This window comes from Caballeronia sp. GAWG1-1, from assembly GCF_023631465.1.
Taxonomy (GTDB): domain Bacteria; phylum Pseudomonadota; class Gammaproteobacteria; order Burkholderiales; family Burkholderiaceae; genus Caballeronia.
Map to the genome: position 1 here is coordinate 1 of NZ_JALQDB010000025.1, position 115,343 is coordinate 115,343.

Annotated in this window: 100 protein-coding genes, 6 pseudogenes and 1 riboswitch (1 of these 107 running past the window's edge); of the genes and pseudogenes, 41 read left to right on the forward strand and 65 right to left on the reverse strand. The window is 59.5% G+C overall.

All coding sequences use genetic code 11. The features are described from left to right. Positions 1-237: 237 nt before the first annotated feature. From NCT03_RS14440 to NCT03_RS14455, 4 genes are all read right to left on the reverse strand, one after another. Positions 238-834, reverse strand: a complete 597-nt coding sequence (locus NCT03_RS14440; RefSeq protein ID WP_250492907.1) for a 7-cyano-7-deazaguanine synthase — start codon at positions 832-834, stop codon at positions 238-240. Beyond that, positions 831-2,024: a PfkB family carbohydrate kinase gene (locus NCT03_RS14445; RefSeq protein WP_250492908.1), complete on the reverse strand. Its 1,194-nt coding sequence runs from the start codon at positions 2,022-2,024 to the stop codon at positions 831-833. The genes NCT03_RS14440 and NCT03_RS14445 overlap by 4 nt, the downstream gene beginning before the upstream one ends. Before the next feature lie 40 nt (positions 2,025-2,064). Further along, positions 2,065-2,271, reverse strand: coding sequence for a hypothetical protein (locus NCT03_RS14450; protein WP_250492910.1), 207 nt, complete (start codon positions 2,269-2,271; stop codon positions 2,065-2,067). 316 nt (positions 2,272-2,587) lie between these two features. Next, the gene (locus tag NCT03_RS14455; RefSeq protein WP_250492911.1) at positions 2,588-3,928 is read right to left on the reverse strand and encodes a deoxyguanosinetriphosphate triphosphohydrolase; all 1,341 of its coding nucleotides are present in this window, start codon (positions 3,926-3,928) and stop codon (positions 2,588-2,590) included. A gap of 903 nt (positions 3,929-4,831) precedes the next feature. Here NCT03_RS14455 and NCT03_RS14460 point away from each other — a divergent pair. The 3 genes from NCT03_RS14460 to NCT03_RS14470 all read left to right on the forward strand — a co-directional run bounded on the left by NCT03_RS14460 (position 4,832) and on the right by NCT03_RS14470 (position 7,941). Continuing rightward, positions 4,832-5,254 (forward strand): HU family DNA-binding protein, encoded by a 423-nt coding sequence (locus NCT03_RS14460; protein ID WP_250492912.1) that lies wholly within the window; start codon positions 4,832-4,834, stop codon positions 5,252-5,254. Positions 5,255-5,542: 288 nt separating this feature from the next. Next, complete coding sequence (locus NCT03_RS34090) at positions 5,543-6,280, forward strand: DUF2779 domain-containing protein (protein ID WP_250492913.1); 738 nt, start codon at positions 5,543-5,545, stop codon at positions 6,278-6,280. 611 nt (positions 6,281-6,891) lie between these two features. Next, on the forward strand, positions 6,892-7,941 hold the full coding sequence (locus NCT03_RS14470; protein ID WP_250492914.1) for an HNH endonuclease: 1,050 nt from the start codon (positions 6,892-6,894) through the stop codon (positions 7,939-7,941). Between the two features lie 364 nt (positions 7,942-8,305). On the opposite strand, the gene NCT03_RS14475 is transcribed toward NCT03_RS14470, so the two are convergent. The 5 genes from NCT03_RS14475 to NCT03_RS14495 all read right to left on the reverse strand — a co-directional run bounded on the left by NCT03_RS14475 (position 8,306) and on the right by NCT03_RS14495 (position 13,958). Beyond that, complete coding sequence (locus NCT03_RS14475; protein WP_250492916.1) at positions 8,306-10,681, reverse strand: hypothetical protein; 2,376 nt, start codon at positions 10,679-10,681, stop codon at positions 8,306-8,308. 523 nt (positions 10,682-11,204) lie between these two features. After that, positions 11,205-12,038 carry a glycoside hydrolase family 75 protein gene (locus NCT03_RS14480; RefSeq protein ID WP_250492917.1) on the reverse strand — a complete coding sequence of 278 codons (834 nt, stop codon included), beginning with the start codon at positions 12,036-12,038 and terminating at the stop codon, positions 11,205-11,207. A gap of 228 nt (positions 12,039-12,266) precedes the next feature. Continuing rightward, on the reverse strand, positions 12,267-12,611 hold the full coding sequence (locus NCT03_RS14485; protein ID WP_250493089.1) for a DUF5675 family protein: 345 nt from the start codon (positions 12,609-12,611) through the stop codon (positions 12,267-12,269). After that, a complete protein-coding gene (locus tag NCT03_RS14490) occupies positions 12,562-12,792 on the reverse strand; it encodes a DUF5675 family protein (protein ID WP_250492919.1) in 231 nt (76 codons plus the stop codon). The genes NCT03_RS14485 and NCT03_RS14490 overlap by 50 nt, the downstream gene beginning before the upstream one ends. An 80-nt stretch (positions 12,793-12,872) precedes the next feature. Beyond that, positions 12,873-13,958, reverse strand: a complete 1,086-nt coding sequence (locus NCT03_RS14495) for a hypothetical protein (RefSeq protein WP_250492920.1) — start codon at positions 13,956-13,958, stop codon at positions 12,873-12,875. Between the two features lie 332 nt (positions 13,959-14,290). Here NCT03_RS14495 and NCT03_RS14500 point away from each other — a divergent pair. Both NCT03_RS14500 and NCT03_RS14505 read left to right on the forward strand, forming a co-directional pair. Then, positions 14,291-14,569 (forward strand): annotated as a pseudogene (locus tag NCT03_RS14500) (SDR family NAD(P)-dependent oxidoreductase); the annotation flags it as partial. Positions 14,570-14,655: 86 nt separating this feature from the next. Next, a pseudogene (locus NCT03_RS14505) lies at positions 14,656-15,821 on the forward strand (mandelate racemase/muconate lactonizing enzyme family protein). A gap of 259 nt (positions 15,822-16,080) precedes the next feature. Here the strand turns inward: NCT03_RS14505 and NCT03_RS34095 are convergent. Further along, a pseudogene (locus NCT03_RS34095) lies at positions 16,081-17,431 on the reverse strand (AAA family ATPase). Continuing rightward, a complete protein-coding gene (locus NCT03_RS34100) occupies positions 17,362-17,778 on the reverse strand; it encodes an AAA family ATPase (RefSeq protein ID WP_350030147.1) in 417 nt (138 codons plus the stop codon). Before NCT03_RS34100 ends, NCT03_RS34095 begins: the two are co-directional and overlap by 70 nt. Here NCT03_RS34100 and NCT03_RS14520 point away from each other — a divergent pair. After that, a pseudogene (locus tag NCT03_RS14520) lies at positions 17,769-18,149 on the forward strand (glutathione S-transferase C-terminal domain-containing protein); the annotation flags it as partial. The gene NCT03_RS34100 and the pseudogene NCT03_RS14520 overlap by 10 nt on opposite strands. A 41-nt stretch (positions 18,150-18,190) precedes the next feature. On the opposite strand, the gene NCT03_RS14525 reads toward NCT03_RS14520, so the two are convergent. From NCT03_RS14525 to NCT03_RS14545, 5 genes are all read right to left on the reverse strand, one after another. Then, complete coding sequence (locus NCT03_RS14525; RefSeq protein ID WP_250492923.1) at positions 18,191-20,188, reverse strand: phosphoribosyltransferase-like protein; 1,998 nt, start codon at positions 20,186-20,188, stop codon at positions 18,191-18,193. Positions 20,189-20,438: 250 nt separating this feature from the next. Beyond that, positions 20,439-20,915: a Mov34/MPN/PAD-1 family protein gene (locus NCT03_RS14530; protein WP_284503250.1), complete on the reverse strand. Its 477-nt coding sequence runs from the start codon at positions 20,913-20,915 to the stop codon at positions 20,439-20,441. Then, the gene (locus tag NCT03_RS14535; protein WP_250492924.1) at positions 20,903-22,546 is read right to left on the reverse strand and encodes a ThiF family adenylyltransferase; all 1,644 of its coding nucleotides are present in this window, start codon (positions 22,544-22,546) and stop codon (positions 20,903-20,905) included. The genes NCT03_RS14530 and NCT03_RS14535 overlap by 13 nt, the downstream gene beginning before the upstream one ends. Beyond that, the gene (locus NCT03_RS14540; RefSeq protein WP_284503251.1) at positions 22,543-23,682 is read right to left on the reverse strand and encodes a CBASS cGAMP synthase; all 1,140 of its coding nucleotides are present in this window, start codon (positions 23,680-23,682) and stop codon (positions 22,543-22,545) included. Before NCT03_RS14540 ends, NCT03_RS14535 begins: the two co-directional genes overlap by 4 nt. After that, complete coding sequence (locus NCT03_RS14545; protein WP_250492927.1) at positions 23,670-24,689, reverse strand: CBASS cGAMP-activated phospholipase; 1,020 nt, start codon at positions 24,687-24,689, stop codon at positions 23,670-23,672. The genes NCT03_RS14540 and NCT03_RS14545 overlap by 13 nt, the downstream gene beginning before the upstream one ends. A 92-nt stretch (positions 24,690-24,781) precedes the next feature. Between NCT03_RS14545 and NCT03_RS33825 the strand changes: the two genes are divergently transcribed. Then, positions 24,782-25,678, forward strand: a complete 897-nt coding sequence (locus NCT03_RS33825) for a helix-turn-helix transcriptional regulator (RefSeq protein WP_502800374.1) — start codon at positions 24,782-24,784, stop codon at positions 25,676-25,678. A 208-nt stretch (positions 25,679-25,886) separates the two neighbouring features. Here the strand turns inward: NCT03_RS33825 and drt4 are convergent, their stop codons facing one another. After that, positions 25,887-27,548, reverse strand: a complete 1,662-nt coding sequence (drt4, locus tag NCT03_RS14560; RefSeq protein ID WP_284503252.1) for an antiviral reverse transcriptase Drt4 — start codon at positions 27,546-27,548, stop codon at positions 25,887-25,889. Between the two features lie 154 nt (positions 27,549-27,702). Between drt4 and NCT03_RS14565 the strand changes: the two genes are divergently transcribed. The 3 genes from NCT03_RS14565 (at position 27,703) to NCT03_RS14575 (ending at position 31,571) form a co-directional block, all read left to right on the forward strand. Then, the gene (locus NCT03_RS14565; protein WP_250492930.1) at positions 27,703-30,186 is read left to right on the forward strand and encodes a hypothetical protein; all 2,484 of its coding nucleotides are present in this window, start codon (positions 27,703-27,705) and stop codon (positions 30,184-30,186) included. A gap of 90 nt (positions 30,187-30,276) precedes the next feature. Beyond that, positions 30,277-30,612: a winged helix-turn-helix transcriptional regulator gene (locus NCT03_RS14570; protein ID WP_284503286.1), complete on the forward strand. Its 336-nt coding sequence runs from the start codon at positions 30,277-30,279 to the stop codon at positions 30,610-30,612. A gap of 542 nt (positions 30,613-31,154) precedes the next feature. After that, positions 31,155-31,571, forward strand: coding sequence for a hypothetical protein (locus tag NCT03_RS14575; RefSeq protein ID WP_250492931.1), 417 nt, complete (start codon positions 31,155-31,157; stop codon positions 31,569-31,571). Positions 31,572-31,966: 395 nt separating this feature from the next. Here NCT03_RS14575 and NCT03_RS14580 read toward each other — a convergent pair whose 3' ends face one another. The 5 genes from NCT03_RS14580 to NCT03_RS14600 all read right to left on the reverse strand — a co-directional run bounded on the left by NCT03_RS14580 (position 31,967) and on the right by NCT03_RS14600 (position 36,046). Next, positions 31,967-33,313, reverse strand: a complete 1,347-nt coding sequence (locus tag NCT03_RS14580) for a type II toxin-antitoxin system HipA family toxin (RefSeq protein WP_250492933.1) — start codon at positions 33,311-33,313, stop codon at positions 31,967-31,969. Positions 33,314-33,475: 162 nt separating this feature from the next. Further along, on the reverse strand, positions 33,476-33,892 hold the full coding sequence (locus NCT03_RS14585) for a hypothetical protein (RefSeq protein ID WP_250492934.1): 417 nt from the start codon (positions 33,890-33,892) through the stop codon (positions 33,476-33,478). A 105-nt stretch (positions 33,893-33,997) separates the two neighbouring features. Further along, a complete protein-coding gene (locus tag NCT03_RS14590; protein WP_250492935.1) occupies positions 33,998-34,321 on the reverse strand; it encodes a transcriptional regulator in 324 nt (107 codons plus the stop codon). A 24-nt stretch (positions 34,322-34,345) separates the two neighbouring features. Beyond that, the gene (locus NCT03_RS14595) at positions 34,346-35,113 is read right to left on the reverse strand and encodes a hypothetical protein (RefSeq protein ID WP_250492936.1); all 768 of its coding nucleotides are present in this window, start codon (positions 35,111-35,113) and stop codon (positions 34,346-34,348) included. A gap of 477 nt (positions 35,114-35,590) precedes the next feature. Further along, positions 35,591-36,046, reverse strand: coding sequence for a DUF6088 family protein (locus NCT03_RS14600; RefSeq protein WP_250492937.1), 456 nt, complete (start codon positions 36,044-36,046; stop codon positions 35,591-35,593). Between the two features lie 492 nt (positions 36,047-36,538). Between NCT03_RS14600 and NCT03_RS14605 the strand changes: the two genes are divergently transcribed. Beyond that, on the forward strand, positions 36,539-36,946 hold the full coding sequence (locus NCT03_RS14605; RefSeq protein WP_250492938.1) for a helix-turn-helix domain-containing protein: 408 nt from the start codon (positions 36,539-36,541) through the stop codon (positions 36,944-36,946). A 290-nt stretch (positions 36,947-37,236) separates the two neighbouring features. Continuing rightward, entirely contained in the window at positions 37,237-37,803 is a 567-nt protein-coding gene (locus NCT03_RS14610) for a lytic transglycosylase domain-containing protein (protein WP_250492939.1), read from the forward strand. Positions 37,804-37,915: 112 nt separating this feature from the next. Here NCT03_RS14610 and NCT03_RS14615 read toward each other — a convergent pair whose 3' ends face one another. From NCT03_RS14615 to rarD, 3 genes are all read right to left on the reverse strand, one after another. Then, positions 37,916-38,311 carry a hypothetical protein gene (locus NCT03_RS14615; protein WP_250492940.1) on the reverse strand — a complete coding sequence of 132 codons (396 nt, stop codon included), beginning with the start codon at positions 38,309-38,311 and terminating at the stop codon, positions 37,916-37,918. 125 nt (positions 38,312-38,436) lie between these two features. Further along, positions 38,437-38,763: a hypothetical protein gene (locus NCT03_RS14620; protein WP_250467566.1), complete on the reverse strand. Its 327-nt coding sequence runs from the start codon at positions 38,761-38,763 to the stop codon at positions 38,437-38,439. Between the two features lie 554 nt (positions 38,764-39,317). After that, positions 39,318-40,304, reverse strand: coding sequence for an EamA family transporter RarD (gene rarD / locus NCT03_RS14625; protein WP_250492941.1), 987 nt, complete (start codon positions 40,302-40,304; stop codon positions 39,318-39,320). A 325-nt stretch (positions 40,305-40,629) separates the two neighbouring features. Between rarD and egtD the strand changes: the two genes are divergently transcribed. Further along, positions 40,630-41,598, forward strand: a complete 969-nt coding sequence (egtD, locus tag NCT03_RS14630; protein WP_250467568.1) for an L-histidine N(alpha)-methyltransferase — start codon at positions 40,630-40,632, stop codon at positions 41,596-41,598. A 1-nt stretch (position 41,599) separates the two neighbouring features. On the opposite strand, the gene NCT03_RS14635 is transcribed toward egtD, so the two are convergent. The 5 genes from NCT03_RS14635 to NCT03_RS14655 all read right to left on the reverse strand — a co-directional run bounded on the left by NCT03_RS14635 (position 41,600) and on the right by NCT03_RS14655 (position 47,839). Then, entirely contained in the window at positions 41,600-41,896 is a 297-nt protein-coding gene (locus tag NCT03_RS14635; RefSeq protein ID WP_244828851.1) for an acylphosphatase, read from the reverse strand. A gap of 82 nt (positions 41,897-41,978) precedes the next feature. Then, positions 41,979-43,118 (reverse strand): hybrid sensor histidine kinase/response regulator, encoded by a 1,140-nt coding sequence (locus NCT03_RS14640; RefSeq protein ID WP_250467569.1) that lies wholly within the window; start codon positions 43,116-43,118, stop codon positions 41,979-41,981. After that, on the reverse strand, positions 43,119-43,811 hold the full coding sequence (locus NCT03_RS14645; RefSeq protein ID WP_244828853.1) for a chemotaxis protein CheB: 693 nt from the start codon (positions 43,809-43,811) through the stop codon (positions 43,119-43,121). Between the two features lie 2 nt (positions 43,812-43,813). Then, the gene (locus NCT03_RS14650) at positions 43,814-44,650 is read right to left on the reverse strand and encodes a CheR family methyltransferase (protein ID WP_250492942.1); all 837 of its coding nucleotides are present in this window, start codon (positions 44,648-44,650) and stop codon (positions 43,814-43,816) included. A gap of 30 nt (positions 44,651-44,680) precedes the next feature. Continuing rightward, a complete protein-coding gene (locus NCT03_RS14655; protein ID WP_250492945.1) occupies positions 44,681-47,839 on the reverse strand; it encodes a response regulator in 3,159 nt (1,052 codons plus the stop codon). A gap of 173 nt (positions 47,840-48,012) precedes the next feature. Here NCT03_RS14655 and hpnA point away from each other — a divergent pair, with 173 nt between their 5' ends. The 3 genes from hpnA (at position 48,013) to NCT03_RS14670 (ending at position 52,210) form a co-directional block, all read left to right on the forward strand. Next, on the forward strand, positions 48,013-49,023 hold the full coding sequence (gene hpnA, locus NCT03_RS14660) for a hopanoid-associated sugar epimerase (protein WP_250492946.1): 1,011 nt from the start codon (positions 48,013-48,015) through the stop codon (positions 49,021-49,023). Between the two features lie 222 nt (positions 49,024-49,245). Next, the gene (locus NCT03_RS14665; RefSeq protein ID WP_250467572.1) at positions 49,246-51,498 is read left to right on the forward strand and encodes an NADP-dependent isocitrate dehydrogenase; all 2,253 of its coding nucleotides are present in this window, start codon (positions 49,246-49,248) and stop codon (positions 51,496-51,498) included. Between the two features lie 196 nt (positions 51,499-51,694). After that, positions 51,695-52,210 (forward strand): hypothetical protein, encoded by a 516-nt coding sequence (locus NCT03_RS14670; RefSeq protein ID WP_250492948.1) that lies wholly within the window; start codon positions 51,695-51,697, stop codon positions 52,208-52,210. Between the two features lie 16 nt (positions 52,211-52,226). Here the strand turns inward: NCT03_RS14670 and NCT03_RS14675 are convergent, their stop codons facing one another. After that, positions 52,227-53,429: a glycosyltransferase gene (locus tag NCT03_RS14675; RefSeq protein WP_250467574.1), complete on the reverse strand. Its 1,203-nt coding sequence runs from the start codon at positions 53,427-53,429 to the stop codon at positions 52,227-52,229. Positions 53,430-53,892: 463 nt separating this feature from the next. Between NCT03_RS14675 and ispH the strand changes: the two genes are divergently transcribed. Then, a complete protein-coding gene (gene ispH, locus NCT03_RS14680; RefSeq protein ID WP_244828860.1) occupies positions 53,893-54,864 on the forward strand; it encodes a 4-hydroxy-3-methylbut-2-enyl diphosphate reductase in 972 nt (323 codons plus the stop codon). Positions 54,865-54,877: 13 nt separating this feature from the next. Beyond that, positions 54,878-56,032 (forward strand): adenosyl-hopene transferase HpnH, encoded by a 1,155-nt coding sequence (hpnH, locus tag NCT03_RS14685; protein WP_250492950.1) that lies wholly within the window; start codon positions 54,878-54,880, stop codon positions 56,030-56,032. A gap of 62 nt (positions 56,033-56,094) precedes the next feature. Here hpnH and NCT03_RS14690 read toward each other — a convergent pair whose 3' ends face one another. From NCT03_RS14690 to NCT03_RS14700, 3 genes are all read right to left on the reverse strand, one after another. After that, positions 56,095-56,490 carry a type II toxin-antitoxin system VapC family toxin gene (locus tag NCT03_RS14690; protein WP_250467576.1) on the reverse strand — a complete coding sequence of 132 codons (396 nt, stop codon included), beginning with the start codon at positions 56,488-56,490 and terminating at the stop codon, positions 56,095-56,097. Continuing rightward, complete coding sequence (locus NCT03_RS14695) at positions 56,487-56,726, reverse strand: type II toxin-antitoxin system Phd/YefM family antitoxin (RefSeq protein ID WP_409014904.1); 240 nt, start codon at positions 56,724-56,726, stop codon at positions 56,487-56,489. Before NCT03_RS14695 ends, NCT03_RS14690 begins: the two co-directional genes overlap by 4 nt. A gap of 170 nt (positions 56,727-56,896) precedes the next feature. Next, complete coding sequence (locus tag NCT03_RS14700) at positions 56,897-57,511, reverse strand: MlaC/ttg2D family ABC transporter substrate-binding protein (RefSeq protein ID WP_250492951.1); 615 nt, start codon at positions 57,509-57,511, stop codon at positions 56,897-56,899. Between the two features lie 255 nt (positions 57,512-57,766). Between NCT03_RS14700 and hpnN the strand changes: the two genes are divergently transcribed. Both hpnN and NCT03_RS14710 read left to right on the forward strand, forming a co-directional pair. Beyond that, positions 57,767-60,427, forward strand: a complete 2,661-nt coding sequence (gene hpnN, locus NCT03_RS14705) for a hopanoid transporter HpnN (protein ID WP_250492952.1) — start codon at positions 57,767-57,769, stop codon at positions 60,425-60,427. Next, positions 60,424-61,374, forward strand: a complete 951-nt coding sequence (locus tag NCT03_RS14710; RefSeq protein WP_244828864.1) for an MlaA family lipoprotein — start codon at positions 60,424-60,426, stop codon at positions 61,372-61,374. Before hpnN ends, NCT03_RS14710 begins: the two co-directional genes overlap by 4 nt. A 70-nt stretch (positions 61,375-61,444) precedes the next feature. On the opposite strand, the gene NCT03_RS14715 is transcribed toward NCT03_RS14710, so the two are convergent. The 5 genes from NCT03_RS14715 to hpnD all read right to left on the reverse strand — a co-directional run bounded on the left by NCT03_RS14715 (position 61,445) and on the right by hpnD (position 66,875). Continuing rightward, positions 61,445-61,918: an acyl-CoA thioesterase gene (locus NCT03_RS14715; RefSeq protein WP_244828865.1), complete on the reverse strand. Its 474-nt coding sequence runs from the start codon at positions 61,916-61,918 to the stop codon at positions 61,445-61,447. Positions 61,919-62,039: 121 nt separating this feature from the next. Continuing rightward, the gene (locus tag NCT03_RS14720) at positions 62,040-62,696 is read right to left on the reverse strand and encodes a phosphorylase (protein WP_250467710.1); all 657 of its coding nucleotides are present in this window, start codon (positions 62,694-62,696) and stop codon (positions 62,040-62,042) included. A gap of 74 nt (positions 62,697-62,770) precedes the next feature. Next, positions 62,771-64,750 carry a squalene--hopene cyclase gene (gene shc, locus NCT03_RS14725; RefSeq protein ID WP_250492953.1) on the reverse strand — a complete coding sequence of 660 codons (1,980 nt, stop codon included), beginning with the start codon at positions 64,748-64,750 and terminating at the stop codon, positions 62,771-62,773. Further along, positions 64,750-66,027: a hydroxysqualene dehydroxylase HpnE gene (hpnE, locus tag NCT03_RS14730; RefSeq protein WP_250492954.1), complete on the reverse strand. Its 1,278-nt coding sequence runs from the start codon at positions 66,025-66,027 to the stop codon at positions 64,750-64,752. The genes shc and hpnE overlap by 1 nt, the downstream gene beginning before the upstream one ends. After that, positions 66,027-66,875, reverse strand: coding sequence for a presqualene diphosphate synthase HpnD (gene hpnD, locus NCT03_RS14735; protein ID WP_250492955.1), 849 nt, complete (start codon positions 66,873-66,875; stop codon positions 66,027-66,029). The genes hpnE and hpnD overlap by 1 nt, the downstream gene beginning before the upstream one ends. A gap of 482 nt (positions 66,876-67,357) precedes the next feature. Here hpnD and NCT03_RS14740 point away from each other — a divergent pair, with 482 nt between their 5' ends. After that, positions 67,358-69,601 (forward strand): hybrid sensor histidine kinase/response regulator family protein, encoded by a 2,244-nt coding sequence (locus tag NCT03_RS14740; protein WP_250492956.1) that lies wholly within the window; start codon positions 67,358-67,360, stop codon positions 69,599-69,601. Between the two features lie 169 nt (positions 69,602-69,770). Then, entirely contained in the window at positions 69,771-71,168 is a 1,398-nt protein-coding gene (locus NCT03_RS14745) for a hypothetical protein (RefSeq protein ID WP_250492957.1), read from the forward strand. Between the two features lie 67 nt (positions 71,169-71,235). Here NCT03_RS14745 and NCT03_RS14750 read toward each other — a convergent pair whose 3' ends face one another. Continuing rightward, positions 71,236-71,787: an NADPH-dependent FMN reductase gene (locus NCT03_RS14750; protein WP_244828871.1), complete on the reverse strand. Its 552-nt coding sequence runs from the start codon at positions 71,785-71,787 to the stop codon at positions 71,236-71,238. A gap of 725 nt (positions 71,788-72,512) precedes the next feature. Here NCT03_RS14750 and NCT03_RS14755 point away from each other — a divergent pair. Next, the gene (locus NCT03_RS14755; RefSeq protein WP_250467584.1) at positions 72,513-72,752 is read left to right on the forward strand and encodes a DUF4148 domain-containing protein; all 240 of its coding nucleotides are present in this window, start codon (positions 72,513-72,515) and stop codon (positions 72,750-72,752) included. A gap of 125 nt (positions 72,753-72,877) precedes the next feature. Here the strand turns inward: NCT03_RS14755 and NCT03_RS14760 are convergent, their stop codons facing one another. After that, positions 72,878-73,858 (reverse strand): AEC family transporter, encoded by a 981-nt coding sequence (locus tag NCT03_RS14760; RefSeq protein WP_250492958.1) that lies wholly within the window; start codon positions 73,856-73,858, stop codon positions 72,878-72,880. Between the two features lie 500 nt (positions 73,859-74,358). Between NCT03_RS14760 and NCT03_RS14765 the strand changes: the two genes are divergently transcribed. Next, complete coding sequence (locus tag NCT03_RS14765; protein WP_250492960.1) at positions 74,359-74,928, forward strand: lipocalin family protein; 570 nt, start codon at positions 74,359-74,361, stop codon at positions 74,926-74,928. 6 nt (positions 74,929-74,934) lie between these two features. On the opposite strand, the gene NCT03_RS14770 is transcribed toward NCT03_RS14765, so the two are convergent. From NCT03_RS14770 to NCT03_RS14780, 3 genes are all read right to left on the reverse strand, one after another. Further along, positions 74,935-76,158, reverse strand: a complete 1,224-nt coding sequence (locus NCT03_RS14770; protein WP_250492961.1) for a serine hydrolase domain-containing protein — start codon at positions 76,156-76,158, stop codon at positions 74,935-74,937. A 78-nt stretch (positions 76,159-76,236) separates the two neighbouring features. Beyond that, positions 76,237-76,491 (reverse strand): hypothetical protein, encoded by a 255-nt coding sequence (locus NCT03_RS14775; protein ID WP_250492962.1) that lies wholly within the window; start codon positions 76,489-76,491, stop codon positions 76,237-76,239. Positions 76,492-76,625: 134 nt separating this feature from the next. Beyond that, a complete protein-coding gene (locus tag NCT03_RS14780) occupies positions 76,626-78,056 on the reverse strand; it encodes a sigma-54 interaction domain-containing protein (RefSeq protein WP_250492963.1) in 1,431 nt (476 codons plus the stop codon). 296 nt (positions 78,057-78,352) lie between these two features. Here NCT03_RS14780 and NCT03_RS14785 point away from each other — a divergent pair, with 296 nt between their 5' ends. Continuing rightward, positions 78,353-79,753, forward strand: a complete 1,401-nt coding sequence (locus NCT03_RS14785) for a GntP family permease (RefSeq protein WP_250492964.1) — start codon at positions 78,353-78,355, stop codon at positions 79,751-79,753. A 28-nt stretch (positions 79,754-79,781) separates the two neighbouring features. Here NCT03_RS14785 and NCT03_RS14790 read toward each other — a convergent pair whose 3' ends face one another. Further along, positions 79,782-80,684, reverse strand: coding sequence for a LysR family transcriptional regulator (locus NCT03_RS14790; protein ID WP_250492965.1), 903 nt, complete (start codon positions 80,682-80,684; stop codon positions 79,782-79,784). 93 nt (positions 80,685-80,777) lie between these two features. On the opposite strand from NCT03_RS14790, the gene NCT03_RS14795 reads away from it, so the two are divergent. Continuing rightward, positions 80,778-81,536, forward strand: a complete 759-nt coding sequence (locus NCT03_RS14795) for an SDR family NAD(P)-dependent oxidoreductase (RefSeq protein ID WP_250492966.1) — start codon at positions 80,778-80,780, stop codon at positions 81,534-81,536. 70 nt (positions 81,537-81,606) lie between these two features. Here NCT03_RS14795 and NCT03_RS14800 read toward each other — a convergent pair whose 3' ends face one another. Together NCT03_RS14800 and NCT03_RS14805 are read right to left on the reverse strand one after the other, a co-directional pair. Further along, the gene (locus NCT03_RS14800; protein ID WP_244828881.1) at positions 81,607-81,954 is read right to left on the reverse strand and encodes an H-NS histone family protein; all 348 of its coding nucleotides are present in this window, start codon (positions 81,952-81,954) and stop codon (positions 81,607-81,609) included. A 154-nt stretch (positions 81,955-82,108) separates the two neighbouring features. Next, positions 82,109-82,768, reverse strand: coding sequence for an NAD(P)-dependent oxidoreductase (locus tag NCT03_RS14805; RefSeq protein ID WP_250492967.1), 660 nt, complete (start codon positions 82,766-82,768; stop codon positions 82,109-82,111). A gap of 101 nt (positions 82,769-82,869) precedes the next feature. Here NCT03_RS14805 and NCT03_RS14810 point away from each other — a divergent pair, with 101 nt between their 5' ends. The 5 genes from NCT03_RS14810 (at position 82,870) to NCT03_RS14830 (ending at position 87,431) form a co-directional block, all read left to right on the forward strand. Further along, positions 82,870-83,817, forward strand: coding sequence for a LysR family transcriptional regulator (locus tag NCT03_RS14810; RefSeq protein WP_250492968.1), 948 nt, complete (start codon positions 82,870-82,872; stop codon positions 83,815-83,817). A gap of 125 nt (positions 83,818-83,942) precedes the next feature. Continuing rightward, positions 83,943-84,758, forward strand: a complete 816-nt coding sequence (locus tag NCT03_RS14815; RefSeq protein WP_250492969.1) for an IclR family transcriptional regulator — start codon at positions 83,943-83,945, stop codon at positions 84,756-84,758. Positions 84,759-84,857: 99 nt separating this feature from the next. Further along, positions 84,858-86,222 (forward strand): MFS transporter, encoded by a 1,365-nt coding sequence (locus NCT03_RS14820; protein ID WP_250492970.1) that lies wholly within the window; start codon positions 84,858-84,860, stop codon positions 86,220-86,222. Positions 86,223-86,275: 53 nt separating this feature from the next. After that, complete coding sequence (locus NCT03_RS14825) at positions 86,276-86,941, forward strand: DUF4286 family protein (protein WP_250492971.1); 666 nt, start codon at positions 86,276-86,278, stop codon at positions 86,939-86,941. A gap of 61 nt (positions 86,942-87,002) precedes the next feature. Continuing rightward, positions 87,003-87,431, forward strand: a complete 429-nt coding sequence (locus NCT03_RS14830; RefSeq protein ID WP_250492972.1) for a PaaI family thioesterase — start codon at positions 87,003-87,005, stop codon at positions 87,429-87,431. Positions 87,432-87,503: 72 nt separating this feature from the next. Here the strand turns inward: NCT03_RS14830 and NCT03_RS14835 are convergent, their stop codons facing one another. Beyond that, the gene (locus NCT03_RS14835) at positions 87,504-87,788 is read right to left on the reverse strand and encodes a hypothetical protein (protein ID WP_250492973.1); all 285 of its coding nucleotides are present in this window, start codon (positions 87,786-87,788) and stop codon (positions 87,504-87,506) included. A 296-nt stretch (positions 87,789-88,084) separates the two neighbouring features. On the opposite strand from NCT03_RS14835, the gene NCT03_RS14840 reads away from it, so the two are divergent. Beyond that, a complete protein-coding gene (locus NCT03_RS14840; RefSeq protein WP_250467598.1) occupies positions 88,085-88,306 on the forward strand; it encodes a hypothetical protein in 222 nt (73 codons plus the stop codon). A 15-nt stretch (positions 88,307-88,321) separates the two neighbouring features. Here NCT03_RS14840 and catC read toward each other — a convergent pair whose 3' ends face one another. The 3 genes from catC to NCT03_RS14855 form a co-directional block, all read right to left on the reverse strand. Beyond that, the gene (gene catC, locus NCT03_RS14845; RefSeq protein WP_250467599.1) at positions 88,322-88,600 is read right to left on the reverse strand and encodes a muconolactone Delta-isomerase; all 279 of its coding nucleotides are present in this window, start codon (positions 88,598-88,600) and stop codon (positions 88,322-88,324) included. Between the two features lie 71 nt (positions 88,601-88,671). Then, positions 88,672-89,799, reverse strand: coding sequence for a muconate/chloromuconate family cycloisomerase (locus NCT03_RS14850; RefSeq protein WP_250492974.1), 1,128 nt, complete (start codon positions 89,797-89,799; stop codon positions 88,672-88,674). Positions 89,800-89,903: 104 nt separating this feature from the next. After that, on the reverse strand, positions 89,904-90,827 hold the full coding sequence (locus NCT03_RS14855; protein ID WP_250492975.1) for a LysR family transcriptional regulator: 924 nt from the start codon (positions 90,825-90,827) through the stop codon (positions 89,904-89,906). 175 nt (positions 90,828-91,002) lie between these two features. On the opposite strand from NCT03_RS14855, the gene catA reads away from it, so the two are divergent. From catA to benD, 5 genes are all read left to right on the forward strand, one after another. After that, on the forward strand, positions 91,003-91,938 hold the full coding sequence (gene catA, locus NCT03_RS14860; RefSeq protein WP_250492976.1) for a catechol 1,2-dioxygenase: 936 nt from the start codon (positions 91,003-91,005) through the stop codon (positions 91,936-91,938). Positions 91,939-92,038: 100 nt separating this feature from the next. Further along, positions 92,039-93,397 carry an SRPBCC family protein gene (locus tag NCT03_RS14865; protein WP_250467601.1) on the forward strand — a complete coding sequence of 453 codons (1,359 nt, stop codon included), beginning with the start codon at positions 92,039-92,041 and terminating at the stop codon, positions 93,395-93,397. Further along, positions 93,394-93,882, forward strand: coding sequence for a benzoate 1,2-dioxygenase small subunit (benB, locus tag NCT03_RS14870; RefSeq protein WP_250492977.1), 489 nt, complete (start codon positions 93,394-93,396; stop codon positions 93,880-93,882). The genes NCT03_RS14865 and benB overlap by 4 nt, the downstream gene beginning before the upstream one ends. Before the next feature lie 38 nt (positions 93,883-93,920). After that, positions 93,921-94,943: a benzoate 1,2-dioxygenase electron transfer component BenC gene (gene benC, locus NCT03_RS14875; protein ID WP_250492978.1), complete on the forward strand. Its 1,023-nt coding sequence runs from the start codon at positions 93,921-93,923 to the stop codon at positions 94,941-94,943. Beyond that, positions 94,940-95,716, forward strand: coding sequence for a benzoate diol dehydrogenase BenD (gene benD / locus NCT03_RS14880; protein ID WP_250492979.1), 777 nt, complete (start codon positions 94,940-94,942; stop codon positions 95,714-95,716). The genes benC and benD overlap by 4 nt, the downstream gene beginning before the upstream one ends. Before the next feature lie 211 nt (positions 95,717-95,927). Here benD and NCT03_RS14885 read toward each other — a convergent pair. From NCT03_RS14885 to NCT03_RS34105, 9 genes and pseudogenes are all read right to left on the reverse strand, one after another. Then, positions 95,928-96,770, reverse strand: a pseudogene (locus tag NCT03_RS14885) (endo alpha-1,4 polygalactosaminidase); the annotation flags it as partial. A 4-nt stretch (positions 96,771-96,774) separates the two neighbouring features. Beyond that, entirely contained in the window at positions 96,775-98,157 is a 1,383-nt protein-coding gene (gene pelG, locus NCT03_RS14890) for an exopolysaccharide Pel transporter PelG (protein WP_250492980.1), read from the reverse strand. Further along, positions 98,157-99,794, reverse strand: a complete 1,638-nt coding sequence (pelF, locus tag NCT03_RS14895) for a GT4 family glycosyltransferase PelF (RefSeq protein WP_250492981.1) — start codon at positions 99,792-99,794, stop codon at positions 98,157-98,159. Before pelF ends, pelG begins: the two co-directional genes overlap by 1 nt. Next, positions 99,791-100,801 (reverse strand): hypothetical protein, encoded by a 1,011-nt coding sequence (locus tag NCT03_RS14900; RefSeq protein ID WP_250492982.1) that lies wholly within the window; start codon positions 100,799-100,801, stop codon positions 99,791-99,793. The genes pelF and NCT03_RS14900 overlap by 4 nt, the downstream gene beginning before the upstream one ends. Further along, a complete protein-coding gene (locus NCT03_RS14905) occupies positions 100,794-102,182 on the reverse strand; it encodes a PelD GGDEF domain-containing protein (protein WP_250492983.1) in 1,389 nt (462 codons plus the stop codon). Before NCT03_RS14905 ends, NCT03_RS14900 begins: the two co-directional genes overlap by 8 nt. 87 nt (positions 102,183-102,269) lie before the next feature. Beyond that, entirely contained in the window at positions 102,270-102,821 is a 552-nt protein-coding gene (locus tag NCT03_RS14910) for an LpoB-related protein (RefSeq protein ID WP_250467609.1), read from the reverse strand. A gap of 32 nt (positions 102,822-102,853) precedes the next feature. Beyond that, positions 102,854-106,732 (reverse strand): tetratricopeptide repeat protein, encoded by a 3,879-nt coding sequence (locus tag NCT03_RS14915; protein ID WP_250492984.1) that lies wholly within the window; start codon positions 106,730-106,732, stop codon positions 102,854-102,856. Further along, positions 106,722-109,385 carry a bifunctional glycoside hydrolase/polysaccharide deacetylase family protein gene (locus NCT03_RS14920; protein ID WP_250492985.1) on the reverse strand — a complete coding sequence of 888 codons (2,664 nt, stop codon included), beginning with the start codon at positions 109,383-109,385 and terminating at the stop codon, positions 106,722-106,724. The genes NCT03_RS14915 and NCT03_RS14920 overlap by 11 nt, the downstream gene beginning before the upstream one ends. 467 nt (positions 109,386-109,852) lie before the next feature. After that, positions 109,853-109,933, forward strand: a riboswitch (cyclic di-GMP riboswitch). 51 nt (positions 109,934-109,984) lie between these two features. Beyond that, a complete protein-coding gene (locus NCT03_RS34105) occupies positions 109,985-110,179 on the reverse strand; it encodes a hypothetical protein (RefSeq protein WP_250493099.1) in 195 nt (64 codons plus the stop codon). On the opposite strand from NCT03_RS34105, the gene NCT03_RS14930 reads away from it, so the two are divergent. Next, positions 110,169-110,801, forward strand: coding sequence for a spherulation-specific family 4 protein (locus NCT03_RS14930; RefSeq protein WP_404989411.1), 633 nt, complete (start codon positions 110,169-110,171; stop codon positions 110,799-110,801). The two genes, NCT03_RS34105 and NCT03_RS14930, sit on opposite strands and share 11 nt — an antisense overlap. A 43-nt stretch (positions 110,802-110,844) precedes the next feature. Here the strand turns inward: NCT03_RS14930 and NCT03_RS14935 are convergent, their stop codons facing one another. From NCT03_RS14935 to NCT03_RS14950, 4 genes are all read right to left on the reverse strand, one after another. After that, positions 110,845-111,552 carry an SDR family oxidoreductase gene (locus NCT03_RS14935; protein WP_350030148.1) on the reverse strand — a complete coding sequence of 236 codons (708 nt, stop codon included), beginning with the start codon at positions 111,550-111,552 and terminating at the stop codon, positions 110,845-110,847. Between the two features lie 50 nt (positions 111,553-111,602). Next, the gene (locus tag NCT03_RS14940; RefSeq protein WP_250467613.1) at positions 111,603-112,436 is read right to left on the reverse strand and encodes a helix-turn-helix domain-containing protein; all 834 of its coding nucleotides are present in this window, start codon (positions 112,434-112,436) and stop codon (positions 111,603-111,605) included. Positions 112,437-112,445: 9 nt separating this feature from the next. Continuing rightward, on the reverse strand, positions 112,446-113,003 hold the full coding sequence (locus NCT03_RS14945) for a carboxymuconolactone decarboxylase family protein (protein WP_250492987.1): 558 nt from the start codon (positions 113,001-113,003) through the stop codon (positions 112,446-112,448). Positions 113,004-113,107: 104 nt separating this feature from the next. After that, complete coding sequence (locus NCT03_RS14950) at positions 113,108-113,485, reverse strand: ester cyclase (protein WP_250492988.1); 378 nt, start codon at positions 113,483-113,485, stop codon at positions 113,108-113,110. Between the two features lie 154 nt (positions 113,486-113,639). Here NCT03_RS14950 and NCT03_RS14955 point away from each other — a divergent pair, with 154 nt between their 5' ends. The 3 genes and pseudogenes from NCT03_RS14955 (at position 113,640) to NCT03_RS14965 (ending at position 115,050) form a co-directional block, all read left to right on the forward strand. Further along, complete coding sequence (locus NCT03_RS14955; RefSeq protein ID WP_244828935.1) at positions 113,640-114,431, forward strand: 3-hydroxybutyrate dehydrogenase; 792 nt, start codon at positions 113,640-113,642, stop codon at positions 114,429-114,431. A gap of 43 nt (positions 114,432-114,474) precedes the next feature. Further along, a pseudogene (locus tag NCT03_RS14960) lies at positions 114,475-114,748 on the forward strand (chemotaxis protein); the annotation flags it as partial. 68 nt (positions 114,749-114,816) lie between these two features. Further along, positions 114,817-115,050 carry a hypothetical protein gene (locus tag NCT03_RS14965; RefSeq protein WP_244828936.1) on the forward strand — a complete coding sequence of 78 codons (234 nt, stop codon included), beginning with the start codon at positions 114,817-114,819 and terminating at the stop codon, positions 115,048-115,050. Positions 115,051-115,064: 14 nt separating this feature from the next. Here the strand turns inward: NCT03_RS14965 and NCT03_RS14970 are convergent, their stop codons facing one another. Then, on the reverse strand, positions 115,065-115,343 hold the 3' end of the coding sequence (locus NCT03_RS14970) for an AI-2E family transporter (RefSeq protein ID WP_244828937.1). It continues 1,737 nt past the right edge of the window; 279 of the gene's 2,016 nt are visible here — the last part of the coding sequence; its start codon lies beyond the right edge, outside the window — the gene reads right to left on this strand; its stop codon occupies positions 115,065-115,067.

The window sequence follows — 115,343 nt, forward strand, 5'->3', positions numbered from 1 at the left end:
AATTTATTTTTTTATTGATAACAGATAATATTTAAATATTTTTTATTATTTTGTGAGTTTTTTTTGTTTTTTTTTTTTGGGGGGGGGGGGGGGGCGCGGGGGGGCCCCCCGCCCCCCCCCCCGACGACGTCGACAAACGATACAGCCGGTGGGGACTTGTATGTCCCGAACGGAAAAATGCGTTGCACCGGCCATCCATAATCCGAGAAGGGTCCGTCATGCAGCGGCTGCGGGTCGTCAATATGGCTCAAAGCCTAGTTCCTCGAGCGTCTCGTAGTGCTTTCGGCAGCCACGGCACACGCCACACGCTTCATTGGCGACGTGACACGAATGAGCCCATGCAAGCAAATCGGCAGGCACATCCGAAGTCTTGATGAGCTCTGCGCCACTAAGTGCGATGGCCGGTGCCTCGAGCGTTATCTTTCCCTCCTGGCACCGAAGCACCTCACTCATCGCCGCGATGAACTCCGGCTTGCCGTCCGCGTGAACACCGTCTGTCCGCAACGTGCCAATGAGAAGCCTGTTGACGCCAATACTGACAGCCTTCATTGCCGCAAGCGTCACGAGCATCTGGTTGCGAAACGGCCACCACTCGGATACAGGTGCAAGCGCCGCCGGAGCGGACCCTGCCATGTCGCCGCTGCCAAGCGCGCTCAGGTCCGCTTCAATTACATGGTGCTCGATGCTCAACTCGTCGCAAACTGCAGCCGCGGCCCGCACCTCGGCTTGTGACGCCCGCTGCCCGTAGGCAATGGTGATGCCCACTTGCGGGCGCAACCAGTGTGCGATGGCCACGGAGTCCATGCCGCCAGACAAAAGGAGAGCGGATTTCATGCCTTCCACGCTGTGTGGTGCAACGCAGTCACGAAATCGTAGAAGACCTTGCTTTCCGAGCCAATGACCATCTTCAGATTCTCGTCACTCACGGCCTGAGCAAGCGCATAGACGGGGATGCCCTCAGCGCGTGCGTAGCCAACCTCGAACACGGTTCCAGCGTCGAGGCCGTCGAGAATCGCAAAGACACGGTCACACTCCTTGAGCGCCTTGATATCGGCCGGGCCTACTTCATGTGCAGGACCAGGACCAACATCATGAACCGGAGAAAAGACCTCAAGTCCGAGCTCGGCAAGGCAGCGGCGCGCCTCATCAACAAGCCAGCGCTGCCCGAGGTTAAAAAATGGGCTCGCGAGGTAGACCTTTCCCGGCACGGTCGTCGCCGGGACGCGCTGAGCGTTCTGCAACTCGGGCACCCGCTCTGACGGTAGCGCCATTGTCTCCGCGTAGCTCGATACGGCCCGCGAGGCGAGTTCGGCGGCTACGTCTGGAGCGTCATGGTGAACAGCCCACCGGCCCGCAAAAATAGCCGCGAAGACGTCGCCCGAACCGACCGTCCAGACCTGCGGGCTTTGGTAAGCAGGAATATGCTTCTTTGCCCCACCCGTTGTATGAACAAATGCACCCTCGGGTCCGGACTTTACTACGACGACTTCAGCACCCTGCGCAAGCAGGTTTGCAGCCGCGACATCCGGGTCCGCGTTCTGTCCCATCGCAACGATTTCGCTTCGGTTCGCAACGATAGCGAGATGTTCGGCCTTGCTGCCATTTGCACCGAACGGCTCCGGGTGGAAAGCCGACTGCGGGTCGTAGACGCACCATTTCGCATTCACCCGCGCCGAGCCCTCCAACATCCCGAAGCGCAGCACTGCCTCGGCTGCTACCTCGATAGCAGCGAGCTTCGGCACACGAGCGAGCGCGGGGCGGACGACTGGCGTTGACATGCAATGCACGTATTCGAACGAAATCCCCGTCTCGGTCGGATGGGCAACGACCGCGAAACCGAAGAGTTCCGCAGTCTTTTCGAACTCCTGCGCCACGTCGTCGCGCGCATAGGTGTACAGCGTCACCTTGTCGACGTGGGTTGTAAGCGCAGTCGCAGCACGCCCAGCGGAGCCAAAGATTTGGTCCGAGTCCGGCCAAATGCACTTCTCGTGGTAAACGCCGCCGGCGATAAAAATTTCGGTCATTTGAGCTTCACCCGTACCGTGCACGTTCCGCCCTGAATGCTCAAACTTCCGCGACGTATTGACGGCCGCCCTGGATGCACGCGATGAACTGCAACATTGACCGAGAGGTGATAGAGCCGACCGTGGCGCCGTTGTGGTCCTTTGCGACCAGACGCGGTGGCGGCCCAGGAATTACATCGACTTCCAGAACCGCGCCTTGCCGAATGCCGCGCAGAATCAATGGATTCACCGAGTTGAGCGTCGTCACTTCCTCAATGACGCAAGGGTCAGGGACTCCACCGCCAGCGCCGCCGCTCCCGGCCTTGCCAGGCGCAGTTACAGGAGCCTTCGGTTCAGGCCTCCAATCACCACCACCACCGCCGCCACCAGACATACAGCCTCCCAGAATTATTTTTGCGTTCGAATCCCATCGGAGAGCGCGAATACCGCTTTCGTCAGAAGGGTTCAGAACGACTATTTTATTAAGTGAATGCTGCACGTCAAATGAAAGTTTTGAGGCCCGCAGCAGATTTGCCGGTTGAGCTGCGCTTAAGAAAAATTTTTGTACTTACGATGTGGGCAGCTCATGGCAAAGCGATTCCTCGAATCCGCTGATAGAGGGTGACCGCATACGAATCGGTCATGCCTGATATGTAATCAGTCGCGTACACGGCGCGCTCGTAGTGCGAGGCTGCCGCCAGCACGTCTGGGTCGAAGGACGTCAGACGCACGAGCGTTTTTGAGCGCACTGAAGCGGACGTCTTGTTCAGCGCCAAGTCATCCATGGCACCAACAAATGCGGAAAGTAGTCCGCCGATGACCTCGAAGCCGCACGCTTCTACTTCGACGACAGGACGACTGTTGTAGACCTTGGCTCGTCCCACTTGTTTGAATTTTTTGAACTCAGCAGCGTGAGTGATATGTGCCGCCAACTCCCCATCAAACGAGCCAGTCATCATGTCGTCCACTTTCTTCGCAAAGACGGCAACGAACTCATCGATGAGCTTGCCGATGGTGCGCGCTCGTAGGTACTCGGCTTGTCGATACTGGTCGCCCGGCTGTGCTAACCGCTTCTCAATGCCACCATCGCTCCAAGGTTTGTGCAGCTCCTTAAGTTCCTCGAACGTCACCATTCCTGCGCGAAAGCCATCCTCGATGTCCATGATGTGGTAGCAAATGTCGTCTGCTGCTTCAACGAGGAACGCCAAAGGGTGACGATGCCACGCCGCGCCTTTCCCTGTTTTTGCAACCAGACCAACCTCCTCGGCGACCTCCTCAAACAGCTCCTTCTCAGACTGCATGAACCCAAACTTCTTCCCGCTGATACCCGAGCGTTGTCCTTCAGGCACGCTCGACTCGCGCGGATACTTGGTGAACGTGGCAAGAGTGGCGTAGGTCAACTGCATGCCGCCCTTCTGCTCAGGTATCTGCGTTCGTGCTACTGTTCTGAAGCCTTGGGCATTGCCTTCGAACTTCAGGAAGTCCGTGTTTTTTGTCGGGCTCATCTTCCATGAGGCGAGCCGCTTCCCGCCCTCGCCGTCGTTGCCAAACCATTCCTGTATTGCTGACTCGCCCGCGTGTCCAAAGGGCGGGTTACCAATATCGTGCGCGAGACAGGCAGCTGACACAATGACACCGACGTCCTGCGGATTGACTTTCGCTACGCGGCGCGCAGATTTATCAATCACGGCTCCAGCGAGCGTTCCGAGTGACCTCCCGACCGACGCAACTTCCAGACTGTGCGTGAGTCGCGTGCGAACGTAATCGCTTTTCGCGAGAGGGAAGACCTGCGTCTTATCCTGAAGACGTCGAAACGCCGACGAAAAAATCAACCGGTCGTAGTCACGAACGAACGCGCTACGGATGTCCTTCCCCTTCCCCGACTGCTTGCCTGCTCCGAGTCTTTGTGCAGAAAGCAGCTTCATCCAATCCATACCTGCCACAACGTCTCCTCCGTAGTTGATTGACCGCGACACTCAGTCGGTGGGCAGTAAGGCTTCCGAGCGCGGCGCCCAAGATAGTACCCGGCCGCGTACCGAGGGGGCGGTGTTTGCGAAGCTTGGCACGTACGAGCGAAATGCGATGGCCCTAGTTCTATTTCTGGGAGTCACATATTTCGACTTGCATAGGCGGACGCGACTACAACATGCGCTCCACGCGGATTTACCGGCGACGCTTTTGCTGGAGCAGACTTTCAACTGCGTCCCGCGCGGACTGTAGTTCCGTCATTGCCGCCGTCAGTCGGGCTAGTTGAAGGGTCGGGCGCGCCTCGCTTGGCACCTCGTTGAAATACACCTCTAGCGCTACGGACGCCGCTTGGACCTCACGGGCAGCATCGGCAACGCGCGCAATGGCCGCGGCTTCCGTGGCCTTCCGTTCCGTGCTGTTCATGTCTTTCCCGTACGGTATCGAGTTCAAGACGAGCGGCAAAACATCGCTCTATATCTGCTCTTGCTTAATCAAGCTTCGGTACTTACTCGAGTTTAGTTCTCGGAAGCTACTTGCTCCTGTGAGATTGTTCATCACAGTTCTGCAAGAAGTTTGCACGCTTGGCCACGGTTCCAACCGATGCGAAAACTCGTGGTCGAGCTCAAAAGCCGGCCTACGCGACCATCAAGCAAGCAAACCTGCCGGCAGCTGAGACTTACGTGGTAAACATGCTCAAATCATCAAGAAATACCTTGTTTGAAGGGGTTTTCTTGTTGTCAATTGTATGAACCGTTGCTACGCTAGTTCAGCTTACGACGGCGCATGTGCCGACTGCTTTACGCTGCGGGGTGCTCCGTCTTAAGCGTTCTCGAGAATCCACTCATATACAGAGGATGCAAATGGCAACGAAGACTGTAAAACCTGCGGCCAAGAAGGCTGCCAACAAAACGGCCGTAAAGAAGGCAGCAGCACCGGCCAAGAAAGCAGCTGCAACGGCCATTGGCCCGAAGCCGCTGAAGGAAACTTTCACGAAGTCGTCTTTGACGACGCACGTCGCCGCTCAGGCTGGCGTTGACCCGAAGCAAGCGAAAGCCGTGCTGGCAGCTCTTGAAGACACGATTCTGGGTTCTGTGAACAAGAAGGGCCTCGGCGAGTTCACGCTCTCCGGCCTGCTCAAAATCAACGTGCAGAAAGTTGAAGCCAAAAAGCGCCGCTTCGGTAAAGACCCGTTCACGGGTCAAGACCGCTGGTTTGATGCCAAGCCGGCAACGGTGAAGTTGAAGGTTCGTCCGCTGAAGAAGCTGAAGGACGCCGCTGCCTAACGCTTATACGTCGTGGTTACCGGAAGCCCGCTTCGTGCGGGCTACTTCGCACTGCGTCTCAAACCGGCCTCTAGAAACATCGAAGGATGGCCCGCAGTTTTGATGATGGCCCGCTTCGTTAGCCAAGTAACGAACCAGACCAGACCTACCGGCCGGTCCGTTGTGCGTCTGGCTTAATGCACCATCATCACCTGAACGACCTTGACGATGACAAGGCCAACGGCAACGACCAGGTATCCGCGCAGCACGGCCAACGGCGCGAACAGCGGGATGCTGCGAACGGAGGATGTGACCGGCAAAGTCTCAGACCTGAAGGTCTCTCTCGACGGGCTCGTCGGAGAACTGCGCGCGATGCTGGCACAGCCGGAGCCCCGACTTCGTACTGGTGAACAGTGCGCAAACCCGTACGAATGTCCGTTCATTGCTTATTGCCGCAGCGGCGAACCGCCCGAGCCCGAACACCCGGTCGAAGTGTTTCGCCAACCGCTTGCCGGATTGCTCCGGCAAATCGGTTACCGCGACGCGCGCGAGGGGCCGGAGTTGTATCTCAAGGACGAACGGCAGCAGCGGGTCCCGCGGTCACTGGATGCGCCGGCAGTGAGCGTTGATGCTCTCGGCCGGTCGCTGTTGAGGGCGATGCCTTATCCAAGACACTTTCTCGACTTTGAGACAGTGTCGTCCCCCGTTTCAATGGGGGCGGGCACGCGACCGTACCAATTAGTTCCTTTCCAGTTCTCCTGCCACACCGAGACCGAGCCGGGCATCTTGGTCCATAACGAATTCATGGACGTATCGGGCAACTCGCCGGCGAAAGAGTTTGCGCGCCGCCTCATCGAAACGGTCGGCACCAAGGGCGTCATCGTGGTCTATTCGTCCTTTGAGCAAGGACGTATTGCGGACCTGTGCAAGCTCGTCCCAGAGTATGGGCCGGACTTGCGCGACATCGCGTCTCGCCTCTTTGACCTGCTTCCCGTTGTTTGCCGCGCGTACTATCACCCGGGTGTTGCAAGGCTCCTACTCGCTTAAACGACTCGCGCCAACGGCGTGTCCCGACCTCAACTATTCCGGCCTGAGCGCAATCGTGGACGGAAGCGCTGCGCAACGTGCCTGGTGGCAACTCTCGTCTCCCGACATGCCGCCCCCACGCCACCGCCAACTCGTTCATGACGTACTGCGCTACTGCCACGTCGACAGCCTCTCGCTCGCAGCGGTGTATCGCGCCATGGAACACGGGAGAGCCGTGACGCTCGTGGAACTCGGGGGAGCGCCCGACGCACACCTCGAACGTCATCTTTTCCTCGACACGTCATGTTTGATTTCCGCCGACCCGATGACCTTGGGTACCCGGAGTTTCGCATCGTTAATTTGCCGCACCCTGCGGAACTCTTTGTAATTGCCCAAGGCGCCCCGTGCCGGACGGAACGCGCTTAGGCGCCTCCCTCGCTGCTGCGTAAAAGGACGCGGGTAGGACCCGACTGCCCTTACCAGCGACGACTCAATGTTCTCTTGACCACACAGCGTAATTCAGCCTGCGCTTAAGCTTCATGTCAATATCCTGCTTCAGAAGCGAGGCCGCAACTGCATTCGGCTGAGGCGGGCATTGGCGTGACGTCTGGCTTGCGAACAAAAGGACAGAAATGGCAACTCCAGAGCACTTGAAGAACCTGAATGCCGAGTACTTTCAGGCAGTGTTAGCCCACATCCTCGCTGACGAGAGACAAACTGGGCTTCTTTATTTCGGAGATACGGGCAAGGGAGTTCGTCCGAACTATCAGATTCAAACGTCAACGGGCACGGTGACGTATTTAGGCAGCAACCATCTGAAAAAAGGCTCATCCCCGCTGACATACAACCCCGAGAACTTGTTGGGGCCGTACACCGTGGACGCTGTTGAAAACCGCTGGTTTGATGTGGTCGCCCATGGGCCAAGCGTCAACGAAGAAGATTTCGTGGATGTCTTTACCGAGCTGAGCGCCTCGCTTAGTCAGGGGGTCGTGGCGATGCTTGCCGCGCAGGCGCGCGCCCCCGAGTTGGGCGCAACGCTCGATGCGCTTGCACATAGCATTGACGCAACCGCAGAGCCATCAAGTCTGAATAAGCTTGAGTGCGTCTACGTCACTTTCGCCAACAACGTCGCGAAATACCTTGAACTCAAAGCGCCGGGGATGACCATACTGGCGACGTGGAAGGCGAACGCCGGTTGGACTTTAAAGCGTGAGGCGCTAAGCGCACTGCGACGGACTATTCTTAATGGACTCGACGACTGGCCGGACAACAAAGCTGCAGCCGGGACAAACGTACTTGCACTTCGCGCGGAGCGAAGAGGACAAGGCTTATATCGTCTGAACATGCGCAGACTTTGGGACAACCAGTGCTCAGTGACCGGCTGCGCCGTCAAGGAAGTCCTGGTTGCATCTCATGCAAAAGCATGGAAGGATTCTAACGAAAGCGAAAAGGTCAATGAATTTAACGGCCTTCTGCTAACCGGGACGCTCGACAAACTTTTCGACGCCGGTCTTATCTCATTCGCGGAAGACGGCCGACTTCTTCGCTCGTCGAAGCTTTGCCGGAAAGACCGCGAGACACTGGGCCTTACCGGTGACATGCGCTTGCGCCCGAACCCAAAATTGAAAGGGCGTCACCTGCCCTATCTCAAGGCTCACCGACAGCAACACGGATTTTGCTGAGGGTTCCGACAAAAGCGCAGCGGCGACACGCGACGACGCGAGCACCCTATGGGTCTATGTGCAGGCTAACGGACGCTGGGCGGCCCACTACGTCGACGCGTACGGCGCGCTCGAACTCGCGCGCGACTGCGCGTCGCCCGAGGCGGCCAGCGCCGCTGTAGTCGACGGGCCTGGACCTGCGTCCGCCGCGCATTGACGTCGAGCTGCTGGACATCGGCGAGCCGCCCCAACGTGACGCCCAGCCGCTGACGCTCGAAGGGCTGCGTTCCACCTAACATCGCTTGCGTTACTGCGTGCATTGCGATGGCCGTTGCTAACGCGCCAGAGGTAACCACGCACGTCCCCATCGTTTTCACATCTGCTTTTACGGAGCTTCACGAATCGGCTCGGCGATTTGCACTGCGCGGCCGTCGTTCCACCCTCGACACACATAGGGGTCTTTAATGTATCGGGGTGTTTGTTCGTTGTAGAGACGACTAAGTCCGACTGGCTGGGGATTCTTCGCGTCGCTTATAAGCACTTTGCGCAGTTCCTCCGACGCGTTCGGCAATTCACCTGCATACAGCCACCCGAGGTCTCGGTAAGCCCGGTACAGGTAGATGCTGTTTGAGTACGTCGTGAACGCAGTGCTCGTCTGGGGGAACACCCACTGATGTTCGCCATCCGCCGTTGCCTCGGCCGTGTCTTGGAAATATTCGACGAGCGGGCAGTTGTACACGCCATCCGGCGTTTGCACCGTGCCGTTGCACCGGTCCACTTTAGCGTCGTCCCGTTTCGCCATAAACCGGTAGAGCACCTGTCGCTCCGGATTGACCGGATACCAATCCTTTACGACCTTCGCCCACTCTGATTTGTCCATCGCGGAATTGATGTAGTACACCGTGATGCCGCCCAAATGTTTGGGCACCGTTTCCGGCTCCGCCTTCTGCTCATCAGGAAGCAAGCTAGGCCCATCTACGCCCGGCCGGAACGGAACCACGTGCCCAACCCATACGCGCCGTTTCCACTCGTATGGAGTCAACGTCTTAAATCGACTGTCAGTGGGATGGACGTAAATCTGCCGGTTATCGTCCCACGTGCAGGCTTCAGCCAAGTGGAATGTCCGTTTGCTGCCGTCGTCCGAGTCCATCGGGCTACCGTCGAATTCCATCGTGTACCCGCGAACATTCAGGTAATAGTTCGCCGAACACAGTGAGGCGAGGCGCAAGGTGCCGCCAGCAAAGTCGTTTTCGCCCGCAACCGACACGATATGTCGAACCCCTCTTCGCATGAGCGACACGAGACCGAGGTTGTCTCCAGTCTGGCCACCGTCCGAAAGATGGATTGTCGGCCCTTTGGGCTCAGTCACCGGAGAATCAAGGTAGTAGAACGGCCAGATTAGCAGCGAGTGAAGCCGGCGTTTGGTGTCCGACTCACGGTAGTTCGCGATGTCGAAACCCCATCGGATGTTGAAAGCCTGCAAGCCAAAGTTCACTACCCCGCGCGGAATGTTGAAGCTTCGCTGCGCGGTATCAGCAAACGCGGCGGAGGAAAGCACCGCCATCGGCACCGTCAGGCCAACCAGATAGGGTGAGCCTTGAACGTACCCATATCGTCCTGAACCAAACATGTCCATCGAGATTTCAAAGACATCGGTCCCGAGGTCATAGTGCTTCGGAGAGAGGTCCAAGCCCACGTTCCCTGAATTCGCGGTCGCCTGGAGAATCCACTTCGGCAGATATCCCCCAAGCAGCTTCTCCGTGGTTGCCTGGTCCTGCGTGTAAATTATCGACAGGTCGCTGAAGTCCAGGCACCTCGCCATCTGCTCGAAGTACGCGTCGTAAGGCGAGATAGGCAGCGCGTCCCCTTCACGAGGCATATACGCGTACGTGCGCAGAATTCCGTACAAGTAGTCGTACTGGGTCGGCGACACGCGCCATTTCCAGTCGAATAAAACGTTCGAGAACCAGTTCACCGGAGCCGTCACCATCGACTCCGCAAACATAACGGAGAAGGTATGCCCGAGTTGGTGAGCGTACGCCGCCTTTGTGAACGCGCCGTCTTTATATTTCGACATGGTCGAATGGTCCGTCCGCAATAAATCTTGGTAACACTCGACCCATCCTTGGTAGGACGCTTGTTGAACGTCCTTCCAAACGACCGTATCAAGGTCTGCTTGATTCTTGTCGGTGAGGGGATATGGAGGAAGGTCGACACACGCCGAACGCCCGTTAGGGGTGTGCTTGCTGCTTAGCTCTGCAAGACTGTCCCATCTGTAATGAACCTCATCTGGGGAGAACAGTTGAACGTACGGTGGCACGTCTTTGAGGCTGTCGAGATTCCGCGTGTCCATAAAATACCGCTTGAGTCCCGGGTAGGCCGGGATGGGCTGGCGGTTCTCGAGCACAGTCCGGTACGCTTTGTAGTAGAGGTAGAACGCCGTGTATCCCCCGCCGGACACCGACGTCAGGTAGTCCGTCTTGAAGAGCCACCCCTCGTCGACGAAGCGTTTAACCACCCCCATAGCGAAGGGCGCTGCCTTTGACCCACCGCCGGAAAGCGCTAGCCCGAGGGTCGGCACGACATCTTCGGTCGGCTTGAGTTCCTTGACTACACCGGAGTTGGTGTTCAGGACGCAATCGAGTTGGTCAGGCGTGTCGCAGAAAGGAAGCGCGGATGAGATATGCGAGGGAACGCCACCCACAACGCAGCCGAACAAGAAAGGACAGGCAACAAACAGCACGATGATTGGCTTTTTCACGGCCTGCTCCTTTGCTAACTGCTTTTGGAAATGGACGGTAGTACCGCGTTGCGTCGGGTGTTACGCTGTTGCAAGCGCGCTCGCTTGAGAAAAGCTAGGAAGTCCGCCACAAAACGACCATATAGATGTCTCCCCTCGGTCACGACTCCTGGGCAGATTCGTTACACGCCGCCGGTCACGGAAGTAGCGGCCACTCATCCATAGGCTAACTGGACCGGACCAAAAGAAAAGACAAAAGACAACTCACGAAGCTGACTTGCCGAAGGTACACCTACCTCGGAGCTTCAGAAAACGTGACGCTTTAGATGCAAGACCTCGCGGCCCAAAGAATCCAATTCTTCATCAGCATTGCTATGTCCTCGACAGCGTCACCGACATGAAAGCCAGAGTATTGGCGAGCGAACGGCGGCCTCGTTAGCTTTATTGGAGACGCTCAGTATTTCGGTGTACTTATGCTTACAACTACCTTATTGGGGTGTAGAGTCACCCAACTCGCCCAGAGTTTTTAAAGAAGGCAGGCTACCTACTGCGAGGCGCTCTTAAGTGCGTCGAACGACTCCTTACCAACCTCGTCGACCTTTTGGTTGAGATTTTCTGCATTCAGTCCTGCGCACAGCTTGGCAGCGCCGTGAGGTAGCGGCGCGTCGCCGCAAAGCTTCTTTTTGCTGCCAGGAAATACAATGTACGTCACACCGGATGAAATGCTGTCATTCCTTGGCCTTTTACAGTTGCCGTCGGGCGCGGGCTCCCGGCAGCCGTCGTGCCCCAGAGCTGTGTGCAGTGCAACCGACCCTTCTCCAATTCGATACGACTTGCTGTGGTCTCCGATAATTGCAAAGGCGACCTTGTCTTTGTAGACGACTGCTGCGACGTCACCGAGCGCGAAGCCTGTTGCGTTGTCGAAGCCACCCGACACGGCGACGTAACGGATTTTGTCCGCATTGAGGCTTGTGCCGTTCGAATAGAGGAGCGAGGTTATGGGTTGACTCGGAGGTTTTCCTGCGAACGGAGAACCGTCATTGTCCACCGCCATCTTGGCGTCAAATAGGATGGCGCCGCTCTTTAATTTTATAACGGTCGTGTTTCGATTCGGGTCGTTGCCATTACACTGAGGCTTACCGTTGCCGTGGTCGCATGCGGCGAACGCTTGCTTGAAGCTTTCCGCCACCTGCGCCCCTGAGAGGTCTATGCCTTCGAACACGCCGGCGGATGCATGTGGAGGGTTGTACGTCTCTGCTCGGCAGAGTGAGGCCGACAAAAGAGAAAAAGCAGCGATAGTCACGTAGAAAACGTTGAGCATCCGAAATCCCTCCTGTAAGTTTTCCCGCGCGTCAGTCATGTTTTGGGCAATCAACATGCTCGCCTCCGGCCATTGACAGCCTCAAAAGTCATCGGTCAGCACCGAAAATATGTGAGTAAGAAATTGGCAATACGTGGAGAGTGATATTGCACATTTTTGCCAGCTACTGCTCCGACTCGCAGCACTAAGTTCGGGCTTAACACAAACCAGGCCTCACGCGCTCTTGGTTGCGCATCTTTACACCGAGAGCTCGAAGCCGTGACCGTTTGATTTCCTCGCGGTGTCTCAGGCGATAGTCGCAGTCCGACTTGCCTTGCTATTCGTGGCAGCCGCAGCGACCAACTGCTGAGGCACCGCCGCCGCCGCGAAGTTCGGTGTTGCACCCCAATCGTCCATCACGGTGATTTGTACGCCCTCGTTATCCTCACGTGCCGCGTCGAAATGTTGCATCAGCCCATCGAAGGCGATTTTGCTGTTGACCACCTTGTCGATGCCAAGCTTGGTGCCCACGAGGATGCAGCCTTCCGTGTCCTTCGGAAAGTTTCCAATGTGGATTCGGATTCCGGTGAAGCCTGGTACATCAATGAGCACGGGCGAATAATATTTTTGGCTTGGTGAAGAAGGTGACATCAACGGAGTATGTGCCAACGGGAATAGCCGTCTTGCCCATGATTTTCCAAACGCTGACGGGAATGTCAGGCTTCTCCCGGTAGGTCGGCTCGAGCGTATAGCACTGGAAACGGCCATCGACCTCGAGAAAGCCTTCCGTGGAAAGAGCGGACTTCACGGTGCGGTGCAGTACGAGCTTCATTTCCATCTCCTGTCGAAGAAGGCTTCACACCACCTTGGGCTATTCAATGCCTGCGTGGCGCGCACCTTCGAACGGCGGCGCTAAGGGCGCCGCACGCCGGTAAGCAGCGGCTTCTTGTCAAGAAAGCGATAGAGGTTGACGCTGCGCATGATAAAGGGGTATCGTCGGCGCGCTGTCACGGCGTCATTCAGTCGCGCGTAAGCGTCGATTTCTCTCTGAATCAGTGCAGTGTCATCGCCGGGCGGCATGCCCAGTGCCGCCTCCGCAAGAGCGGGCGCTGAGTTGCGGACGCGCGCATTCGCTAGCGCCTCCTCGACGCTTCCATCATGCGCTAACGTGTGGTTGAGTGAGCGAGTCCAGTTGCGGTCAAGCCAACTGTTGAAAATCCATTCCTGCCCTTTCTGTGAGCGCAGCGCCATGCGCATGTAAGTCCGAAAGAGCTGCCAGGTCTTTCCATTCATGTGCTTCTTATTGTCCCAGTCATTGCAGTTCTCTTTCGAGACTCCCGGATGGTCCTTGTCCGCATTGAAGGGCTCGTTGAACAAGTCGACGGTTACCGGCTCGGAGCCGCAGAGGCCAGACGCACGAACTTGGTCGTATTGAATGCGCTTGCGGAGGTAGTTGGCGGGGTCGGCAAGTTTCATGAGCTCTGTTTTGTCTGCCGCTCTTATTGCGTCTGCGATGAAATTCTGGGCGACAAATTCGATAAGGTGGCCTAGCTCATCGGAGTCGAGATGTGAGATACCAATGCCGCCAAGGTCATAGCTCATGACGTGTTTGCCTTGGCGCGCGTTGCTGTTGCTCGCCCATGGGGCTGTATGTTTCTCTTCAAGCGGGTCCGGCAACTCGCGTTCGTCCACACCGCTCACTCCCCACTCGCTGACACCCACGGTCAGCGCAAGCAGCCCAAGATTTCGTCTGGTTGTGTCGTCGTTCGGGCGGGCCTTGTATGCCGCAACTAAGCCTTTGTAAAAGGAAATCGGAATAGTTTCGTCTCGCGCATTGTCATCCGCCGTCGGTGACCATTGCGCATGCGACATCAATTCTCCAAGAACCGGATTGGTCCACCCCACTGCGTTCATAACCTTATCTCCTCGCCATTCCTTCGAAAAACCACATTGTGGAATGTTCGCAATCCTTAAGAGTTGCGTGTGAATCGTCGCCATTATCGCGCCCCTCCACTGCGGGTGGGGGCGTCTTAACAAAAGCTGCCGTTTTGTGGTTTTTTCACGAGACAGGTAGCCTCTGTAGCTAAAATAAAAGATTACAGATTGGATTCCGTAAAGCTAAAAATTTAACCTGCGGTGTGCGTCAACGTACATACAAGAAATAATGTGTCCCATCCGCAGGGCGCTGTAGCGAAGTAAGCGAATGGGGGAGTCTGTTTACCGAAAGCTCCATGAGGACACGCGCTGCGCAGCACAGTGCACCTCATTTGCACTCGACACCCGAATATGTCGGCCGCACGCATTTCGATAAGAACTGGTTCGCGGCTCAGCAATATGCCGCGACAAAGTCGGCATTAGTTGGCCTGTCGAGGTCTTGAGCAGCAGAGCTGGCCCCGAGAGGCATCACCGTAAATGTTGTGGCCCCTGGGGCGACGGACACTCCGTTTCTTCGTGACCCGGCGCGAGCCGCAAGACCGCCGAAGCTACCTCCGATTGGACGATTTATCGCGCCCGAGGAAGTCGCAGCCCTGACGAGCTTCCTGTTGAGCGAAGGGGCCAGTTCGATAACAGGACAGCAGATTGTCATGTGTGGCGGTGCTTCTCCTTAGGTTTTTGCTCAGGTAATAGTTCACAGCTAGCTGTTTCAAGATTTTATTGCGAGCGTGGCGCCGATTTACTTTAAGGACGCCTAATCATGAAAATTGTTGAAATACGTGAAAAGACGGTAGCTATCAGTTCGCCGATTCGCAACGCGTACATCGATTTCAGCAAGATGACGCTCAGCCTCGTCGCCGTCATTACGGACGTCGTCCGCGACGGAAAGCCCGTCATCGGCTATGGCTTCAACTCCAATGGAAGGTACGGACAGGGAACCTTGATGCGCGAGCGCTTCATCCCGCGAATCCTGGCGGCGCAGCCGCAAGCGCTCGTGACCGATGTTGGCAACAATCTCGACCCCCACAAGATATGGGCGACGATGTTCACGAATGAGAAGCCCGGTGGTCACGGAGAGCGCTCAGTAGCCATAGGCACGGTCGACATGGCTATCTGGGATGCAGTCGCAAAAATTGAAGGCAAACCGCTTTTCCAGCTTCTCGCAGAACGTTATGGCAATGGCCGACCCGAGCGCAAGGTGTTTGTATACGCTGCCGGCGGTTACTACTATCCCGTCAGGACCATTCGAAGCTGAAAGATGAAATGCGCAGCTACAATGACCGCGGCTATACGGTCGTCAAGAAAAAGATAGGCGGCGCTTCGCTCGACGAAGACCTGAAAAGAATCGACTCCATCCTCAGTGTGCTGCAGGACAGTCAGAAGCTTGCCGTCGATGCCAATGGCCGTTTCGACCTTGACACCGCCATCGCATACTCAAAGGCGCTATCGCAGTATGACCTCTTCTGGTACGAAGAGCCGGGCGACCCGCTCGACTTCGAGCTCCAGGCGACGCTGCGCAATTACTACGACAAGCCGATGGCGACAGGCGAGGATTTGTTCTCGATGCAAGACGCTCGAAACCTCATTCGTTACGGCGGAATGCGCCCCGATAGGGATTGGTTGCAATTCGATTGTGCCCTGAGTTACGGCCTAGTTGAGTACCTTCGCACGCTGGAAATGCTTCGCCAGCATGGATGGTCTGCGAGCCGGTGCATCCCACACGGTGGTCATCAGATGTCGCTCAATATTGCTGCCGGCCTCGGACTCGGCGGCAACGAGTCCTATCCTGATTTGTTTCAGCCTTATGGCGGCTTCCCCGACGGCCTGAAAGTTGAAAACGGTTACGTGACGATGGCCGATTTGCCTGGAATCGGATTTGAAGGCAAGCGCGACCTGATTGCAGAGATGCATAAGCTGGCCGCATAGCTCTGCCCTGACACTCGCAAGACACACGGAAATTTTCGGGCGCGACCAGGAATGTTTGGCAGCGCTATGACCTGGAAGGTGAAATTTTGGACACGTAGTCAAGTGCGATGGTGTGCTGCCACACGGAGATGGTCACCCCTGCGTTTTGGTGCAGATGGTCGGGTAAAGACTAACTCCGGCTACCCTACTCCGTCTCCAGGCAATCCTTTGTGTCGCGACGGGCGATTCATTTGCATATCGCGAACCAGCTTTGCTGGCACTATGCTTCTAACGAAACCTTCATCCTGTCGAAATGCGCTTTGTCACAGGCTGCAATTAGTTCGAGCAAGTCTTTCAGCACGTTCGGTGCTTCGGCGAGCGCCGAAGCATCGTCGTGTCCCTCTGAAATTTGCTCTGCATGGGAACGCGTATCGACAAACCTCAAGATACGGGTCTTCGTGGGCCCATCGAACTCAATGGCCTCGAGGCGAGCATGCAAGCTTCTTTCGTCGGGCACCTTGAAGATAAGAAACGCCTCGAGCAGCCGCCTGGCTAGGTTGGGTAACTCGTAATAGGTTTTCAGAGCACCACCGCCCTCGAGTTCGCTAGCCTCAAGGATGCGTTTGAACAGGTAGTGATACTCAGACTCGTAATCTTGAAGGAACGGGTCCATTGCCTCGAGAGCGGAGCGTCGTCCTCCCTCTGAGTTCGACGTTCGTAGCATGTAGAACTGGGACGGCTTCAGCTTCTTTCTGGAATTCAAATGCTGAAACCAGTGCCTCACCTGCCGGAGAAACGTGTAGTTATGGGTGAGTACGAAGAGTTGCCCCGCGTCGCACAGTCTCCGCTTCATGAAACCGAAGGCGCTGTAGATGGAATTCGAATCCAAACTCGATATTGGGTCGTCCACCACTACGATGCCGGTCTTCAAGTCGAATGTGCGGTCCTCAAGGGACTTGAGGAAATACAGAAACGCGATGGCGGTGCCCTTCGCTGAGGTTCGTTGCTGCGCCACCTTGCCGGACCAATCGATAGCCGGTATCTTCAACTGCAAACTTAATCTCGTCATGGCCGAGATATGCCCGCAGCTCCAGATTGAGGTCATCCGCAGGCTGTCGATGTTCAAGAATTGTTCTTTCAAGTTCTTGAATCTGCTTCTCAAGACCACTCCTTTCATCGACCGCCGTCCAGGTTGCCTTCGCAGCGGATGTCAACTCCTTTTCTTTCAAAACCCAGTCCGCATGGGCGAGCGCAAGCTCATGCCAGAGCAGCCGCTCACGGACCAGTTTGACTTCCTCCGCGAAACGGGCCGTCTTCTTGTTGCTTTGTTCTACGAGAGCCGCAATTTTCGCAAATGCTTGCTTCCCCATGTACTCACTGAGCGCATCTGCGCCAGCGTTTAGGGCCGTGAAGAATGTGGACAACAGGGACTTGCCTTCTCGCGAGATGCCTTCTGAATTGTTAATGAGACTGTCAAGCTCAAGGGGAACAAATAGCCGTTCCTTTTTGGTCGCCACCGCCTCGGCAAGCGCTCGAAGCGCGTTCTCGACATTTTCGATGTTTAACTGAAATGTCCTGCGTGCTTCGTCGAATTCCTCTCGAAACTCCGGATACAGACTGTTCGAATCGATGACCGTGACGTTGGGAAGTTGGTCGCTGCGGTACGAATGCGGTCATAGACCTGCTGCAGCTCTTGCGAGAACCGGCGGAATTCGTCGTTGATGTGTGCTTCGAGTCGTCTGAGACGGACCTCGGGTAACGGCTGCTTGCAGAACTTGCAAGTCGCTGCGTCACCATTCTGCGTGTGTAACGCCAAACCGTGCCGCACCCATGCACTAACATCCGAGTTGGCTGCTAACTCATCAATGACGTTAGATACAACCGTCTTTCGCAGCGTGTCACGTACCTCATTGCGCAGCTTCGTGAGTTCCGGAAATTGAACTGGATTGAGGGTCACGAACTGCGGCGGACCGCGCATATGTGCGCTCAGTCGCGCTGCAAGTCGCCTGTGAAATCCATCCTGTCAACAATCTACGCGTGCTTCAGTATCTCAAGAGCAGCCTTGGAGTTACCGAAGAGCAGAAGACGGAATGGTATCGGCACTGGGTCGATGTTGGGTTCAGCTCGTTGGAGGCGCGACTGAAAGACGAGCGGCGCATCGGAGAGTTCGTTTTTGGCGCGACACCAACCGTTGCGGACATCTGCTTGATTCCGCAAGTCTGGAACGCAAGAAGGTTCAATATACCGCTCGATGACTATCCCACTGTCGTTCGGCTTGCCGACAATGCGATGAAATTGGACCCATTTGAGAAGGCAGAGCCGGCGAACCAGCCAGATGCAGAGCGGTGAACTCTTGAGCCGGCGAACTTAAAGAACACCACGACCAAACCTCAATCGTAGCCACGGAAGAGCGGCATCCAATTCCGGGACTCTGCACCCCGCTCCCAAAGCATAGTCAGAGTTGTTTTTGGTACGTTATAGGGAAAGATAAGCAGACGCTGAAAATCAGAGAACCCGAGTGCGCTTTCGAGTCGCCGAGCATCGGTCCAACCTTTCTCTTCGGCACGCCGTTTCAAGATATCGTAACCGACCTCTTGCGAGAAGGCCTTTAGTGCTTCTCGCTGTTGCGTGCTGGCCCAAGCGACAGGACCTAACGGTCCGAAGGCCTTAGCCAAGCTAGGCTCAATGACGCCGTAGCGCAGAACAACCTTTCCGGGATTGAGTCCAGTGTCGACGACCAGCCGCGAATGAAAGCGTTCAATACCGACATCCGAAGCGACGCAGTACGCGAATATGAGCGTACGTGCGTGGAGCTTCGCCCTATATTCAGCACTTAGAGCATTGCCATGCTTCGTATGATGCTGCTTCCTCGTACGCATGCCTGTAAGGTCACCGAGGATATTCAACGTCTGCGTTCCGCTGAGCAAGCAGTCATCTATAAAGCACAGCTTGTCTCCAGATTTCGTCTGGTCCAATGCACTTTCGATATCGTCTGCGAAGACAAGTCGGCCAGCCATTTTCGAATGTGAAGCTAGATACCGGATGATTGCTGTACTTCCCGTTTGTTCGCCCAATGGCGTCACGACGAGCCGACTTTCAACGTTTCCGATTTCTGCATCCAGCAATAGCTCCATCGTCTCGCCGAGTTCCCACAATGGGAAAAACTTGCTGTGATTCAACAGCCGTAACGCACCTCGAATTCGCTCAGTCGTTCCAAACTGTACAAGAAATTCTCCGAGATGCTGCGCGGTTACCGGCAAGCGGTACCCTGCAAATCGCTGCGCAAGCTCGACTACCGTGCTCTGTTCTCCATCACTAAGCAAGGAGAGGCTAGAGTCGTTAGGCTTGAGCGCACGCCAGCTAAACACCTCAGCGTCGAGCTTGTCCGCAAACCATGAAAAAACCCACTGGTGAACTGTGAACTGCGCGTGACCAGAAGCGCCCGCCGCATCGCGAAATAGGTTTCGTAAATCTGCGAGCGTGTTGTTGCTGAAACCGCTCTTTGCCTCGAAAGACTCCCCAAGCGGGAAGAACGCCAGTGTCAAATGCAAAACGAGCGTCGAATATTGGATACGTATCCGCTCATCAATCTGCGACCAAGCCGCCGCGCTAATACGTCTGAATACCAGCAGATGAGTACTAACCACGACCGCGTGCAGTCCGTGATGCAGCGCCCGTGCAATCACCCAGTAGCAGCAAATGAGATTGTTCTGCAGTTCCAGCAGTTCAGCATCTAAGCGGCCTGAGGCCAAATGTTCCGCTACTACGAAGATGACCGACTCTATACGCTCGATAAGTTCCTTAGCAACGGGCTCTTCGAGGTCGTCTGACCATTTCAATACCGGGTCAAGTGCAAACCCCGCAATGGTTCTCGGAAATCCCGAGCGACGCGAGCTCGGCAGGCACACGCGTTCTACGAAGGTCGCGAAATGACCGTAGTAGTCGAGCAATGCCGCCGAAACTGATGCGTCCTGCGACAAGCCGACTATATAGTCGGCGCGCAGGTCCATGTCGTGGAATAGCTGCGAAGCCGCATCGTCGCCATCCTCCACAGCATCGACAAAAAGCTGCGCGAGTGGGGAACGTTCCGCACGACGCTGAGCGACGAATTCCTCGAACGTTGTGCCAGCCGCAACTGTTGGCTCAAGAGTAAGTAACTGGCACCGGCGGTCATCGAAACTAACCACGGGGTCGAAGTGCCAGGATAGGTCCAAAAACGGTGTGCTTGCGAAGGCTTCGCGGATAAGCCCGACTTGGTTGTCAGCAGTCGATTGAGTGGGCTGCATATATTGTTGTTTGGGGGGAAGAAAGACCGGCGCAGAGGCTATCGATATTCTGACATGCCGCAGGTCCATTGCCAGCCAGCGCGAATGCGAGTTGAATTCCATCCAAGGCAACCACCTTATGCTACCTCGTCTTCCGGCGGAATTCAGCCGTTGTGGCCATGATTGAAACAAATATGGTGGTCTCAACGTAGCCGAACGCGACCGTAGACAAGCACCGAGTTTGACCGATGCGTCGAGTCCATCAAGGCCGCGGAGATTGAAGCGTGCACCGATGGCAGAGACAGGTCGAACTACAAGGACAGGTCTGCTACATGACGAAAAGAATCAGCATCCTTGACGCCACACTTTCGCGCTACGACAACAAGCGAAGCACGCCGAGGCTTTTCCCTTCCTTCCACGTGGACACGTACATACTAAGTTGACCAACGATAACGGTCAGCATCGGTAAGTCGTCTCTCATATCAAGAGACGACTTTCTCCACTGTTCAGTATCTATTCCTGACGGGAACGGGTCTTGTTCGGGATGAGTATGCCATTCGCCTAGGTAGCCGATTTCGCGGCCGGACGACATCCACAGAGCACTTGCCTCTTCCTGATGGCCGATGCATTCGCGAAGGAATGCCGTTCGCCTCTGAGTATCAGTGGGAAACGGACGTGTAACGTGAGTTATCTCGAAATGACGACCGCGGCGCCTGCCGAGGAGGACCCCACCTGCCTCGCAGTCGCTCATGTGCAACTGTCTGTGCGCCGCGAAGGTAGCGAGCACGGGTTCCGCGAAGACAGCTAAAACACGATGGTCGGGCGTAGCCCACGAACTTAGGTATTGCATGCTGGGCAACCTTGCAATCGAGCTGGGTCAATTTGTCCACAGGCCTGCTTTTGCATTGGGTCAACGATTCGCGTGCGCAGACGAGGCGAGCAATTTCCGGCCGCCCAATCTGAAACCATCTCGGTAGCAAGACACGCTGCTTGGATGGAGACCGTTGCAGGAAACGGCACGTACAAGCTCTCGCAGCCGTGTCCAGCCAGTGCCTGGGGCAGGTCACCTTCGACAGCTGAGTAAAGGGGCGTGCGGTCCTTTGACTTCAGACACCGGACACATGCAGCTTCATCGGAGTCGCGCATCAATGCACGAACGGCCGTACCCGGGCCTTCAATCCAGACAGAGAGCATCGGGCGAAACATGCCAGCAGATACTTTCTTGGCCAGCAGATGCCCAAGCGCCTCCTCGCCCGTCGCGTCGATAATCAAGTCTGCAGACGATAGGTCCACCTGAAGCGCATCGACGGGAAACGGCAGAATCTTCGCTCCTGGCGCTCCTTGTCTTAGTTCGTCTGCCAAGGCCTCTGCTTTATTGCGGACGATATAATTCAAGCCTAAGCGATGCCGGCCAACATTCTGCGGAAGCAGGATATCGCTGTCGACAAGTCTAATCTCTCCCCCGCCAGTGCCTGCACCGGCCTTCACGAGATATTCGCTCAGAAAACCGCCGATTGTTCCGCAGCCGATTAGCGTGATTCGCTTTCCAGCCAAAGTTGGCCCTCCCGGTGTGTTTCGCTCCGCAATATACCGGTCGTCGATGCGGAAGCAGAACAACGGCGTTACCTCGCTGCGGTAGGCGAGTTGCAAAGGCGTGGTCTCTCGCCAGTTCTCGTCCTTACTCCGGTCATACACGACCGCGAAGGCGTAAATGAATCGCGGCGACTCGATGACGCAAACAAGGCCGTTCGACTTCGTTTTTGCTTCCGCGCAAATCAACTCTTCAAGCTTTCGACGAGCTCGCGGGTCCAGCTCTCCCTGCCACCTGAGAATCTCGGCGACGGTCCTTGGCGGCCACTTCTTCTGCATTGCACGCGGTGCCGAACGCGTGCGAATCCGATGAACTACCACCGTGCGCTTTGAATCGATGGAAAAACCGCATGCTGTCAGCTTTGATGTTGTTCGAGCCGCGTCGTCGCTCACCGCAATCGCTGACCGAGTCTCTCGCTTCGATGCGAGCACTAGAGCGGATAGCGGTCGGTTCCCGCCTTGCTCAAAGTCGAGCAAGCACAACGATGTCTGCGGCCAACAGGCAAAGAATTCCTCTTCGAGGTCGTGAGTCATTTCGCCGCGAAGAATTCGGCCGAGAACTGCTTCCGCTCGCTCGATGCAGGCAAAAACCTGGCCGACGATGTCGAATACATCAAGAACAATAATGCCGGCGGCGGAGTAGCACAGGCCTCCGTCGGCGCCGACATGGGGAGCTACTGGCCTTAGCGCGGCCGGTATTGGCTCGAGGTACAAACGGGGAAGGTCCTTCCCTATGGGGTCCGTTTCAAGACGGACCGGGTAAGGACTGCCTTCGCTCATCAGGCTGCCTGAGAACACGAACCAACGGTCCTCACTAAGTCCAACATAAGCGAAGCCACGCAAGGCCAAAGCCTGCGTTAGCTGAAGGAGAACCGAGCCTTGCTCGCTCATCCTGCTTGGCTTCGACCGACCAGCGGAGAGGCGACAGCACTCGCCGGCGCAGCTTTCACGGTTGCGGCGACGCTCGTGACCTTCACTCTCTCAGGTTGGTTGGGGAAACGGTTGCCGAACTGGGCGACCATCCATGCACATGCTTGGCTCGGATTGCTGCCGTGAATCGCCGCGCGAAGATAGGTTTCAAAGCTCTCGAGCTTTTTTGCCGCTTCTTCGACTGCAGCGCGACCAAGTCGGTCAGTCAGCGATTCGTTTCTGTCAACCGGGTTGCATACCCCATCCCGCAGCACGGACGGCATTTTCTCGACAACATCGAGCAGCGCAAGGTCGTCACGCCGCTCGCGCATCTCGAAGACAGGCGCAGATGCTGCCATCAGCAAAATCGACGACGGCCCGCCTGAGGCCCACTGCCAGTCCCTGAAACTCTTGAGATACCGAACCGCACGGCGAAACTGCTCGCCATGACGTTCCACTTCGTCCAGAAACCACGTCTTTACCGGTCGCGGGTCAGACTTGACCCAGTCTTTTTCCCTATGAGCAATAAGCACATGGTCACGCGGCAAAGCCGTCCATGCATCCCGCTCTGCTTGCTCGAGAGCGGAGTCAAAGGTCATGTAGCCAAACTGCTCCATTGCCGCCTTCTGCAGCGACTCGAACTCGTCATCGGGTATCGCGTAAAGCGGGATGTCTACGTGCGCGAACTTCGCAATCTCAATACGGATGCAAGTCGGTTTGTCCTTAACAAGCTTCCAGCGCCTTGCCTCAATCAACTCCTTCAAGGCCTCTTCCGCTGCAGCGAAGAAGATGCCACTGGCGATGCTCGGCCGCTCCTCTTGCGATACGAAGCTGAGAGGCAGGTACGCGCCATCGTCCACATCCGCTTGCTGCGGTGACTTTGCTGGGGCGTTGAGCGTCTTGTATGCCCACGAGCCTTGCGTGAAAAAGCGCGGATGAACCGAAGGTCCTTCATATCGGTGCCTCTTTAGCACTTTCATCAGATTGCCCCGAAGGCAATTCCGAACCGCATTCTTCGCTTCAGCAATAAATATGCGGTCGGTGTCGCTCAAGTCCAGACTCTCAAGCAGAGTTGGAGCGTCCACCGATGAATAGAAAAGCGAGCTTAGGTTCTGCATGTGGTCACCTCTGCGTTTTTCCGGGGCCCGTGATAAAAGGTGGGCTTAGCAGCAATGTGCGACTTAAATACCGCGTATCTCGGGTCGCCCAGCATCCGGCGCGCAGCTTGGGCTCCGCGCTCGCGCAACACTGTCGTTGCTCCCTGCGTCACTACATCCAGCGACGAGATATCTCGACTCTGGTCGGGCGTAGCCTGGTCGTCGACACGGAGATAGTCCGGCCCAAGGACTTGCTGAAGCATAAAGTCCACCGCGCCTTCTTGCGCCGAGATGACAAGGTCAAAGACCTTCGCACCCCACTGATAGACACCCCTGTTAAGCGTGGAAGAGCCACGCATCGTCGCCCCCACGGTCATCGTTCCGATGGCGAGGACCCGTACTCTTACACGAGTATCGAAGCCGAGGAAGTGTCTAGCTTCATGGAGGCCGAATAGGCCCGGTGAGTTGCCGACAAGCCCGCCATCAGCGAACGTTCCATAACCATCAATGCGATGAAGTGGGAAATATGTTGGTGCAGCGGCCGTTGCCAAGCCGACATCCACCAAGCTGCGACGCGTATCACTCTCAAATGCCGGCATGTGGGGCGTCTTAAAGAACTGCCCCTTCCCAGTGCTGTAGTTCACGGTCGGGATAAGTACTCGATGCTGCAAATCACCGATGGTCTTGTTCCCCAAACGCTCTGAGAGCACGGCCCTCAGACCATCGGGCGAATGCTTCGCCATGAACCACTTGCCCAAGTGACGTCGGAGCCAACCACTGCCTCCGAATATCCGTTTCCCCTCACTGACGAACATCGCTTCTAGGTCCGCAGTAGATATTTCTGCTGCAAGGCCCAGTGCCAGCAATCCACCCGCGGACGTACCGCAAATTAGGTCGAAGTGCCGCGCCAGCGGCCGCTCGCACGATTTCTCCAGCTCGCGCAGAATGGTCGCGGTGTAGAGGCCGCGGTACCCGCCTCCAGAGAGCGCGAGGATATGAAAGTCAGGACGGTCGTGAACATCTTCCATGGCGACAGCGGCGTTTCGTATGAGTAAAATAACTATACGCGTTTCTCGGCGCATCGCGTATACTTTTTTTACGCACTTAGAGTGAGAAACGAATGAACATCGATGGCTCGGCTGTCATACACGAGGAGCCACGGACCGGCTCAAAATGGGGCCAGGAACGTCGGCTTGAGTTTATTGACTTTCGACTTCAATGGGACGGGCGCATTAACCGGAGTGCGCTGACGGATTTCTTCGGCATTTCGACCCCGCAAGCATCTGCCGACATTGCGAGATACCAAGAATTGCAGCCGCGGAATATGGCATACGACCGAAGCCTGAAGGTCTATGTCCGCGGAGACGGGTTCGTCCCAGCGTTTTCCGTGAGTCAGCCGTCGAGGTACCTAAACGAATTGCTAGCGACCGCGACGGGAGTTTTGCCGAGAGACGCTACGTTCGTCGGATGGTGGCCTTCTGTTGCCGTTGCCCCATTGCCGTCCCGCCGCTTAGATGTCGACGTCCTTGCGAATCTCCTCAAAGCAATTCGGACCCGGGCGGGACTGCGCGTCAGTTACCAATCCATGTCTCGCACTGAGCCCACCAGTCGGACCATTTCTCCACATGCACTAGGCTTCGACGGATTTCGGTGGCACGTCCGAGCGTACTGTCATCTACGGGCCCGATTCCTAGATTTTGTGATTGCTCGAATATTGCGCGTGGATGGAGAGGACGTGGCGGGGCTGCCGCCAGAGAATGATGGCGAATGGCAGACAACAGTGACGCTCAAGATTGCGGCGAACCCTGGACTTACAGAGGCCAAAGCACGCGTCGTAGAACTCGACTACGGGATGGAGAACGGCGAGCTAGAGTTCCGATGCAGACAAGCCTTGCTTTTCTACTGCATGAAAAATCTTGGGCTGAAGACTGACGTGGGGGCGAAACCCGAGGAGCAGCAGATAGTGCTTAAAAATTGGGCTGACGTGGAGAAGCTGCTTGTACAGCGCGGCGGCTGACCGGCGCATAGCCCTCTCGCACAGTTCCGTGACCCTATCGAACTGGGAGTGGTCGCTCTTATGGATGCGTCGCTCTCACTCAAAAACTTATGCAACAACGGAAGACCGCTTTGGTCCGATGGGCTTGTCACAAAGCAGGAAGGGCCTAACATATATAGCGCGTTAGCAATGGGAGAATGCGAATCCGCGCCCGCATCTCGCGAATCGACTATGCTCCGAATGGGTCGTCAGCACCTTCACGCTGTCCGTTACCGACCGCCTGGCCCTCCGCCGCCGTCCACTCCTCCAGCGAAAGCTCGCGCTGGCGGTCCTCCATGAAGTGATTCTCAAGATAGGTGCAATACATCTCAGCCTGGGTCTTTCTTTCATCTTGCGGGATGAAATTGACCCGATGCTTCAATAGAATGCCGAAGCTGGGCTCATCGTCGTGAACTTCGAGCACAGCGTGGCGGGCCATCTGATAAAGGAGTAGCCAATATTTGTCGCGCTCGTGATAACCCTGCTCTAGGAGACTTCTTCCAAACGCTAAAAGCTGAGGGTCGTCACGTCGAATCTCGAATAAGAGCGTGCAAGCAACGCAGTCGCGGGAATTGAGCACCGCCGTTGCTGTGTTTTCCGTTGGCTGCATCCCAGTTCGAAGCATGAAGTGAAGCGGCCACGCCATACCGTCCGAACGACGATGCCTCGCGTTCTCAATTATTATCGCATTTAGCTCATCCGCGAAAGCTGCTAGGAGCTCATGCTCGGCGTCGCACAGCTTCTGAAGGTATGGCAGCAACGCTGGGTAGTGCCAGCAAAGATTTATCAGATAGGGCGCCAAGTTACCGAGCGCAGTCTGGTCGAGGTGCGGCAGCATCGAGCCAACGGCATACTTGAGGACACTTCCGTCACGTGTATCGCGATTTAGACGCGTCGCGAAGTCGAGATATTGGGTCGCATCAGCCGTGCGTAAGAGCGCCCTGCCGTCAGCGTCGCGGCCCAGCCGGCTTTCAAGCGCGGTGCCGAGCGTAGTCACCCATGGCTCCGACAACGGGTCAGGCAGTTCCACTATCGTTGTCTTCTGCAAATTCAGGTGTAGGCGATATTCAGAAAGATATTCTCCAAGCAATGCAAGGAATGTCTGTGCCTTCTCATGGGTATCGCAGTAGCAAATATAGTCATCTATGTATCGACGGTACGCGTATCCAGCCTCACGCATCTTTTCATCTACGCGACCTAGGATAATCTCGACAATTATGCTCGACGTTGCCGGCCCGATGGCCAATCCCACCGTTTCTCCCCGGCGCCCTAAGCGCTGATAGAAGTCGAGTTTATTGCTCCAGTGGAAGGGCCCGTTGTTCCGGTCCCGTGCCTTCTCCGCTTCAAATCCTACAACCGCCCATGGAATCGAATGCGAGTAGATGCTCGTAAAACAACCGGCGATGTCAGTCTCAACGCGGAACCGCTTCCCAAAGCTTGCTTCCAGCGCCAGGTTCGTTTTAGTAAGAGCATCCTCGTAGTTCATGATGAGGATGCGTCCATCATCGTGCTGCTCAGGTTTGATTGCGCTGTTCTCGCTGTTGGCGAGACCGCCGAGCTCATTCCAGTGAGTCGACATTAGCACTGCGAGTCTAGCGTACGGCAACGGATGCATTAGGGCCAATTGCCGAGGCACATTGTCGTACCGCGTCATCGAGTACGACACGTCATCCCAACGCCATTTCTTCCGGTCCCTCGAGTCCTCCAACGTCGCAAGTTCTTTCGCGACCTCCGGAGTAAATTGACGACTTGATATGCTTGGCGGCACTTCTCCTACTGGGGCTTTCTGGTTGGGAAGGTAGTTCCATCGCGTCAGCCCTTCAAAGATGTGACGCTGCGTGTCATATGGCATATGGCGGACTCGACAGTTTCCTTACTTCAATTGTATCGTCAACATCGTGAGACGCGGGTCCGCTAGAATACCCCGAACACCACACTCGCGGTCGCCAACCTCCGGGACCATCAGCCGCCGGCCCGCTGGCTGACTCTTGAAGAAGAGAGATACATTGAAACAAGGCTTATCCGTTAAGACGAGTATCAAAGACGTAGTTTCGCAACTCGGAAGTCAACTTTGGAGTGACCATTCTTTTCAAGCTGTATTAGAAAGGCTCCGTCCACCAACTTCAAGCGATAAAGTCTGGTTCGCGACCGAACTTGAGGAAGCAATCAGACTGCGCCGAGCAGGCAAAGCGATAGGATTACTATGTCTAGCGATGCAACTTAACGCAGAGAAATTCCTCGAAAAGATTAAATCAACGGGCCTTCTTCGCATAAGCCGATATCAGTACATGGGAGACATCCTTAACAGAATATTGACCGCCACGGTTGAGCGAATCGGGGCCAAGTTGACCACGGAAGCACGAGAGTATTTTGAATCCGTCATTGCGCTGACTGCACTGTCGAAGGACGCCACTCGCATCCGACAAAGCCTCGAGAATTTGGCCAAGAGAAAAAAATCAGTAGCACTGAAAAGTGCATACGCTCAACTTGACCTATTGTTTCAGATGTCTGAGTTACACGGTCGAGACCCGACATCTCAAGAGCACAGTATCGAAGAACTAGCAGAAGGATTATCGCTTTTTGTGCATATATACTTCAACGTCACCACCTCGGACCCATACGGATTCAACGAGGTCGATGAAGCGGGATTGTCTTCCGGACTTTATCTGAGAGTGCTTGAGGATGCACTGATACTCCGAAAGGTAGCGGAAGCTGAAACTTTGGTAGATGGGTACGGGTACCTTGCAACGAAAGTTGGCAAGCGCGTAGTCATCCGCACACACGATGACATGCTAGAGCGAAGTATTCGATACGGATTCATTCAGTATCAAAATGCGAACGATTTGCTGACGCAAGAAAGCTATCAATCCCACTTGGATTTGCCCACATATGCCGAGGCCGCAGAGATTACGCTAGCTTCCACAAAGCGTCGCTGGCTCCAACTAGCGATTCACCCGACGCCCCGGTACACCTTGTCTGTGCCGGGAGCTCTTCCTCCAAGGTTTCGACAGACTCCGTTTCGCGAGGACGCAGTAAATGTAGAGGTGGCCGCCTACAATTTGTTCTGCATGCCAGACGAGTTACTCGCACTAAACATCAAATCCGGGCTACCTGTGGAAGAGGCTAGACAAGCCCAGCGTTTAGTAGATTTCATTCGGAAAATCTTTTGGACCGCGCTACTCAAAGTTCATGATATTGATGAGCCAATCGCGATGCGCAGCCGCATCCCTGTGTTCGAACGCGAAGAATTGCGGCGCCTCTTCTCACTTTGCGTGCTCCCTCAGTTCGTTGACGATGTAATAGAGGCTTTGACACATCCTTCCGACAGTCGAGGATTTTTTGATGTGCAATATCGTCCGATTCTCCAGGTTGACGAGCGATATGTGGTCCCCACAAACATTCTCGGGTTCTCCAATATCTTTAGGAACCTGCTCCAGAGCAGCGAAACCCGGTTCGCGTGGCCAAACGACAAAGACCCTGTTCAGGTAAGTCTCGCGGAGACGATGCAGGCTGCGGGGTTCAAGGTTATGGCGCCTCTTCAGACAAAGCATCTCGGGCGAACCCTTGACATCGACGTATTCGCAATGAAGGGCGATACCGTCTATATATTTGAGTGCAAGAATCCACTTCATCCAGGAGGAGCCCACGAACTAAGACGGAGCCTAGATTACGTGAAGGAGGCGGCTGTCCAACTGCAACGGGCGGTCGCGGCCTTGGAGGACCCAAAAAAACAAAAAGAACTTTTCCAACGACTGAAATGGCGACGCCCAAATAAACTCCGCATTGAGACCTGTATCATGATGGGCAACCGAATGCTCAATGGATGGACTTTTCAAGGCCATCCAGTCAGGTCGCTGCGCGAGGCGGTGCGAATGCTTCGAGATGGAAGCGTGGTTGTGTTCGACACAAAATACAGGACGCAACAGCTGAAACGGCCGACAAAGGCCGACCTCGACAACTTCCTCTCGGAAGACTCCTTCGCGGTCAAGACTCTTCGCCTCATGGAACCAACGCGATGGAACTATGGACTTGGCCAATCAACACTGGTTTTCGAGACGTTTGGTCTTGACTTGGTAAAGCTCTCATTCTCTGCGGAGTCTTCGATGCCCAGATGCGAGCTACGAGCCCACCCTCCTCGTACGCGGAAGCGTGCGAAGGCAACGCGAGTCCGCGGGAAAGGTGCAATGCACGATGCGCACAAGCATGCTGTCTACCTTGACGAGTTGGCGCATTGGCTCCAGAGGCCAGTGAGAAACGTAAAGCACGACGTGTTCCGCAAACAATGGCGCGTTCCGCCCGCTGCTGGGTTTGGTCGACAACGTCCTCTTCGGTGGATGCGTTCCGAAATAAGAGTGTGGTTTGGGCTCGAGCCGGAGTTTGACTTTCAAACAAAGACCGAGCGCAAGTTCAAGATTGCCAAAGCACGCATGAATGCAGCCGGCTATAAAGCCCATCTCGAACGACAAAAAAATATTAGCGCAAAAGCTTAAATAACGCTTCACGAATTTCACTCATTTTCCTTGTGGCGACTCAGAACATTTAAACGTTGTCGTGTTTAGCAGCATCGTAGTGTCCTCATCCTGACTGTCCTGTGCAAGGAGCCTGCACGATTCAATGCGCTTAAGCGCAGACTGGACCCCATCACGCGTAAAGCGCAAACTGAGGCGCTGCGTCGACTTGAGCGCAACGGGCTCGTCAATAGGCGTGTGATTGCGTCGTCGCCAGTCGCAGTCGAATATTCCATTACCGCACTGAGACGCAAGCTCAAGGAACCGTATTTGGTGCTCGTAACCTGGGAGTCGACCCATGGAGAAAATTTGAAAAGGCTCTGCTCGCATACGACAAGCAAGTCAACGGCCGAGACTTACGTGGCTAACCGTCAAACGATAAAAAATCCCTTGTTTACCGGGTACTAACCACTTCAATCCCTCGGCGGTGATTTACGCGAGCGCGCTTCGGCAGAGGCTTGCGCGCGAGCTCGCCCTAAGTCTAAGGCCTTTCGAACGTCCCTCTCGAGAGCACCTAGGTCGTGTTCCGGTGAAGCTAGTTTTCCGAGTTCGCCATCGCGCCGTATTAGCCAAAGCGCAGTGGCCACAATCCCGACCGCCACGGTGGGGTCTACTGCCTCCAAGCGCTGCAAGGTGGGAACGCTGACGCCCATGCGTTTGGCCCAGGTCTCAAAGACTCCTTGCGCCGCAAGCGCGCCACAGCTAAGTCTGCCCCCAATTTCTCAAGGAGGCTGCCGTGGCAGAAGGCAATTGAATCAATGCACGTGACGTCTTGGGCATACAAATAGATGTGTACGAACTCGCATCGCCCGTCAAACTCAATTTGCACGTCGGCAACTTTCATCCGGGCGATGCCAGTCCTAAAGAATCGAAGTGCCTGAGCCGTTATCGCATAAGCGACTCGTACGACTCGCCAAAAAAGCAAACCCAACTAAGATTCGAGGACCAACATGGCAGCAATCAACGCATACATCGTGCAACCATCGCAATTGATGTTTGAGACCGAAGATGGCCAAAAGATAGCAAATGCATGCGCTGAATTTGGTGGCTGGAATCACCGCGAGAAGACGTTGAATCCAATGCAACTCTCCACTCTGCTCAGCATGCCAGGAAACCCGGGCTTGGCTTGGGCGCTCGATAATCTTGCAGCAGCAGCCGAAGCTGGACGGCTCGATGCCGATGCGTTCATCAGCCAGTTGTTCGCGACGAAAGAAGACCTCCGACTGTTCCGCGTGATTTTGCGCGACGCTGGGACTGAAAAGTGGGTCAACGAGCGCCACTTCAATGCGCTGAAGAAGCTGGGTTGCGCCGAGATTGACGCAGCGACATATCCCGGTGTTGCGAGCTTCTTCGACCCCGCCGAGTAATATCGCAAAAAGCACGAATCGCGGCGCGACGAGCAATCTGCGCGCCGTTAGAGCCGCATGCTTCCTTCCTACAAGCCCGCGCACCGGGTGGCTCGCAGCAAAAGGTCGTCAGGGTCGACTTTTATTATTATAGAACTCCCCTAACTGCGGCCAATGCAAGCCATTTGGCGCAACGCGCATGGTGACGCTGCTGCGATGTTGCAGACATCAGCTTTTCCGAGAGTGAGTATGACAAGGACAGTATGCGACCGTCTGACAGCTCGACAACAAGGCCGTCGTTTGACAGCTTGAGGGTAGTGATGGTCAGTTTCATGTCGCTCAAAATGAGGTAGCATCACCAGGCGCAAGGTCCGAGAACGTTTGTCAGCGAATTTGCTGAGTTTACGCCTGCTTTGTCATGGCAAGATGTGTCGCACGTCGTCGCTTGCTATCTCATCGATGTTGCGAAATGCTGATGCAATTGTCTCAAGGTCCTTTCCCTCAACGCCCGATGCCTCGAAGTGACGGCGCCAGTTCTGGACAACTCGCCACACATCTGAAATTATTTCGACGGCGGCTTGCTCGGACAGGCCAAAAGCGCGATGCTCGCTCAATGCATTATCTATCGTCGCGAGGCGTCCCTGTATCCCAACACCGAGGTGAAGAAATCGCTCACCAGATATGCTTGGTCGCGGAACAACGTCATATAGCGGACTTAGCCGCCACCCACGAATCATTTCGTCCCATATGAAGCCGTGATTTCGCAGATGGTCGTCATCACACGTCGCGAAGATGTTGAAAATCATCCTCCGATACAACTCACGTATGTCGCCTCCGACTATGGCAGGATGACAGTACCGGTGCATCATCGCCGCCACGCTGGAATACTTCACGTTTCGAGATTCAGACTCGTCGCAACCCATGAGCGTAAGCGCGCTGATGAAGGGCGTACGATGCTCTACCCGTTCGTCACCCGGAACGCTCGACATCCGGCGTCCTTCATCGAGGCTTGCACCGCCTGGAACCTTCCAGAAGCGGTCGAAGCGTCGAATCAGCATCAATTTCCGTTCACCGAGACTCAAGGTCTTAGCTGTGGGGACTCGGATACCCGCCTTCGCTGCCATCGTTAAGGTCGCACATTCAACCGCGGGTATTTCGAACCTGTCTCCGGGACTTGAGAATTTCGCGAGCCAGAGAACACCCTCTTCGTCGCGAATAGATGCCTTCGGTCGCGCTCCGCCCAAGCCAACACCCTGTGCGAAGATGTCGCGGTGTTTCCCAGTGACAGGCACGCCTTCCTCTATGAATTCTGCGGCTAGAGCCAGACTTTCGAGATTCGACCAATCGTCGCGTTGCCTCGAAGGCAGGCCACCATCGGTCTGTCGGACGTCAATCATCCCAACACGTTCGCTGCTTGCATGCAGGATGTACTGCGACTCCGGAAGATTGTTCAGTGCGACATTGAGTTTTGATTCGATTACCCGTCGTCCCCACGCATCGGGTGTCGCGTCGCGCAAAGCGCCAAAGTATGGCAACCCAGCTTTCGGTACCGAGACTGAATCCCGCGGCAAAGTCTTGTCTGAGAAAGCAAGCTGGACGGGGTCAATCTCTATAGAACCTCTGGAATTTCGATAGACCTCGTTGTATTCAAACAGTGAGTTGCAGAGTTCACAGTTCTGCTCTATGAGAATGAGTTGGCCGCAGTTCTCCCACTGCCCGTCGATGTGTGCGAACACCACTACCTCTATGCTTTTCGTGGTCACGCTCGTCCTCCGAACCAGTTCTCGAACTTTGTTTTCAATTCAGACTGAGTATGTTTCTGCGTGATGTCGGCCATGTCGTTACAGGTAAGTGTCTCTCCCGGGAGGAGCTCAGCCAGCAGCTCAAGATGAAGGTCAGATGTCAGTTGGATTCGCATGATTTACTTAACGTTCTATTGCCGCGCCATCCTGACTTTTTAAGAGCAGCGAGCGTGTGCGTTCGACCAACTCGGTGGCGAGGTCGACCGCGTCCTCAGGCGCGCAGGGCATGTCTATCTCTAGTCCGAAGAAGCTCCATTGCATCAGTCGCAAAAGCAAGTCACCACCAGCAGTGGGCAAGCCAAGTTGCTCTGCTGATGCAGCGAGTAAGTCCGCTACTGCCAAGACCACGTCCGGGTTTGGCTGCGCCATTTCCTGTTCAGAGCTCGACGTTAATTCGGCGCATTCGCGGCAGCATAAGACGGCAGCATCAAAAGCAGCGATTACTCGGGTTGACGGTGGAATGTCTTTTGCGCCGCAGTCTCGCAAGAGCTGTTCTGCGCGCAGCAAACGCTTCGATGAAATTTGAAATGTTGATGCCATCAATCCTCCGCGAATTCGCTGAGTAATCTACACACGAAGCTTGTCGTCAAAGCGTCCTCGCCGGTTCGGTCTTCTGCAAAAGGCAACCCCTTTTCTGACTCGGGCTCATTCATCGCCCGCCTCGGTGGCACCCGGTAACGACTTGAGGTAAAGCTCGGCTGCTGTAGGCGCGGAATAGTCGGGCATCGCGCCTTTTTGGTCCAGCATGCGTCGCACATCACGAAGATGCTCCGTTGGAACCAGCAACCATTCAGCGTTGAGCGCGTCAGCAAGCGCACGCAAGCTCGAGCTTTGAAGGTCGCCACCCTCCTTGAACCCATGTTGATAGTCCAGCGCCGCTTTCCCCGCGCGTTCGACAAGCGCCTCCGAAGAAAGCCCACGCTGAAACAGCAATTCTTTGATTTGCGTCACAAAAGCGTCGATGTCCATCGCCGTCAGAGTCCGTTGAATGAGTTAGCGCATACGCATAAGGCCGCTGACTACGTGCTTTGCGATATCAAGCAAGCCGTCGACTTCACCGCACGAAAATGTCTTGGAGCACATGACTCCGTCAGACGCGGCTTTTACCTCCACCGTCGCCGTTCCGTTGTCGACCGAGACTTGCACACAGGCTTCCACTTTTCGCGTAGTGTCCCCGATGGTCTGTTGCTCTACAAAGAGCGTGAATCTGTCGACGTCTGAGCCAGGACTCATCGGCAGCTCATACTCGTGCAGTAGGAGTGCTTGCAAACTTCGCTTCCACAAGCGACGTCGCGGGTCGATTTCCGTACTCGCTGCATATATTGGCTCGACAGCGTCTGGCCTCGCTGCGTTCACGCCTTGATACACAGAGACGGTAGTGCGCGACCATCCCGCGGCCCAAGCCATTGCCTCCTTCAGCAATTCTCTGAAGTCTTGACTGTCCTCAAGCATCTCGAGTGGGCTGCGCGAACTGTGCCCTCCCTGTGGTGAAATCAGAAAATCGAGTCTACTTGCCGGCGGTGCGGGGACGATAAATCTGCAAAGTTTGAGCAGGCGATTGCGATTCAAAGTCGAGTCTACAAACAGCGCGGGCAATCGGGGCACGTGGTCAACGTCAACAAGGAAGAAGCTGCCATCGTGTAATAACTGCGCGAGCTGCTCTTCTGTCACGTCAAGGCTTTTCCTGCACTCATCGAGAGTAAGAAGTTCGTCTTGCGAGGTCATCTTGCGCATCATCTCCCCCGTGTGCCACTCGTCCAACCTTAGCTCAGCTGGTCCGAGATAATTTTGGCCTCGACTGTAGGCAATACCTAATCTGCTCTCGCGAGAACTTGTCTTGCTATCGTTATGACGTCGTCACCTATGATGTAGGGAACGACTGCGAATGTTTTGCCAGATTCTGCCGTGTCCAGTTTTGCTGAGGCAAGCTGGCCTCTGCATGTGACAACAAGCTGATAAGTCGTTGACCTTTCTTGTTTGCCGCTTACATCGGTGACGATGTCGTGGATGACAATCATAAATGTCTGCGAAACGGGATATGGTCCTCGCGGTAAAGGGCGTGCGAGGGCATCGAGAGCCCGATGCCAAACGGACACATTTTGTAGTTCTGATACAGCGTCACACACGAGAAAGAAACAGTCGCCGCCACCATCGCCCAAGTAAACCGCGACTTGAGTGTGGACTACCGTGCAAACACTGCTCGACCTCTGCTCGTCATTCATCGCGCAGCCCTTGTGCTCAATTCCCTCTATGACATTTGCGTCGTGGAACTTCGGCACGTTCGTACAACAAAATCTTGCGACCAACTTGTATCCGCCGGCTGATACGACGTCGCCCCGTGTTGACGACAGGAAGAACCGGGACTTGGGTAGTTCGACCAGCGTTGTAGTCTGCTGCTAGCAAACCGTGCGTCACGTCGATGCCTAGCTTTCGCAATGTCTCAGCAGCGATTGTTTCGAATGGCGCCGCCGGCGCCATTTGACCAGTAAACCTATTCAGTTTTGTTTTCGCGTACACGCCTCGGCTGACCCGCACCAGCAAACCCTTGTGCATCAGTCGCCGAAGCACCCGACTAAGGTGCGAAGGGCTTCCCAAATGCGCCAACTCAGCGCGCAAAATGACGACACTTCGCCGCCTAACAATTGCGCCCCAAACACGGTTGTCAAGTGTCAACCTTGCCTCCACGGCCTGCATGACTTGGCAGCAAAAAAGTCCGCGACGCCGGCCCGTGCCTAGTCGTGACGGGGAACGCACACCCCCATGCTGTCTGACGCTTCCAACCTCGAAGGGGAAATGTCAACCAAGACAAGATGTCGGGTGCGTCATGCGGGCACCCGCCCCCCTACGCTGCCGCCGAGATGACAATGTGGTGAGCGCAAGATGGCGCGGGACCAAACAACGTCGTTCCGCAATGAGCAGCGATACCTCATCGAGCTTACAGGTCAAACGCGTGGTCAGCACGTGTCGTATACCCGATAAAAAGGGGTTTTCGCGACGAAACATTTTTCGACATTCATCCTTCTATCAGCTCATCAACTAGGCTACATGCGATAGTTGCAGGCGTCATTTCACACTGAATAAAAGATACCTGTTTTAAAGATATAGACGGCGATATGTCACTTAATTACAGTTTGGCGTTGTATGCCAGCGCCAACGTCCGTCAATACTCTCCTCGCGAAGAATCTAGTGGCCCACAGAAATCGCCTTGGCGTTTCTCAAGTGGCGCTTGCGCACGCCGCGGGGCTGGCTGCGAACACCGTCGGACACATAGAGACAAAAGCGCCGGGCGTTCGTCTGGAGACCCTCAGCCGTCTTTCTATCGCGCTTGACCTTGACCCTACAGTTTTATTGAATTCAGATGATGAGGTCACACCTGCGCCGTACCGCGTGCGCGATTTAGACGACTGTGTCGCGCAGAATCTAAAGCGCTTTAGAAACGCGCGCGGGCTGACTCAAGAAGACCTCTCGACCCGCAGCGGTCTGGACCGCAAACAAGTTTACAAAATTGAAAGCAAAAACGTGTCAGTCAGGGTTGACACGTTAGGGGCCGTGGCGGAGGCCCTCGGTATCCAGGCTTGGCAATTACTCGTGTGAAGGGCGAGAAAGGATTGCTGCTTAGGCTCGAGACGCTTCATGTTTCGGGAAGTTTTACCACGCAAATATTCATCGCGAATATTGCGCTGCACCATGTCTTTTCAATCTGCGTCAAACTTTGTTGTTGAAAATGCGGTGGAATGGCCAAGCGTCAGACTATGTTGTATCGCTCTATACCGGGTAAGCAATACCGAATTGCAAAAAATATTCATCATATTTAAGACAAGCCCATGATCCGCAAGACTTTTTTATGAAGCTATAATGCGCTTTCCTCAAGATTACCCAGTCCGATGCGTCGAAATATTCTCTCAATCCTTCTACTGATCAGCCTCGCACAAGCTGCAAGCGCGCAAGAAGCCGTGCAGCCCGGCGGCCAAAACGACACGCAGGCGCCCTCGGGCAACGACGTAAAAACAGAGCAAGTCAGTCACAAGATTTCGGAATTGATCGTTCGCAAGTTCGGCGTCGCACGCGAGAAGGCGCAGACCATCGCATCGGCGGTAATGGCGTCTTCATCGAAATACTCGCTTCCGCCGGCATTGTTGCTTGCGATCATTTCCATAGAATCGCGCTTCAAGGAAACGGCCCACGGCCCGAACGACGCAACCGGTCTCATGCAGGTCGTGCCTTCCGCTCACAAGAAGTTGGTTCGCGATGTGGATTTGACAGAGCCGGAAACCAATATCGAAGTGGGTTCGGCTATCCTGCACGGCTATCTGAAGTCCGCACAGGGCGATATCGACGCCGCGCTGAAGAGCTACGGCGGTTCACGCGCTTATGCCGAGAAGGTCAGTTTGCGCGTCAAGACATTCGAGCCGGCAGCGGCGGCAAGTGCAGCGTCCGCGACCGAGCAGTAAAACGTTATTCCCAATTCAATCTTTCGTTCTTCGCGCGCCGCTGCATAGCGGATGCCGCAACCTGCCCCGGCGATCGCACCTGCATGCGCGCTAGCGTACACGTACCACGACATCAGTAGCTCTTTTGTGCACCGTTAGCGTTGCCGGTACTGTCCGGCGTGCTGCGCTGCATGGTTCCCGGGTTCATGTTGTTGTTGACCCCGTTGTTCATGCCACTCTTCGCGCCTGTGCCGGTTCCGCTCGTGCCATCCGACGAGCCGCCGACACCCGTGCCTGTCGCGCCGCTCATGCCGACGCCACCACCCTTGCCCGACGCGCCCATGCCAGCGCCAGCGCCCGCGGCGCCATTGCCGCCCGCACCTGCCGACCCCATCCCCGCGCCGCCGCCACCGCCTGCGCCGCCGCCCGCACCACCACCTGCGCCGCCTCCGCCTCCGGCTTGCGCGTAGACACCGCCCGAAAGACCCAACACCAGTGCCGAGATCACCAGCTTCTTAGTCGCGTTCATAGCAAGTCTCCAAAAGTTTGCGTTTCACGTGTCCATCCATCGTCCGTCCAGGCCGCAGAGACGCTGCAACGCACGTGGACTTGTTAGCGCAAACGTCGTGCCGCGTGGCGGCAATGGTCGTGCAATCAATATCCGTAGCCAGCGGGCGCGCAGGGCACGTAGGCGCGGCGATAGCCGTCGTAGCAATAGCCGGGAGGAACGGCAGGTTGCGCGTACACAGGCTGCGCATAAGCCGGTTGCGCATAAGCCGGCTGTGCGTAGACAGGCTGCGCATTCGCCACCGAGCTCACGATGGCGCCCAGCACAGCGCCGCCGATCAACGCGCCGACAATCGCGCCGCCATTGCCGCCACCACCGTGGCCGCCGTAGCCGCCGCCGCGCCCGTGGGCCGACGCCTGTCCTGCCACCGACAGACTTCCGATCATCAACAAGACAAGTGCTGCGCGTTTCATGAGACTCTCCAATTCCCGTGAGCCGGGTTCGTAGAGTCATCTTAAGCAGGCGATGAAGAAATAACTGATGCAGTTGGTAACCGTACATTTCAACGCTTACAAGTTGGTCCTGCGGCAGGCATTCGTTCGGATATCGAAGTATTTCCACGGCGCTGCTATAAATGCCGACATATGTGTTTGGCCGTAACACTTGGCATGTTGAATCGGTAAAGACTTTCCACGACGCTCGGCGTTATAACGCGCCGTTTCATTTGCTCGCGACTCGTTACCCTTTGTCACCAGACGGACGTCAACGCGCCACTGAAGCGCGGCGTTTCATCTGCATCGCGACGAAAAAAACAGCGCATCAAGGTTTAACGGGGCGCAGCGAAGGTGCCGGTGGGGAGCCAAAACGAAGGCCGACAAGTAACAAGTCGCGAAATCCAGCGACGCAAAAAACGGCCGCCGATGCAAACAGTAGACGCAGCAGGCAGTCAGGGAGGCTGCGCGTAGGCGCATCGCGCATCGGTTGCATCGATGCGTTCAGGCAAGGCGAGCTCACGGGCTCGCCTTTTTTATTGCATCGGTTCCACGCGCTCGCTGTGTTCCGCGCCAATCTCATGCTCGATACTCGCGTGATGTTCGCTGACCGGCAAACTCGCCGCCGACATGCGTTCACGCCGTAGCAGCCGCGCGCTGTGCACGGCGGTCAGCGCCACGGCAATCCAGATGGGCACATAGGTTCCGAGTTGCGTCGTCGAGAACGGCTCGCCGAGTACGAGCACTGCCACGCCGACCAGCAAGACCGGTTCGACATAGCCCAGAATGCCGAAGAGCGCGAGCGGCAAATAACGGCTCGCGCGCAGATAAGACGCGAGCGCAACCGTGCTCAACGCGCCGAGTCCGGGAAGCAACAGCATCCACAAGCGCGCGTCGCTTGCAGCCATAGAAAACGAATTCCGTGCGAACAACATGACGATTGCGACCGGCGCGAGCAACATCATCTCTATCGCGAAGGAAACGAGCGGGTCCGCGTTCAGGCGTCGCCGCAAGATGAAATACGGTGGATAGCCGAGCACGACGACGAGCGTCGGCCAAGCGAACGCATGCGACATGACAAGCTCATGCGCCACGCCAAGCGCCGCCGCAATGACGCCCGCCCATTGCAGACGATCGAGCGCTTCGTGATAGTAAAAGCGACCCAGAAGGACCATGCCGAGGGGCAACAAAAAGTAGCCAAGCGACACTTCGAGCGCGCGTCCATGCAACGGCGCCCAAAGAAAAATCCATAATTGCAGGCCAAGCAAGGCGGCGACCGTGGCGAACGCCAAAAGCAGACTCGGGGTTCGAGCAAGCTTTCCAATGAGCGCGCACAATTGCGGCCAGCGATGACGCAAGGCGACGAGCAGCAGCGCGCCGGGCATGGTCCACACGATGCGCCAGGCGAAGATGTCGAGGCCATCGAGCGGCGCGAGCCATTTGGTGTAGCCCGACATGAGCGCGAAGAGCGCCGATGCGACAACGGAAAGCGCGATGCCGCGCCCGAGAACGTGCTGATTCATCAATGAGTGAAAGCTCGAGCGAAGCGGGAACTGCGCATTTTAAACGCTGTGCATCGACGCTATTCAGAGCGTGCTTCAAACTTCGCTTCGGGTCGTGCGCGTTTTTTGCTTCGCTAGTTCGCTTTTCGCGCCGGATGAACTTCACCGAGCGCGACGTTGTCTTCAACCCGTCATGCCGATGGGCGACTCTTCATATCTAACCCAACGGTTTCACCTGCCTGATTCGAGCGAAGCCGCTCACGTCATTGCATCAGCAGCATCCAAGCGCCGCGCCGTTGCAACGAAGGACGGCACGCGAATAAAACGCCGCATAGATGGAGACGTCATGATTCAACCCGCCCTATCCACCCGCGTCGACAGCGCCTTTGCCGAGGCCGTCCGCGCCGGGTTGTCGAAAGAGCCGCAAAAAGAATTGCCATCCATGTATCTGTATGACGAAGTGGGCTCGGCCCTCTTCGAAGTCATCACTGCGCTGCCCGAATACGGCGTGACGCGCGCCGAAGAGCGCGTGCTCACGGAACATGCCGCCGATATCGTCGCGGCAATGCCGGGCAACGTGAAGGTCGCCGAACTCGGCAGCGGCAGTGGCCGCAAGACGCGCCGCATATTGGAGGCGCTTTGTAAAAAGCAGCCCACCGCCTATTACCCGATTGAAATATCGCGCACCGCTTTGCAGTTGTGCCGCCGGGAACTGGGCGATATCGAGCGCATTTCGATCGTCGGTTATGAGCGCGATTATCTGGCCGGCTTGTCGGAAGTCAGCGCCAAACGGAAGGAAGGCGAAAGGCTGCTCGTGCTGTTTCTCGGCAGCACCATCGGTAATTTTTCGCGGCTCGCGGCGACCAAGTTTCTACAGTCGATACGCAGCATGCTCGCTCCCGGCGATGCCCTTTTGCTCGGCACCGACCTTCTCAAACCGCTACCGACGTTGATCGCCGCGTACGACGATCCCATCGGCGTGACGGCTGCATTCAACCTGAACTTGCTGGCGCGCATCAACCGCGAACTGGGTGGCGATTTTCCGCTCGATGCCTTCGAGCACGTCGCGCGCTTCAATTCCGAAGCACGCAGTATCGAAATGCATCTGCGCGCCAGGCGTGCGCTGACGGCGCATGTGCCAAGTGCGGATCTGCGCGTCGAGTTCCGCGAAGGCGAGACGATCTGGACGGAAAGCAGCCACAAGTACGCCGCCGATGAAGTTGCGCCAATGGCCGCCGACGCGGGCTTCGAATGCTCGCATCAGTGGCGCGACGAGGAATGGCAGTTCGCGGAGAGTTTGTTGGTGGCGCGTTGATTCAGTGCTGCTCGAAGCGCTCGTAGCGCTTTTCTACGTAGCGTTCTTCGCTGAAGAACTCGGTGACGCGGGCATGCGGCGGCCCGCGTCGCAGCCATTCGAGCATCAAGTCGACTTGATTGGCCGCGCCTTGTACGATCGCCTCCACCGAGCCGTCTTCGAGATTCGCGACCCAGCCGCGCACGCCGAGCGCATGCGCGCGCCTCACGGTGTGATGTCGAAAGCCCACGCCCTGCACGACACCTTTCACGTGCACGTAATAGGTTTCGATTCTCGTATCCAGATCCGGGCCAGGCATCGCGCATTCCCCTCGTAAGCGTTGATAGGCCGCATTGTAGACGGCGTATCGAAACGCTTCAGGATCAGCTCGATTTCGCGCTTCAGCTGAGACGGAACGGCTGCGCGGAATCCGTGCGTTCGCCAGGACGCGGACGCGGCGTGCGCGGCAGATGCACTTCGAACACCGTGCCCGCCTGCGCGGACGATTGCACCGTCACGTCGCCGCCATGCATCTCGGTGATTTCGCGCGTGATGTAGAGGCCGAGCCCGAGGCCGCTGGACTCGCTCTGACGCCGCCCCGAGCGATACGGCGCAAAGATGGTCGGCACCACTTCAGGCGGAATCTCGCCCGCGTTCTGCACGACGATGGTCACGTCGTCCTTGCCGCCTTCGAGACGCACCTGAATGGCCGAGCCTTCGAGCCCGTGCTGCAACGCGTTGCCGATGAGATTCGAAAACACTTGCGAAAGCAGATCGCCGTCGCCTTGCAAAAGCGTATCGCCGTGGCGCAGCACGAAGATGCGCCCCTTGCCTACGCGCGCCTCGTATTCCTCGACGATATTCTTCGCGAGCGTCGCGAGTTCCACGGAACGCGGCTGCAAGGTCACGCGGCCGCCGCGCAGACGCGCAAGGTTCAGCAACTGATCGACCATGCGAACCATGCGCATGCCGCTCGACTTGATGCGGTTGCCGATATTCGCGACATTCTCGTCCGGCACGAAGCGCGCGAGATATTCCGCCGAAGCGATCACGGCCGACAGCGGCGTGCGCAGGTCGTGACCGAGCACGGCCATGAGCATCTCGTTTGCATCGAGCAGTTGCTGTACGGTTGCGAGCTGCGTCGCGAGTTGCTGCTTTTGACGCTCCATCTGAATGAAGACATCTACCTTCGAATTGAGGATGCGCGAATCGAACGGCTTGTAGAGAAAGTCCACCGCGCCCGCTTCGTAGCCGCGAAACGTGCGGTTGCCGTCCTGCGCGGTCGCGGTCAGAAAGATGATCGGCACATGCGCAGTACGCGGACTGCCGCGCATGAGTTCGGCAAGTTCGAAGCCGTCCATGCCGGGCATGTTGACATCGAGAATGGCGAGCGCGACGTCGTGCTTGAGCAGCAGTTCGAGCGCGGCCGGTCCCGATTCCGCCTTCAGCACCGAGAGATCCGGCCGGGCCAGCGACGCCTCGAGTGCGGTGATGTTGTTGCGGATGTCATCGACGATCAGCACATAAATGGGTTGCGTCATTTAGCGGCTCCCCTTGCCTGCATTGCCTGTTTTGCTTCCTGCGTCGCTTCCAGCTTCATTGCCTGCCTCATTGCCTAACTTATTCTCTGATAAGTACCCGATGCGCGTGGAAAGACGCGTCACCATTTGCTCCAGCGTCAGGACCTCTCGGACCGCGCCGTTTTCGATAGCCGCAAGCGGCATCGCGGACGAGGAAGCCGTGCGCGGGTCCTGCGCCCAACACGCGCCGCCCGCATCGCGAATCGCCAGCGCGCCGCGCGCGCCATCGTCGTTGGCGCCCGACAGCACGATGCCGAGCAGCCGCTCGCGATACGCGTGCGCCGCCGATTCGAACAACACATCCACCGATGGCCGCGAAAAGCGCACGGGCGGATCGACCGACAGCGCGATGGAAGGCGCCGCGCCATCTTCCGCCTCGACCAGCATGTGATACCCCGGCGGCGCGAAATACACCGTGCCCGGCGCGATCTCGTCCTTGTCGAAGGGTTCGCGCACAGCGATTGCACAGCGTTGCGCGAACAGGTCGGGCAACAGGCTCGGCTGACCCTGCCGCACATGCACCACGACGAGAACCGACGGCGCGAACGCTTTCGGCAGCGCCGGCAACAGCAGATTCAGCGCCTCGACGCCGCCCGCCGACGCGCCGATCACGACGGCGTCGAAGACGAGCGGGCGCTGCATCTGTGTGCTCATCGCTACACCTTCTGATAAAGCCGCTCGCGCGGATTGAAGTCGGCGAACTGGTCCGCATGTTTCGAAAAACGCAGGCTCTCCTTGCTGCCGAGTCCGAGAAAGCCGCGCCGCACGAGCGACTCGCTGAAAAGGCCGAGCGCGCGGTCCTGCAACGCGCGGTCGAAATAGATCAGAACGTTGCGGCACGAGACCAGATGCGCTTCTAGAAACACGCTGTCCGTGGCGAGGCTGTGATCCGCGAACACCACACGCGACTTGAGCGTCTGCGAGAATTTCGCCGCGCCATAGGCCGCGTGATAGTAGTCGGAGAGCGAACGCTTGCCACCCGCCGCGAGGTAGTTCTGGCTGAACCCCGCCATGCGATCCAGCGAATAGATGCCGTTTTCCGCTATACGCAAGGCTTCCGCGTTGATGTCGGTCGCGTAGAACACGGTGCGCTCGGCGAGCCGTTCCTCGGCGAACATTACCGCGAGCGACCACAGTTCCTCGCCGCTGCTGCATCCCGCGACCCATACCTTGATCGAAGGATAAGTCTGCAGAATCGGCACGATCGTCTCGCGAATTGCACGAAAATACTGCGGGTCCCGGAACATCTCGCTCACCTGCACGGTGAGGTACTGGAATAGCCTGCCGAAGAGCGACGGGTCGCGCAGAATGCGCTCCTGCAATTGCGAGAGCGTCGCGCATTCGAGATCGCGCACTGCCTGGCCGAGCCTGCGCCGCAGCGAACTCACCGAATAGTGCCGGAAGTCGTGCTGATACTTGAGGTAGATGGCCTCCAGAATCAGCTTCAGTTCGATATCGAACGTGGCTTCTTCGTCGTGCATGCTTTCGTTCATCAAGTGGGCCGTCTGATCTGACATCTCACGTCAACGCTGCCGCAACCAGACGCGGCACAGCGATACGAGCTTATCGACATCGATGGGTTTGGATATGTAGTCGTCCGCACCCGCCTCGAGACATTTCTGGCGATCGCTCTGCATGGCCTTCGCCGTCAGCGCGATGATCGGCAGGCGCGCGTGCTCATGCTGCTTGCGAATCTCGGTCATGGCGGTGAGGCCGTCCATCTCGGGCATCATCACGTCCATCAGAACGAGGTCGATCTCGTTGGGACGCGCGAGCGCTTCGAGCGCCTCGCGGCCGTTGCGCGCGATCTCCAGCGTGGCGCCGAGCGGCTCGATCACGCGCGACAGCGCGAAGATGTTGCGCACGTCGTCTTCGGCGAGCAGGATCGTGCGGCCTTCGAACACGTCGTCGCGCTGACGCGCCGCGCGCAGCATGCGTTGCTGCTCGGGCGGCAACGCGCTTTCCACGCTATGCAAAAAGAGCGTCACTTCATCGAGCAGACGCTCCGGCGACTTCGCACCCTTGATGATGATCGATTTCGAATAACGGCGCAGGCGCTGCTCTTCCTCTTGCGAGAGCATGCGGCCCGTGTAGACGATCACTGGCGGCGAGCCGTGTCCGCTGCTCGTCGAAACGCGTTCGAGCAGTTCGTAGCCGGAACCGTCGGGCAGCGCCAGGTCCATCACGACGCAATCGAACGCGGCGCTTTTCATCTCGTCGAGTGCTTCGGCGATGGAGCCCGCTTCCACGATTCCCACGGTTTCGCTCGCGAGCAACGCATGAATGCTCTGACGTAAGGCCGGATCGTCCTCGACCACGAGCACGCGCCGCATGCCTTGCGACGAGCGCGCTTCGAGCTTGAGGATGGCCTGCGCGAGATCGTCGCGTGCGCTCGGTTTGAGCGTGTAGCCGATTGCGCCGAGATGCAGCGCGACATCGGCGTGATCCGTCGCGGAGACGATGTGGATCGGGATATGACGCGTGAGCGGATCGTGTTTCAGCCATTCGAGCACGGTGAGGCCCGACTGGTCCGGCAAGCCGATGTCGAGCAGGATGCCGTTGGGTTGCAGCGAACGCGCCAGTTCCACGCCTTGCGTGGCGCTTGCCGCATGCACGCAATCGAAATCGAGTTCGTGCGCGAGATCGTAGAGGATATGCGCGAAAGGCTGATCGTCCTCGATGACGAGAATCACGCGCCCCGGCCGCTTGCGGTCCGCGCGGTCGTCGGCGATACCTTTTGGCTCGGGCATCGACGCCTGCGGAGGTTGCGGCGCCGGGCGTTCTTGCGGAGCCGGCGAAGGTGCGACCGGCACCAAGGCAGGATCGCGCACGGCGGCGGGCTCGGGCTCGCGCATATGTCCGATGGTGTCGAGCTTCGCGGTGACGGTGCCTTCGCGCGTGGCGATCGGCAGCGTCACCGAGAACACGCTGCCTTTGCCGACTTCGCTCGATACACCGACCGAGCCGCCGAGCAAACGCGAGAATTCGCGCGAGATCGAAAGGCCGAGTCCGCTGCCGCCGTATCGACGGCTCGTGGTTCCGTCCGCCTGCTGGAACGCCTGGAAGATCAGGTCTTGCTTGTCGCGCGCAATGCCAATGCCCGTGTCGCGAACCTCGAACCGTAGCGCCTGTTCGTTCGCGCGCTCCACCGCGATGGTCACGCTGCCGCGCTCGGTGAACTTGAACGCGTTGGACAGCAGATTGCGCAGCACCTGCAAGAGCCGCTGGTTGTCGGTGACGAAATACTCCGGCACGTTCTCGCCATGCACGGTGAAGAACTCGAGCCCCTTGCTGGCCGCGACCGGCGCGAAGGATTGCTTGAGCGCTTGCAGAATCGAATCGACGGAAGCGGGCGCGAACTGCACATCCATCTGGCCCGCCTCGACTTTCGAGAGATCGAGAATGTCGTTGATGAGCGAAAGCAGATCGCTGTTCGACGAGTGGATGGTCGCCGCGTAGCGCACCTGCTCGTCGGAGAGATTGCCTTGCTTGTTGTCCTGCAGGAGCTTGGCGAGGATCAGCGAACTATTGAGCGGCGTGCGCAATTCATGCGACATGTTCGCCAGGAACTCCGACTTGTACTGGCTCGCGCGCTCCATCTGCAACGCGTTCGCGGTCAGTTCCTGCTGCGCCTGAAGCAGTTCGGCCTTCTGCCGTTCTAGATTCTGCGAATGCTCTTCGAGCTGCACATTGGTCTGTTCGAGTTCGGCCTGCTGCTGTTCTAGCCGCGCCTGCGAGTCCTGCAGGGCGCGGCCGCGTTCTTCGAGTTCTTCGTTCGAGACGCGCAGTTCTTCCTGCTGCACCTGCAATTCCTCGCTCTGCCGCTGTGTCTCTTCGAGCAGTTCGACGAGCCTCACGCGATACCGCGCCGAGCGCAACGCCATGCCCATCGCTTCCGATGCCATTTCGAGCAGCTCGCGGCTGTCGTTGAAGCGTCCTTCGTCGCCGACAAAGCCGAGCTCGACGACGCCCATCACTTCGCCATCGGCCATGACGGGCGCGACTACTACGCTCGACGCCGCAACCGTGCCCAGCGCGGAGCCGGCTTTCAGATAGTGCGCGGACGCATCGCGCATTTGCAGGATACGCTTGTCCTCGACCGCCTGACCCGCGAGCCCGACGCCGCGCGCAATGCGGCGCGGCGCGCTGTCTTCGTCGGGAAGCGCCCAGCCGGCGATGCGCGTGAGCGTATCGGCTTCGAACGTATAAACCACGCCGACTTTTGCGTTGACATACGGAACGAGCGAACGAAGCATGCTGACGCCGATCGAAGCCGGAGACTGTTCGCCGCGCAATTGCAGGCTCATCTGCATGATGCCCTGCTGCAGCCACGTGGTCCGTTGTACCGCGAGCCGCGATTTGATATACAGGTGCGCCACCGCCGACACCACGAGCAACACGAAAATGCCCATCGCGCGATTGAGTTGCAGGACTTCGTGGTTTGCGGTGGGTTCAGCGTTGGAGAAGACGTAGCCGCCGATCATCAGCACCGAAGACGCGCCCGCGACGATAATCGGCGCAGGCGGCTTGTCGAGCCACATGCAAAGCACGACCGGCAGCACGTAAAACACCCAGATCGCGAGACGCGTGGGCGTGAGCAAGTCGATGGCGAACACGACGGCAAGCGCGATCGCAATGGCAAGGTAAATCCACGAGGCGTGGCTTCGAGTGTCTTGGGGCATCGTTGACCAGGATGTTCATGTTTTGCAAAAGCGCCTACAAAGCAGGCAGGTCCGGACCATAGCACGACCCGCAAGCCCTTGTCATATCTGGCTTTGCGGGTTCTTGACGCATCCATTGTCGCGCGGCACTTGTTACGAAAAAACGGCCGCGCAAATGTAAGGGCGAGGTAAGAATGACTGAATTTTCCGGCTCACGCGTGCTTGTCACGGGAGCCTCGGGTTTCGTGGGCTCGGCGGTTGCGCGGCTCGCGATCGAGCGCGGTTTCAAGGTGCGCGTGCTGCTCCGCGCCACGAGTCCGCGCAAGAACGTCGAAGCGCTCGATGCCGAGATCGTCGTCGGAGACATGCGCGACGAAGCCTCGATGCGCGCCGCGCTGAAGGGCGTGCGCTATCTGTTCCATGTGGCCGCCGACTACCGGATCTGGGCGCCGGACCCGGGCGAAATCGAGCGCGCGAACCTGCAGGGCACCGAGGCGACCATGCGCGCGGCGCTGGCCGAAGGCGTGGAGCGCATCGTCTACACGAGCAGCGTGGCGACGCTCAAGGTCACGAGTTCGGGCGCAATCTCGGATGAGACGAAGCCGTCGGACACGGCGAGCACCATTGGCGCGTACAAGCGCAGCAAGGTGATGGCGGAGCGCGCCGTCGAGCGCATGGTCGCGAACGACGCGTTACCGGCGGTGATCGTGAATCCTTCGACGCCCATCGGTCCGCGCGATGTGCGGCCGACGCCTACCGGGCGCATCATCGTCGAAGCGGCGACAGGGAAGATTCCCGCTTTCGTCGACACAGGCCTGAATCTCGTCCATGTCGATGATGTCGCCAACGGCCACTTTCTTGCGCTCGAACGCGGCAACATCGGTGAACGTTATATTTTGGGGGGCGAGAATCTGCCATTGCAGCAGATGCTCGCGGACATCGCCGGATTCGTCGGGAGGAAGCCACCGACCATCAAGCTGCCGCGCGGGCCGCTTTATCCGCTCGCCGTGGGCGCGGAGATGTTCGCCAAATTCAGCGGCAAGGAGCCGTTCGTGACGGTGGACGCACTGCGCATGTCGAAGAACAAGATGTACTTCACGTCGGCAAAGGCGGAGCGGGAACTAGGCTACAGCGCGCGGCCGTATCGCGAAGGACTCAAGGACGCGCTCGACTGGTTCCGTGCGAACGGCTATCTGGGCAGTTGACAGTGCAACGTTCCGCATTGCGAGATTGGCTCAACTCTTCTATAAGACCCAAAAATCTCCAAGTTATTGATTTGAAATGAAAATGCTTCGATTTACGCCCGCGCGGCGACCAGCTTTCACACGCGCGCCCCTCAAAATCATGCAAAATAGCGGATTCACGGCCGGAAGGGTGAATGCAGCCGGCGCTTTTTTCCAACCTGTTCTGCGAAGTCGAGACAAGCGATGAGTAATCAGCAACCCACTATCATCTACACCCTGACCGACGAAGCTCCGCTGCTCGCAACCAGCGCCTTTCTGCCGATCGTCCGCACTTTCATCGCGCCGGCCGGCGTCAATGTCGAAACGAGCGACATCTCGGTCGCCGCGCGTATCCTCGGCGAGTTTCCCGAGTTCCTGAGCGAAGAACAGCGCGTGCCGGACAACCTCGCCGAACTCGGCAAGCTCACGCAGTTCGAAGACACCAACATCATCAAGCTGCCTAACATCAGCGCGTCGCTGCATCAGCTGATCAGCGCGATCAAGGAATTGCAGTCGAAGGGCTACAAGCTGCCCGACTATCCCGAAGAGCCGAAGAACGACGAAGAGAAGGCCATTCGTCAGCGCTACTCCAAGTGCCTCGGCTCGGCCGTGAATCCGGTGCTGCGCGAAGGCAACTCGGACCGCCGCGCGCCGCTCGCGGTCAAGAACTTCGCGAAGAAGCATCCGCACAGCATGGGCGAATGGAGCATGGCGTCGCGTACGCACGTCGCGCACATGAAGCATGGCGACTTCTATCACGGCGAAAAGTCCATCACCAACGACCAGGCTCGTGAAGTGCGCATGGAACTCGTCACGAAGCGCGGCGAAACCATCGTGTTGAAGCCGAAGGTCAAGCTGCAGGAAGGCGAGATCGTCGACAGCATGTTCATGAGCAAGAACGCGCTCGTCGCGTTCTACGAAGACCAGATGGAAGACGCGCACAAGACGGGCGTCATGCTTTCGCTGCACGTGAAGGCGACCATGATGAAGGTCTCGCACCCCATCGTGTTCGGTCATGCGGTCAAGGTGTTCTATAAAGATGCGTTCGCCAAGCACGCGAAGCTCTTCGAGGAACTCGGCGTCAACGTGAACAACGGCTTGGTCGATCTCTACTCGAAAATCGACACGCTGCCGGAATCGCAGCGCGATGAAGTCATCCGTGACCTGCACGCCTGTCATGAACATCGCCCGGCGCTCGCCATGGTCGATTCCGCTAAAGGCATCTCGAACCTGCACGCACCGAACGACGTGATCGTCGACGCGTCCATGCCCGCCATGATCCGCGCGGGCGGCAAGATGTGGGGCGCCGACGGCCGTCCGCAAGACACCAAGTGTCTGATCCCGGAAAGCACGTTCGCGCGCATCTATCAGGAAATCATCAACTTCTGCAAGACCAATGGCGCGTTCGATCCGCGCACCATGGGCACGGTGCCGAACGTCGGCCTGATGGCGCAGAAGGCCGAAGAATACGGCTCGCACGACAAGACTTTCGAGATCAGCGAAGCCGGCACGGCGCGTATCGTCGATAACGCGACCAACGAAGTGCTCGATTCGCTCACGCAGGAAGTCGAGCAAGGCGACATCTGGCGCATGTGTCTCGTGAAAGACGCGCCCATCCGCGACTGGGTCAAGCTCGCCGTCACGCGCGTGAAGAACTCGGGCACGCCGGCCGTGTTTTGGCTCGACCCGTACCGTCCGCACGAAAACGAGCTCATCAAGAAGGTCGAGACGTATCTCAAGGACCATGACACCACGGGCCTCGACATCCAGATCATGTCGCAGGTGCGCGCCATGCGTTACACGCTCGAACGCGTGATCCGCGGCATGGACACGATCTCGGTGACGGGCAACATCCTGCGCGACTACCTGACCGACCTGTTCCCGATCATGGAACTCGGCACCAGCGCGAAGATGCTCTCCATCGTTCCGCTGATGGCGGGCGGCGGCCTGTACGAAACCGGCGCGGGCGGCTCGGCGCCGAAGCATGTCAAGCAACTGGTCGAAGAAAACCATTTGCGCTGGGACTCGCTCGGCGAGTTTCTGGCGCTGGCGGTATCGCTGGAAGAACTCGGCATCAAGAACGACAACGCGCGCGCGAAACTCGTCGCGAAGGCGCTGGATGCCGCCACCGGCAAGCTGCTCGACAACAACAAGAGCCCGTCGCCGAAGACCGGTCAGCTTGACAATCGCGGCAGCCAGTTCTATCTGGCCATGTACTGGGCGCAGGAACTCGCGAACCAGTCGGAAGACCGCGCACTCGCCGAACTGTTCGCGCCGCTCGCGAAGCAACTAGGCGACAACGAGCAGAAGATCATCGACGAACTCAACGCCGTGCAGGGCAATGCGGCGGATATCGGCGGGTACTATCAGCCGGACCCGGCCAAGCTCGAAACGGTGATGCGTCCGAGCAAGACGCTCAACGCAGCACTGACCGAAGCACAGGCACGCGCGAAGTAAAGTAGTCGGCGCCGTCTCGAAAGGCGTCTTCCGGAGCAATCCGGAAGACGCCTTTTTCTTTGCGGCGGGGAACGGCGAAGCGCTTCATCGGCAGCCGTTTCCAAGCATTTCGTTACAACGTGTGCCCGGTGGCTCCTGACGGAGAAGGTAAAATCACGGTCTCGCTGCCAGCATCGAAAGACACAGATACCTTCGCATGAATCTACATGACCAGCTCGGCGCGCTGGAGTCGAGCCTCGACACGCTCCTCCAGTCCGCTACTTCTCCAGACGACCAACCCGCTCCGCTGCCCATGCGCGTGACGAGCGCCGAGCCCGTCGCGCCCGCTGCGGAACCCGCGCCGCTCGGCGCCGAAGCCGAGCGCGAACAAGCCGCAAGACCTGCGGAAAAGCCTACGCTGACCGTCTCGCGCCCCGACCGCGATGCAATCGAAATGACGATCGCCGGCCAATCGGTGCTGCTGAGTCCCGAAGGCGTGTCGGAGCTGATCGAGGAATTGGCGAACGTGCGTGCATCGATGACGCCGGATCAGCCTGTCGGCATCGCGCCCGGCTGGCGTTTCGCGGCAACGAAAAACCCGCTGATGGCCGTGCAGAAGCACGCAAACGGGGATCGACTGCTCATCATGCGTCACGGCGGACACGGCTGGGTGCCGTTCACGTTTTCGCCGCACGCCGTCGTCGAGATGTATGCCCTTCTGACGAAGAAGTAACGCGCGTTCAAGTCGGTCAGGAGCCTTCCTGCGTCGGCGCCTGCACGCGCGCCTTCCACTGACCGCCCTTGCCGCTCCAGTAACGCACGGCCGAGCCGATCGTCGCGCTCACGTAGAACAGCGCCACCAGCGGCAGGAACGGCGCCCACAGCAGCGAACGCCGGTAGTAGCGCAGCATCGGCCCATACGCAATGCACATGAGCGCCCACGCCGCGCAGGCGGGCCAGGCACGCGCGCCCATCGTGAGCGCCAACAACGGCGGCGCGAGATAGATCACCACCATGCCCAGCACCGTACCCGCGAGCAGAAGCGGCGAGTAGCGCAACTGCGTGAACGCGGTGCGCGCGATCATGTTCCAGATTTCGCGCCAGTGATCGTACGGACGCAGCGACTCGCTCGATTCGGCCAGATCGAGCCGAATGGGCCGCGCGCCGTTGCGCCCCGCGCGATGCTTGATGCGCGCGGCAAGACTGCAATCGTCGATGAGTTCCTGCCGGATCGACTCGATACCGCCCGCCTCCACCAGCGCCGAACGGCGCACCAGCATGCAGCCGCCGGCCGCACCCGAGGTCGTTTTCCGCACGTCGTTGACCCACGCGAACGGATACAACTTCGCGAAGAAGAACACGAACGCTGGAATCAGCGCCTTCTCCCACGGCGAGTCGCAGCGCAGCCGCACCATCAGCGAGACGAGATCGCGGTCTTCTAAAATCGTGCGCGCGACGAGTTGCGTGGCGGCATCGGCCGGATGGTAGATGTCGGCATCGGTAAGCAGAAGGAATTCGGCGGGCAGGCCGAGCGAATCGATAGCACCGATGCCCTGCGACTGCGCCCATACCTTGCCCGACCAGCCAGGCGGCAACGGTTGCGCGGTGAGCACGGTCAGACGGTCATCGAGCCCGAGATCGCGGGCGGCGGCGAGTGCGGCGGCGGCGGTGCCGTCGGTGCTGTGATCGTCCACGACGATCACGTGGAACGCGCCCGCGTAGTCTTGCCTGAGTAGCGAGCCGACCGCGCGGCCGATCACGTCGGCCTCGTTACGCGCGGGCACCACGGCCACGAGCGCCGGCCACGCGCCGCGCCGGGCGATTTCGGCTTTTCCGACCGCGTGCACGGTCGTCGCGGAAAGCGCGGGTGCGGGCTGGGCACGCCAGAAGCCGCCACGGGCGAACAGCAACACGATCCAGATCAGAAATGACAGCCAGGCGATCAGTAACATGAGATGAAAGTCGAAGGCGGCAGCTCGGACGACCGAGTGCGCTTGCGTTGAATCAGGTCGGATCAGGGATTGCAGCGGGCCGGGGCGTTGCGCCAAAAATACACGAAGGAATAACGCGCGAGGCACGCAAACAAGGCGCAAACGACGCAATCGCACCGTGGCGAGCGAGCGCCCCGCCCGGAGCACCCGACAGTTTAATGGGATATGCCGGTCGCCGTATTGCCGCGTGCCGCAAGGCTCAGCCGGAACGTATGCGACAAGCGCCCATAAAGGGAACGAGTTAGAATACGCGGTCATCTTCGGCATGCAGACCGAACCCGGCACGTCGTTTTTTCCGGTCTGCATTCCGGGCTTGCCAAGCCGCCCGTTTGCGGCATGGCCGGCACGATAATGTGGTCCCATGGAACGCGCGAGCATCGCGCCGCCTGATCCGAAACCCGCGCCAGTCGGAGTTCGTTCGAATATGCGTATCATCCTTGCTCAACCCCGCGGCTTTTGTGCGGGCGTGGTTCGCGCGATCGAAATCGTCGATCGGGCGCTGGAACGGCATGGCGCACCGGTGTATGTGCGTCACGAGATCGTTCACAACCGTCATGTCGTAGACAATCTGCGCGGCAAGGGCGCACGTTTCGTCGAGGAGCTCGACGAGGTGCCGCACGGCGCGGTCGCCATTTTCAGCGCGCACGGCGTCGCGAAGAAGGTGGAGAAAGACGCGCTGTCACGCGGGCTCGACGTGCTGGACGCCACTTGCCCGCTCGTCACCAAAGTTCACGTGCAGGGCCGGCAGTATGTCTCGCAAGGCCGTACACTCATTCTGATCGGCCACGCGGGGCATCCGGAAGTGGAAGGCACCATCGGGCAGATTCCGGGCGAGGTCGTGCTGGTGCAAAGCGAGGCGGAAGTGGACACGCTCGCTTTGCCCGTCGATGCCCCGGTCGCCTATGTCACGCAGACCACGCTTTCGGTGGATGACACACGCGGCATCATCGACGCCTTGCAGCGCCGTTTCACCGATATCGTGGGTCCGGACACGCGCGACATTTGTTATGCCACGCAGAATCGCCAAGCCGCCGTGCGCGAGTTGAGCACTCAGGTCGATGTCTTGCTCGTAGTAGGCGCCACGAACAGTTCCAATTCGAACCGGCTGCGCGAGATCGGCGCGGAAACCGGCGTGCCGAGTTATCTCGTCGCCGATGGTTCGGAAGTCAAGGCCGAATGGTTTGCAAAGGCGCAGACTGTCGGCATCACCGCGGGTGCTTCGGCGCCCGAGGAAATGGTCAAACATGTGATCGATGCCCTGCGCGCGTTCGGCCACGTCGAAGTCACGACGATGGAAGGCCGCGAGGAAAAGGTCGAATTCAAACTCCCCGCGAAGCTGTTGCAACCGCTCGCCGCCCTGGCGACCACGGCAGCGACGGCCACCCGCGAAGAATAAGGAGAGCAAGCAATTGTCTATTCCGCTGCTTCAGAAAGTCCGCGTTGGCGCCTATATCTTTCGCCAGCATTTTTCGCGCAACAAGCGCTACCCGCTTGCACTGATGCTCGAACCGCTGTTCCGCTGCAATCTGGCGTGTAACGGCTGCGGCAAGATCGACTATCCGGATCCCATTCTCAACCAGCGTCTGTCGCTGGAAGAGTGCCTGGGCGCGGTCGACGAGTGCAACGCGCCGGTCGTTTCCATCGCGGGCGGCGAGCCGCTCTTGCACAAGGAGATGCCGCAGGTCGTGAAGGGCATCATCGCGCGCAAGAAGTTCGTGTATCTCTGTACGAACGCGCTGTTGATGGAAAAGAAGATGGACGATTACGAGCCGAGCCCGTACTTCGTCTGGTCCGTTCACCTCGATGGCGACCAGCAGGCGCACGATCACTCGGTATCGCAAGACGGCGTCTACGACAAGGCCGTGAAGGCGATCAAGGAAGCGAAGCGGCGCGGTTTCCGCGTGAACATCAATTGCACGCTGTTCAACGACGCCGATCCCGATCGCGTCGCCAAGTTCTTCGATACGCTCGGTCCGATGGGCGTGGACGGCATCACGGTGTCGCCCGGCTATGCTTATGAACGCGCGCCGGATCAGCAGCACTTCCTGAACCGCGACAAGACCAAGACGTTGTTCCGCGAGATTTTCAAGCGCGGCAACAACGGCAAGAATTGGTCGTTCAGCCAGTCGGCCATGTTCCTGGACTTTCTCGCGGGCAACCAGACGTATCAGTGCACGCCGTGGGGCAACCCGGCACGCACGGTGTTTGGCTGGCAGCGTCCGTGTTATCTGCTCGGTGAAGGTTACGCGAAGACCTTCAAGGAACTGATGGAAACCACCGAGTGGGAAAAGTACGGCACGGGCAACTACGAGAAGTGTGCTGACTGCATGGTGCATAGCGGCTTCGAAGCCACCGCCGTGATGGATACCGTGGCGCATCCGCTGAAGGCGCTCGGTGTGTCGATGCGCGGCCCGCGTACGGAAGGCGCGTACGCGAAGGATCTGCCGATCGACAAGCAGCGTCCGGCCGAGTACGTCTTCTCGAAGCACGTCGAGATCAAGCTAGAAGAGATCGGGCGGATGTCGAAGGGCAAGGGATCAAAGGCAGCCGCTGCGGCGCATTAGTGGCCGAGGGTGATTGATGGAAGGGCGGATGACTCTGGTTGTCCGCCCTTTTTGTTTTCGGGTTACCAAATGGTCTTGACGTGTTGATAGTCGCGAATTCTCCGGTCCTTCGTGACCAGAGGTGCAGAAAGCGAACGCGCCGTCGCCACGATCATGCGGTCTGCCGGATCTTTGTGGAACTCGCCCGGCAAATCGGCGGATTTGACTGCGATGTTTCGGTCCACGGGGACGAAGCGCACGCCTTCTATTCGACTCACTTTGTCGAGCCAGTCGCCAACGTCCGCGGAGAGGACAACCCGACCTCGCTTCACCAACATCGCGATTTCCCATGCGGTCATGGTCGAGATCACAATCTCCCCGCCTTCCTCCAATTCTTGCTCGATCGCTGCCCGAGCTAGCTTGCCGAGCGCCGCTCCGCTCACCCACCACAGCAACGTGTGCGTGTCCAGCACGATCATTCCAGCGCCTCCCAGTCGTCCTCGCCGACGGGCTCCATGGGGTCGTCATAACGCAACACGCTTCCGCGCAATTCCTCCAGCGGCGTGAGGGATGAGTTGTCGTAGCGCCGCACTTCGAGCACGGGCTTGCCATGGTCCGTCACGATCATATGTTCTCCTGTCGATTCCACGAGACGAAAGTACTCCAATGCTTTCGCCTTGAACTCGGATTTCGAAACTCGCTTGACAGCCATGATAATGCCCCTGGTCACGTAACGATAGTCATTTTAGACTCGGCCAAATGGTATAGGAAAACAGGACAGGCGCGTCATAAACAAAAAAACGCGACGGCTCATCACCGTCGCGTTTCTTATTACATGAGTCTGGCTGGTGCAGGTGGCGTCGCGGGCGCTATTGCGCCTCGATGTCACCCCGCCGAGCGCGAATTGTGCTCCGACAGATACTTGATCAGCCCATCGACACCGTCTTTCTGCAGTTGCCCCGCGAATTGTTGCTGATAGACCTGGATGAGCCACGCGCCCATCATGTCGATGTCGTAGATTTTCCAGCCTTGCGCCGTCTTACCCAATCTGTAACGCACCGGATTGTCGCCGCCAGTCGAAACGACGTGCGATTCGACCACGACGTCGCGCGCGTTCGCATCGGCCTTGGGCGACTCGAAGCTAAACTTGACGTCCTGATCGCGTAATTGCGACAACGAAGCCGCGTAGGTCCGCACAAGCAACGTCTGGAACTGATCGTAAAGCTGTTTCTGCTGCTCGGGCGTGGCGCTGGCCCATGCCTTGCCCACCGCTATGCGCGTCGTGCGCTGGAAGTCGGTGGCGGGCAAAAAGCGCGTTTGCACGAGTTGTGTGATCTTCGCCATGTCGCCGCCGCGCGCTTGCGGGTCGGCCTTCATCGCGTCGACGGTGCCTTCGACAGCAGCCTTGACGACGGCGTCGGGGCTAGTTTGCGCGAAAACCTCGCCGGACAGGCCGAGGGCAAGGAGAAATGCGAAGCAAATGGACAGATAGCGTTTCATGGCACCCGTTCTCTGAATGAGTTCTGAGGTTGGAATTGGTATGGGGACGGCGCAATACCCGGTAACGCCGATGCAGCCGGCACGCGTCGAGCCAGTATATCGACACGCGGGGGCATCGACAGTTCAAGACGCATGGCGCGTTCGTGCCCGGCATCGACCGGTATACTTGCGCGGCATCGCCGGACGCCGGCGCGCATCATCTCGCCGGCAGCACGCGGCCCGCAAAAATAACAGGACACACCAGGTAGCGTCTTCATGCTGACGTCCAACATTACTCGCTTCGTCACCATCGCCATACGCCGTCCGGCGTGGATTATCGCCATTTCGCTGCTGCTCGGCGTGCTGAGCACGATTTATGTCGTCCATCACTTCAAGATCAGCACCGATGTCAGCCAACTCATCGAGAACGAGCCGGAGTGGGCCGCGCGCAGCAAGGCAATCGACGCCGCGTTTCCGCAACGCGGCGCCACGCTACTGATCGTCGTCGAAGCCGCGGCCCCCGAATTCGCCGATGCCGCCGCGAACGAACTCGCCGCCGCGCTCAAGCAGGAGCCGGCGCGCTTCAAGTCGGTGTCGCAACCTTCAGGCGGCGATTTCTTCGAGCACAACGGCCTTTTGTACTTACCCGCCGCCAAGGTCGATGAAGTCACGAAGCAGCTCGTGCAGGCGCGTCCGCTCATCAACACGCTCGCGCACGACCCGACACTCACCGGCCTCGCGCAGACGCTGAATACCACGCTCAATGTGCCGCTGCTGACAGGCCAGATCAATCTCGGCCAGATGGCCAGCTTGCTCGGCAAGAGCGCGACCGTGCTCGACGGCGTGCTGGCCAATCAGCCGGTTGCCTTCTCTTGGCGCGACGTGGCGGATTCCGCAAAGAGCACCGGACCGGCGCGCGCGTTCGTCACCGTGTTGCCGGAACTCGATTTCAACGCGCTCAAGGCGGCGGCGGGCTCATCGGACGAAATTCGCGCCGTGGCGGCCAGGCTGAACCTCGACAAGAAGTACGGCGCGACGCTGCATCTGACCGGCGCGCAACCCCTCGCCGACGAAGAATTTGCCTCCGTGGCCGATGGCGCCGAGCTCAACGGCATCCTCACGTTCCTGGTCGTACTGGTCATTCTGTGGGTTGCGTTGCGCTCCAAGCGCATGATTCTTGCGGTGTTCATCACGCTCTTCGTCGGGCTCGCGATCACGGCCGCGCTCGGCCTCATGATGGTCCACGCGCTCAACATGATCTCGGTCGCGTTCATGGTGCTGTTCGTGGGTCTGGGCGTGGACTTCGGCATTCAGTTCGGCGTGAAATACCGCGAGGAACGGCACAAGCACAAGCGGCTCGACGTGGCGCTCGCCGAAACCGCGCGGCATGTGGCCGTGCCGCTGACGCTCGCCGCCACCGCGACTGCCGCAAGCTTCTTCTCCTTTCTGCCGACCGCGTATCGCGGCGTGTCGGAACTCGGGTTGATCGCGGGCGTCGGCATGTTCGTCGCGTATATCACCAACATGACCTTGCTGTCCGCGCTCATCAAGGTGTTTGCGCCGCCGGGCGAAGCAAGCGCGCCGGGCTTTCCGGTGCTCGCCCCCGTCGATGAATTTCTCGACCGGCATCGCAAGCCGGTGCTGATCGGCACGCTCGTCGTCGTGGTCGGCGCGTTGCCGCTCCTGTTCCATCTGCACTTCGACTTCAACCCGCTGCATCTGAAAGATCCGCATACGGAGTCGATGGCGACGCTCGCCTCGCTCAAGGATTCACCCGAGGGCGCGGTCAACGATGTCGCGGTGCTCGCGCCTTCGCTAGCGGAAGCGGATCGCATCGCGGCGAAGCTCCAGAAGCTGCCGGAAGTGGATCGCGCGACCACGTTGTCGTCGCTGATTCCGGCCGATCAGCCGGCAAAGCTCGCGCTCATCAAGGCTGCCGCCGATCAGTTGCTGCCGGCGCTGAACCAGCCGGTGGCATCGCCCGTGACGGATGAAGTGCGCGTCGCCACGCTCAAGCGTGTCGCGGGTGCGCTGTCGCTCGCGGCCGACGATCACCCCGGCGCGGGCGCGGCCGAAGCGCAGCATCTCTCCGCCACGCTCAAGAAGCTCGCCGCCGCCGATGCCGCCACGCGCGATCGCGCCGACCACGCGATGGCCGAGCCATTGCGCCTCGCGCTCGGCCAGTTGCGCGCGCTGTTGCAGCCGGTCGAGATCACGCGCGCCACCTTGCCGCCGCAAATGGTCGAGACGTGGGTTACGCCGAGTGGTCAGGCGCTCGTCGATGTCTCGCCGAAAGTGCCGCCGGGCGCCGATCCGAACGACGACACCCTGCTCGCCCGTTTCGCAGATGCCGTGCGCCACGCCGAGCCGAACGCCATAGGCGGCCCGATCTCCGTGCGCCATTCGGCCGAGACGATCATCAAGGCGTTCCAGCAGGCGGCAATCTACTCGCTGATCGCGATAACCGTGTTGTTGTGGATCGCCTTGCGCCGTTTGGGCGATGTTTTACGAACTTTGGTACCGTTGCTCGTCTCCGCGATCGTCACGCTGGAACTGTGCGTCGTCTTCAGGATGCCGCTCAACTTTGCGAACATCATCGCGTTGCCGCTCATGCTGGGCGTCGGCGTGGCGTTCAAGATCTATTTCGTGATGGCGTGGCGCTCCGGCCAGACGCGCTTGCTGCAATCGAGTCTCACGCATGCCGTGATGTTCAGCGCGGCAACGACCGCAACCGCGTTCGGCAGTCTGTGGTTTTCGCATCACCCCGGCACATCCAGCATGGGGCGGCTGCTCGCGCTGTCGCTTTTGTGCACGCTGATCGGCGCCGTGGTATTTCAGCCGGTATTGATGGGCAAGCCCCGCCGTGTACGCGCAGCCGATCGGGCGAAGCTGCGCGCGAGCCAGCGGCACGACAACCTAAGAGGAATCGAAGAATGAGAACGGCTTTAGCCGCTGGTGCGCATCGCAAGCTGGCCACGAGTGTGGTGATTGCGAGCGCGCTTTTGGTCGCGGGATGCGCGACCGGACCGGACCGCAATCCGCGCGATCCGCTCGAACCGATGAACCGCACGATCTTCAAATTCAACGACACGCTCGATACCTACGTCGCGAAGCCGGTCGCGCAGTTCTACGTGGACTACACGCCGAGCCCGTTCCGCACGGCTGTCAGCAACTTCTTTTCAAATATCGGCGACTTCAGCAACTTCGCCAACAACCTGCTGCAACTGAAGATCACGGACGCCACGCAGGATTTGATGCGGATCGCCATCAACTCGGTGTTCGGTCTTGGCGGTTTGATCGACATTGCATCGCCGGCCGGTTTGCCCAAGCATCATCAGGACTTCGGTTTGACACTCGGACACTACGGCGTGCCGTCCGGCCCGTATCTCGTGATTCCGCTGCTCGGCCCGAGCTCGTTCCGGGACTCGACGACGTGGCTCGTCGACTGGCGCGTGAACCCGATCAGCTACGCGGATAACGAAATCCGCTGGCCGCTGTACGGCATCAATTTCGTGAGCGCGCGGGCCGATCTGATCGGCGCGACGGATCTTCTCTCGCAGGCCGCGCTCGACAAATACGCCTTCGTGCGCGATGCCTACACGCAGCGTCGGCAGTACTTGCTAACGGGCGGCGGTACGGCGACGTTGCCCGATTATGGCGATGAAGGCGCATCCGCTCCCGATGCCGCGAGCGCGCCGGGCGTTCCTGGCGCGACGGGCGGCGGCAGCGCGGCGCAAGGTCTGCCGAATTACGCCGATCCGGGCGCGGCCGCCGCGCCAGCGGGCGGAATGGGCGGCAAGTCGCCAGCGCCGGCGGAAACCACGCCGTCGAGTTCGAGCAAGGATCAAGACGTGCCGCAGTACGAAGATCCGGGCGCAAAGTAAGCCTGTGTTGCCAAGGTTTTTCTGAGCTTCAAAATGAAACGGGCGCTTTGCAGCGCCCGTTTCAATTGCCTCAGTGCGTTTCTTCCGCGGCTTCCTGCATGCCGTAGTCATCGCTCGATGCCTTCGGCGCTTCCACCACGCGCTGGTCGCGTCGATAGGCTTCGAACAACTCGTCCGCATAGCGAATCGCCGTGCGGCCATGCGGCGCGGGGTCGCCTTGCGCGTCGAGGTTCACGAACACCATTTTCTCGACCGTGAGAATGCTCTTGCGCGTGATCTTGTTGCGCACTTCGGCGCGCAGCGTGATCGAGGTGCGGCCGAAATGCGTCGCCGTGATTCCCAGTTCGATGATGTCGCCCTGCCGCGCCGACGCCAGAAAATTGATCTCCGACATGAACTTGGTCACGACGCGCTGATTGCCCAGTTGCGAGATGGCATAGATCGCGGCTTCCTCGTCGATCCAGCGCAGCAGGCTGCCGCCGAACAAGGTGCCGTTCGGATTCAGGTCTTCGGGCTTGACCCATTTGCGAGTGTGAAAATTCATTTGCGCTTCCTTTTCTGCTGACCCTGCGCACGTGACTGATCGCGCGCAGTTTTGTTAGGGTTTTCCCTGATTATACGCAGATGCGGGTTAACCCGCAGAAAGCAAGCGGCGCGTTACGCGGTCAATCGAACGCTAGTGCATGCGCGGTTTCAAGCGCGTGACGCGCCTGTACGAGCGATGTTCGCGCGGCGCGGGCATCGGCGGCGAGACGCAGCATGGCGCCAAGTTGCGCGGGCTGACGCGCGAGTTCTCGCAGTATCGGACCGATGGCCGTGGTGCCGTCATCGCGCAAACCAGCCGTGGCCGCGGGCGGCAGCGTGCGCCATGCCGGATCGACAATCGCGCGGCACACGGCGAACGGCAGACCGCGCGCGAGGGCAATCGCCCCGGCGATATGCGATTCCATATCCACCGCGAGCGCGCCCGTCGACGAATGCAACGAGCGTTTCTCCGCTTCGCTCTTGACCGGCGCGGCGACGCCGGCCATGACGCCGCGCCGCGTGAGGCGCTGTAGCGGCGTGCCCGCGAAGGCATCGACGATACGCGCGGACCAGGCGTCGTCGGTACGCAATTCGCCGAAAGGTCCGCACACGCTGCTGGCCACGATGAGCGCGCCCGGCTCCAGATCGGGCGCGAGTCCGCCCGCTGTTCCGAAGCTGATGACACCCGTGCAGCCGCGCGAAATGGCGTCCGACAACGCGCGCTCCAGCCAGTCCGAGCGCGCCGCGAACACGACTTCCACGCCGCGTCCGCGCACGATCTTCGCCTCGAACGCCATGCCGGTCACGGCAATGACCGGCAAGCCGCCCGCCGCGTGGCGCAATGCGTGGAGCGAACGCGCGTCGGGCGCGTTCACACGGCCGCCGTCACGCGCGTCAGGCCTTCACGCGTCATGTTGCGATATCGCGCGAGCGCCCATAGCGGAAAGAACTTGCGATAGCCGTGGTAGCGCAGATAAAACACGCGCGGAAAACCCGTCGCGGTGAAGCGCGTCTCGTCCCACAAACCGTGGCTTTGCTGCGTGCGAACGAGATAGTCGATACCGCGCGCCACCGCCGGGTGCTCGATCTGGCCCGCGGCCATCAGCCCGAGCACGGCCCACGCCGTTTGCGATGCCGTACTCGGCGCCTGTTCGTATCCGCGATAGTCGAGCTTGTAGCTTTCGCCGCCCTCGCCCCAGCCGCCGTCCGCGTTCTGAATGCGAATGAGCCATTCCGCGCCGCGCTTAACGCGCGAGTCGGTAGGCGCCGCGCCGGCCGCGTTCAGCGCGCACAACGCCGACCAGGTGCCGTAGATGTAGTTCATGCCCCAGCGGCCGTACCAGCTTCCGTCGCGCTCCTGGTCCCTCACGATGTAGTCGTACGCGCGCCGCGCCGGTTCGCTGTTGGCGGGCGTTTCGCCGAGTTGCGCGAGCATGGAAAGGCAGCGCGCGGAGACATCGACGGTAGGTGGATCGAGCAACGCGCCGTGGTCCGAAAACGGGATGTTATTCAGATAGAACTGCGTGTTTTCCGGTTCGAACGCGCCCCAGCCGCCGTCGCTGCTTTGCATGCCGACGACCCATTCGCGTCCGCGCGAGATCGCTTCGGCATAGATGGCCGAGCCGTTTTCGCGGTCGGCGCGTTCCATGGCCATGGCGACGACGGCGGTGTCGTCGACATCGGGGTAATGCGGGTTGGCGAACTGGAACGCCCAGCCGCCGGGCCGCACGTTCGGCCGGCGTGAAACCCAGTCGCCGCGCGTGTCGAGAATCTGCAGCGGCAAGAGCCATTCGAGACCGCGCCCGACCGCCGCGCGCGCCTTTGGCATGCCGGTTTCGAGCAGCGCATGCGCCACGAGCGACGTATCCCAGACGGGCGATAAACACGGTTGGCAGTACGCCTCGCCGTCCTCGGCTTCTTCGATGACGAGCAACTTGTCGAGCGACTTGCGTGCGATCGCGCGATGCGGATGCTCCGGCGGATACCCGAGCACGTCGTACATCATCACGGAATTGGCCATCGCCGGGAAAATGGCGCCCAGGCCATCTTCGCCGTTCAGGCGCTCATCGACGAAACGCACGGCTTCCTCGATCGCGCGCTGACGGCCCGCTTTCGGGAACGCGTTGTCGGTTGCGCGCAAAACGGTGTCGACCACGCGGAAAAAGCCGAACCAGCCGCGGCTCTGATGCGGTGCGCGGCTCGGCATGCCGGTATTGACCGGCGCATCCAGAAACAGCTCGTCGATACGCACGCCACGCGGATTCTTCGCCACCGGCCGCTTCGCATTCAATACGAGCAGCGGCACGATGACCGTGCGCGCCCAATACGAGACCTTCGACAGATGGAACGGGAACCACATCGGCAGACGCGTGATTTCGACGGGCATCATCGGCACCGCGCGCCACGACACGACGCCGAAAAGGGCCAGCAAAATGCGCGTGAACACGTTGACCTTTTCCGCGCCGCCCGCGGCGAGAATCGCGCTCCGGGCGCGCTGCATATGCTCTGCGTCGGGCGAATCGCCGATCGTCTTCAGCGCGAAATACGCCTTGACGGTGGCGCTGACGTCCATCGCGCCGTCGGTGAAGAGCGGCCAGCCGCCGTCTGCACGCTGGATACGGCGCAGATAGCGGCCGATCTTCGCTTCGAGCGTCGGATTCGCTTCCTCGCCGAGATAGTGGACGAGCAGCACGTATTCAGCCGGGATGGTTGCGTCGGCTTCGAGTTCGTACAGCCAGTAGCCTTCGGGATGTTGCGCCGCGAGTAGCGCATCGGTGGCTTCGGCGACGGCATGGTCCAGCGCGGCTTTCGATACCGGCGCGCCCACGGCCGACAGGGATAAATCGTTCATCAGCGTTCCATCGATGGGTTCATCAGCACGTCCGCCGCCTTCTGGCCGGAGCGGATCGCGCCCTCGATCGTCGCGGGCAGACCGGTCGCCGTCCAGTCGCCCGCGAGCGTGAAGTTGTTCCAGCGCGTGCGCGTCGCGGCCCGCAAACCTTCCTGCGACGGCACAGCGGCAAATGTTGCGTGCGGGTCGGCCACGACCTGCCAGGGCGGCATGGGCACGGCGGACATCCGCACCGCGCGCGCCACTTCCTGCCAGACCGTGTGCGCGAGTTCGTCGTGCGGCGTCGCGAGCAAGTGATCCGCGGCAGCGATTGTCGCGCTCAGTCTGCCGTCGTTGGCGAATAGCCAATTAGCCGTGCCGTTGACGAGACAGGTGATCGGCCCGAGATCGGACGGCGCATCGACCGCGAAATGCACGGTGACGATGGCGCGAAACTCGTCCGGCGCGACGAGATCCGGCACGAGGCGACGCGCGGTTTCGGACGGCGTGGCAAGCACGAGACCATCGCCCGGTGCGAGCACGACCGGCTCGGCGCGATCTTCGAAAGCGATGGAGCTTACCCGTTCCTGCGAATCCGTGCCCGAAAAGGCGATACCCGCCACGCGCGCGCCCAGCCGGATGTCCGCGCCGCCGTACTGCAAAAGCCGCAGCGCGGGTTCGACGAAAGCATGCGCAAGCCCGTTACGCGCGATGAGCGGCCGGCATGCCTGTCCGCCCGCCGCGACCGTCTCGCGCAACAGATTGGCGGCAAGCGCCGCGCTGGCTTCGGCGGGCTCGGTGTTGAGCATGGCGTGCAAGAGCGGGCGCACGAGCGCGTCCCACACGGGGCCCTTGGCGCGCATCGATTCCCCGACGGTGCGGCCCGGCTTCGCAAAGAAGAGCGGCAGCAGCGCGAAGTAGTCGGCGGGCTGCGTGTCTGGCGTGCGGGCGTTGGCGTCGAAAATCCAGCGCGGCAGGCGTCCCGGCGACATGCGAATGGTCCACGCCGCGCCATCGGCAAAATCGAAGAAAGGGTAGTCGGGCTGGCTCGGGCCGATGAGCGTATCGGCGGAACCGATCGCACGCAAAAAGCCCAACGCCGCATGGTTGCCCGACAGCAGCAGATGATTGCCGTTGTCGATGGTCGCGCCGAGTCTCACGTCGAAATAGGAACGGCAGCGTCCGCCCGCATGCGCCGCCGCCTCGTGAAGCACGACGCGCGCGCCGCGCCGTTGCGCCTGAACTGCTGCGGCAAGGCCCGCTAGGCCCGCGCCGACGACGTGTACCAGCCGTGACATCAGAGAAGATTGCGCGCGACGATCCACAGCAGCCGCGCACGCGGCGTGCGCCCGCGCGGGCGCGGCAGGTCGAAGCCGCGTTTCAGATTGGCGTCGAGCACGGCGTGATACGCCGCCGACATGATGCGCGGCGCGCGCACTTCGTGGCGCGGCGAAGCGGCCATGATCGTGTCCGACTGCGCGTAATGCCCTTTGGCGCGTTCGGCGATGACGGCGCACACGCGCGGCAGGCGCGCATCGGCGACGATACTCGCCGCGTCGCTCGTCGAGATGCCTTCGCGCGCGAGCAGTTCGCGCGGCAGGTAGACGCGGCCGATGCCCGCGTCTTCGTCGATATCGCGCAGGATGTTCGTCAGCTGCAGCGCGCGGCCAAGATGGTGTGCAAGCCGTCGCCCGGCGTCCTCATGCATCCCGAAGATTCTCACCGATAGCCGGCCCACCGCGCTTGCCACGCGGTCGCAATACAGGTCGAGCGTGGCTTCGTCGGGCGCGACGATGTCGCATGCGGCGTCCATGGCCATGCCGTCGATGACAGCGTGGAAGTCGTCGCGGGAAAGCTGGAAAGCCTGGATGTGACGCGTGAGCGGTTCGAGCGTTTTTCGCGGCGCGCCGGCATAGCACGCGTCGATGTCTTCGCGCCAGCGGTCGAGCGCGATTGCGCGTTCGCGGCGCGGCAAGTTGCCTTCGTCGGCGATATCGTCGACCGCGCGGCAAAAAGCGTAGATCTGATACATCGCGTCCCGCTGGTCGGCGGGCAGGATGCGCATCGCGAGATAAAACGAGCTGCCGGATGACGCCTTCGCGGCATCGGGAGCAGATTCGTCAGCGATGGTGTGGGAAACGGCCAAGACGGACTCCGCGAGTTCTTTCGCTATCGCGCCCCGAGGGCGAATTGTTGGATGACGCCAGCCTCGACGATTCCGGGTGCGCGCGGAACGGCTTGGCGCTGAGTGGATCGAGTCGATGAATGCCGGCGGGCCGGTGGCAAGTACGCCGGAAGCGGCAAAGAGTATAACAATTCTTTGGCCATCGAGCCTGCGCCTTGACCGGCGTGGCTTTCAGCGGCGTGGCTTTCAGCGGCGTTACTTGCACGCGTGACTAGAGCGCTTGCATGCGGCGGCATCGTATTTACCTGCATACCCTCCACTCTGGTAATGTCGCTAGTCCTGCGCGTACGCACGTTCTAAACTCAAATCGGCATTCTTCGTGCTTGCCCGAACCGGTTACTCCACAGCCCAATCCGTTCAAGTGCTTTGGAACACTGTGAACGAAGCGTTCAACGCTTCGAACGACACGCGCGCGCGTAAAGTTTTCCACTTCGCTGCCAAATATGACGCTGCAACGTGAGGAGTCCGACGCCGATCCTGCCGCCGAACAGAGGCAGGATGAACCGCCATTCCCGGTGGTTCCCGAGCGCAACTTCGCCGCACAGCGCCTGACGCTTTATGCGTTGCTCGTCGCCGCCATTCTGCTGCCCTGCATTTACGTGGCAGTCACCGCATACACCGACTATCACGACCGCGAGGCGCTCGCCGCCGAAACCGTCGCCCGCAATGCACGCGTCGCCGAAGAGCACGCGCTCAAGGTCTTCGATCTCAACGTCACGCTGAACGAACGTATCGTCGATCTGCTCGATGGACTCGACGACGAACCGATCCGCCGCGACAGTCGTCTCATCCACGACCGTCTCAAGATGATGAGCAACAACTATCAGCAAGTCGCTGCCGTTTCGGTGTTCGGCGCCGACGGCAAGCTGCTCGTGACGAGCCGCACCTGGCCGACGCCCGATGTGTCCGTCGCGACGCGCGAGGACTTCGGTGGCATGCGCGACGACCGCAGCATCGAACAGATTTCGCGCGTGATGCTCGGGCGCGTGGCGGGCGAACAGGTCTTCAACACGGCGGTCGTGCGACGCACCGACAAGGGCAAGTTCAACGGCATCGTGTCGATTGCGCTGCGTCCTGCTTATTTCAACGCGTTCTATCGCGAACTCCTCGGCGACAGTCCGACCGTTTCGCTCGGCCTTGCACGCAGCGATGGCGAAGTGCTCGCGTGGTATCCGCAACGTCCGCCCGACCGCATGGCGCTCGCGGCCAGTTCGCCCTTGCGCGAGGCATATCGCGCGGGACGGCGCAGCGGCGTCGTGGAGATGATGTCCGGGCTCGACAACGAGCTGAAGATCGTCGCGTTCCGCAGGGTCGGCGGCTATCCAGTCTATGTGTCGAGCGGCTATCCGATCTCCACGTTATGGGCCGAGTGGTATCGGCATTTGAGCGTGCTCGCGTTGTCGATTTTCGCGCCCTGCATCGTGCTGTGGGGCGTCATCGGGCAATCGCTGCGGCGTCTCGCCATCGAGGAAGAAGCGTGGGAACGCTGGCAAGCCGAAGCGTCGATGCGGCGCTCGATCGAATCCGCCTACCGGCAGGCGCGCAAGATGGAAGCGCTCGGCAATCTCGTCGGCAGCGTGGCGCACGACTTCAACAATCTGCTGATGATCGTCTCGACCAACGTGCAGATCGCGCGACGGCGCGGCGCGCCCGGTCTTGAACGTGAACTCTCCGCGATGGAACGCGCGCTCAAGAGCGGACAGTCGCTCACGCGGCAATTGCTCGGCGTGGCGCGCAAGCAGCCATTGCGCAGCGAAACCATTGCTATCGGCAAATGGGTGCCGGCGGGGCGCGAACTGCTGCGCGCGTCGCTTGGCGCGAAGGTCGCGCTCCACGTCGAAGTGACCGCGGATGTCTGGCCCGTGCGCGTCGACCCCGCCGAACTGGAGCTTGCGCTCATCAACGTCGCGGTCAACGCGCGCGACGCGATGCCAAGCGGCGGCACGTTCACCGTGCGCGCCGACAACGTGCGCTTCCGTCACGAAGACGGCTTTCCGATCACCGGCGATTTCGTTCAGGTCACGCTGGAAGACACGGGCTTTGGCATGAGTTCCGAAGTTTTGGGCCGCGCATTCGAGCCGCTTTTCACGACCAAGCCGAAAGGCATGGGCACCGGTCTCGGCTTGCCGCAGGTGTTTGCGTTTTGCGAGCGGGCGGGCGGACTCGCGACCATCGACAGCGCAATCGGCGCGGGCACGGCGGTGCGTCTTTATCTGCCGCGCGCGGCCGCTGAGGCCGAGGCCAACGCGGCGGTAAAAGACGAACCCGCCGTGGTCAAGGAGACCGAAGGCTTGCGCGTGTTGCTCGTCGAAGACAACGAGGAAGTGGCCGCCGGCACGGAGGCGCTGCTCGCCATGATGGGTCATCACGTGAGCTACGTATTCAACGCCGATACCGCCGTCACCGTGCTCGAAGGCGCGCGCGAAGCGTCCGAATTTCCCTTCGATGTCGTGCTCTCCGACATCCACATGCCGGGCAAGATGAGCGGCATCGACCTCGCGGAAATGCTGCAACGCTTCGAGCCGCGCATCCCCGTGATTCTCGTCACGGGTTATGCGGAAGAACTGGATCGCGCCCGTCACGTCGATGCACGCGTGCTGTCTAAACCATTCGATATCGCGCTGCTCGACGCCTTGCTGCACGAGATTCGCGAACGTCTCAACGAAGCTCGGGCAATCGGCCGCTGATCTGCTTTTTGTACCAGTTTTGTAAAAGCGCCTTGCGTGATTCATCGCTGCGAGCCTTGCCAGACAGGCCACGGCGCAGCCGGCACGCTCGTTGCGTGATGGGCAAACATGCACGGCAACCTCGCAACGTTGCCGATTTCGAAGTTCCGCCCATCCGCAGGAGGCGTATATGCGACACACCGTCATCGGAGTTTTCGACACCTACGCGCAGGCCGAGGACGCACGCTCGGCCCTCGTTACAGCGGGCTTCCCGCGCGCTGATATCGAGTTGCAAGCGAATCCAAAACGCGACGATGCCGCCGAGCCGTCCGTCATGCCCGATGCCCAAACGCACGCCGAACCAGGCGTGCTGGCGAACATCGAGCGCTTCTTCAGCATGCTTTTCGGCGGGCGCGATCACCCGCCAGAAGTCGCGCATTATTCGGAAGCCGTGCGTCGTGGCGCAGTGCTCGTAGCCGTCGATACCCCGAGCGAAGAGCAAGCCGATGTCGCCCGCGCGACGCTTGCGGATCAAGGCGCGATCGATATCGATGAGCGCGCCGCAAGCTGGTCCACGCTCGAACACGGCACCGCGATGCCGCAAGCCGGCGTGGATGACCGCGATCATTCGATACTCGACGAACTGGGACTCGGACGCGGCAGTGCAGTGCCGGGCCGCGAGCCGGTGAACGATGCGCGCATGGACGCAACGCGCGCCCGCGCTTATCCGCGCACCGACGCAGCAAACCCGGCTACGGGCGCCGCCGCCGATCCGCTGCTCGACCCGCTTGCCGATCCGCTCGGCGACCCGTTGACGCGCCGCGATGCCGCCGCACTGGGTGCACGCGACTTCGTGAGCGACCCGGCAGACGATTCGCTGATGCCGCATGCCGGCACGACGCGTCACGAGACGACGCAGTACACGCAAGTCGAGACGCGCACCGCCGCCGATCCGCTGTCGGGACGCGATCCCGTCACTGGCCGCGATCCGCTCGCCACCACTGGCATGGACCCGCTCGCTGCCCGCGACCCGCTGACCGGCACGCCGGCCGACCCGCTTGCCGCCCGTGACGAGCTCTCGGGCGAATCGCTTTCGGAGCGCGACGCTCTTGCCGGGCGCGATCCGCTGCGTTCGGGCAACATGGGTGATCCGCTGCCCGGCGTACGCACCGATAACGCCGCCGACTGGCGTCCGGTCGAACCGCTGAGCCCGCTCGATGAACCCGCGCAGATTCGAAGCGGCACGCTGAGTCAAAGCCAGTCGCAATCGATCGGCGCGATGGGTTCATCGGCTGGAACGGCTGCTGTGCCGAACGAGTACATGGAGTATGAAGAAGACTTCCGCGCCGACTACGACACCCGCTACGCCGCAACCGGCGAGCCGTACGAGGATTATCAAGGCGCGTATCGGTACGGCGCCACGCTCGGCAACGACGACCGCTTCCGCAGCCGCGCGTGGGACGATCAGATGGAATATGAGATGCGCCGTGAGTGGGAGACGCGCCATCCGGAAGACGGAACCTGGGAGCGCTTCAAGGCTGCCGTCCGTCATGGTTGGGATCGCGTGACGGGACATCATCACGTTTAATTGCAGGACGCTTAGGCAATGACGAATCGGCCCGCACGCGCGGGCCGATTCGTTTGAACACGCCTTCTTATCCGGCGATTTTCTTGACCCACGCGACGTATTTATCAACGAAGGTTTGCAGATACTTGCGCGTGTCGTCACTGACGATTGCGCCGTTCGCATCGATGCGCGAGTCATCGTGCTTGATGTACATCTCGGGCTGACCGAGCATTGCAATGTCGAGATACGCGCACACGCCACGCAGATGCGACTGCGCGATAGCCGTACCGATCGCGCCCACCGAGGTGCCGATCACCGCGCCCGGCTTGCCGCCCCAGGCGCTTTGGCCCCACGGCCGCGAACCCCAATCGATCGCATTCTTGAGCACGCCCGGAATCGAGCGGTTGTATTCCGGCGTGACGAAAAGGAGCGCGTCTGCTTCCGAGATCTTCTGCTTGAATTTCACCGCGACTTCGGGATAGTCGCTGTCGTAGTCCTGGCTGTACAACGGCAGGCTGGCGATATCGAGATGCTCGAACGAGAAATCTTCCGGTGCGAGCGATTCGACTGCGTGCGCAAGCCGCCGGTTGAACGACTCCCGTCGCAGACTTCCGACGACCACCGCAATCTTGTAGGCCATGAGGTTTTGCTCCATGAAGGATGCCAACAAATCCGCGTGCGAAAACACGACGCGGCTTCGAGTCAACATCATAGGCGAGCCGTCTGACCGCCGTCACGAACCAAACAGACTGCCTATTTTTGCGATGATTTGAGCAACCCAGTTCCCCCCGCATTGTTGCGAGGTTTGTGGCCGATTATCCCCACTGTTATCCACAGAAACTGTGGATAACTCGGTGTTTGCCGAAAAGATGGTTCGAAAATGTTACTTTGACGAAACATTCCCGCGATAAGAGCATGATTTCAGTGCGTTCGACCCGCTGCGCCTCGGCAGATCAGTGGCCGAAAAACACGCTGCATTGCGATGCGGGACCTTGGCACGATGTCGGATTCGAATCGGCGGCTTGCGCTGCGCCGACTGCCGAAAAAAGGGCCAGCGACGCGAGGACAGCAGAAAGAATGCGCTTCATTTGACATCTCCAGATGAGTGTTTGGCCGACCGTGTTCGATCGATGCCGTGACTCTATCTATGAAGCATCCGCATAAAAAGCCCACAAAACTCAATTTATTCTTACCAGCATGGTAAGAATCGCGCTTGGTAACACCCACCAACCGGCGATTCGTGCGCCAGCATTCAACCATTCCCGACAACAATGTGTTGGCTCAATGGGTATTTTTGTCCAATAGGAAAACTCCTAGACTTTTCTCAAGCGTCAACCGGACGCAAGCGAATCCAGGAGTTCTTCCATGAAAAACACACTTATCGGCGGCCTGCTCATCTCGGCGCTTCTTGCAACGGCTCCGGCCTTCGCTCAATCGGCTTACGGCGCAAAATCGCGTGCGGAAGTGAAAGCGGAACTGGCGAGCGCCCGTCGCGCGGGCGATCTCGAAGCGGTCAACGCATTGAGCTATCCGCAACTGCGGCCGTATCAGGAACGTCATGCGCAAGTGCGAGCCAACACTCGCAACGATGGCAGCGCACAGTAATTTAGGACAGGTAGAACAAACCGGCCCTCCTCCACCATCGAACAGAAGGTGGCTTTGCCCGACGCCCGCGCGCCGGGCATTTTTTATCGCGGGCGAGCGACGGGTCGAATGCGGGCGAAGCCGGTTCAAAGCAGCACGGTCAGACAGAGCGTCACGGTGACTAGCGAAAGCACCGTGGAAAACAGAATAGCGCTCGAAGTGACGCCGCCATCGCGTCGATAAAACTCCGCGAGCATGAACGGACCGGTGCCGGTTGGCAGCGCGCTCAAAATCACGGCGGTCTTCGACCATAGCGGCGGCATGCTGAAGACATGAAACGCCAGCCAGTAAGTCAGCAAGGGCTGCGCGATCAATTTGAGCGTGACGAGTGCGCCCGTCGTTCGAAGACTGCGCGCCTCGCCTTTCGCGCCGAGAAAGAGTCCGAGCGCAACCAGCGCACAGGGACTCGCCGCGCCGCCGAGCAGCTTTAGAAATGCTTCGGCGCCATCCGGCACGCGCGCGCCGGAACCGCTCAGCAACGTGCCCGCAAGCGGCGCGATCAGAAGAGGGTTCTTGCCAAGCGACTTCGCCACGCGCCATAGCGTCCAGAAGATGTGCTTCTCGCTTTGCAAGCCGAGTTCGATTAGCACGATCGCCACGGCGAACAGCACGCACACAGTGATGATCGTTGCGATGACGGCGGGCGCGAGACTTTCCTTGCCGAACGCCAGCAAACAAAGCGGCAAGCCGACGAAACCGGTATTCGCATAAGCAGCGTTGAGTCCGTCGATGCTGGCATCGGCGAGCGGACGCGCACGCATGAGCCGCGCGATAAGCGTAAGCACGAACACCACGGCTGACCCGATGCCGAACACCGCGATGAACGCCGGTTGATCGAGCATGCTCCACGGCGTCCTGGACATCGTGTCGAAGAGCAACGCGGGCAACGCGAGATAGACGACGAAGCGGTTCAGTTCCGATGCGGCGGCGGGACCGAGCTTGTTGAGCTTGCGGCACGCGTAGCCCGCGAAGATGAGTCCGAAGACCGGCAGGATGATGGTGAAAAGCGGCGTGAGAAGCGAAGACAGCGAAGAGAAAGCGAAATGCAGATGATCCGGTGATGGCATGACAAGGCTTCAACAGAAAGGAGCCGAGAGAATAACCGCTGTCAAAAAGGTGAGGCATTTCGGGAGCTGCGTGATGGTGAGCCGCGAGAGCCGCTCAAGCTCACGCTTCAACGTTTATCCGTACCGCGAAACGTTTTAATGTGCTCTAAGTTCATTCGGCAAGCCATTGTTCTGTAACGTTTTCATTTTGACGTCGCAAACTGCCAACCAGAATGCGGATTCGACAATAGAAAACCGCTGATGCGCTCCGTTCGTACAGCCGTTGGCTTGAGGTGAGCGAATACAGGAGCGCGTCAAAACGACTAGTCGAATCGACCTCGGCGTAGGTTTCGACGAACAAAAAACGATATGGGACAAGGAGTTGCCTTCTATGCCGCAACCTCGGAGACATGCAAAAGCCTTTTCCGACGCTCGAAAGGTGAGGCTTTCCGGGAGTGCAAGAACATCGGAATGAAGTTTGCTCAATGCTAGGTCTTCGCAATCAAAAGCAGACGCGCAACATGAAAATCAGAAGTCCATGGATCTACGGCGCCGCTGCGCTCATCACGCTTGGCGGCGTTGCGGCGCTTGCGGCATGCGCCACGAACGGCGCACGCAAGAGCGGCAACGAGAACGTGCCCGAGCCTTCGAAGGCTGTCGATCTCGATCGATACCTCGGCCACTGGCATGAGTTCGCCCGCTACGAAAACCGCTTCGAACGCGGCTGCGAAGGCGTGACCGCGAACTATGCGCGTCGCGAAGACGGGCTCGTCTCGGTCATCAACGCATGCCACGAAGGCGGCTTGAGCGGGCCATATAAAACATCGGAAGGACGCGCGAAGATCGTTGCGGGATCGAACGGAACGAAGCTGAAGGTGTCGTTTTTCGGGCCGTTCTATGTCGGCGACTATTGGATTCTCGATCACGCCGACGACTACAGCTGGTCCATCGTCGGCGAACCGACCGGCCGCTATCTGTGGATTCTGACGCGCGACGCGCGGCCATCGCCCGATATGCGGCGCTCGCTGATCGAGCGCACGCGCGCACTCGGCTACGACGTGACGATGCTGCGGGAGACGCAGCAAAGCTGACAACGGTCAGTCGTCGATAGCCGCATACACGAGCCGCTCGTACTCGCGCGCGAGCGGGAACGGTTCGAGCGCACGCCGCTGAATGAGCATGATGCCGATCATGTCCTCGACGGGATCGGCAAACCAGCTTGTTCCAAGCGCGCCCGGCCAACTGAACGAACCCGTCGAACGATATCCCGCGGGCAACTGAAACGCCGGATTGTCGACAACCGACAGCCCGAGGCCGAAACCCTGCGCGCGCCACAATGGATAGCCGAACGCCGGGATCTCGCGCTGCGCAGGCGTAAGAAAGTTAGAGCGCATCAAGTCGACGGACTTGTGCGACAGAAGCAGCGGACCTGCTGCGCGCTCTTTAGCATCGCCTTGCAGACGGCCGCGTCCAAGCAACACACGCGCGAAACGCAGATAGTCGTCGGCGGTGGACACGAGCCCGCCGCCACCGCTTTGATAACGCGCGGCGTCGATCCAACGGCTCGACGAAGGATGATCCTCCACCACTGGTTGCGCGCCCGGGGAATCGACGACATAGGACGTCGCAAGCCGCGTCGCCTGTTCGGGCGTCACGGCAAAAGCCGTGTCGTGCATGCCAAGCGGCTCGAAGATGCGCGTGCGGAAGAACTCGCCGAGCGGCATGCCGGACACGCGTTGCACCAGCGCGCCGAGTACATCCGTGGACACGCCGTACTGCCAGCGCTCGCCGGGATGAAACATCAACGGAATTCTGGCGACGTGTTCCAGCCAACTCGCGGGATCGACCATCGCATCGAAGCCGTTGAATACGCTCTCGTACGCGGCGGCGAGTTCGCCCGTCGCGGTGAAGTGATATGCGAAGCCCGCGCGATGAGTGAGCAAGTCGAGCAGCGTGATTTGCGTGCGCGCCGGTTCGGTCTGCGAGAGCGGGCCTTCGGGGTCGAGCATCACCTGCGCGTTCGCCAGTTCGGGCAACCACTTCGCCACCGGCGCTTCGAGCGCAAGACGGCCTTCCTCGACCAGCATGAGCGCGGCGACGCTCGTCACCGGCTTGGTCATCGACGCAATGCGAAACAGCGTGTCGCGCGTCATCGGGGTGCGCGTGCCGGTGTCGCGCCAGCCGAGCGCATCCACTTGTGCAATCTCGCCGCGCCGCCAGGTGAGCGTGACGATGCCCGCGACCTCACCGGAATCGACGAAGCGTTGCATGGCGGCGCGCATTTCGGCAAGGCGCGCGGAATCGAAACCGGCGTTGGACATCGGTGCTCCTTCGAAGAACAGAGAAAGACGCCGCATGCGGCATCACGCTTCGATGAGGAAGCGCGCGACGGGTTCCAGCTAGTTTGCCTTGCAGGCGATCAACAAGCCGTTCTGGTTGTCGGCGCTGGATTGTTCGAGCACGTCGTAGCCGCCGGGGCAGGCGACCTTCGCGTTGTCGGTGCAAAGACGCCAGCCACCGTAGACCGGGCATTGCACGAGCTGAGTGGGACGGCCATCGGCTGAGAAAAGAGGCGGCGCGCTGCTGCATCCGGCGAGTGCCCATGCACTCGCGGCGAGCATCACGGAAAAGCCGATCGCAGTGCCGAGTTTCATCCCTTACCCCTTGTTTTCAGTCGTTATTTTCGATGTCGATGCCTTCGCGAGTATGCCACGCCGGCCTTTCGCGACGATTGCCGCAAATGTGCGCGCGCTCACGTTTGACACAATCTCACATGCCTTTACATGTCCTACACGTCGATGCCCAACGCGGCGATCTTCTTGTAAAGCGTCGCCCGCCCGATACCGATGCGTTCCGCAGTTTCCGCCACGCGGCCATTGTTCGCGCGCAGGGCGTCGGACAGAAAGCGACGTTCGAAGTCGGTCATCGCGGCGGCGTAGGGCATGGACGCGCTTTCGACTGGCGGCGCGGGCGCGGCTGGTGTCGAATCGATGAAGCCTGCGAGCGCGCGGGCATCGATATGTTCGCTATCGGAAAGCATGAGCGCGCGTTCGAGCGTGTTGCGAAGCTCGCGCACGTTGCCCGGCCAGGCGTAACCGGCTAGCAGCCGCAGCGCGTTTTCATGCAGCACGAACTGGCGGATGCGGCCCGTGCGCGCCTCGCCCGACAGGTCTTCGAGAATGGCATAGGCGAGCGCTTCGATATCGCCCGGACGCTCGCGCAAAGGCGGCGCGTGAATGGTCAGCACGTTCAGGCGATAAAACAGGTCCGCGCGAAAGCGCCCCGCCGCGACGAGCGCGGGCAGATCGGCGGAAGTCGCGGCGATGATGCGAACGTCCGCCCGCACGATGCGGTTCGACCCGAGCGGCTCGAATTCCTTGTCCTGCAGCACGCGCAAGAGCTTGCCCTGCAACGGCAGCGGCATGTCGCCGATTTCATCGAGGAACAGCGTGCCGCCATCGGCGAGTTCGAATTTGCCGACGCGTCCCTTGCGCTCCACGCCGGTGTACGCGCCAGGTGCCGCGCCGAAGAACTCGACTTCGAGCAAGGTATCGGGAATCGCGGCCACGTTGACGGTGACGAGCGGCTTCGCGGCGCGTGTCGAGGCACCGTGGATCGCGTGTGCGAGCAGTTCCTTACCGGTGCCGGTTTCGCCGAGCAGCAAGACCGGCGAGTCGACGAGCGCCGCGCGCCGCGCTTGCCGCTTCACTTCGAGACTCACCGCACTCGTGCCGACGAAGCTCGCGAAGGTGTACTTGGCGCGCCGCGCCTGCGCGAGCGACTGGCGCGTCGCGATGAGTTCCTGCTGCACGCGCGAGTAATGCGCGAAAAGCGGCGTGAGCGCTTTCATCTCGTCGAAGAGCGCGAAGCCGATGGCGCCAACGGTCGCGCCCCGCTCGTCCTTCAGCGGCAAACGCGTGACGACGAGCGGTTCGCGGTCGGTCTCCAGCACGTCGAGCAGAATCGGCTTGCCGGTCGCGACGACTTCGCGCATCAGGCTATTGGGAATGACCGCTTCGCAATCGAGGCCGATTACGTCGGTGGGATCGGGGAAACCGAAGCGCGCCGCGTAGCGCTTGTTGATCCAGACCACGCGGGCGTCCGCATCGACGATGAAGGTGCCTTCGCTCAAATTTTCGAAGGTCTTGAAAAGCGATTCCATCGCGCGGCGCATGACGTCGCTATAGTCCAGGGGAACGTTGATCCAGTCGTTGAGCATGCTGCGTTTGTCTCCGATATCTCTTTATCGAGACAGGATATCTCAAACGGGAGACTGCCTGCATTGGGGCAATCTGCTAGGCTTCGAGGCGCGTGCCCGACCGTGACGCGCGAGAGTTTGTCTCGGCACAGAGACATTCCGAACGCATTTGCGGCCTTCATGCATGGTCAAACGAGCGCAAAGCCCTGTGACTACGCGGATGGCACGGAAGCTGCATTTGCCCGCGCGGCGCGCGATCAATCGCGTCGAGGGTCTTCAAGAGAGACCCGTGATAACAAAACATCAATGGAGACTCCATGTCGTTCATCATCGTGCTCGCCGCCCTGGCGTTCCTGATGCTGGCCGCTTATCGCGGTTACAGCGTCATTCTTTTCGCGCCGATCGCCGCTCTCGCGGCTGTTCTGCTGACCGATCCGGCAGCCGTCGCGCCCGTGTTTTCGGGCATCTTCATGGAGAAGATGGTTGGCTTCGTCAAGCTGTACTTCCCGGTGTTCCTGCTTGGCGCGGTGTTCGGCAAGGTCATCGAACTGTCGGGATTCTCGGAGTCGATCGTTGCCGCAGCGATTCGCTATATCGGCAAGTCGCGCGTCAATGCGGTGATCGTCGCGGTGTGCGCGCTGCTCACGTACGGCGGCGTGTCACTGTTCGTGGTCGTGTTCGCCGTGTATCCGTTCGCGGCGGAGATGTACAGGCAGAGCAATATTCCCAAGCGCCTGATGCCGGGCGCGATTGCACTCGGCGCGTTCTCGTTCACGATGGATTCGCTGCCGGGCACGCCGCAGATTCAAAACATCATCCCGACGACGTTCTTCAAGACGACTGGCTGGGCCGCGCCGTGGCTCGGCGTGATCGGCTCGGTGTTCATCATCGTGGTGGGACTGACGTTTCTCGAATGGCGCCGCCGCCGCGCGATGGCCACGGGCGAAGGCTACGGCACCTCGCTCGCGAACGAGCCTGAGCGCGTCGAGTCGACCAATCTGCCGAATCCGGCGCTGGCGATTGCGCCGCTGATTCTCGTGGGCGTCGCCAACTTCGCGCTCACGAAGTGGATTCCGACGTGGTACGGCGCGAGCTATACCATCGCGCCGGAAGTGCTGCCCGGCGTGCATGCGCCCGTGACCACGGCCGTCAAGACGGTCGTCGCGATCTGGGCAGTCGAAGGCGCGCTGCTGCTCGGCATCGTGCTCGTGTTGCTGACGGCTTTCTCGCGCGTGAAAGATCGCTTCGCCACGGGCACGCGCGTAGCCGTCGCGGGCGCTTTGCTCGCGGCGATGAACACGGCGTCGGAATATGGCTTCGGTGGCGTGATCGCCGCGTTGCCGGGTTTTCTCGTCGTCTCCGATGCGCTGAAGAGCATTCCGAATCCGCTCGTCAATGCGGCGGTATCGGTGAGTTCGCTCGCGGGCATCACGGGGTCGGCGTCGGGTGGCATGAGTATCGCGCTGGCCGCCATGTCCGATACCTTCATCAAGGGCGCCGAAGCCGCACATATTCCGCTGGAAGTTCTGCACCGCGTCGTGGCCATGGCAAGCGGCGGCATGGACACCTTGCCGCACAACGGCGCCGTCATCACGCTGCTCGCGGTGACGGGTCTGACGCATCGGGAGTCGTATCGCGACATCTTTGCGGTGACGGTCATCAAGACGCTCGCGGTGTTCTTCGTGATCGCGGTGTATTACATGACGGGGCTGGTTTGAGCGTTGGAAGTGCTGTTCGCGTCGCGCTTCAGAACGACGCCGAGCGGATGAAATCCAGAAACGCACGCAGCGGCGTCGGCACGTAGCGGTGACCGGAATAGTACAGAAACGGCCCCGGAAACCGCTGCCACCAAGGTTCCAGCACAGGCTCGAGCGAGCCGTTCTCGAAGAACGGCTTCATCCAGTCGTCGAAGAGTTGCACGATGCCGCAACCCGCCAGCGCGGCATCTATTCCAAGATCGGTTGCGGCGCCCGCTCGAACGATGAGCGGGCCGCTCGCCTCGACGCGAATGTGCTCGCCGTCGCGCTCGAATTCCCATGTGGTCATCGCGCCGCTCGCGAAGCGATAGCGCACACACGCATGCTGCAAGAGTTCGCTCGGATGCTGAGGACGACCGCGACGCTCCAGATACGCGGGTGACGCACCGAGCGCCATTCGTTGCTCGCGCGGACCGATAGGAACGGCGATCATGTCCTGCTCCAGACGTTCGCCGTAGCGGATGCCTGCGTCGCATCCTTCCGCCATCAGGTCGATGAAGCCGTCGTCGGCAATCACCTCCAGTTCGATATCCGGGTAAGCCGCGAGAAACGCCGGCACCAGGCGCGGCAGGATGAGTTTGGCTGCGACCACCGGCACATTCAGCTTCAACTTGCCAGCCGGCTTGTCCCGAAAGCCGTTCACCACGTCGAGCGCTGCGTCGAGGCCATCGAGCGCGGGCTTGAGTCGAGCCAAGAGACGCGCGCCCGCTTCGGTCGTCGTGACGCTGCGTGTCGTGCGATGAAGCAAACGCACGCCGGTACGGGCTTCGAGACGGCGCACCGCTTCGCTTACGCCGGAAGGGCTGCTGCCGATGGCGCGCGCGGCATCGCGAAAACCGCCCGCTTCGACGACGGCCACGAATGCTTCCAGTTCCTTGAGGTTGGGTCCCATTGTTCGCTCTTTCAGTACGCCCCGTGCAGACTCGAGCACCTTATCTTTCGAGGCTCGGTTGGCTATTCTGTTTCCTGTCACAGGAGAGCAAACATGTCCGCAGAAAAGATTGCGATTGTCACCGGCGGCAGCCGGGGCTTAGGCCGAAACACAGTGCTGAATCTCGCCAAGCGAGGCGTCGATATTATCTTTACTTATCACCGGAATCGCGAGGAAGCTGAAAACGTCGTCCGATCCGTGTCCGATCTCGGTCGAAAAGCAGTGGCGCTTCAGCTAGACACCGGAAACGTCGGCGCCTTCGATAGCTTTATCGGCAAGGTCCGCGAAACGCTGGCCGAATGGAAAGCAGAACGCTTCGATTTCCTCATCAACAATGCGGGTACATCACATCACAACAGCATCGAGAAAACAACCGAGGAAGAATTGGATGGCCTATATAACGTGCACTTCAAAGGCGTGTTCTTTTTGACGCAGAAGCTGCTGCCGCTTATTCGCGACGGCGGGAAGATTGTCAACTTGTCTTCCGGGCTGACGCGAATCATCGTACCGGAAAGCGGCGCTTACGGCTCGCTGAAGGGCGCGGTCGAAATATTGACGAAATACATGGCGAAGGAACTCGCGCCGCGCCGGATCGCAGTAAACGTGGTCGCGCCTGGTGCTATTCAGACGGATTTCAGCGGCGGAATAGTTCGGGATAGTGCCGAGTTGAATAAGCGCATTGCCGACATGACAGCGCTGGGCCGTGCCGGATTACCCGACGACATTGGCCCGATGATCGCGTCGCTGCTCTCCGAAGATAATCGGTGGATCAACGCTCAGCGTATTGAAGTGTCGGGCGGCATGGCGATTTAACGCCTACGCACAGGAGAATAGATCGCTGCGCCCGTGGTTCGAAGCGGGCGCGGGCGAGCTTTCTTTCGACTTAATGCTTTTCGGGGAATAGCGCGGCTTGAACCATCGCGCGGACATTTTCGCCCTTGTCGACGAGAAACTCGTCGCGGTCTTTCCCGGCAATCCATTGCGGCGCGCGGCCGCGGCCGCTCCAGGTCGCGCCGCTTACCGGGTCGCGATATTTCGCCGGGGCGTCGGCGCGCTGGGCGCCCGACTTCGGGCCAAACAATTCGTTAAGCGAAATACCGTACTGGCGCATCTTCTGAACAATTTCCTTCAGTACGAGCTGCGTCTCTTGTTCTTTAGCTTCGTTCAACTGCCGCTCCAGCGCTTGCTGCTGCGCGACGAGGCGGGTAATTTCAGGGTTTTGATAAGCCATGTGCGTAGTATTTGTTCGATGAGCCGTATCGCCATCGATGCGTGGAGTAGAAGCATTATAAGACTTCTCGCGCAAGCCATGGACTCGAAACGAGTCTCCTCGTCCGTTTAGCCTCTTACGTCCACGCATGGAATCTCGCAGCGGCGTCGAATGCTCAAAGCTCGCGCGCAACCGTGAATCTGGCTCTGACGTGTTTTGGATTCTCCAGTTCATCGACCACTGCGACCGCTAAATCGGCGACGGAGATGCCGGCCGGCTTGTCGCCATCCATTAAAAGGTTCTCCGAGCCAAGTCGATAAGAACCCGTGCGCTCACCTTCTTCGAGAAAAGCGGGCGGGCTTACGAAAGTCCAATCCAGGACCGTGTTGCCGCGAATTGCATTGAGCGCGTCGCGGGCGGCGGTTGCGCCCGGAATGATGTTCGCCGGCACATGCGAACTGAACTCGTCGGTATCGATGAGTTGCACGCCAGGCGCGACGAACAGGCTCGCGGCGCCGCCAATGACCACATAGCGCCGAACGCCGCTTGCCTCGACGCCGCGAACGATTGCCGAATTGCCGCGAGTGAAGTTCTCGAACAGTTCGGGGTCGTTCCATCCGGGGTTGAACGCGGACACCACGGCATCGTGACCGCGCACGACGTTCGCCACCGACTCCCACGAATACGCGTCGCCGACAACGACTTTGAGACGCTCGGACGACGCCGCGCTTGTGGCGTTGCGAAGCAATACCGTGACCTCGTGGCCTCGTTGAAGAAGTTCTTTCTTGAGATGCGTTCCAACAAAACCGGTCGAACCAATGAGAGCGACTTTCACGTGACATCCTCTAGAAAAATAGCGATACGAGGATGCTAGCTTCTCAAGCAGCGATTTATAATCCGCCGAAAACGACAATCAAATTTAAGCCACACTTCAAAATGAATGACCTTCGGCCGTTCGTGATCTTCGCGGAGACCGTCTCCCACGGTTCCATGAGCGCTGCCGCCGCGCGTCTGGGGATGAGTGCATCGGCGGTGAGTCAGACAATCAAGGCGCTTGAACGGGAATCCGGTGTAACCTTGCTTCATCGGTCGACGCGCAAACTGACGCTGACCGAGGACGGCGAGCGCTGTTACGCCCATTGCCTGAGGTTGATCGAGGCGGGGAAAGCAGCGTCCGAATCGCTCGCTCAGGCACGGGACGCGCCAACCGGCGAATTGCGCGTCGCCGCGCCGATTGGCTTCGGGTCGTATATCGCGCCCGCGCTGGCTCCGGTCCTTTCCACGTGGCCAAAGTTGCGACTGCGCCTTTTGGTCAGCGACGAGATGGTCGATCTCATCGATGCGCGCGTCGATATCGCCATTCGCGTTGGCAAGCTCGCGGATTCCGGTTGGGTCGGCCGTCCACTCTGCGAACTCGAAACGATTCTCTGCGCCTCGCCGGCGTACTTGCAGCGTCACGGCACGCCGCAAAGTCCGCAAGAACTGACGACGCATCATTGGATATCGCTGGAACGCGAACTGGACGAATCCGGCCAGAACGCCAGCACGCCCGACGATGACGCACCTTCGCTCGTCCTCGATTTGCAAGGAGACAAGCGCGTGAAAGAGACGGTGCGCGCGCCAGTGCGCATTGCAAGCACTACACAACCCACGGTTCAACAGATCTGCGAACAAGGTTTAGGCATTGCGCGCTTGGCATATATCGACGCGCAAAGCTCGATCAAGCGTCGGACGCTCGTTCATGTGCTTCCAGACTGGCGGCTTCCTGTGCTACCGGTGACGTTGGTATCGCCGAAGAAGAGCACCGAGCCTGCGAAGGTTCGCGCAGCGGTCGAAGCGTTGAAGGCTTACTTCACCCGTCTTCCGTCGACTCGGGATAGGTGAACACCCCGCGCCCCAAAAACATCCAAAACATAAAAGTGAAAAGAGTTTGCAATTTGCAAAGACTTTTCACTAGAATGGCACGCATACCCCGAGTCGACGAACAACAACCGTCCGATGCCCCGACCATGAGCGCCGTCGCTGAACGCATTCTTCGTGTGCTGGAAGAGCTTGCCAACTCGCCGGAGGGCAAGACGCTCTCCGAGTTGTCGACGAGTCTCGACCTGCCCATTTCGGCGACGCACCGCTTGCTCGCCGACCTCATGGAGCAGGACTACGTTCGCAAAGACGAACGGCGCGGGGAGTTCACGCTGACCATGAAGATGCCGTCGCTCGGACTGCGTTTCTTGAGCGCGGGCGGCGTCGTCGATATTGCGCAGCCCATTCTGGAGCGTCTCGCATCGACATCGGGAGAATTGGTGCGGCTTGCAATCGTCGATGGCGAACAACTGATCTATGTCGCGAAGGCGCAAGGCGCGCGGCAAGGCATTCGCTACGACCCGGAGATGGGACGCCCCGTTACGTTGTCCTGCAGCGCGGCGGGAATGATTTGGCTCGCGGGCAAGAGCGACGAAGAAGTCATGCGGCTCGTATCGAAACAGGGATTCGGCGTGCCGTCGGATTTCGGCCCGAACGCGCCCACGACGTTCAAGGCGCTGATTCCGCATATCGATGCCGCCCGCACCAACGGCTACGCAACCACGCACGACATGTTCTTGCCTGCGATGAGCTCGATGGCGACAACCGTGCATGCCGAGAACGGCGAGGTTCGCGCAATTCTCATCATCGCGGGACCCATGTCGCGATTGACCGACGCTAAGATGAAAGAGCTCGTGCCGTCATTGATGTCGACGTCGAAAGAGCTGTCTGAAGCAAGCGGAGTGTCGCCCATGCTTCGTCAGGCGATGAAAGGCCCTAACTTCGCGGTCAGCATCGCTAGTTGATGCGCGGCGAAACAAAGCGTTGAAAACGCGTCCTCATTAAATCGTATAACTAAATATATAACCCGAAGATCGGTTCTGACACATCAGGAGGAGACACAAATGGGAATGGAAAACGCGGACGGCTCTCAACGCTCCATGGCGAATCGCGCGGTAAGCGCCGCCACGCTCGGAACGGCGCTCGAATGGTTCGACTTCACGCTTTACGGTTCGGTCGCGGCCACGGTGCTTCCCAAACTCTTCTTCCCGAGCATGGAGCCAAACTCCGCGCTGCTGGCGTCGCTCGCGACCTTCAGCGTGGGTCTCGCGGCACGGCCGCTTGGCGCCATCATTTGCGGCCATTTCGGCGACAAGATCGGACGGCGCAACCTCATGCTCGGCACGGTCTCGGTGATGGGCATTACCTCCGTGTTGATGGGCTTGCTTCCGACTTATCTGCAGATCGGCATGCTCGCGCCCATTCTGCTCGTCGTCTTGCGCATCATCCAGGGATTCGCGCTCGGTGGCGAATCCACCGGCGGACAACTGATGGCGCTCGAACACGCGCCCGCGGACCGGCGCGGAAAATATTCCGGCTTGATCGGCATGTGTGCGCCGCTGAGTCAGATCCTCGCGAATGCCGTTCTGTTGATTCTATCCGCCACAATGAGCGCCGATGCCTTCACGAGTTACGGCTGGCGCATTCCCTTCGTCATGAGTTTCCTGCTCGTGATCGTCGGCATCTACATTCGTCTGCGCGTGTCGGAAACGCCCGCATTCGTGCAGATGAAGCAGTCTGCGGTAGCCAACGTAAGCAGCCCGCTCAAGGACGCGTTTCGTCTTCACTACAAGACCATCATTCGCATGATGCTCTTCTTCTGCGGCCCCACGGCACTGTTCTATCTTGCGGTCGTGTTCACGCTCGGTTATCTGACGAACTCGCTCGGCGTGCCGAAGCAGACGGGGTTCACGCTGCTAATGATCGGCAACGCATGCGCAATCGCCGGTTCCATTCTCGGCGGATTGTTGAGCGACCGCATCGGCCGAAAGCGCGCGTTGCTCATCGCATCCGCAGCGACGTTCGTCATCATGATGTTCTACTTTCCGCTGCTCGCCACGAAGAACTTTGCGACGATGGCCATCGCCATGGGCCTCTTCATGGGCTTCGTTCAGGTTCAGACGGGCATTCAGCCGGTCGCGTTTGCGGAAGCCTTCCCGACGAACGTCCGATACTCGGGATCGGCACTCGCGTTCACCGGCGCAAGCCTCTTCGCAGGCGGCCCGATTCCGGTTGTCGCCACGTGGCTTTTGAATCTCAGTCACGGCTCGCCGTGGACATTGGTCGCACTCGTGGCGTCGTTGAATGCACTGTCCTTTTGCATGATCGCGATCGGACCGGAGACGAAAGGCATCGACATAAATCGGCTCGATTCCACCGACGACGTCATCGGCAAACAGAATTCGAGCGCGCATCAGGCTACTTACTGAGACGCGTGAATCACGCTTCCATCCACCATTCAATCGATACCGCGAGAAAGCACATGACCGATCGACACACAGGTTTGCTCGCCATTTGGAGCACGATCGAAGCACACAACGAAACCGATTACTTGCACTGGCTCACGCGTGAACATGTCTTCGAGCGGGTAGGCGTGCCGGGATTTCGTTCGGGCCGCGTATTCAAGCGTCGCGCAAGCAAGCCTTCGGAATACCTCATGCTCTACGAGCTCGACACTGCGAACGTGATGTCCAGTACCGGCTATCTTTCGCGTCTCAACGACCCGAGCGAATGGACGCAACGAATCATGCCGAACCTGATGCGCTTCCGGCGTGGCGGGGGTTCAGTGGTGCTGAAGGGGGGTCATGTCGGCGGATATGGAAGTCATATCGCCATCGCACGCTTTGAAGACATCATGCCGGACGAGTTGACCGGTTCGACAGGGCAAGAACTGATCGACGCTTTGGCCCGGCTCGATTGGGTCGTCACCGTTCAAGCGATGACGGTACAAACCGACGGAACGTCCATTGCCACACGAGAAAAGTCGATGCGGCGTAGTCAGGAAGGCGCTTTTTGCGGGCTGCTCGTGATACAAGCGCTCGATCATGCATCGCTCGATAACGCCATTACTCACGCAACTCGCGTGCTTCCGACGACCGAAGGAAAATTCGAGTTGTTCGACGCCATCTTCAGTTGCCATAAGCCTTGAGGCGCACGAGCCTAAGTGCCGTTAGACTAAAGGCATCCCCGGCCTATCCATAACGCGCGACATGAACGATATCGAATCGAGAATTTCATCGAGCTTCTTTGCTCAAGGCTTGATGAAAACGCTTGGCGCCACATTGATGTCGGTATCCGAAGGCGAAGTCCGAATCAGTCTGCCCTTTTCAGCGGCTTTATCGCAGCAGCAAGGCTTCGCTCATGCCGGTGTGATTACGAGCATCGTGGACAATGCTTGTGGCTATGCCGCTTTAACCAAGGCACCGGAAGGGCACGACGTGGTGACGGCGGAATTCAAGGTGAATTTTCTGCGGCCCGCAATAGGAACGTCGTTTGTGGCCGTGGGCAAGGTCGTCAACGCTGGCAGGCTTCTGACTGTTTGTACCGGTGAGGTGTTCGCTATTGGCGATGCTCAATCGGCGCCGAAATTGATAGCGGTGATGCAGGCAACCATCGCTACGGTTTCCTCGAAGGCATGAAGCACCGTTGAAAGCCGGCGGCCCTGGTGAGATCAGGAACCACTGGCAATGTGTCATCGTTCAATTAAAGCTTTAAACGTAGGCTTCGCGCTGCCACGGTCCCCACTCACCGCCCATCGCCTTGGTGCGCGTGTACGTTGCGCTTTGGCCTGTCGGCGTGTCCGAGGCATGGTCGGCCTGCACTGCATCCGTGGTGTGAAGCGCAAAGGCCTGGCGGTCATGCGTATCGACAGTCACGCGTCCAATCGGACCCTTGACGGGTTCCGCATCGCCCTCTTGCGATGATTCGAGCAACGCGAGGTAAGGTGTCAGGCGTCCCCAAAAGTCGGTGAGCTCTTCCTGTACGTAACGCGTCATAAAGTGTCTCCCAAAGCCCTATAGCTTACCGCACATCGCGGAAACGTCCTTCTTTGGCGGAAGATGCGTCGAGACATTGCGTCGGATCGTGCGACTTCAAACGCCCGTCGCCATTCCCCGTAAGTAGCCTTTCGACCGCCGCGCCGATGTGTGGTGTAGCGAATAGAAACCGCAGCCCTGTGACGTTACTTTGGTACACGAGAAGCATGGCCCAGGCGTCCGAGGATGCACGCGGCGCCGTGACGTCCCGACAACGTAATGCCATTGAAGCAACAGTTAGAAAAGCAGCCAGAGCCATGCCTACGACCAACAAATACCTCTCTGAGAACTCGCAAGTGCGAATTGGCCTCGTCACGCAAGGCCACATTTCGACTATCGAGTGCATGCTGGAAGGCGGAGCGGCGTGGCCCGACATCGGCCGCGCAATCAACTGGGACCCGGCGGCCGCGGCTCAGGATTATGCAATCTACGCGTTCACGCAGCTTAGGCGCTTGCGTCAGGGGGCTAAAGATCACTAATCGCGTGAGTCGCGGCTAGCGAATAGAAGAAGGATGATGCGCCAGCGCAGTCACCTGCATCGTCATGAACGGAAACAAAGGCAACGCGGACAAGATCGTATGAAGCTCGTCATGCGAGTCCACGTCGAAGACGCTGAAATTCGCGTACTCACCAACCACGCGATGCAACTGCTGCCACTTTCCTTCACGCTGCAATTGCTGCGAATACGCCTTCTCGCGAGCCTTGATGTCTTCAGCTTGCGCTTGCGGCATGTCGTGCGGCAGATGCACGTCCATTCTTACGAGATACAGCATATTTCCTCCTAAGCGGCGACGCTGATTCCGCATGCGGAAACAAGCGTCATGTCTCATCCGGCAATGAACCTTCAGGCCTTCTTGTCGCGACGATAAAACGCCAGCTTTTCCTCGTCGATTTGCAGCCCCAGCCCCGGACCTGCCGGCATATGCAGATCGAAGTCGCGATACTGCGGACGAGCGGTCACTATGTCGTCCTTGAGCAATAACGGCCCAAAGAGCTCCGTACCCCAAGCGAGTTGCGGAAGCGCGCTAAAGCCATGTGCGGAAGCAACGGAACCGATACTCCCTTCTAGCATCGTCCCGCCGTAAAGCAGCACGCCCGCTGCATCGGCAATCGCAGCCGTGCGCATCATGCCGAAGATGCCGCCGGACTTCGCGATCTTCAGCGCGAATACATCGGCGCATGCGTCGCGCACGAGTTCGAGGGCATCTTCGGGACCGGTCACGCTTTCATCGGCCATGATGGGCACGTTAAAACGCGCGGCGAGGCGGGCAAGCGCGCCGCGATGCTCACGCGGCGTCGGTTGCTCGACGAGATCGACGCCCGCCGCTTCCAGCGCTGCAATGCCGAGCGTGGCATCGACTTCGCTCCATGCCTGATTGACGTCTACCGTTACCTTGGCCCGGTCACCCAAAGCCGACTTTATCTTCGAGACATGGGCGACGTCATCGCGCACGCCGCGGCGGCCGATCTTCAGCTTGAACACATTGTGGCGGCGTTCGGCGAGCAGCATCTCGGCTTCTTCGATATCGCGATTCGTGTCGCCGCTGGCAAGCGTCCACAGCACCGGCAGCGTCTTGCGAACCGCGCCACCGAGCAACGTGGACACCGGCACGCCAAGGCGTTTGCCTTGCGCATCCAGCAGCGCCGTCTCGATCCCCGACTTGGCGAAGCGGTTGCCACGCGCGACCTTGTTCAGCTTGAGCATGACCGCGTTGATATTGTTCGCGTCCTGTCCGACGAGCGCCGGAGCCAGGTAAGTATCGAAGGTCAGCTTGATACCCTCGGGACTTTCCTCGCCGTAAGACAAGCCACCGATAGTCGTGGCTTCGCCGATGCCCTCGATGCCATCGCTCGAACGCAGGCGGATGATGACCATGGTTTGTTGCTGCATCGTCGCCATGGAAAGCTGATGCGCGCGAATGGTCGGTAAATCGACCAGAATCGCCTCGACGGATTCGATGTGAGGGTTCATACCTGGAATGGCGAAGTGGATGGGTTGAACGAAGTATCGAACGGCGAATAACACCTTGTCCAAGACCTTCGACGTCTAATGCCATACTCGCTAGGTATCGAAACTTAGCGCCCCCGGTCGGTGCGGGGCGCGTAAGGCACGTGTTCCTCATCGTAGAGCCGATAAATCAATTCGAGCATCTCGCGTATGTCGCGCGATTCGTCTAGCGCTCGCATGCTCATGATGATGGGCGATACCAGCGTGGGGTCGTCCAGGTCCTTGTAACTCACATCATCACGCTTAAGGCCATACACACTGCTCGGCACGATCGAGATGCCTTCACCCGCCGCCACGAGACCAAGCGCTATCTGCAGCTCGCGCACTTCGTAAATTCGCCGGGGTTCGAGCGCTCGGTCCTTGAAAGCGGCAAGCACCTGGTCCGAGTAACTCGGGCGAGGCGCCTTCGGATAGACGATCAACGTCTCGTTGAGCAAGTCACGCAGCGCGAGCACCGGCTTGAGAACCGAGAGCGCATGCCCCTGCGGAAGCGCCACGATCATCTTTTCTTCCCGCAGAATGACCCGGCGAATATTCGCGTCTTCATTGCGGATTCGACCGAACCCCACGTCGATATGACCGTCCTTGAGCGCGCGAAGCTGGTCCATCGTCGACATCTCATGCAGGCTCAACTCGACGGTAGGATTTTCGTCGCGAAAGCGGCGGATGATCTTGGGCAGCATGCCGTATAGCGTCGAGCCTACGAAACCAACGGACAAGCTGCGTTCGATATTGCCAACGCGCCTTGTCATCGATTCGAGTTCGGACGTCTGCGCAATCAGCTGCGCGGCATGCGAATAAAAGAACTTGCCCGTCTCTGTCAGCTTGAGCGGCCGCGAGTTGCGCTCGAGCAGTTGAACGCCCAGCGTCTCTTCGAGCTGCTGAATCTGACGGCTCAGTGGCGGCTGCGCGATGTTGAGCCGCTGCGCGGCGCGCGTGAAGTTCCGCTCTTCCGCCACGGCCACGAAATAGCGCAAGTGTCGCAATTCCATTTCTATACCTCCTTGGTATAGCCCGATACCAAATCAGTGTTAGACGGCGCTCTAGCGGCTCATTATTCTGCAATCACACTCTGTTTTCGCCGCCGATCATACCTTCCAAACATTATACGGACTGGGGAAAAACGAGGGTTAACCCCCACCGAACAAGAGATTCAGGAGCAGACAAATGAGCGTCAAAGTGTTCGATTCAAAGGAAGCGCAGGACCTCTTGAAGGCCGCTGCGAATCTCGGAAGCAAGGACGGTAACGCACGCGCCAAGCAGATCACTCATCGCTTGCTGGGTGACCTCTTCAAGGCCATCGACGACCTCGACATGACACCCGACGAGATCTGGGCCGGCGTGACCTACTTCAACAAGCTCGGACAAGATGGCGAGGCTGCACTCTTGGCCGCTGGTCTCGGTATCGAGAAGTATCTCGACATCCGCATGGATGCGGAAGACCGTGAAGCAGATATCCACGGCGGCACGCCGCGCACCATTGAAGGTCCGTTGTACGTTGCCGGCGCTCCGGTGCGGGATGGTGTCTCCAGAATCGACATCAACGCGGACGAAGACGCGGGTCCGCTCATCATCCGCGGCACGGTGACGAGCCCGGATGGCAAGCCCGTACCGAATGCGGTCGTGGAATGCTGGCACGCAAACTCGAAGGGCTTCTATTCGCACTTCGACCCGACGGGCGCGCAAGACGCCTTCAATCTTCGTGGCGCGGTAAAGACGGGTGCCGATGGCAAGTACGAATTCCGCACGCTCATGCCCGTGGGTTACGGCTGCCCGCCGCACGGCGCGACTCAGCAACTGCTCGACCTCATCGCGCGCCACGGCAATCGTCCGGCGCACGTGCATTTCTTCGTGACTAGCGACAAGACTCGCAAGCTCACGACGCAAATCAACATCGAAGGCGACCCGCTCATCTGGGATGATTTTGCCTATGCGACTCGCGAAGAACTCGTGCCGCGCGTGATCGGGATGACGGGCGGTGCTGCGCTGGGACTCAAGTCCGACGCGTACAAGGAAATCGAGTTCAACATCGAGTTGACTCCGCTGGTTCAGGGTAAGGACAACCAGCTGGTCAATCGCCCTCGCGTATCTGTCGCGGCTTAACCGCCCACGCGGCCGCCGCTTTTACGCGGCCAAACCTCTTTCGCAAATTCTTTGAACCGATGCAAGCGCTTCGCACGGAGCCTGCATAGGGAGACGAGTCATGCCCGCAACCATCGATAAAGCACGACAACTGGACGACTTGCTGAACAACGCCGTTCAGGATGACAAGGAAAGCGGTGTGTTCCGCTGCCGCCGCGATATTTTCACGAACGCCGATTTGTATGAACTCGAAATGAAGCACATCTTCGAGAGTAATTGGGTGTATCTCGCGCACGAGAGCCAGATTCCAGACAACAACGACTACTACACCACGTGGATCGGCCGTCAGCCGATCGTCATCACGCGTGACAAGGTTGGCGAATTGCACGCCGTCATCAATGCTTGCGCACACAAGGGTGCGATGCTCTGCCGTCGCAAGCATGGCAACAAGGGCAGCTTCACGTGCCCGTTCCACGGCTGGACGTTTTCCAACGCAGGCAAGCTATTGAAGGTCAAGGACGAGAAGACGACCGAGTACCCGGTGCAGTTCAATAAGCAAGGCTCGCACGACTTGAAGAAGGTTGCGCGCTTTCAGAACTACCGTGGCTTCCTTTTCGGCAGCCTGAGCGAAGACGTCATGCCGCTCGAAGACTATCTCGGCGAGACCAAGGTCATCATCGATCAGATCGTCTCGCAGGCGCCTGAAGGTCTCGAAGTGTTGCGCGGCAATTCCTCGTACATCTACGACGGCAACTGGAAGATGCAGATGGAAAACGGCTGCGACGGCTATCACGTCAGCACCGTGCACTGGAACTACGCTGCAACCATGGGCCGTCGCAAGGTCGAAGGCACGAAGGCCGTCGATGCCAACGGCTGGAGCAAGTCCGTCGCTGGCGTATATGGCTTCGAGCATGGACATATCCTGCTTTGGACCAACACGATGAATCCGGAAGTGCGTCCGGTGTATCAACATCGCGAAGAGATCGCAGCACGCGTGGGCGACGAAAAGGCGAAGTACATCGTCAATCAGACACGCAATCTTTGTGTGTATCCGAACGTGTTCTTGATGGACCAGTTCAGCACGCAGATTCGCGTGATCCGCCCGATCAGCGTCGACAAGACTGAAGTGAACATCTTCTGCTTCGCACCCAAAGGCGAGAGCGCGGAAAGCCGTGCCATCCGCATTCGTCAATACGAAGATTTTTTCAACGTCTCGGGCATGGGCACGAGCGACGACCTCGAAGAATTTCGCGCGTGTCAGGCGGGCTATGCGAGCACGACATCGATGTGGAATGACATGTCGCGCGGCGCGCCGCTATGGGTGCACGGACCCGATGCAAATGCAAAAGGCATGGGACTGAAGCCGCTTATCTCGGGCGAGCGCAGCGAAGACGAAGGGCTCTTCGTGGTGCAACACGAGTACTGGATGCACGTCATGCGCGAAGCTCTACGCAAGGAACAGACGGAGGCGACGGTATGAGCATCGACTATCAAAAGGTCTGTGCCGCGCTCTATCAAGAGGCGCGCTTTCTGGATGACCGTCAGTGGGACGAGTGGCTCGCTTGCTACACAGAAGACGTCGAGTACTGGATGCCCGCCTGGGACGACGATGACAAGCTCACCGACGACCCGCACAGTCAAATCTCCTTGATGTACTACGCCGACCGCGGCGGCCTGGAAGATCGAGTGTTCCGCATCAAGACCGAGCGCAGCGGTGCGTCGATGCCGGAACCGCGCACCAGCCACAACGTGACGAACGTCGAGCTGCTGGCCGAACGCGCGAATGAAGTGGCCGTGCGCTACAACTTCACTACGCAGAGCCATCGCTACAAGATGACCGACTATTTCTTCGGCACCATTTTCGTTACCTTCAGCAAGGTGGATGACCGTCTCTTGATTGCCAGCAAGAAGATTGCGTTGAAGAACGACTATATCCGCCAGGTACTCGACGTCTATCACGTCTGAAGTGCTTGATGGGAACGAGACACGAAGCAGGAGACAACATGTCTAGCTACAGCATCGCATTGAACTTCGAAGACGGCGTGACTCGCTTTTTCGAATGCAAGGCGGGCGAGAAGGTCCTCGATGCCGCATTTCGAGCCCGGATCAACTTGCCGATGGATTGCTCCGACGGCGTATGCGGCACCTGCAAATGCCGCGCGGAAAGCGGCGCGTACGACCTCGGCGACGACTATATCGAAGACGCGCTAAGCGACGACGAAAAGGAAACCGGCCTTGTCCTCACGTGCCAGATGGTGCCGCAAAGCGACTGCGTGATTGCAGTGCCGGCATCGTCAGTAGTGTGCAAGACCGAGCAAAGCAAATTTGCCGCGACCGTCGCGAAGGTCGAACCGCATAACGACGCAGCCGTCGTGCTCGAATTCGATGTCGAAGCTGCCGCGCCTGTGTTCCTCGCCGGTCAATACGTCAATATCGATGTGCCGGGCAGCGGGCAGCATCGCTCCTATTCGTTCTCTTCCGCGCCTGGTGCAAGCAAGGTCAGCTTCCTGATCAAAAAGATTGCGGGCGGCGTAATGAGTACCTGGCTCGAATCCGCGCAGCCGGGCGACAAGACCCAATTGACCGGGCCGCTGGGTAGCTTCTATCTGCGCCCCGTCGAGCGGCCGTTGCTCTTTCTTGCGGGTGGCACTGGTTTAGCGCCCTTCTTGTCGATGCTGGAAGTCTTATACCGGACAAACGCGCAGCAAAGGGTTCATCTCATCTACGGTGTGACGCGAGACCTCGACCTCGTGCAAACCGATGCAATAGCTGCGTATGCAATGAAGCTCCCGCACTTCACTTACAGCACCGTCGTGGCCGATGCCGAATCGGATCATCCACGCAAAGGCTGGGTCACGCAGCACATGTCGGCAGAGTCATTGAATGACGGTGACGTCGATGTCTATCTCTGCGGTCCTCCTCCAATGGTCGATGCCGTGCGCAAGTACTTCGACGATACCGGCGTGAAGCCGAATAGCTTCCACTACGAGAAGTTCACCCCTAACGCCGCGCCGGAGACCGCATGAACACCAACCGATTCGCCGGCAAAGTCATGGTGGTCACAGGCGCGGCGCAAGGGATCGGGCGGGGCGTTGCGCTTCGTGCGATCGCGGAAGGAGCGAAGGTTCTATTCGTCGATCGAGCGGACTTCGTGACGGAAGTCGCCGCTGAAGCACAAAGCGATGATGCGGCTGCGTTTGTCGCCGATCTCGAAACCTACGACGGTGCGGCATCGACGATGGCTTTTGCAAAGAACAGGTTCGGTCGGATCGACATTCTCATCAACGGCGTGGGCGGCGCCATTCGCATGCGCCCTTTCGCGGAGTTCGAGCCCGCGCATATCGATGCGGAGATTCGGCGTTCGCTTATGCCAACGCTTTACGCGTGTCATGCCGTGCTTCCGTACATGCTCGCGCAGGGTTGCGGCACCATCGTCAACATTTCATCGAATGCGACTCGCGGGATTCGGCGCGTACCGTACTCCGCGGCGAAGGGCGGCGTGAACGCGATGACTCAATCGCTTGCGATGGAGTACGGCGCGTACAACATCCGCGTCGTTGCGGCTGCGCCCGGCGGGACAGAGGCACCTCCGCGACGAGTGCCTCGTAACGCCTCAGGCGATAGCGAGCAAGAGAAAGCATGGATGGGCGAGGCGGTCAAGCAGGTCACCGAGTCGACCTTCCTCAAGCGTTACGGCACGCTCGACGAGCAGATCGCGCCGATTCTCTTTCTTGCCTCGGATGAGGCGGCGTATATCACGGGTGCGGTGCTGGCCGTGGCGGGTGGGGATAATGGGTGAGACCAATGAACACGCTGCTGCTCAGTGTTCGCAATGGCCCCTCACTCCACCGTGACCGACTCAGCCAGAGTCCGCGGCTTATCCACATCCGTGCAGCCCTTCGATCAATACGGGAACGATATTGCGTTGGGTACGGCGCCGACGATGCCATACATGGCTTCGCTCTCCCAGATGATGTTGTTCTTCGTTGCGTTCAATTCGCTGGTGGCGCTCCTGTACCTACCGTGACGAGCGCGCCATCGGTGACATAGGGCACGATGCCGTCGGCCGCGATGCGTGCGGCCGTCGCGACCTTGCAATCGGCGTCGGCGGGTGCGCAATAGTCGATCGAAAGGACCGGCAGATGGTATCGATCGCGGATGGTCGTGGCCTGCATCAGCAGCCAGTCGCGGTCGGCCTGCGGTACTTCCGTATAGCGTTGCTTGCCTGCATCCCAGCCGCGATACAGCGATTCGAACGCGACCATCCAGGCTGATTCATGCACTTGAGGCAGCACTTCAAAGCCGCGATTGAAGATCAGCTTCGCTTCCGGATAACGCGCCTTGATGGCGCGAATGACGCGCACGAGTCCCGCTTCCTGTGCCGCACGCGCGGCATCGGTCGTGGCGATCAGCTGATACGAATCGAGCGTATCGAGAAAGAAGCCGCGATAACCCTTCTTCCACAACGGTGCGATAACCTTGTTCACGACGAACGCCGGCCATTGCGCCGCCGTTTGATCCACCACATGCGACGCCCACGCCTGATTCACGCCAGGCATCCACGCAGACGGAATTGCCTTGAAGTAAGCGCGATGCGGATTCACTTCGCCGATGCTCACGTAAGCAAACCACGCCGTGTGCGTATCCGCATGAGCTTGCGGATCGAAATGTGCATCGGGCTCGACTACGACGACATCGAAACCGGTGAGTTCCTCGACAGGCGGATTTGCGCCGTAATACAGCGCGACCGATGGCGTTTGCGCGTGCGCGGCCGTCACCATCGCCCCGAAGGCGGCGATCCGCGCGAAATGCAGCAATGCGCGCAGGCCAGATCGTCGGACGAATTTGTTCATGTCGTTAAGCCACTCCGCCGCGCAGCATGTAAGTCTCGTATTCGAGAGACAGGAACTTGCGGTCGAGCAGCTTCACGGCGGCCACCACGACGACGAGCAACGCCAGTGCGAACCCATAGCCGTAGAGATCCGGTCCGAGCCGCAACGTAATGCCCGTGAAAAGGCCATTCAACAGAACGAACGCGCCGGTGAGCTTCATGACGGTGCGTCGTCCATCGAGATAGAAGAAGACGTTGAGCAGGCCGAGCAGCAGCACTTGCAGACTCGCGGACACGACATCGACGACCAAAAGCGGCATATACAAGGGCGAGATGCCGAGCAAGCCCAGCACGCGCTCACCGAACGCGACGATCAGCAGCAGCACCACCGTCTGCACCTTGATGATTTCATAGAGCCCGGCACGCACGCTGCCCACCATCATGTCGCGCATCTCGCTGATATGGCGCAGCGTCGCGCCGCTGCGCACGGCGTCGTAGAACGCGTCGTAGTATTCGACGAAGTCCGCTTCGATACGCACGAGGAACGTCGCCATGCCCGGCATCACGCATACGTAAGCGATAAAAATGGGGATGTCGTAGATCACCGATGCATTCAGCGGCCCAATGACTCGCGTACCCGTGCCCGGCGCATACCAGAACATGAACTTGTCGAGCCACACGCCGATATTGAACAGCAAGCCGACGAGCGCGAGACTAGGATAGGCATAACGTCCTTCGAACACTTCGAACGACACGAAGCGCTCGCTGCGATAGTTCCGGTAAATCAAGCCCGACAAACCCGCCAGCAAGACGATATGGCCGGCCACGAAGCCGCCCAGCAAACCGATGAGTCCATAGCCGTTCAGTGCGAGCGCAAGACAAACGACGCACGCATAACCCACGGCAAACACGTAAAGAATCTGCCGATACTGCTTCACGCTCGACAGAAAGATCACCGCGATCCAGATATTGCTGACCACGACGAAGCCGGTAATCATCAACAGGCGATAGACGATCGGCTCTTCACGAAAGCCTAGTAACATCGCAACGACCGCAACCACGCTCGAAAGAGCCGAAGACACGAGCACGACGCCGTTGTAATTGGACAGCACGAGGTCATCGCGCTTCTCGAACAAGCGGTCGGAAATGAAGCGCGTGAACGAGAGTTGCAACGGTCCTGTCAATATCAGACTAAGCGCGATCAAATATGTTACCGACACCTGAAACTGCACGATCGCAAACTTCGGTATGACTGAAGCCAGGCTGATGAGCCCGATGATCAAAATGCCGAAGATCGACAGAATGAGCGGACCTGAACTGATCAACCCTGCATAGGCATACGCGCGCGCCACGCCCGCGAGCGTGTCGCGGCGCATGATCTTGCGCAATTCGAAACCAATGCCGGCCATCAGCGTGACTCCTGCGATGCAAGCGGCTCTTTCGCGGCGCCTGCCGGTTTGTGATGATGCATCGGGCATTGCGCGGCGCTGGCCGACATGCCGCTGCGCGCGCGATCCGGCAGTGCCGACAGACGGTCATACAGCGCGCGATAACGGTCGATCATCTGCTTCTTCGTGTAATAGCGGCGCACGCGTGCGAGACCGGCTTGTTGTGCGGCTTGCCAGCGCGTTTCATCCGCGAGCAAGGACAGCACGGCCTGCGCGAACGCGGCCGGGTCCGCAAGCTGCACGACGCCGCCCGCCGATCCGAGCGCGCGATCTTCCTCATCCACGCCTTCGATCAATTGGCGGCACGACCCGACATCCGTCGTGATGGCCGGCACGCCCGCTGCGAAACCTTCGAGCACCACGAGCGGCAGCGCTTCGCTGATCGAGGTCAGTGCGATGACATCGACTTGCGGCAGCATGTCGTCAATACGCTGAAAGCCGAGAAACCTGAGATTGCGGCTCAAGCCGAGACTCTCCACCAATGCGCGGCATTCGAGCGCATAAGCGGGATCTTCTTCTTCCGGTCCGATGATCCAGCCTTCCAGGTCCGGCATGCTGCGCGACGCGATGAAGATCGCGCGAATGAAAGTCTTGATGTCCTTGATCGGCACCACGCGTCCGATCAGCGCAACCACGCGATTCGAACGCGGCTTGCGTTGCGCGACGAGCGGCCCGAGCGCATCGACGTCGATGCCGTTGGGGATACACTGCGTGCGCTCGGCACGCGCACCGTCCATCACCTGACGCTGGCGATTCGCTTCGTAGAGCGCGACGATATCGTCGGCGGCGTCGTAGGCAAGCTTGCCGATCGCTTCGAAGAAACGCACCCACAGTTCGCGGAAGTAACTCACCCGCGAGATGTCGCGTTCGAACACACCGCGGTTGTCGCGAATCCACTGGCTTTGCAGCAAGTCGATCTTGCGTTCCTTCGTATAGATGCCATGCTCGGAGATCAGCAAGGGCCGTCCGGTACGGTAGTGCATCAACGCGCCGAGAAAGCCGCTATATCCCGTCGATACCGTGTGATAAACCTTGGCCGGCAACAACTGCTCCGCCACGCGCGCAAGCTGCCACAGCGGCTTGTGCATGATACGCACGGTCCAGAAGTAATCGGTAAAGGACGGGTCCGTGCAGAACTGCTCGTATTGATCGACGATGGTATGCCACGCCGCGCGGCTCGTGAGGAACTGCTCTTCGTTGAGCGCGCCGCTCGTGCCGATCATCGGGATCATGTCGGCGAGCAACGCGCCAGCATCGCGGCCGTTACGCGGGTCGCGCAAGGTGTCGTGCAACTGCTGCGAGCGCACGAATGCGGCGCTGTCGCCAGCGGCCGCGCGCGGCGTGAAATCCGCCGTGGCCGGCTCGTACAGGTAATGCGTTTCGATATGCACGACGTTGTCGGGCAATGCATAAGCGACGCCCGCATAGTCCGACTTCTGGCTGCCTATGAAGACGATCGCGAAGCGTGTGTCGGGGTAAGAGCGGATCATCTCGTTGACCCAGCTCGATACGCCGCCGCGCACGAACGGGAACGTGCCTTCGAGGAGAAGGCAGACATCGGCATCGGCGGCGCGGCGGATCGGGAGTTCTTTCATCATGACCAGTACTTCACAACCGGTTTGAGCGTGGGCAACGAAGCGGCATTGCCGAGCGTCGCCAGAAGGCTCGCCACGCGTGAATATTCGCCGCGCAGAAAGTCCGCTTCGGCAAGCCAGGGAACGAGACGTTCGCGCGGAAAGCCGAGCTCGAGCGCGCAGCCAATGTGTTCATGCGCTTCATCGGGCAAGCCGCTTGCGAGCGCCAAACGTCCGCGAATGAGCCACAGTGCGGCATCCGATGAATCGGTTTCGAGCGCGGCCTGCGCGTAGCGGTCGGCTTGCTGCAGCGTGTGCTTATAGACCGCGCCTTGCACGAGATTCTGGTACACGAGCTCGAAGTAGAGTTCGGCAAGCAGACGATTCAGCGCGTGACGCTCGGCCGGCTTCCCGGTTGCTTCGAGCGTTTTGCTCGTTCTGAAGATTTTCTGCATGATCTCGTTCTCGGCATGGTCCAACGTGCCGTATGCAATCAGGCGAATATCTTCCAGGGGATCGGCGAGCAAGTCGCGCAGCAAGGTGCCGGTGGTGCGGGTCGGCATGCTCTGAATGGCAACCAACGCGGACAGTCGATCCGTCGATGCCACCTGCGTGTTCGCAAGACGTGCCTGCAAGCGCGCGCCGCCGCCATGCTGAACGCGCGACACCAGATACGTGACGAACTTGGGACGCGCGACATCGTCGAGTTCGCCGCTTTCCTTGAGCGCGGGAAAGAGCGCTGCCCAGATGCAGCTCACGAGCACCACGACGCCACCCAAGAGCGGTACGAACGTGCACGCAAGCCACAACGAGAGCAACGACCACGCGAGCGGCTCGCGATAGTTCCGCGGCAACCAGGCGCGAAACGCAACGGCTTCGGCCAGACCCGCTGCGGCCTGCCAAGCCAGGAAGCGCATGAGCGGATCGAACGCGCCCGGCGCCTGCATCAGGCTCGCAATCGCAAGGTATTGCACGATTCCCGCGACGATAGCCGCGAGCGCGCCGAGGAGGAGTGAGGACCCTTTAGACATCGAGGCCACTTCGCTTGAGAAGACGCTTGAGCGCCGCGCCAGGTTCCTCGCCTCCGAGATGCAGCGTATGCACGCCAACGCGCGCGCCTTCGAGGTCGGTATTGAACTGCGCTTTCAGACTTGCTTCGATACGCGCGAGATAGCCGTCGATGCCGGTCGTATCCGTTGCGGGCATGAGATTGAGCAGCACGGATTGCCGCGGCGTCTGCAGGGGCCACATGACGTCGAGCGAACGGCGGCGGCGTATGACGTGTTCGAAGAGTTCATCGCCTTCTTCATCGCGCGGAAACACGAGCGCGACCAGCGAGGAAGCCACGCCCGCTTTCTTCTGCAGACGCGTCAGACGGCCGAGATCGAGCGCGAATTCATGCGGACAATCGGGTACCTGATCGACAATGCGCTGCACGAAGGACGCGTGCGCCACGCCATCGGCGTAGTAACCCAACAGCACCAGCAGGAGTTGCAGATTGTCGAAGTTGAGCGACAGGAACGGCATGCGCTTGATGACGAGCAACGCACGCAATTCGCCATCGGCGGAAACCAGCGGCGCGCAGACGAGATACTCGCTGACCGGCACGGTCGAATCGACGTTCTTCAGATGCGCGACGTTTTGCGTGGCGAGCGCATGCATGACGAGTTCATCGTCGAGCTTGAGCGTGAAGGCATCGCCGAGTTGGGCGATCGGCTCCATGCCCAGTTTGCCGCGATGCACCGGAAAAAGCGCGGCCACTTCAATTTGACATGCTTGCGCGATGAACTCGAGCAGGCCATCCGCGCCGCGCATCGATGAATCGTTCTTCGCCGTGTCGCCGGCGACGGAAAGCCGCCGCAACTCGGTGATCGAATCGCGCAACGTCGTCGGACGCGACAGCAGATCCTTCTCAAGCCGCTCATGCGAAAGACGCAGCAAGTAGTGACTGTTGGTCAACGCAACGAGGCGGTCGTTCAGATAATCGTTCAGCGACGATGCACGTTCCGCGCGGCTGCCCCACGTATCGCCGAAATGACCGGCAAGGATCGTCTGACAAAGACCGCCCGCGAAATACAACGCGGGAAACGTGCCGCCCGGCGGATAGAACAACTCCCACACACCGAACATGATGGAGCTGGACAGCAAGCCGAGCAGCGTACCGTAGCGCAACGCGACGAGCAGCGGCACCATCCATAGCCACGGAAAGCCGCCGCGCACGAGTAAGGGATCGTCATGCTGAAGCCAGCGCGCGACAGACAGCATGATGAGCATCAGCGCGACGCTTTCGACGATAGCGAAGGGCCGCGCCACCGCGGGCGCGAGAAAGCGGCGCACGCGGCCCAGATTGCCGAACGGATGCGCGTGGCGCTTGGCGGCGCCCGGGTTGGTTTCGACGGCTGCGGTATTCACGGCCATTTCCTTTTCTTGTCTCGTGCTTATTTCGTATCGGCCTGCATTCTGTATGTCGGCGGCAGGCGGGCAAGCTTGATCGGCGACTTACTGGCGCGCTTGCAACGGCGACAGCACATTGCCGATCAAAGTGGTCGCCACACTCGACAGTGCCGAGCGGCTCCAGCCCGTACGCGTTCCCGTTGCGCTCCAGACGACCGAGCCGTTCGCGACATCGATCAGTTCGAAGGTCACGCCCACTACCGGTTCGCCATCTACGCCGGTCTTGTAGCGCCATTCCTCGACCGCGCCCGTCAGCACATAGCGCGCGTTTTGCGAGCGTGCCCATTCGAGCGACTTGTCGCCATCGCCGCGTTGCGCGTTATCGAAGAGCGCGTTGCGGTTGGTATCGGCGGGAGCGATACGTACATCACCGACACCGCCTGCGCGCAGCGTATTCGCCGCGATGGATTCGGCGCTCTTGCCCGCATCCGGCGTTTCCGTGTAGTTGGCGATGGACACGACAGCCACCTTGTCGCCATGCGTGAGCGTCGGGCCGGCCGTCTGACGCACCGTTCCGCATGCGCTCATTGCAAGCGCGAGCGCGGTTGCCGCCACACACCATGCGCCTGAACGCGCGAGTCGTTTGATACCGTGCATGTTGCTTCCCCTTCCGTGGATCCAGAATCGTTTCAATAAAACCAGCTATAGCGCGCACCGATTTGCGTGACCGGCGTACCGAGACGCGACACACGCTGATGCGAGAAATAAAGCGCCGCATGATCGCCGCCGAACACGGTGCCCGCGAGGCCAAGACTGATGGACGGTCCCCAGCCCTGATTCGAGTCGTGCAGCACGCCTGCATCGAAGAATGGCCGCCATGCGCGCGTGTATTGATCGAGCAGATCGTTGCCGAAACCGAAGAACAGGCCGTATTGCGAGTAGCTTTGCGGAATGAAGCTCGCCGCACTCACCGGACCGGCGGTCACCGGAATGAGGCGCGAGATCAGGCCATCGGCGGCGCCACTTGCGCCGTATCCGCCATGCGCGCCCATCAGGCGCAGCGTGTAGTCCGGATAATTCGTGCGAATGCGATAACCGAGCTCGCCCGTCGACAGCACGCCGCTACCGAGATAGTTACGCGCCTGGCTATAGAAGCGATCGGCTTCGACCGTGCCCGTGGCATAGAGGCTTTCCGTCGCGCGATACGTCACGGTGCCTGCGACGTTGTCCTTCACACCGCCCACTTGCAACACTTGCGACTCACGTGCGGTCTGGTTGTAGCCCGCCTTCACGGCGAGCGACAACGCGGAATTTCGGCCCCATTCGGCACCCACCGATACGCTGTAAAAACTGTCGAGCGCTTCGCGGCGGCCCACGGTGACCATGAACGCCGTGTCGTAAGTCTGGCGGCGCGCGAAGACTTCCAACGAGCGATCCACCGAAGGGACATCGGTGAGTTGCGATGAATCCGTCGAATGCTGGAAGCGTTGAACGCCCTTCACGCCGATCATGTATTTGTCCGCGATCTTGAGGCTGCCGCCAAGCGTCTGCTGGATGTAATCGAGCGGATGTTCGACATAACTCGTGACGCTTGCATCGAGCGATTGCGGCCACGTCAGTGAGGTCTGCACAAGGCGGCCATGCAGTTCATCGTCATAGGGCGCATCTTCGAGGCCTTGAAACGCGAGCTTTTGTGCATCGCCCGGACGATCCACCGCGATCGATGCATCGATACGGTCATAGATCGGCAAACGCGCCTTCTGATCATCGAGAAGACGTTCCATCGCGGGCTTGTCGTTGTCGGCAAGCGCAATGGCGATCAACTGCTCCGAAGGCTGAACCAGCACGTCGGCGTATTGACGCGCGAGCCAGCGCTTCGCCAACGGATTCGCTTCGTGCGACATGGCCCAGGCAAGCGCGACATCGCGTGCAACGGACGAGGTCAGTTGTGTCTCTTTCGGAGATGCACTCGCGTTCGATGCCTTCAATTGCGCAGCGGGCAAACCGGCCGTATCGCCCAGCAAGGTGCGGCGTGCGGCGGTGTCGTCGTTGCGCCCGGCATCGGTTGCGAGCAGGTCGATGAGCAATGCCTTCGATACATCCGCGTTCTCGAATATCGATGCCAGCGTCACGCGCCGGCCTTGCAGTTGTTCACGCACTTCACTGCCTTGTGATTGGCGCGTCTGCACGATGTTCTTTCCCACCGCCGTGTTCGCGCGAACGGCCGCTTCCTCGTCCTGCATCTGGCGCCAGACATTGCGGCGAATGGACCATGCGAGATCGCTGCGTCCGGCCATCTCTTGCGCCTCGGCATAGCTCAACTGCCACAGCGGATCACGCGATGCGGACGCCGCTTGCAGACGCAAGTACTTGAGCGCGGCTTCAGGCTTGTTCAAGCGCATATAGGCAGCAGCGAGCGGGCCCCACAACGCGGGCTCTTGCGCGGGCGTATCGCGCCATGGCTTGAGCGCGTCGTGCAATTGCGCATCCGTGCCGTAGTCGACGAGCGTCCAGAGCAATGCCGCGCGCAAGTCGAGCGCGGCACCCGGCAGCGTGACGGCATGTTGAAGATCGGCGAGCGCATCGAGCGGACGGTTCGTCTGTCGATAGTATTCGGCGCGAATGCGCAGGAACGACGGCGACTCGGACGCAACGGCGAGTTGCTCCGGGCTCAGGCTTTTGAGCAATGCATCGGCGCGATCGTATTGCTCGGCATCGGTGTAATAGTGAACTGCGCTTTCCAGCGAGCGCGGCGAACGATCGCGGCGATACTGCAACTCCGAGGTGCGAGCGGCATCGACTGGATAAGCGTCGTAGAAGTACGTCATGGCGCTCAAGTCTTCGGGCGTGGCCTCGCCGCTTGCAAGCAGATGCTTGTACGCGTCGTTGGCGATGTCATCCCGTTGCAGAAGACGCGCGAGTTGCGCCGCGTTGCGCCAGAACAGAATGTCATCGTTCCTGGCGCCTTGGCGTGCAGCGAGCAAGGCATCGAGCGCACCCTTGTAGTCGCCATGACGATACAAAAGGCTCGCGGTGCGCAATGCGTATTGCGTGTTCGCCGGATTGCGCTTGTTCAGCGCGCGATAAGCGGCGAGCGCTTCGTCGTCGTGGCCCGAGCGTTCCGCGAGTTGGCCAAGCCGCAAAACGATGGCCTCGTTCGATATCGTGCGCTGACGGGTGCGCAGGAACGCCAGTGCATCGTCCGGACGGCCGAGACGTTCGTATGCCGCGACGACCGAGTCGAGCAGCTTGAGATCGGCGGGTGCGGCATTCGATGCCTGGATCAACGCGGCGAGATACGCGTTGTCGTCGTTGAGCATCGGAGCCAGACGCATGACGTTTTTCCAGCCTTCCGGGTCGTGCGTGGCTTGCGCGTAAGCGAGCCACATCTTGAGCGCGAGCGGCGACGCGTGATTCCATTCGGATACTTGAGCGAGCCGCTTCGTCCACACCGTCGAGCCGGGATTCTTCTCGACCTGTTCGCTCGCGACGCGCTGTGCGTTCTGCAAGTCGTTCGATTCGAGGAACGATTGGTACAGGAGACCCGGGACATCGTCCGTGGCGTTCGGAGCCGATGCAGGCGTGGCAACACGAACGACATGCACATCGTGACGGTGCGTATGCATCGGCTGCGAACCATCCATGTACGCATATTCTTTCTGTGATGCGCGCTCGCGAAGATACGCGACCAGCCGTAGCGCGCCGTCTTCATCCGTTGGCTGCGCTTGCGCATAACCCGCGAGCGCCTTTGCATAACGATCCACGAGGTCCGGCCGATGCGCCGCGCGCGCCAGATTCAGCAGCACGACAAGCGTCGCGTGATCGTGCGCGAACGCCGCGCCATGTTCCTTCGCGGCGCCAAGCGCTTCATCGAGCAGATTGCCCGACTGTAGCGCGCGAATGCCGTTGATGAAGCAATCACGCTTCGTATCGAACGTGGGTGCCTTCGCTTGCAAACGGAACCAGCCTTCCGCCGCGCCGCGATAGTCGCCGCCATACATGGCAAAGCGCACCACTTCGCGATTCCAGCGCGTCTGTCGTGCCGGGTCCTGCACGGCAAGCCGCGCATAGAGCTGCCCCGCAAGCTGTTGCGCATTTGCGGATGCAGCCGCTTCGGCCAGCATTTGCAAGTCCGCATTCGACCACGACAGCGCCGCCGCGTTGGTCAGTTGCGTGCGCAGGCGAACCAGCGCGGCCTCGCGGCCCGGATCGTTCGCGGGCAATGCGAAGGTCTCGCGCGTATCCACGGTCAGGCGCAGCAACTGTGCGGCGCGATGAAGCTCGTCACCAGGCGCGGCGGCCATGCGGTCAGCAATGCGGCGCGCATCTTCATCGCGCCCGAGACGCACGTATTGCGTGCCGAGCACCGAGAGAATCTCCGTGTTGCCGGGCTGCACGCGCAGCCACGCTTCAAGATAAGCGATGCTGAGATCGCTCGGTGCATCGGTGGATGTCAAGCGGTTGCGCAATCCGCCACGCGGATGCATGAACCATAGCGTGATCAACACGACGCCCGCGAGCAACATCACGAGCCACGTTGGCGCAATACGAGGGCGATTAACGAGCACAGGCGACCTCGACCGGCTTGTAGTTCAAGATAGATCCGACGTCGGCCGACGTCTCGAAGCGCAGGAAATCGCCATCGCGTCGAGCAGCAACGCTCCGACCGTTGACGCGGACCTTGCACTGCTGCGCGTTCGCTACCCTGACGAACGGCTGATAGTGGCCGGCAAATTCGAACTGCATGCCTTTCGACGTGCGGCGAAAGTTGCGCACGAAACCATTTGCCTCTTCGATATACGGCGCGGTCGTTGTACCGCCCATGGCAAAACGCGCACTGCCGTTATCGATATGGATGTAAGTACCGTCAGGCCCCGGCGCGAAACCCGTGACGCCCGAAGCATCATCGACCGATGGCTTTGCCGCTTGCGGCCAGTGCAATTCGCGCACTTCGCCATTGCCGCGCACGAGCCATTGACCGGACTTCGAATCGATGTCTTTTGCCACCGCGAAGGTATGCCAGTCAAGCACCTTGCGGATGTACTCGCTCACATAGACCGGCATCACCGGCTGCTTGAGTGTCGTCGAAAAGATCTGATCCAACGCGCGCAGCGACGCCACCTTGGTGCCGCTATACATGTGGTAATAGATGTCGATCGGCTTGAAGCGCTGCGGACGCTCGGTCATCGCGAACGTTTCCAGCACGCGCGTGAAGCCATAGAATGGACCTTGCCAGTCGTTGGTATAGACGTTCTCGTCTTGATTCGGCGCATAGACCTGATATGCGCCGGGTCCCTTGTCCACACCGACCGGCGCGATATTGGTCCAGCTATTGGCCGACTTCGTGATGACCGTATCGCCGCCATTGAAGTTGTAGACGCCCGCCTCGGCCACCTTGCGCACGACGAAGCCAGGCGGACGGCAGTCACCAGACCATTGCAGGAGCACGGTCTTCTTGCCGGCAGGTGCAAGACGCGAGTTGATATAGTCGATCGAGCCCGTGATCTCACGATCGATATTGAAGCGATATCCCGGGATATTCAACGAGAACGCCGCGTCGCCACCGCCGCGATCCATCTGTGCGCCCTTGCTGTCGACCTGTTCCCACTGAAACGGATGCGAGTACGTATGCGTGCCGATCTCGACATGCGGCAGCGCGAACATCTTGCGCGCGATGGCTTCCAGACGGGGCGAGATATCCGGATGCAGACCGGCAGGACCGACTTCGCCTTCGATGACGGAGAGCGTCATCGGCACTTGATAGCGCGTGAATATCTGCTGATACAACGCTTCGCCCGAGTAGTCGGGACCGGGGAATTCCGCGCGTGAGGCGAAGCCATCGCCATCCACGTGCGACATGAAAAGGCGTCGGCCGTTTTCCGTCGTCACGCTCGGCGCGGGCATGTCTTGCAGATGCAGCGCCGCCTTCATGAAGGCCATCGGTTGAATGGCCCAGCGTTCCTGTTCGATGCTGTCCAACGATACGACTGTGTAAGGACTCAGCGCGTACCCGCCCCACGGCGTGAGCGCGACTTGGTCCACCTCCTCTCCGCTTGCCGAGACGCGCAGCAAAGCTTGACTGCGCGGACCCACGCGCACCCCTTGCAGATCGCGCGGTTCCGGTTTCGGGCTGATCTCGAAGCCGATCATCGGATCGCTCTTGACGACCGTGACGGGCGCCGCGAACGTTCCGCCGACCGGTTGCAGATCGAGCGCGGCGCCAGCGGAACCGGCTGCATCGAAACCGAACTGACCGAGAAACGCGACAGGAATGTGATCCGCCATGCGCGCGGCAACCCATCGTTGCCAGACTTGTGCATCGGGCACCGCGCCGCGCTGAATCCATGCGACCACGCCTGCGTAACGGTCGGGTGTGATGTTATCCGGCAAGCGCGACGAAAAGTCGGCGTACTCGACGTCGTAGCCCATGTAATTGAGCGGCGTGGCGAGGTCACGCACCCCCGCGCTTAAATCGAGCGGGTCCTTGGTATCGCGGTCCTGCACGACGAGAATCTTGCGCGGCAGCACTTCTATCTTGCCGATGCCGACCACATCGCGCGCCTTGCTCGTCACGTAAGGCAGCATGCCTGCGGACACGACGCGGCTCGCTGTATCGCGCGCGCACTGCCGGTCGTTGCGATTGCAATACTCGATCGACACGACCGGCACGCCGCTCTGCTGCGTGAATTCGCGCGCCGCCGCCATGCGCCGTGCGCGCAACGCTTCAGGAACTTCCGTGAACTGACCACTTTCGTCTATACCGCGAATCAGCGAATCGCCGACGACCGCATACAGCGCGCTTGCATAGGGCAACGCGCTTTGCGCAATGTTCTCGCCACCCGCGATAAGACGCGCGTCCGGATGCGCCGCATGAATTCGAAGGGCTGCGGCAAGAGCGATTGGCGTATCGAGGAAAAATCCGCGATAACCACGCTGCCACAGCGCTTCGATTTCAGCGGCATTGCCGCTTTGACTACGCGCGATCCATGTCGTATGCGCGAGCGGATGCATGGACGGATCGAAGCCCGCTACCGGGTCGAGGACCACTGCGTCGAATGCCTGCAATTGATCGACAGGCGGATTCGCCGCGTAATAGAAAGCGATATTGGGTTGAGATGCAGCGGACTGTGAAGCGCGCGGCGCATTGGACTGCAGCGCCGCCGCTTGCGCATAAGCGATGAACGGATCAAGGCCCGCCGTGCTCAACAGAACGGCTGCCATTACGCGCATCACGAAACGTTCAGGCGCACGTTCCGCACGCGCGCAAGAGAACATACCGGCGCGTGCCCGGGTCCACTTCTCCATCGGCAAGATCTTTTCCCCGTTTGATTTTTATACGAGTGCAGCCCGCTTTTCTCAAGGACATCGCCTTGAGGAAATCGTCACCGCAAGCTCATTCGGCTAGCCGCAATCGCGCTACGCAAAGCCCGCGTTGCGCGGGTCGCGAAGCAATATTTTTTTGCTTAAATGCCAAGGGCGCGCACGATAGCACATGACCTTTAGCCGCTCAAGACCGCTTATGCATCGAACAAACCAGTGCACGTTGCAAGGCATTAACGACCATGTTCAATAGAACTTTAAGGCAAACGTTTGGCGACGCGCTGAGAGATAACGAGTCGTCCAAGCGTCATCAAGCGATGCCAAAGATTTCTTTTTAATACGCTAAAGAAATCTCAAAGCCTGCCGTTAGGGGAGAGGGGCAAAACCGGAGTGATCCGGCGACGCAAAACTAAAGGGACTTTCTTAACGAGAGTTTGCCAGTTGCCCGCCGTCTGTGCGGCGGGCCAAAAGACAGCGGCTCGAATGACCGCGTCAGGAGGCTAAATGCTGAATGCAGCTTTGAAATGCTTGAACTGTCTGAAGTGGGCAATGCCTCTCGCCGCCTTGTTGGGCACCGGTAGCACGGCCTTAGCGGCCACAACGGCCACAACGGTCAACACGGCCACCAGCATCGTCGTCCCCTCGTATTTCAATGCCACGAGCAGCGTCTCGAACTGGAACAGCTTGACCGCCACCGCGCGCAAGGTTCCGACCACGGCCATTCTGAATCCGAACAGCGGTCCCGGTATCAAGGAAGACGTCGCCTATGCCGCCGCCGTAACACGACTTCATGCGGCGGGCGGCAAGGTGATTGGCTATGTATCGACGTCGTATGCAAAGCGCTCGCTGTCGGCGGTCGTGGCGGACATCAACGCGTACGTGACGCTTTATAAGGTCGATGGCTTTTTCATCGACGAGATGACGGCCGATAGCCAGATGTCGCACGTCCAGTTCTATCAGTCCATCTACAACTACATCAAAGGATTGAAGTCGACGTACTCGGTCATGGGTAACCCGGGAACGAACGTTCCCGAGCTTTATGCGAGCCTGCCGACCGCCGATCAGTTCGTGGTCTTCGAGAGCACGGTCAAGAGTTACGCGCGCTATCAACCGATGAGCTGGCAAGCCGCGTATCCGAAGAACCGCTTCGTGCATATGGTGTATGGCGCAACGGCCGCGCAGTTGCCGGGCGTCGTTCAGTATGCGAAGACACATGGCGCGGGCGGCGTGTATGTCACGTCGCTTGCCGGTTCGAATCCTTATAAGGCGCTGCCGCCGTATTGGGATCAGGAAACGGCGGACGCCATCGCGCCTTGAGATCACGGCCACACGAAGCGACGCCGGACACAGGGCATCGCATTCAAAGCGCCCGAACGATTCCCCCATCGACGCGGATGTTCTGTCCGGTGATATAGCCCGCGCCGTCCGACAATAGAAACGCCACGGTCTTCGCAATCTCTTCGGTCTTACCGAAGCGCCCTGCCGGAATGCGTGCGACGATCTCCGGCGTTTCCGGCCAGCTATCGATAAACCCCGGCAGCACGGAATTGATGCGAATGTTTTCCGCCGCGTGCCGCTCCGCATAGAGGCGCGTGAATGCGCTCAACGCCGCACGCAACGCCGATGAAACCGGCATCACCGGCTCCGGCGCCACCGCTGCGAAGCTCGAAATATTGACGACGGCGCCGCCGCCTTGCTTCTGAAACACCGGCGTCACGCGGCGCAGCACACGCACCACGTTGAGGATGATGAGGTCGAGGCCTTCGTGCCATTTGGCGTCGTCGAGTGCGAGGAGATCGCCTTTGGGCGGATGCCCCGTGTTGTTCACCACGGCATCGATGCGGCCGTATTTTTCGAGCGTACCTTGCACGAACTTTTCGATATCCGTGTCCTGCGCCACCGAACCCGTCATGCCGAAGCCGTTCAACCGCTCCGCGAGCGTAACGGCGCTGCCCGAAGGCGACATCAGCGCGACTTTGTAGCCGTTGGCCGCGAGTTCCTTCGCGATGGCCGCGCCCATGCCCTTGCCCGCCGCCGTGATCAGTGCAACCTTGTCCGTGGTCGTCATACGTTTCTCCTTCATAGAGTCGAATGAAGCACTCTATGCGCTGCAAGCGCCTATGTCGAGAACGTCGCCAAATGCCGCGCTTCCGTTGCATCGTCGGCGGGAAAGAGACACTCGATGCGCAACTCCTGCGCGGCGATGGTTCGCGGCGTGCCGACCGTCGTCACCATCGAGAAGTAGTCGAGCACCGTACCTTCGAAAACGAAGCCGAGCGGAACGACCGGCAACGCGGAAGCGCCGCGCGATACTTCCCGCGAGCGCCAGTCGCGCGGCACATCGGGATAAGCGAGCAAGGCATCGAAGAGATTACGCGTGCCTTCATCGACAAACTGTCCTACTGCTTCGCGATGCACGCGTTGCAAGAGACTGCGCGCGACGTTACCCCAGTCCGCGATGAACGGGCGCATGCCCAGCGGATCGAACATCAGATGCAGCATGTTGCGCGGCCCCGTGCGCGCGGACATATCGATGAAACGATTGAAGAAGCGCGGCGCGGCAGCGTTGGTCATCAGCACGTTCCAATGCCGGTCCATGACGATGGCGGGATAAGGCTCGTGCTGACGCAACACGCGTTCGAGCGCGCGCACGACGCCCTGCATCTCTTCGGCGTTCCACGGCGCATCGGAATAGAGCGGCGCATAGCCTGCTGCAAGCAACAGCGCATTGCGCTCGCGCAGCGGCACGTCGAGCGTCTCGGCAAGATCAAGAACAGTCTGCCGGCCCGGCACGCTGCGGCCGCTTTCGATGAAGCTAATCTGCCGCTGCGATACGCCCGCGTCCAGCGACAAGCCGAGCTGACTCACGCCGCGCACATCGCGCCAGTAACGCAGCAGGTCGCCGATAGCGTTCGACGTTCGACTTTTCTCGGCGTGAGCGGCTGTCGTCATGTGCCTTCCTCAACGTGTCGGCGCTTGCCACGCATACTCGGCGAACTGCGCTTCGAGCGGCGGTTGCGTGACGCTACCGGTGTAATTCGTGATGGTCGATGCCGCCACGACCGCGATTACATCAAGTATCTGCGCGGCGCTGAAGCCGGCATCGATGAAACGCTCTTCGTCCGCACGATCGATCCGGCCGCGCCTGTCGATGAGCGTGCGCGCCAGCATCGAAAGCGCGGCGAGGTTTGCATCGGCGGGCAAGCGTGCTTCGCGGATGGCATCGACATCGGCGCGGCTCACGCCCTGTTGCAACGCGAGCGCCGTATGAAACGCGGCGGCCCATTCGCTGCGGTTCGTCACCGCGTTGGTGAGCAGCAGCGTCTGAATCTGCGGCTCGCTGAGACTGCTAGCGTGCACGCGCTCGAACAAGCCGATGAAGCCATTGATCAGCGTGGGCGATGCAGCCATCGCGCCCGCGATGTTCGGCACGAGGCCGAAGGTTCGTTGCAGGCGTTCGAGCACAGGCTTCGATTGCTCGGGGGCGGTTTGAATCGTATGAACGGTATGGTTCGACATGAGAGGCTCCTTGTTCTCGAACGCTGCGGCCAACATGGCTGCATCGCGATGATGAGAGAGTAGGAGCGCGCGTGAGGCTCGCCAATTACATGGCATGTAATCATTCACAAGACTTGCGCTTCAATCGCCGCCTTATCGATGACCGACCACACCCGCTCGATACGCTCATCGCGAAACCGATAAAACACGTTCTCGCGAAAGCACACGCGCCGGCCGTTCACGGGCACGCCGAGGAACGTCCCTTTCGGCGAGCAATCGAACAGCAGGCGCGCCGCCACCGTCTGCGCATCCTCAATGAGCAGTTCGATATTGAAATGCAGATCGGGAATCTGCTCGTAATCTCGCTCCAGCATGCCGATATAGCCCGCCAGCGTGCCTGGCACGTCGTTATACGACACCTCGTCGTGAACGAACTGCCCGAGCTTCGTCCAGTCCTTTTCGTTCAGGCAGGCAATGTAGTCGCGGTAAATGAGTGAGAGCATGGGTCGGGCTCCTTGGGGTTGCTGGCAAAGATAACATCGGCTCCTTGCGGCCGTGTTTCGATGCGCGGTGTTTTACGCACTAGGCAAACTTAGCGACGTTTTGTAAAGTCAGCCGAACGCGCATCTCCCTTCAAACTCATCGAGAAATCCGTCCATGACTCAACTCGCATCGAAATCGCTCGCCGGCAAGACCGCGCTCGTCACCGGCTCGACGAGCGGCATCGGCTTAGGCATTGCCACGGCGCTTGCGCAAGCCGGCGCGAATCTCGTGCTCAACGGCTTCGGCGATGTGAACGGCGCCCTCGCGCAGATCGAAGCCATCGGCGTGAAAGCGGTGCATCACGACGCCGATATGACCAAGCCCGGCGAAATCGAAGCCATGCTCGCCTTCGCCAACGAAACCTTCGGCGCGGTCGATATTCTCGTGAACAACGCAGGCATCCAGCATGTCGCGACCATCGACCAGTTTCCGGTGGAACGCTGGGACGCGATCATCGCCATCAATCTCAGCTCGGCGTTTCACACCATGCGCGTCGCGCTGCCCGGCATGCGCGAGCGCGGCTGGGGACGCGTCATCAACATCGCTTCGGTGCACGGACTCGTCGGGTCGGTCGGCAAGTCCGCTTATGTGGCGGCCAAGCACGGCATCCTCGGACTCACGAAGGTCGCCGCGCTCGAAAACGCGCGCAGCGGCGTGACGGTCAACGCCATCTGCCCCGGCTTCGTGCATACGCCGCTCGTGCAGAAGCAGATCGACGATCTCGCCGCACGCGAATCGCTCTCGCCCGACGACGCCCGCGCGAAGCTGCTCGGCGAGAAGCAGCCGTCGGCGCAGTTCGTGACGACGGAGCAGATCGGCGATCTCGCCGTGTTCCTCTGCTCCGACGCCGCGAGCGAAATGCGCGGTTCGGAGTTGAAGATCGACGGCGGCTGGAGCGCGCAATAAAGCGCCCGGCGAAGCGGCGCCGATATCGGCACGAAACGCACGCCTCGTCACGCGCACGACGCGCCAGATGCGTGCTATCGACGAAGCAGTGAACCGCGTATGACGATCATCATGGAAGTGGCGAAAGCCAGCAGCGAGCAGGCGGATGGATCGCGCAAGTGAATCAGGCAGTCTCGCATCTCGACGATTCGACCCAGTAGAACGCGGCGCTGGTCGAACAGGCGGCGGTGACGGCCAAGCGCCCGGCGAAGCGGGCGGTGGTGCTGGAGGAAGCGGTAAGATTGTTCACGGTCGCCGGCCCAAAAGCGACGGCTTGAGTCGGAGTTGGACCGCGAAGGCTTCCGCGCTTGATAATATCGGGCATTGCCAACAAGGAGTGCCCCACATGACCGCAGAAGCCAACCGGCAAGAAGAAGCGCGCGCGATGGAACGCATCGTCAACGCGACGCGCCAGGTTCAATCCGCCTTTCTTGCCTTGCAGAAGCAGTTCGCGCCCGAGGGCGACGGCCGCCCGACGCAACTCGCGCTGACGGCCTTCGACGCCGCCCTGCAAGAGCTCGAAGAGGCGCAAGCCGCATTCGACACCATGCTCAACGACTTGTTCGACGGCAACCGCTAAGGCGGCGGCAGGCTTCAGCCGTTGCGCAACGCCGGCGCGTCCTCTTCGGGCGCGGACGGTCCTTCGAGCGCGGCTTCGCCATCCGAGGGATCGAGTCCGGTCCATGAGACGCCATCGGTCGATTGACGGCGCGCCGCCGCCACGCATGCCTCGACCAGTTCCTTGAACGACACCGCCGCCGAACTCGTGCGCACCAGCGCTTCGCCCTGCAGCGGACTTTCGGGGAACACGAGTCCCACGATCAGCTCGGCTGCCGGCGCACGCTGATGCAGGCGGCGCAAGAGATTGCGCAG

Excerpts from the sequence above, each read along its gene's own strand:
- NCT03_RS14440 (WP_250492907.1), bottom strand. The coding sequence starts at position 834 with ATGAAATCCGCTCTCCTTTTGTCTGGCGGCATGGACTCCGTGGCCATC.
- NCT03_RS14445 (WP_250492908.1), bottom strand. The coding sequence starts at position 2,024 with ATGACCGAAATTTTTATCGCCGGCGGCGTTTACCACGAGAAGTGCATT.
- NCT03_RS14455 (WP_250492911.1), bottom strand. The coding sequence starts at position 3,928 with ATGAAGCTGCTTTCTGCACAAAGACTCGGAGCAGGCAAGCAGTCGGGG.
- NCT03_RS14460 (WP_250492912.1), top strand. The coding sequence starts at position 4,832 with ATGGCAACGAAGACTGTAAAACCTGCGGCCAAGAAGGCTGCCAACAAA.
- NCT03_RS14470 (WP_250492914.1), top strand. The coding sequence starts at position 6,892 with ATGGCAACTCCAGAGCACTTGAAGAACCTGAATGCCGAGTACTTTCAG.
- NCT03_RS14480 (WP_250492917.1), bottom strand. The coding sequence starts at position 12,038 with ATGTTGATTGCCCAAAACATGACTGACGCGCGGGAAAACTTACAGGAG.
- NCT03_RS14485 (WP_250493089.1), bottom strand. The coding sequence starts at position 12,611 with ATGTCACCTTCTTCACCAAGCCAAAAATATTATTCGCCCGTGCTCATT.
- NCT03_RS14490 (WP_250492919.1), bottom strand. The coding sequence starts at position 12,792 with ATGAAGCTCGTACTGCACCGCACCGTGAAGTCCGCTCTTTCCACGGAA.
- NCT03_RS14495 (WP_250492920.1), bottom strand. The coding sequence starts at position 13,958 with ATGGCGACGATTCACACGCAACTCTTAAGGATTGCGAACATTCCACAA.
- NCT03_RS34100 (WP_350030147.1), bottom strand. The coding sequence starts at position 17,778 with ATGCGCGGTCCGCCGCAGTTCGTGACCCTCAATCCAGTTCAATTTCCG.
- NCT03_RS14525 (WP_250492923.1), bottom strand. The coding sequence starts at position 20,188 with ATGGAATTCAACTCGCATTCGCGCTGGCTGGCAATGGACCTGCGGCAT.
- NCT03_RS14530 (WP_284503250.1), bottom strand. The coding sequence starts at position 20,915 with ATGCAATACCTAAGTTCGTGGGCTACGCCCGACCATCGTGTTTTAGCT.
- NCT03_RS14535 (WP_250492924.1), bottom strand. The coding sequence starts at position 22,546 with ATGAGCGAGCAAGGCTCGGTTCTCCTTCAGCTAACGCAGGCTTTGGCC.
- NCT03_RS14540 (WP_284503251.1), bottom strand. The coding sequence starts at position 23,682 with ATGCAGAACCTAAGCTCGCTTTTCTATTCATCGGTGGACGCTCCAACT.
- NCT03_RS14545 (WP_250492927.1), bottom strand. The coding sequence starts at position 24,689 with ATGGAAGATGTTCACGACCGTCCTGACTTTCATATCCTCGCGCTCTCT.
- NCT03_RS33825 (WP_502800374.1), top strand. The coding sequence starts at position 24,782 with ATGAACATCGATGGCTCGGCTGTCATACACGAGGAGCCACGGACCGGC.
- drt4 (WP_284503252.1), bottom strand. The coding sequence starts at position 27,548 with ATGCCATATGACACGCAGCGTCACATCTTTGAAGGGCTGACGCGATGG.
- NCT03_RS14575 (WP_250492931.1), top strand. The coding sequence starts at position 31,155 with ATGGCAGCAATCAACGCATACATCGTGCAACCATCGCAATTGATGTTT.
- NCT03_RS14585 (WP_250492934.1), bottom strand. The coding sequence starts at position 33,892 with ATGGCATCAACATTTCAAATTTCATCGAAGCGTTTGCTGCGCGCAGAA.
- NCT03_RS14590 (WP_250492935.1), bottom strand. The coding sequence starts at position 34,321 with ATGGACATCGACGCTTTTGTGACGCAAATCAAAGAATTGCTGTTTCAG.
- NCT03_RS14600 (WP_250492937.1), bottom strand. The coding sequence starts at position 36,046 with ATGCAGGCCGTGGAGGCAAGGTTGACACTTGACAACCGTGTTTGGGGC.
- NCT03_RS14610 (WP_250492939.1), top strand. The coding sequence starts at position 37,237 with ATGCGTCGAAATATTCTCTCAATCCTTCTACTGATCAGCCTCGCACAA.
- NCT03_RS14615 (WP_250492940.1), bottom strand. The coding sequence starts at position 38,311 with ATGAACGCGACTAAGAAGCTGGTGATCTCGGCACTGGTGTTGGGTCTT.
- NCT03_RS14620 (WP_250467566.1), bottom strand. The coding sequence starts at position 38,763 with ATGAAACGCGCAGCACTTGTCTTGTTGATGATCGGAAGTCTGTCGGTG.
- rarD (WP_250492941.1), bottom strand. The coding sequence starts at position 40,304 with ATGAATCAGCACGTTCTCGGGCGCGGCATCGCGCTTTCCGTTGTCGCA.
- egtD (WP_250467568.1), top strand. The coding sequence starts at position 40,630 with ATGATTCAACCCGCCCTATCCACCCGCGTCGACAGCGCCTTTGCCGAG.
- NCT03_RS14635 (WP_244828851.1), bottom strand. The coding sequence starts at position 41,896 with ATGCCTGGCCCGGATCTGGATACGAGAATCGAAACCTATTACGTGCAC.
- NCT03_RS14640 (WP_250467569.1), bottom strand. The coding sequence starts at position 43,118 with ATGACGCAACCCATTTATGTGCTGATCGTCGATGACATCCGCAACAAC.
- NCT03_RS14645 (WP_244828853.1), bottom strand. The coding sequence starts at position 43,811 with ATGAGCACACAGATGCAGCGCCCGCTCGTCTTCGACGCCGTCGTGATC.
- NCT03_RS14650 (WP_250492942.1), bottom strand. The coding sequence starts at position 44,650 with ATGAACGAAAGCATGCACGACGAAGAAGCCACGTTCGATATCGAACTG.
- NCT03_RS14655 (WP_250492945.1), bottom strand. The coding sequence starts at position 47,839 with ATGCCCCAAGACACTCGAAGCCACGCCTCGTGGATTTACCTTGCCATT.
- hpnA (WP_250492946.1), top strand. The coding sequence starts at position 48,013 with ATGACTGAATTTTCCGGCTCACGCGTGCTTGTCACGGGAGCCTCGGGT.
- NCT03_RS14665 (WP_250467572.1), top strand. The coding sequence starts at position 49,246 with ATGAGTAATCAGCAACCCACTATCATCTACACCCTGACCGACGAAGCT.
- NCT03_RS14670 (WP_250492948.1), top strand. The coding sequence starts at position 51,695 with ATGAATCTACATGACCAGCTCGGCGCGCTGGAGTCGAGCCTCGACACG.
- NCT03_RS14675 (WP_250467574.1), bottom strand. The coding sequence starts at position 53,429 with ATGTTACTGATCGCCTGGCTGTCATTTCTGATCTGGATCGTGTTGCTG.
- ispH (WP_244828860.1), top strand. The coding sequence starts at position 53,893 with ATGCGTATCATCCTTGCTCAACCCCGCGGCTTTTGTGCGGGCGTGGTT.
- NCT03_RS14690 (WP_250467576.1), bottom strand. The coding sequence starts at position 56,490 with ATGATCGTGCTGGACACGCACACGTTGCTGTGGTGGGTGAGCGGAGCG.
- NCT03_RS14700 (WP_250492951.1), bottom strand. The coding sequence starts at position 57,511 with ATGAAACGCTATCTGTCCATTTGCTTCGCATTTCTCCTTGCCCTCGGC.
- hpnN (WP_250492952.1), top strand. The coding sequence starts at position 57,767 with ATGCTGACGTCCAACATTACTCGCTTCGTCACCATCGCCATACGCCGT.
- NCT03_RS14710 (WP_244828864.1), top strand. The coding sequence starts at position 60,424 with ATGAGAACGGCTTTAGCCGCTGGTGCGCATCGCAAGCTGGCCACGAGT.
- NCT03_RS14715 (WP_244828865.1), bottom strand. The coding sequence starts at position 61,918 with ATGAATTTTCACACTCGCAAATGGGTCAAGCCCGAAGACCTGAATCCG.
- NCT03_RS14720 (WP_250467710.1), bottom strand. The coding sequence starts at position 62,696 with ATGGCGTTCGAGGCGAAGATCGTGCGCGGACGCGGCGTGGAAGTCGTG.
- shc (WP_250492953.1), bottom strand. The coding sequence starts at position 64,750 with ATGAACGATTTATCCCTGTCGGCCGTGGGCGCGCCGGTATCGAAAGCC.
- hpnE (WP_250492954.1), bottom strand. The coding sequence starts at position 66,027 with ATGTCACGGCTGGTACACGTCGTCGGCGCGGGCCTAGCGGGCCTTGCC.
- NCT03_RS14740 (WP_250492956.1), top strand. The coding sequence starts at position 67,358 with ATGACGCTGCAACGTGAGGAGTCCGACGCCGATCCTGCCGCCGAACAG.
- NCT03_RS14745 (WP_250492957.1), top strand. The coding sequence starts at position 69,771 with ATGCGACACACCGTCATCGGAGTTTTCGACACCTACGCGCAGGCCGAG.
- NCT03_RS14750 (WP_244828871.1), bottom strand. The coding sequence starts at position 71,787 with ATGGCCTACAAGATTGCGGTGGTCGTCGGAAGTCTGCGACGGGAGTCG.
- NCT03_RS14755 (WP_250467584.1), top strand. The coding sequence starts at position 72,513 with ATGAAAAACACACTTATCGGCGGCCTGCTCATCTCGGCGCTTCTTGCA.
- NCT03_RS14760 (WP_250492958.1), bottom strand. The coding sequence starts at position 73,858 with ATGCCATCACCGGATCATCTGCATTTCGCTTTCTCTTCGCTGTCTTCG.
- NCT03_RS14765 (WP_250492960.1), top strand. The coding sequence starts at position 74,359 with ATGAAAATCAGAAGTCCATGGATCTACGGCGCCGCTGCGCTCATCACG.
- NCT03_RS14770 (WP_250492961.1), bottom strand. The coding sequence starts at position 76,158 with ATGTCCAACGCCGGTTTCGATTCCGCGCGCCTTGCCGAAATGCGCGCC.
- NCT03_RS14775 (WP_250492962.1), bottom strand. The coding sequence starts at position 76,491 with ATGAAACTCGGCACTGCGATCGGCTTTTCCGTGATGCTCGCCGCGAGT.
- NCT03_RS14780 (WP_250492963.1), bottom strand. The coding sequence starts at position 78,056 with ATGCTCAACGACTGGATCAACGTTCCCCTGGACTATAGCGACGTCATG.
- NCT03_RS14785 (WP_250492964.1), top strand. The coding sequence starts at position 78,353 with ATGTCGTTCATCATCGTGCTCGCCGCCCTGGCGTTCCTGATGCTGGCC.
- NCT03_RS14790 (WP_250492965.1), bottom strand. The coding sequence starts at position 80,684 with ATGGGACCCAACCTCAAGGAACTGGAAGCATTCGTGGCCGTCGTCGAA.
- NCT03_RS14795 (WP_250492966.1), top strand. The coding sequence starts at position 80,778 with ATGTCCGCAGAAAAGATTGCGATTGTCACCGGCGGCAGCCGGGGCTTA.
- NCT03_RS14800 (WP_244828881.1), bottom strand. The coding sequence starts at position 81,954 with ATGGCTTATCAAAACCCTGAAATTACCCGCCTCGTCGCGCAGCAGCAA.
- NCT03_RS14810 (WP_250492968.1), top strand. The coding sequence starts at position 82,870 with ATGAATGACCTTCGGCCGTTCGTGATCTTCGCGGAGACCGTCTCCCAC.
- NCT03_RS14815 (WP_250492969.1), top strand. The coding sequence starts at position 83,943 with ATGAGCGCCGTCGCTGAACGCATTCTTCGTGTGCTGGAAGAGCTTGCC.
- NCT03_RS14820 (WP_250492970.1), top strand. The coding sequence starts at position 84,858 with ATGGGAATGGAAAACGCGGACGGCTCTCAACGCTCCATGGCGAATCGC.
- NCT03_RS14825 (WP_250492971.1), top strand. The coding sequence starts at position 86,276 with ATGACCGATCGACACACAGGTTTGCTCGCCATTTGGAGCACGATCGAA.
- NCT03_RS14830 (WP_250492972.1), top strand. The coding sequence starts at position 87,003 with ATGAACGATATCGAATCGAGAATTTCATCGAGCTTCTTTGCTCAAGGC.
- NCT03_RS14835 (WP_250492973.1), bottom strand. The coding sequence starts at position 87,788 with ATGACGCGTTACGTACAGGAAGAGCTCACCGACTTTTGGGGACGCCTG.
- NCT03_RS14840 (WP_250467598.1), top strand. The coding sequence starts at position 88,085 with ATGCCTACGACCAACAAATACCTCTCTGAGAACTCGCAAGTGCGAATT.
- catC (WP_250467599.1), bottom strand. The coding sequence starts at position 88,600 with ATGCTGTATCTCGTAAGAATGGACGTGCATCTGCCGCACGACATGCCG.
- NCT03_RS14850 (WP_250492974.1), bottom strand. The coding sequence starts at position 89,799 with ATGAACCCTCACATCGAATCCGTCGAGGCGATTCTGGTCGATTTACCG.
- NCT03_RS14855 (WP_250492975.1), bottom strand. The coding sequence starts at position 90,827 with ATGGAATTGCGACACTTGCGCTATTTCGTGGCCGTGGCGGAAGAGCGG.
- catA (WP_250492976.1), top strand. The coding sequence starts at position 91,003 with ATGAGCGTCAAAGTGTTCGATTCAAAGGAAGCGCAGGACCTCTTGAAG.
- NCT03_RS14865 (WP_250467601.1), top strand. The coding sequence starts at position 92,039 with ATGCCCGCAACCATCGATAAAGCACGACAACTGGACGACTTGCTGAAC.
- benB (WP_250492977.1), top strand. The coding sequence starts at position 93,394 with ATGAGCATCGACTATCAAAAGGTCTGTGCCGCGCTCTATCAAGAGGCG.
- benC (WP_250492978.1), top strand. The coding sequence starts at position 93,921 with ATGTCTAGCTACAGCATCGCATTGAACTTCGAAGACGGCGTGACTCGC.
- benD (WP_250492979.1), top strand. The coding sequence starts at position 94,940 with ATGAACACCAACCGATTCGCCGGCAAAGTCATGGTGGTCACAGGCGCG.
- pelG (WP_250492980.1), bottom strand. The coding sequence starts at position 98,157 with ATGGCCGGCATTGGTTTCGAATTGCGCAAGATCATGCGCCGCGACACG.
- pelF (WP_250492981.1), bottom strand. The coding sequence starts at position 99,794 with ATGATGAAAGAACTCCCGATCCGCCGCGCCGCCGATGCCGATGTCTGC.
- NCT03_RS14900 (WP_250492982.1), bottom strand. The coding sequence starts at position 100,801 with ATGTCTAAAGGGTCCTCACTCCTCCTCGGCGCGCTCGCGGCTATCGTC.
- NCT03_RS14910 (WP_250467609.1), bottom strand. The coding sequence starts at position 102,821 with ATGCACGGTATCAAACGACTCGCGCGTTCAGGCGCATGGTGTGTGGCG.
- NCT03_RS14920 (WP_250492985.1), bottom strand. The coding sequence starts at position 109,385 with ATGGCAGCCGTTCTGTTGAGCACGGCGGGCCTTGATCCGTTCATCGCT.
- NCT03_RS14935 (WP_350030148.1), bottom strand. The coding sequence starts at position 111,552 with ATGACGACCACGGACAAGGTTGCACTGATCACGGCGGCGGGCAAGGGC.
- NCT03_RS14940 (WP_250467613.1), bottom strand. The coding sequence starts at position 112,436 with ATGACGACAGCCGCTCACGCCGAGAAAAGTCGAACGTCGAACGCTATC.
- NCT03_RS14945 (WP_250492987.1), bottom strand. The coding sequence starts at position 113,003 with ATGTCGAACCATACCGTTCATACGATTCAAACCGCCCCCGAGCAATCG.
- NCT03_RS14950 (WP_250492988.1), bottom strand. The coding sequence starts at position 113,485 with ATGCTCTCACTCATTTACCGCGACTACATTGCCTGCCTGAACGAAAAG.
- NCT03_RS14955 (WP_244828935.1), top strand. The coding sequence starts at position 113,640 with ATGACTCAACTCGCATCGAAATCGCTCGCCGGCAAGACCGCGCTCGTC.
- NCT03_RS14965 (WP_244828936.1), top strand. The coding sequence starts at position 114,817 with ATGACCGCAGAAGCCAACCGGCAAGAAGAAGCGCGCGCGATGGAACGC.